Raw genomic sequence first — 115343 nt, 5'->3', positions numbered from 1 at the left:
AACTGTGACAAATCCAGATCCTACAAAATTTATGGATAATTTAGCAATAAATGACTTAATAAATCAAATAAAATCTACTAATTTAGCTGGGAATCAAGCTCAAGCTTTTGCGAATTGGACAGTAACTGTTGATTCACAAACTGGAGCTGGAACTATGCCAGGAGATTTTGCTTATGGAGTTAATGGAACAACAAATTTCCAAGTTGTTGCCGACATAGGTCCTGGTGGAAGCATAACATATAAATTGGTAGCTAAAATCAATGATGATATCATCGGAACAATTTTAGATACAGGGATTCCTGGAGATAATGTTATTGAAAATGGTACTGGAATTAAAATGTCAAGTCCAGTATTAGAAATTGCAAAGAACGTAAATACAACTGAATATACACCTGGTGGTACTTTGGTGTATAGCTTTACAGTGGATAATCCAGGAGATGGGTATGCTATAAATATTCCTGTAGTGGATAATTTCCCAAGTATTATGACAACTGTATTAGGTGGAGGAACAGGACAAGCATATAATGGTTGGCAAGTAGTGGCATCAGTATATGATATAACAAATCCTAGTTCACCAGTTCTAATTACATCACCAACTACAACAAATCCTGGATTTACAGGAACAGCATCAGGAGGAGTAAATGATTCATTCAATGTAACAGCAACTCTTGGTCCAAATCGTAGAATTTTATACACTATGACAGCAGTTATAAATCCTTTAGCTACAGGGAAAATAGTAAACCAAGCAAAAGTAAATAATATTTTAGTTTCTGATAAGGGTGCTATAACAAGAACTTCAAGTGTAACTTTTGCTAAATCTGTAGATCAAGAATCATATCCAACTCTGGCTGGAAACAAGCTTACATATACTCTTGTTGTATCTAATAACTCTATAGCAGGACTTGCTATGGGAGTAGATGTTACAGATAGTATAAGTTCAATTCAAGCCGAACTTTTAGGTTCCGGTGCAATGGCAAATGTATTTACAAATTGGACTATAACAGCAGTTCCAACAGGAATAGGATCAAGCACACAGCTCACAAGTCCAGTTAGTGGTGTAAATTTAGTTGATGAAGTAAATATAGCTCCAGGAGGAAATATTACTTACACAATAGTTGGAACCCTAGCTACTCCTAGTGGAGATATATTCTATGGTCCTATTACAAATAGTGCAACAGCTGAAGGAATCACTGATACAGCTACAACTTATCCAAAATTACCTCTATTAAATCTAGTTAAAAAGACAAGTTCACCAACATATACACCTGGTGGAACAGTTACATTTACAATAGATATAGAAAATAATGGAGAGGGTTATGCAAATAATGCTTCAGTTATAGATAGTTTCCCGTCTAATAAACTTTCTGGATGGACAATCACAGCAACTAAAACTGGAACTGGAACAACTACTGGAACATTTACTGATGGTCAGGATTTAAATACAACTGTAGATATAGCTCCAGGAGGTAAAGTTTCATATACAGTGGTTGCTACTGTTAAACCTGGAACTACTGGACAAATAGAAAATACTGCATCTGTAACTGATATACAAAATGGTATAACTCAAACAGGTTCAGCTATTATTTCTGATGGTGGAACAGATGGAGATGGATCTGTTTACATTAAGAAAAGAACCGATAGTATGACTTTTGCACCAGATGGAACAATTACTTATTTTATAGATGTTACAAATGTATCTGGTCAACCAGTTAATAATTTAAGTGTTAAAGATTTATTTGGAAGCAATAAATCAACTTATGCTGATAATCCAAATGGCGGAATACCAGATGTAGCAGATTTATTAAATCAACCAACATTTGATAGTTGGACAATATATAAGGGATTAAATAATCCAAATCCTTCAACAGTTCTTACACCGCTAGGAACAACTAATCTAAATGATTCTCTAGGAACTCTAGCAAGTGGAGACGTAGTTACATATAAAGTAGTTGCTAAAGTAAATATAAGAGTCGTAAGTCCAAAGATAACAAATGTGGCTGAACTTTATCAAAATAGTGTAAAGATTGGAGATAGCCAAATTCAACATAAAATTATTCCACCTGGAGGAGGGATAACAAGAACAGTAGATAAGGCTTTTTATGTGCCAGGGGTAGATACAATAACGTATACAATAACAGCTACATCAACAGGACCTGGATTCCAAAATAACTTGAGTTTAGCTGAAAATATAAATGATTTATCTGTTAATCTAATAGATGGTGGAACAGGAAATCCGTTCTATAACTATGTGACTAATAAGAATGAATTTACAGTTGCAGTGACTATAACTGATCCTAGTGGAAATGTTAGAACTCTTTATACTAAAGGGCCAGAAGACAATAAAGATTTAGTTGGAACTTTAGATATTCCACCTGGTTCAACAATTGTCTATAAAATCACTGGAAAAGTTAGACCAGATGCTATGGGTCTTATTGATAACAATGGACTTTTAACAGATCAACATAGATATAATTTAAATATAACTAAAAAAGCAAACTTAATAAAATATGAACCTGGAAAACCTATGATTTATACAATAAATATAAAAAATAATAGTACAGGAAATGCACAAAATATAGATATAGAAGATAATTTTAAAAATATAATGGTAACAGATTCAGAAGGGAATCAAGTTCCAGCATTTACAAGTATAACTTTACTTTCACAGGATGTTATCAGTGGATATAAAGCTACGACAAATGACACAAGTGTATATCCAAATGCAATGGTAAATGGAGTATTACATACCTTAGCCGATATACCAACACCTGGAGAGATTCAGTATAAGGTAGAGGTTCAAGTTACAGACAAAGCTGTTTCAGCAATTGATAATACAGTTTTAGTTGGAGGAGACTCTGTTTCCAACGAGGTTGGACCATCAACTCCGAATTTAACACCGACTAAGAAAATTCTAAAGTATTATGATTTGGATGGAACAACTGTCCTAACCAATGGTTATAGACCTGGTGGATATGTTGAATATGAAATAAAAGTTCAAAATATTGGTAAAGGAATTTTAGATAATGCTCCTTTCACAGATGATATAACCAATATTCAAACTAACTATTTTGATGGAACAACTGGAAAAGCTTTTGACAGTTGGACAATAACTCTAGCTGGTAAAGATACTATAGGAACCAATGTAACTAAGCCAGATATAGATGGTCAAATTCAAAATACTACAAGCATAAATACTCATGTGGATATAGCTGCTGGAGGATTTTTTACATATGTAGTAAAAGCTAAAATAAATGAAAAAGCAGTTGGAACATTTAAAAATAGTTTTACAGTTGGAGGAATTACAAGAGAGAGTGAAACTTCAAATATGGCACCTAAAAATATAGTTTTCACTAAAAAAGCTTTTGAAGCCAACGGAACAACTGTTAAAACTACTTTCTCACCTGGAGATACTGTAGTTTATAAAGTTAGAATAGATAATACTGGAAACGGTACTGACTATTTGAAAAACTTAACTGATATAGTAAGTGGAATTACGGCAACAGTTGCAGAGGATGGATTAAATGGAGCAAATCCAATTGCCCCTGTATTTGCTAGTTATCAAATAACAGCTACTACATCTGGTGGAAATGTAACTAACCTTGGAACATTTATAACGCCACAAACAGGTGGAGATGTAAATCAAACAATTTCAATAGCCTCTAAAGGTTATGTAGAACTTGTAATAACAGGAGTACTTAAAAATACAATCATTGGTGCATTTACAAATAGAGCCATCTATGATGGAACCACTAAGGCTGTAACTTTAAATCCTAAAACTCCAACTCTTACTTTATCAAAGACGCTTACTGAGTTAGCAGGAGCACCATTTGTTGCAGGTACAACTAAGTATAAACCTGGAGATAGCGTTAAATATATTGTGGATATTAAAAATACTGGAACTACATTCTTTGATAATCTGGTAATTACAGATACAGTAAATAATGTAGTAACAGAGCTAACTGGTGGATCAACTGGACCAGCACTTACAAATGTGGCTGTATCAGTTCAAAAGATTCCATCTGGTGGAATAACATACTTACCTACACCTATCGGAACTGCTGGAGTTACTATAAATCAAGAGATAGACTTTGCACCAGGAGATGAGCTTATCTATACAATTACTGGAAATATAAGCAATGATGCTCTTGGAACAATATCTGCAAATAGTGTTAGAGCTAAGGATTCTGGAAATGTGGATGTAACAAAAACTTCTGATGTAATACTTCCAAAATCTCCAGTTATAACGACAGCTAAAACATTGACATCTCTACTTCCGGATAGAATATACACTCCTGGAGGAACAGTTAGCTATAGATTGACAATGACTAACAGTGGAGATGGATATGGAAATAATATTCCAATGAAAGATATTTTAACAGCAGTTCAAACTGAAATAGTTGGTGGAGGAACAGCTCAAGCATTTACAGCTTGGACAATAACTCCTACGATTACTTATTCACCGTCACTTCCGTATTCTGGAAATGAAACTAACTATACAGGAACGCTTACTGATAATAATAACTTAAACATCACTGTGGATATAGCACCTGGTTCAACTATAACAGTGGACATAGTTGCTACTATTAGAAATGATGCAGTTGGAGATATCAAAAATATTGCAGTACTAAATGGAACGAATAAAGATGACGGAATTATCAGTCCAAAACCTGGAGTTGTAAATGTAACAAAAGGAACAACAACTTCATCTTATGCACCTGATGGACCACTTAACTTTGTGGTTGTTCTAACAAACACAAGTACAGATGGAATTGCAAATAATGTTTCTCTAACAGATATAATATCTAATATTCAAGTTACTACAGCTGGTGGAACATTAAAACCAGCATTTAAACCTGGATGGACAATTTCAACGAATATATTTGGAAGTAATTCCACAACATATACAGCTGGAATTCCAGTTTCTGGGGATATAAATACAAGTAATATTGATATAGGACCATCAACAAGTGTGGTTGTAAATATCAATGGTTATGCTATATCAGATGCAGTTGGAGATATAGTAAATATAGGTAAGTGGACATATAAAGATAAGGTTGATCAACCACTTACAGCTACAATAATACCAGGACCAGGAAAGTTAGAAATAAGTAAAATAGCTTCATCTGATACATACTCACCTGGTTCAACTATAACTTATACAATGGATATCAAAAATACAGGAACTGGTTATTTAAATAATGTATCAATTCTTGATGATATTTTAGGAATTCAAGCTCAGATAGCAGGAGCACCTTTAGCTACTGGACAAGCCTTTAGTAGTTTCAATGTGGTATCTGTTACGACAACAAGTTCTAATACAACTGTTCTAAGAGATAACGCATATACAACTGGATACAAAGCAATAGCTGATATTTATCCAGGGGAAAAAGTAAGTGTTAAAATTAGTGCAGTAGTAAATGCAAACGTATTAGGAACTATAACTAACTCATTGATTGCTGATGAAGTTGGAAAAGATCCAATTCATACGGATAAAACAATATCACCATTACCACCAAGTCTTAATATTTCTAAGACAGTTGATAAAGCTGTATACATAAATCAAGATACTCTAACTTACAATCTAACTGTTACAAATACAGGGGTAGGTTGGGCAAATGATATAAATATTACAGATGATATCTCTCAAATACAAGTAAGCTTTACAGGTGGACCAACAGGGCCAGCTTTTGAACCTTCTTGGACAATAAGTGCAACTACAACAGGAACAGGAACTACTTCAGGAGTTTACAGCAATGGTACGGATATAAATACAACTGTAGATATAGCTCCAGGAGGATCAGTTACATATAAGATAGTGGCTCAGATAAAAACGGGTGCAAACGGAGAGATTCTAAACTTTGGAAACTATAAACTTGGAGATACTTTAGTTAAAAGTAACGAAGTTATATCCAATCCAAAAATTGCAAACTTGAGTATTACAAAAACTACAAAAGATGGACAAACTTCTTACGCAGTAGATGGAAAAGTGAACTATTTAATTACTGTTAAAAATCTAGAAAATACACCAGCAAGTAATGTTGTTGTGAAGGATTTAATCAGCAGTATTGTAGTTAGAAGTAGTGCAGGAACACCTCTATCACCACCTGATTTCATAAATGCATTTACTTCTTGGAAAATTGTTTCTGTGACACATAGCAGTGGAAGTACACCGCCAACTACAATTGTTCCAACAGTTGGAAGTTCTAGTTCTACACAGGATATAGAAGTTGATACAAGTCTGAGTAGTTTAGAAACTCTTACAATAGAAGTAGAAGCTACAGTGAACCCAGGATTAGCATCATTACCTGATGGATCACCAATAGGTAATATCATAAACATTGCTTCAGTAACATACAATGAAGTAAAGAATACATCTTATGTTACAGTTAATCCGTTACCTCCAATATTAAATACAACTAAGAAAATAACTCTTTTAGGAAGTACAGAAAATCCAACAGATTTGACATACACACCTGGAGAGGATATTGAATACACAATAAGAGTTACAAATAGTGGGCAAGGAATAGCAGATAACGTAATTATAGAGGATAAAATAAGTGAGATAACTACTGAACTCTCAGGTGGAATAACTGGGCAACCAGCATTAGAACCTGGATGGACAATCTCATTTACAAAATTTGATACTAGAACTCAAATTTGGCCATCAAGTTTTGCACCTGGTTCAGATATTCTTATGAACGCAGACATATCGCCAAATGGATATTTAGAGATAAAAATCAAAGGTAAGATAGTTAAAAATGCGATAGGAGATATAAGTGGAAACAGTGTAAAAGTAAACGACACTGAAGTAAAAACTCCTATTTTAACTCCATCACCTGGAGCTTTAAGTTCAAGTAAAGTTATAATTGACGGTGGAAGTGAAGTTTCAACTAACACATATACACAGGGTGGAACTTTAGTTTATAAAATTGTTGTCAATAATACTGGACTAGGATTTGCAAGAAATGTTACTTTAGTTGATACAATTTCAGGAATAATGAGTGAAAAAGTTGGAGGAGGGACAACAACTGCCTTCAATTCTTGGACAGTTTCAGCAACATATAATAGTTCGCTTGGAACAACTCTATCTGGAACATATCCAGCACCATCTATAGATATAAATGAGGATATGGATATAGCTCCTGGAGATTCAGTTGTATTTACAGTGACTGGAACACTTGTTAATAACGTAGTTGGGAATATTGTAAATAACGCTAATGTAAAGAGTACAGATTTAAGTTATGATAAGACTCATACAGTTACATCAACTCCTAAAACTGCAACAGTAAATGTTACTAAAACAGCAGTTAATCCAACATATGTACCTGGAGGAGCAATAGGATTTGATATAGTTATTGAAAATACAAGTTCAGATGCAATCGTAAATGACTTCATACTAAATGATAGTATCAGTACAATTTTAGTTTCTAAAACTGGTGGTGGAACAGACGTTGCATTCGCACCTGGATGGACGATTACACCGGTAGTAATTGGAGATAGTTTAAATTCTGATGTTTCATTAGTACCTACATCTGGAGATATATCAAATGTAAAAATAGATATAGGAAAGAGTACAGAAGTTATTATACAAATAAGAGGTACTGCAACAAATGACATCTATGGACCAATTGTAAATAATGGATCATGGAGTTATGGACCTGATACAAATAAACCAATAACAGCAACTATCGATTCGATAGATGGAAAGATATCAATAATTAAAGATGTAGATTCGGCTACTTATGTACCGGGTGGAGATCTAACATACACAGTTAAGATAAAAAATGAGAGTACAGGAATAGCAGCTGGAGTTAAAATTTCAGATGACATTCTAGGAATTCAAGCTCAAATAGCTGGAGCAGGAACTCCTCTTGGAAATGCCTTTGCTTCTATAGTATCTACGAATGCAACGGCTGGAAGTACAGTTACAATAATCACTCCAAATGCACCTATGCCAGCCAATGGATATTATGCAACAGCTGACATTGCACCAGGGGATACAGTGACCGTTGTAATAAAAGCAACTCTAAATGAAAATGTAGTTGGAGAAGTTGTAAATACAGCAAAAGCAAAATACAAAGATTCAGAAGTTACTGATGACGCAAGTTCAGTTTCAGAAGCTGGAAAATTAGGAATATATAAGACTGAAGACAAGACAAAATATATACCTAATCAAGATATGAACTATAAAGTTTATGTTACAAATACTGGAACAGGTTGGATAAAAAATGCTGTGGTTAGAGATGATATTACAAGTATTGTTGCACAAGTACTTGGAAATACAACAGGACCAGTGTTTGACCCAACATCAATAGTTATAACAAGTTCATCTGTTGAACCAACAAATTCTATAACTATGAATCCAGCAGCAAATCCAAACTTAGAGGCAAATGTAGACATAAAACCAGGAACAACTATTATATTTAATATAAAAGCCACTGTAAATTCAAATGTGGTTGGAAATATAGTAAATCTGGCAACAGTTACTGATGAGAATGGAAAACCAACTCAGAGTAATGAAGTTATTGCAGTTCAAGACATTCCAGATATTCAGTTTAGTAAAACTGCAAATATTACACAGTATGATGTAAATGGACAAGTTACATATACAGTAACTTTAAGAAATAATACTGAAAATTCAATTGATAATATCTACTTGATGGATGATATTCTTGGAATAAGAGCTACCGATAGTAATGGAAATTCAGTTTATCCATTTGTTGAAACATCATTAACGGGTCTTATAAATGTAGTTCAAGATCCGGGAGTTACAATTACTTCTTCTGGAAATCCTGCACAACTTGCTACTATAGGAATGCCAGGAAATTCTCAAGTTACATTCACAATAACTCTTACAATAAAAGATAATATAGTTGGAAATATATTAAATACAGCTATTAAAGTTTATGACGAGAAGTCAGAAACTAGAGACGTTACAATTACACCTAAAAAACCAGTTATAAATGTAACGAAGACTGTGTCAACATCAAATGGTGGAGACGCTATATTTGAAGATGGAGAAACAGTTACTTATACTGTAACAATAAATGAAACAGCTGGAGTTCCAGCATTTAATGTAAAAGTTACAGATGCTATAAGAGCTCTAGTAAATAATACTACTCCAGCAGTTCCTGTATTTGATCCAGCTACAATAAGAGTGCTTGGAGTATACGGAGCAAACGGAACAACTCCAATACCATACACAGGAACAATAAGTGGAAGTAGTGATGTGCTTACAATCAATGAAGTAATAACTAAAGCCACTGTAGTGATTGAAGCAGTAGTAAATAGTAATGTTGGTTTCGAACCAGGAGAGAAGTTAAACAATACTGCTTATGTTGAAGTAAGACAAAATCCAAACTCTGAAACACCAGATGCAACAGGAGAAGGATCAGTTATAATTACTCCAATAAATCCTGTACTTTCTGTAACTAAAGCTATAAAAACTGCAAGTGGAAGAGATAAACTTTATCCAAACGAAGTTGTAACTTATACACTTACACTTATAAATTCAAGTGCAATAGATGCAATAGATGAAAATATAAATCTTGGAGCACCAGGAGTTTCTCTAAAAGATAACATAGCTGGAATTACAGATCTTCATGGAGACCAAGTTTATACAAACATTCATATAGTTTCTGTACAATCAAGTACAGGAGCAACTATACCTCAAAATAACTCTCCAACTGACAATACAGTTCTGAGTTATTCAGGAGATATATCAGATACAGCTAGTGAAATCATATTCACAAGAGTACCGAAAAATAGTTCAATGATAGTTCAAATTGAAGCAACTGTAAAATCGGATGTAGTATTTACTTCTGGAGAGATTATAAGAAATATAGCTGAACTAGGAGATCCAATTCCAAGTAATCCAGTTGATATAGTTGTTGGACAAAATGAATTAGAAATTACTAAAAAAGCAAATGTAGATGAGATTCTTTTAGGAGAACCAGTTACATATACAATAACAGTTAAAAATGTAGGGCAAGGAATAGCAAACAATGTCTATGTAATAGATAAAATTTCAGAAATTACTGGAACTAGTTTCAGTGGAAAAACTATACCTGCATTTACAGATTGGACTATTACAAGTACAGCAACAGATGGAAGTAATGCTGGAACATATACTTCAGAAAATACTGACCTAATAGTTAAAGATGCACTTATTCAACCAGGTGGAACAATAACTTACACAATTGTTGCTCATACATCTGTTGATTTAGATGAAAAATCTATAACAAACGTAGCAATAGTTACAGACGAACCAAATCTAAATCCAAAAGAGAGTTCTGTAAAAACAACAATTAAGAAGCCTATGATTACAATCAATAAAACTGTTGGTGTAAATGAAGCTTCTGTTGGTAAATTTGTACCTTACTTAATAAGTGTTAAAAACAATGAAAAAGAGCCAGTTAAAAATGTGTATATAAGAGACATAATCCCAGCTGGTCTTAAATATGTTGATGGTTCTACTATTCTTATTAGAAGTAGTGGAAACAAAGAAGTAATACAAGTTCAAGGAACTAAAGAATTACTGATGGGGCCATTTGATTTAGCTTCAAATGAAATGATTGAAATTAGTTACCTTCTAAAAGTTTCGGTTGGAGCTGTTAAAGGTAGATATAAAAACTTAGCTATGGCAGTAAATAGAGCTGGTTCAGTTCTATCAAATGAGTCATCAGCTGAAGTTGATATAGTTGAAGATCCATTATTTGAAAAATCAACAGTTCTTGGAAAAGTATTCCATGATAGAGATGGCGATGGATATCAAGATAGTTTTGTGGCTTCGAAAATAAAAGTTCAACAAAACATTCTAGAGAGCAACTATGTACCTGAGAGTACAGTTCTAGATATCAATGGAAGAAAAGTAAATGTACCTGATGCAAGTGTTCCTTTAGAAAGAGGAATAAAAGTAGCAGGAGATTTAAAAGGTAGACTTAGTGAAGATGAACCAATGGATAGAAATAAAATTGATATCTATACTGGTTTAACATCTGTTGAAAACTTGGGGGATATAAGAGTTACAACAGCAGAAGGAACAGATATAACTCTAAAATCTGATGGAACAGTGGTTACTGACCATAAAGGAATGAAAAGAGCTGGAATGACAGCCCAAAACATTGTTGTTCAAAGAAAGATATTAAGAGCTAAAGGTTCTGGAAAAGAGTTATCAGGAGTACCTTATTACCAAGTTATCACCATAATGAATACTGGAATTCAAGAGGAGGGATTACCTGGAGTTAGACTGGCTACTGTTGAGGGGCTAATAATAGAAACCGACCAATATGGAAGATACCATATTCCAGAAGTTTCATCTAGCAAAGGTAAAAACTTTATAATCAAAGTTGACCCAACTACACTACCGAGTGGAACAACATTCACTACTGAGAATCCTAAGGTTCAAACATTAGGATCCACTCCAATAAAATTCAATTTTGGTGTTATCATTCCAGAGATTAAATACTCAGAGAAGGGGGAATCTCTATGAGAAAGTTTATGTATATTATGATACTCGCTTCATGGGCTAATCTTTATGGAGATATGGTAACAACAGAATATGAGGTTATTGATTCATTTGCCACTGAAGAAATTGAAACAAGAATTGAGAGAAAAGACGAAGAGAAATATATCTATAGAGGAAGAACAAATTTAGCAGATAGAAGAGGAACTCTATACACAGTTACTGATCCGATAGCACTGACTGCAAATTTGGATATAAACAGTAGAAAGATTGTTTATGATAATACACCAGTAAATTTCTACATATATACTAACTATGAAAAGCTAATAAATAGATATGAGATTTTAATCTATGATACAGCAGATACTATGAGACTTAGACCAATAGAAACTATTTCAGGGGAGAGAGTGGTATTAAACACTCCCATCCTCTGGGAGGGTCAAGATTCTAAAAAAGAAGTTGCATATGTACTAAGAGTTTATGATGAGAAAGGTAGATATGATGAAACTCATCCAAGAACAATAACTTTTAAAGATATGACAAAAGTTTCTGAAACTTCTATAACTAAAGAGGAAGATATAAAAGATGCAATTTATGGACAGAGCAATCTGGCTATACAAAATATCCCTCTATCTGGATCAAAAGTTAGAATATATGGTAAAGATTTATTTGATGTAAAAACTGTAAAAATTGGTGGGCAGGCTGTTGAAGTGGATAGAAGTGGAGACTTCATATTTGAAACTATGAGTGGAGCACCAAAAGAAATCTTTGATGTGGAGCTTGAATATCTAAATGGTAAAAATGAACTTTATCCAATAGAAGTTGAAAATCCTGAAAATTATGAATTCTTAGTTGGACTAGCAGATTTCTATCTTGGACAAAACAAGGTGACAGGAAGTGATGCCATCTTAGAAAATGGAACTGATTATCAAGAAGATTTCTTCAACACTGGAAGACTTGCATTCTACTATAAAAAAATCTATGACAAATATAGAATTACAGCTCAAGCAGATACTTGGAGTAAAGAAATAAAACATATGTTCACAGATTTCTACGAAAGAGATAAGACAGAACTGTTCCGTAAAATAGATAGAGATTATATAAATTTCAACTACGGAGATGAATCTTTCATGTATACGGACGTTAATACAGAAGGAAAAGCTTACTTAAGAGTTGACTGGGATAAATCACAAGTTTTATGGGGAAGTTATGAAACTGGATTCACTGGACCTAAGTATGCAGAGTACAATCGTACACTATACGGAGCAAGAGGTGAATACAACAGTTTAGAAACTAATGACTTTGGAGATAGCAGATATAGAATTGCTGCTTTTGGTTCAAAACCTGATACAACTTATCAAAGAGATAGTTTCCTTGGAACAGGAGGAAGCGTTTACTACTTAAGTGAAAGAGATATAGTTGTTGGAAGTGCTAAATTAACTGTAGAACTTAGAAATAAGGAAACAGGAAGACTTATTGAAAGAGCTACTCTTACAGAGGGAAGAGATTACCAAATAAATGAATTATCTGGAAGAGTAATACTTGAAGAACCACTTAGCCAAGGATCATTTAAATTAAATTCGAACTCTATAATAAAAGATTCACCGTCAGGTTCTTATGACTACTACCTAACAGTTGACTATGAATACTATGATATAAATCTAGATCTTTCAAATAAAGTTGCTGGTACAACAGGTAGAGCATGGTTAACTGATAATATCGGACTGGGTGGAACATATATAGATGAGAGTAGAGATTCTGAGATTGGAGATTATGAATTAAAAAGTGTAAATGCAATAGTTAAAAAATCAGCTGGAACATATTTGATGGGAGAGTATTCAGAGTCTGAAGGAAACCAACTTGTTAGAGATAGCAACTGGTATTCATATAACGGTGGATATGATTTCACAGAGCAACCAACAATCGAAGTTGGTAAAAAAGGTAAAGCATACTATATCGAGGGAGGACTTGCTCTTACTGATTACTATGCTGATTTAAATCCTACAGATGGATTTAGCTTCTGGTATTCAGAAAAAGAAAAAGGATTCTCAACTGGAAATGAACCTAGTGGACTTGAAAGAAAAGAGTATGGTTTAAGAGGAACATTCCAATGGTCAGATAGAGTAAAACTATTTGCAGAAGCTTCAAACTATGAAGAAAAATCATATGAAGATGATGCTGTAGTTGCTACAGTTGATGGAACAAGAACAGAAAAAGCAGTAGCTGTGGGTGGAGAATATACATTCACAGAAAGATTTAGAGTGGGAGTAGAAGCAAAATATGAAAAAAATGAAGAGAATGATTCAAATCTAATAACATTAAATAATGATGACTTAGAAAATGGAGAAGCTCTATTAGTTGGAACAAAGCTTTCATATGATTTCACACCAGATACTGAAGTATATACTAAACTTCAAGCTACAACTTGGAAAGATGATGAGTATGAAACAAATAATATGGTAAGTTTAGGAACTGTGACACAAATTACTGAATCGTTAAAACTTCATGCTGAAGGGGGAACTGGAAGTAGAGGTCAAGCAGCAGACGTAAGAATGAATTATCAGTACAATCCTGACCATGAAATATATTTAGGATACCTTCTAGATAATGAAGATGGAAGAGAGAGTGCTGTAACATTTGGACAGAAATTTGCCTTCACAGACAGAACTAAATTATACCAAGAGAATCAATTTGTAAATGATGACACTGAACAAGGAATTCTTCAAACATATGGAGTAGATTATGAATATAACGATAGATTGACTTTAGGAGTTATATATCAAAATGGAAATGTTGATATAGAGGAGGGATCAGTAGATAGAAATAGTGTAAGTACTATACTTAGATACGATTCACCTAAATTCTATTCGAAACATAGACTTGAATTTGGAAAAGATACTGGGGCACAATCTTCAAATACTTGGGGAACTATAAATAAACTTAAATGGATACCAACTCCAGAATATACACTATTCGGAGAAGCCAATTATGTTTTAGGTAGAGGAGATATGGGTCTTGATGAAGATGATCCTGAAGATGAAGATTCTAAATACTATGAGTTTGGACTAGGTCTTGCTTATAGACCAATTTGGGATGACAGATTAAATGTTATAACTAAGTATGCTTATATATATGATGATGGACCTAGAAGTCAGTTAAATGCTGAGTTTTCTCAAAAAGCTCACGTACTTTCACTTGAGGGAATATATGATCTAACTAAGAAACTTAGTTTAGCAAGTAAATATGCAATTAGAAAAGAAGAGATGAAACCTTATGCACAAAACGAATGGTTTGAATCTACACTTGATCTATTTGCTGTTAGAGCAACTTATGAAATTATTCATAAATGGGATGCTTTTGGTGAGTATCACTGGTTAAGAGATATAACTTCTGATGATATAACTCACGGAGCTATAGTAGGTCTATATAGAGAAGTAGGAAATAACTTACAAGTTGGAGTTGGATATAATTTTACAGACTTTACGGATGATTTAACAGACTTGGATTACCAAGCAAAAGGATGGTATGTAAATCTTATAGGAAAATTCTAAAAATATTTTTTCACTAAATTTGACTGTGGATACTAGGTTTGTATCCATAGTCATTTTTTTTTATTAAATAAAACAAAATTATTTGTTGACAGGAAATGTGGTTTGTGATATTATAATATTTGTTCAGCGGAAAACGCAACGAACGAAAAACAAAACAAACAAATAGGACATTAGCAACCGAATAGAGAAAGATAGTCAAAAGTTATGCAATAACAACCATTAAATGGTGTACATTAAGTCGTAAGACTTTAAAAATATATTTGAATGAAGAGTTTGATCCTGGCTCAGGATGAACGCTGACAGAATGCTTAACACATGCAAGTCGACTTGAAGTTCTTCGGAATGGAAAGTGGCGGACGGGTGAGTAACGCGTAAAGAATTTGCCTTTTAGTCTGGGACAACTGTTGGAAACGACAGCTAATACCGGATATTATGAGTTTCTCGCATGGGATTCTTATGAAAGCTATATGCGCTAGAAGAGAACTTTGCGTTCCATTAGCTAGTTGGTGGGGTAATGGCCCACCAAGGCGACGATGGATAGCCGGCCTGAGAGGGTGAACGGCCACAAGGGGACTGAGACACGGCCCTTACTCCTACGGGAGGCAGCAGTGGGGAATATTGGACAATGGGCCACAAGCCTGATCCAGCAATTCTGTGTGCACGATGAAGGTTTTAGGATCGTAAAGTGCTTTCAGTTGGGAAGAAAAAAATGACGGTACCAACAGAAGAAGCGACGGCTAAATACGTGCCAGCAGCCGCGGTAATACGTATGTCGCAAGCGTTATCCGGATTTATTGGGCGTAAAGCGCGTCTAGGCGGATTAGTAAGTCTGATGTTAAAATGCGGGGCTCAACTCCGTATTGCGTTGGAAACTGCTAGTCTAGAGTACTGGAGAGGTGGGCGGAACTACAAGTGTAGAGGTGAAATTCGTAGATATTTGTAGGAATGCCGATAGAGAAGTCAGCTCACTGGACAGATACTGACGCTGAAGCGCGAAAGCGTGGGGAGCAAACAGGATTAGATACCCTGGTAGTCCACGCCGTAAACGATGATCACTAGGTGTTGGGGGTCGAACCTCAGCGCCCAAGCTAACGCGATAAGTGATCCGCCTGGGGAGTACGTACGCAAGTATGAAACTCAAAGGAATTGACGGGGACCCGCACAAGCGGTGGAGCATGTGGTTTAATTCGACGCAACGCGAGGAACCTTACCAGCGTTTGACATCCCAAGAAGTTTCCAGAGATGGAGATGTGCCGGCTTGCCGGAACTTGGTGACAGGTGGTGCATGGCTGTCGTCAGCTCGTGTCGTGAGATGTTGGGTTAAGTCCCGCAACGAGCGCAACCCCTTTTGTATGTTGCTACCATTAAGTTGAGCACTCATGCGATACTGCCTGCGACGAGCAGGAGGAAGGTGGGGATGACGTCAAGTCATCATGCCCCTTATACGCTGGGCTACACACGTGCTACAATGGGCAGTACAGAGAGTCGCCAACCCGCGAGGGTGAGCTAATCTCTTAAAGCTGTTCTTAGTTCGGATTGTACTCTGCAACTCGAGTACATGAAGTTGGAATCGCTAGTAATCGCAAATCAGCTATGTTGCGGTGAATACGTTCTCGGGTCTTGTACACACCGCCCGTCACACCACGAGAGTTGGTTGCACCTGAAGTGGCAGGCCTAACCCGTAAGGGAGGGATGTTCCTAAGGTGTGATTAGCGATTGGGGTGAAGTCGTAACAAGGTATCCGTACGGGAACGTGCGGATGGATCACCTCCTTTCTAAGGAGACTACAATCTTTCTCTATTCGATTGATGATGTTCTATCATCAACTTTGGACATTGGAAACTATATAGTAGATATTGAGAGAATAATTAACAAATAACTAACAATTCAAATAATCTTTGAGTAGTTAGTCTGTCAAATAAAAATAGGTTAAGATATTAAGGGCACATGAAGGATGCCTTGGTAGTAAGAGCCGATGAAGGACGTGGTAAGCTGCGATAAGCCTAGAGGAGTTGCAATCGAACATTGATTCTAGGATTTCCGAATGGAGAAATCTGCTAAGATGGAGTCTTAGCACGAAAGAGGGAACCGCGTGAACTGAAACATCTAAGTAACGCGAGGAAAAGAAAGTAAAAACGATCCCCTAAGTAGCGGCGAGCGAACGGGGGTGAGCCTAAACCATATACATGTCAAGGTTACAGCCGTTGTGTATATGGGGTAGCGGGATAGTCTCTAGAAAGTCTGTAAAGCTTTCAGCATTTTGAAACACCGAACTGGAAGAACTTGGAAAAGTTCGCCGTAGAGGGTGATAGCCCCGTACAGGTAACCTGTTTCAAATGCGTAACTAATCCCAAGTAGCACGGAACACGAGGAATTCTGTGTGAATCAGCGAGGACCATATCTCGTAAGGCTAAATACTCTTACTAACCGATAGCGCATAGTACCGTGAGGGAAAGGTGAAAAGAACCCCGGGAGGGGAGTGAAATAGAACCTGAAATCATGTGCTTACAAGCGGTCAGAGCCCTTCGGGGTGATGGCGTGCCTTTTGGAGAATGATCCTGCGAGTTACGTTCAGTGGCAAGGTTAAGTTTAACGGAGCCGAAGGGAAACCGAGTCTGAATAGGGCGACATAGTCGCTGGGCGTAGACGCGAAACCTGGTGATCTAAGCCTGTCCAGGGTGAAGCTGTGGTAAGACACAGTGGAGGCCCGAACTCACCGCCGTTGAAAAGTTGGGAGATGAGGTAGGTTTAGGGGTGAAAAGCCAATCGAACCAGGAGATAGCTCGTTCTCTCCGAAATGCATTTAGGTGCAGCCTTGAGTGTTCAATTATGGGGGTAGAGCACTGAATGATCTAGGGGGCATATTGCTTACCGAAATCAATCAAACTCCGAATACCATAATTTAAGAGCTCAGGAGTGAGACTATGGGAATTAACTTCCATGGTCAAAAGGGAAACAACCCAGACCACCAGCTAAGGTCCCTAATTATAACTAAGTGGGAAAGGAGGTGGAGATTCACAAACAACCAGGAGGTTGGCTTAGAAGCAGCCATACCTTTAAAGAGTGCGTAATAGCTCACTGGTCGAGAGTCTCTGCGCCGACAATGTAACGGGGCTAAGTTATAAACCGAAGCTGTGGAATTGCGTAAGCAATTGGTAGGAGAGCGTTCTGTAGGCCGTTGAAGGAGAAGCGTAAGCGACTCTGGAGGTATCAGAAGTGAGAATGCAGGAATAAGTAGCGAGAATGGGAGCGAGAATCTCCCACGCCGGAAGACCAAGGGTTCCAGGGTAAAGTTTGTCTTCCCTGGGTAAGCCGGGTCCTAAGCCGAGGCTATAATGCGTAGGCGAATGGAAAACAGATTAATATTTCTGTGCCACTGATATTGAGTGATGGAGGGACGCAGGAGGTTATGCACGCTGGCGAACGGAAGTGCCAGTGTAAGCGTGTAGGGTGGTCTCGTAGGAAAATCCGCGAGACTAGATCTGAGGCGTGATACGGAGTCGTAAGATGAAGGTGCAAATACCACACTGCCGAGAAAAGCTTCTAAGCGTTTAAAGATATTAGTGCCCGTACCCCAAACCGACACAGGTGGTCAGGATGAGAAATCTAAGGCGGACAGGCTAACTCTCGTTAAGGAACTCTGCAAAATTGCCCCGTAACTTCGGGAGAAGGGGTGCCTTTCATGGTCAGCGAACACGCGTCGCAAAGCTGTGAGAGGCCGCAGTGAAGAGTCTCAGGCGACTGTTTAACAAAAACACAGGTCTATGCTAAGCTGTAAGGCGATGTATATGGGCTGACACCTGCCCAGTGCCGGAAGGTTAAGAGGAGGAGTGAGAGCTCCGAATTGAAGCCCCGGTGAACGGCGGCCGTAACTATAACGGTCCTAAGGTAGCGAAATTCCTTGTCGGGTAAGTTCCGACCTGCACGAATGGTGTAACGATCTGAGAGCTGTCTTGACGGGAGGCCTGGTGAAATTGTATTATCGGTGAAGATACCGATTACCTGCAGTAGGACGGAAAGACCCCATGGAGCTTTACTGTAGCTTGGTATTGGGTTTTGGTGTCGTATGTATAGGATAGTTGGGAGACTATGATGCGTGGTCGCTAGATTACGCGGAGTCAACGGTGGAATACCAACCATACTACATCGAAATTCTAATCTGAGGTTTGTACCCTCGGAGACAGTGCTAGGTGGGCAGTTTGACTGGGGCGGTCGCCTCCGAAAGAGTAACGGAGGCGTTCAAAGGTTCCCTCAGGTTGGATGGAAATCAACCGGAGAGTGCAATGGCAGAAGGGAGCTTAACTGCGAGACTGACGGGTCGAGCAGGTGCGAAAGCAGGACATAGTGATCCGGCGATTCCGAATGGAAGGGTCGTCGCTCAACGGATAAAAGCTACCCTGGGGATAACAGGCTGATTCTACCCGAGAGTCCATATCGACGGTAGAGTTTGGCACCTCGATGTCGGCTCATCGCATCCTGGGGCTGGAGAAGGTCCCAAGGGTTGGGCTGTTCGCCCATTAAAGCGGTACGTGAGCTGGGTTCAGAACGTCGTGAGACAGTTCGGTCCCTATCCACTGTAGGCGTTAGAATATTGAGAAGATCTGTCCTTAGTACGAGAGGACCGGGATGGACAAACCTCTGATGTACCAGTTGTCACGCCAGTGGCACAGCTGGGTAGTCACGTTTGGAACAGATAACCGCTGAAAGCATCTAAGCGGGAAACTGACTTCAAGATAAGTATTCTTTAAGACACCTTCGAGACTAGGAGGTTGATAGGTTGGGGGTGTAAGAGTAGCGATACTTTTAGCTGACCAATACTAATATGTCGAAGTTTTAACCTAATAAATCTCAACTACTATATAGTTTCAAGTGTTCCAAAGACATTTGAATATTGATTGGCAACGATAGCTATGAGGGTACACCCAGTAACATTTCGAACCTGGAAGTTAAGCTCATAAACGCTGAAAGTACTTGGGGGGCAGCCCCCTGGGAGGATAAGTAGTTGCCAATCTTTTTTTTTATTTTTTGTATTTTTTGGAAAATTAAAAGTGTGTTATAATATAGGCAAATGTTTCGGAAAGGAGTAGATATGAAGAAGATACTTGTTGTGAGATTTAAGCAGATTGGAGACGCGATACTTTCGTCGGTTATATGTAGCTCGTTAAAAGAAAGTTATCCAAATTCGCAAATTGATTATGTCGTGTATGAACATATAGCACCTCTTTTTGAAAATCAACCTCATATAGATAATGTAATAGTTATCACAGAGGAAGAAAGAAAGAATTTTCTAAAATACATAGCTAAGGTTTGGAAAGTGACAAGAACAAAGTATGATATAGTAATCGATATAATGTCTACACCAAAGAGTGAATTTTTTACTCTTTTTTCTCCTGGAGCTAAATTTAGAATAGGGAGAAAGAAAAGTTGGAGAGGTTATACGTATACACATAGAATAAAAGAACCATCTGATGACTTTGATAAAGCAGAGAAGTTCTTACAGATGTTAAAACCTATAGAAGAGAGTGGATCTTTTATAGAGTATAACCCAAATTATTTCTTGAATTTTAGTGGAGCTGAAAATCTTTACATGAGAGAGAAGATGGAAGAATCAGGTCTAGATTTTAATAAACTTGTGATAGCTTTTAGTATAAATTCTAGAAGATCAGAAAAAGTTTATCCAATTGAAAATATGGTTGAAATTATAAAGGGCTGTCTTGAGAAATATGACTGTCAGATTATATTCTATTATTCGCCAGCAGAAAAAGAGTTTGCAAAGAGCGTACATAGAACTTTAGGAAATGATGCCAGAGTATTTTCAAATATAGAGACTAAAAGTATAAGAGAGCTTGGAAACCTTCTTCAAAATTGTGATATGTTTGTAGGTAACGAAGGTGGACCAAGACATATGGCACAAGCTATAGATATTCCAAGTTTTGCAATATTTAGTCCAAGTTCATCTAAAAAACAGTGGCTTTCAAAAAATAATGAAAGACATACTGGGGTTGAACCTTGTGAGATGAATTCTAAAAACTATGATGAACTAACTTATGTTGAAAAATATAAATTGATAACTCCTGAATATGTCTTAATGAAAATTGATGGTGTTATTAAAAAGTTTATTGCGAAGGGGAAAAAAGTTGAAAAAAATATTAATATATAATGGTCAACTATTCATGGGTGGAATAGAAAGAGTTTTAATTTCATATCTACAAGGTATTTCAAAGGATAAAGATTTAGATATAACACTTCTTATAAAGGAAAATAATCCTGCTAAGAATGTCTTTTATAAGGATATTCCAGAAAATGTTAAATGTGAATTTATAAAGAGTGAAAAACTTGTAGAAATGAGAGAGAATATTTCTAAAAAAAGAGGTAATATATTCTATAGAGCGATGTATCAAATCGTTGTAGCTTATGAAAGACTTGAAATGAAAAGATGGTTAAAAGAGTATTTTAAAAATAATAGCTATGATTCAGTTATAGATTTTGATATGAGTCTAGGAAAATATTTAGATGAGGTGCCATACGAAAAAATAGGATGGTGTCACTACTCTTTAGAAGCTAAAAAGGGTAAGAAGAGGGAAAGATTTAGAGAGAGACTTGAAAAATATGACAAGATAGTTGTTATATGTGATGAAATGAAAGAGGAACTAAATGAAGTTTACCCAACTGTGAAAGATAGAGGGGTAAGAATTTATAATCCTATGGATATAGATGAAATAATTAGAAAGTCAGAGGTAGAAAAAATCTCTGGTTCATATATGGTTGCTGTTTCTAGACTTGTTCCTGGAAAGGGAAGATTGGATTTAATAGATATCTATTTAGACCTGAAAAAAAGAGGAGTAAAAGAAAAGCTCTATATTTTAGGAGAGGGTTCAGAAAGAGCCGAACTTCAAAAGAGAATAGATGAGAATGGACTTCAAGATGAAGTTTTACTTCTTGGGCAAAAAGAAAATCCATATCCTTGGATGAAAAATAGTAAGATGTTTTTACATCCGTCATATGGTGAAGGATTGCCAACAGTTCTAATTGAAGCTATGATTTGTAAATCAATAGTTGTGGCATATGATTGTCCAACTGGACCAAAAGAGATTTTAGGAGACGGAAAATTTGGAGCTCTTATACCTCTTGGAGATAAGAAGAAATTTGGAGATTCAGTATATGAAATTTTAGAAAATGAGAATTTAAGGGATGAGTTTTTATCTCAAATGAAGACTAGAGTAAATGAGTTTTCAGTTCATAATATAAAAGAAGAGTTTAAAAACTTAGTAGGAGAAAAAACAACATGATAAGTAGTACAGAGTATAGGGGTTACCAAATATACTATAGAATAACGGATAGAGTAGATACTCTTTCTCTTGGAAAAGATATAGTAAATAAGAAGTACAATGTTATAGATAGATATAAGGATACAGAGAGAAACTTTGTTGCTAGAGTGGAGATAGCTGGAAAGCAGTACGTTTTAAAATCTCCAAAGGCAGAGACAGTTATTCCTCAAAGAAGAGTTCAAACTATGTTTAAAAAGGGAGAAGCTCTAAATAGTCTTATGAATCTTAGTCAGTACGCAAAAGAAGGATATAATGAATTCATAGTTCCAAGAGTTGTTGTAGTTAAAAGAGGAATGTTCATAGAGGAAAGTTTTATTCTTATGGATTATATAGAGGGAGATATTTTAAGAACAGAAGAGGATATAGATTCAGTTGTAGAGATAGTAAAGCATATTCATAGTGCTGGAATATACCACGGAGATTTGAATACTTCAAACTTTATAAAGACTAAAGATGGAATAAAGATAATAGATACTCAAGGAAAAAGAGAGAGCTTTTGGAACTTTAAAAGAAGTTATGATATTTTAACTCTTAAAAGAGATCTTTTAGTTATGTCTTTTAATTATCCAGTGGATGAGAAGATGGAAACAAGAAAAGATAGTTTAGGATATATGCTAGCTTTTATGATAAAGGGATTTAAACAGATACCATTTGTTGATAAAATAAGAAATCTCAAGAGAGGTTTGAGAAATAAAGGGTGGAAGATATGAAAAAGAAGATAGTTTTTAGAAGCGGTAGTCTTAGAATGGGTGGACTTGAAAGAGTTTTAATTGAAGTCCTTCAAACTATAGATAGAAATAAGTATGAGATAATACTTTTTATTGAGGATGACTGTAAAGATAAAAATATTTTTGAAAAAGATATTCCTGAAGATATCAAATATTACTTTTTAAAATCACAAGAGGTAATACTTGCAACTGAGTATCATAAAGACAGAAAGAAAAACTTATACCATAAACTTATGTATAATATTATGATGGCGAAGGAAAATAATTTAGTTTTTAAAAGAACATCTGAACTTTTAAAAGAGATTGGAGATGTAGATTTATTTATTGATTTTGACTGGGGAGCAACTAAGTATATAGATAAATTAAACTTAAAAAAATCAGTAGTTTGGATTCACAACTCTATTCCGAGTCTTAAAAGAACTGAGAGTAAGATAAAAAGGTTTGGAGACAGACTTAATAAATATGATAAAGTCATTGCAATCTGTGATGAAATGAAAGAGGAGATAGAAACTATCTATCCATTTTTACAAGGAAAGGTAGAGAGAATATATAACCCTTTCAATTTTGATAGAATAGAAAAACTCTCAGTTTCAGAGGAGGGACTTACAACTTCTGAAAAAGAGATGTTAAAAGATGACTACTGTGTGGCTGTTTCAAGACTGGATACCAATCAAAAAGATTATGACACACTTCTAAAAGCTTTTAAGATTTTAAAAGATAGAGGTGTTGATACAAAGTTATATATAGTTGGAGATGGACCAGACAGAAAAGAGATTGAAGAGATGATTACAACACTGGATATTGCAGACAAGGTTAAACTGATAGGACTTACTAAGAATCCATATGTTTGGATGAAAAATTCAAATATATTTGTGCATAGTTCAAAATATGAAGGGTTGCCAACAGTTTTAATAGAAGCTATGATTTGTGATAAAGTTGTTATATCTTCAGATTGTCCAACTGGACCAAAAGAGATTCTTTCAAATGGAGAAGCTGGAGTGTTATACAAAGTGGGGGACTTTGAAGCATTAGCAGAAAATCTACAAAACATTTTAAAAGATGAGAAAGTAAAGTCAAATTTACTGGAAAAGACTAGAAATAGAAAAATGGATTTTAATAAAAATGTAGTTATCAAAGAATATGAAAAGATGATGGATAACGGGGGAATATGAAAAAGACACTTAGAGAGAAGATGATAGATTTATACTTTAAAATTAATCCTATCAGTTTTAAAAGTGGAACCAAAAAACTTTTAACATCAACGGATGGTATAGGAGACAATATCGTTAGACAAAAGATTCTAAATGAATTTTTAGAAAAATTTGGTGAGGATAATATCATAGTTATGTGTAAAGATAAAACTGTTCATTTTTTAAAAAAAATAGGATTAAAGAATATATACGTATATACAGATGCTCATAGAAAGACAACTAAAGGCAAGATAAGTCTAATAAAAGATATTGCAAATTTAGGAATAAATGAAATCATATCTTTAGAGTTTGATCAGCATGATATATACATAAAATATTTAAAAGATGTTGGGAAAATAACTGTTGAAAATAAACATCATCCAAAGATGAATGAGTATTACCATGAGGTATTCAAAAGAGATGACATATATGTTATGAAGGATATTTTAAGATTTTACAATGAGTATTTTTTTAAAAAATTGACTTTACAAGATATAAGACCAACTTTAAATGATATATATTCAAAAGATGAAAAATATTCTGATTTTCTCTCGGTTGGAGTCGGATCAATGGATCGTAAGAGAATGCTATCTCCTGAAAAATTTAAAGATATTTTAATAGGAATAGCAAAATCAAATCTTTTCAAGGGAATAGTTTTACTTGGGAAGGGTGAACTTGAGAAAAAATTTATAGATGAACTAAAAAAAGAATTAGATTTTAAAGAGTATGGAATATTAGATTTAACAAATTCACTTTCTCTAGATGAAACAATTCAGATTATAAACTCAAGTAAAATGTATCTTGGAGTTGATTCAGGACTTTATAATTTTGCTTTTGGATTAAATAAGAAAATAGTAGGAGTATTTACATCCAATACTCAGTTCAATCACTCTCAATACGATGGAATAGAGATAGTTATTCCAGAAAAAATAGACTCTTTAAAGGAAGAATACTTTGGAAATGGTAAAATAAATAGTGTTGATCCATTGGAGGTTATTAAAAAAGTAGAGGAGCTTTTATGAATTTAGTTCTTATTATAAATGAGAGAAATAATTATGCTAGACATTTAGGGGCAACTCTAATTTCTGTGCTAATGAATAGTAAAGAGAAGTGGAATGTAAAAATAATATATAGTAATTTGAGTGATAGAAGTAGAGGAAGAATAGAGGGGATATGCTGTAAGTTTGGTTCAACTGTAGATTTTATAAAAATAGATGAGAGCATCTTAAAAAATTTTAAAGTTGGAGAAAATACTCATCTTGATATAATAGTTTTTGGAAGACTATACATTCCAGAATTTTTAAAAGATGAGAAAAAAGCTATCTATATAGATTGTGATATAATAGTAGAAAAACCTTTAGAGAATCTATATAACTCAGATTTCAAAGGTAAATCAATAATAACTATTCCAGATGGAAAAAAGGATCAAAAATCAAGTCTATCAAGACTTGGATTATCTCTATCTAGAAATTACTTCAATGCAGGAGTAATGGTTATGGATTTAGAAAAAATCCGTGAAAATAAAAAGTTTATAAAAACAATAGAATTTTCTATAAATCCAGATAGAGAACTTCAGTTAAATGAGCAGGATGCTTTAAATATCATTTTTGAAGATGATTTTACACTTGAAAATGTCACATGGAATTATACCCATGGAAATTCAGAGGAAAATAATTTAAATATGGATGATATTTCACTTATTCATTATACAGGTTCTATTAAACCTTGGGATTGTAGAAGTACAACACCTTTTAAAAAGAATTACTGGAGATATTTAAACCTTACACCTTGGAAGGGATATTCTGAAGAAAATAGAAGTTTAAAGAATATTTTGGTTAGAGAATTAGTAAAGTTTAAATTGAAAACTAGAAAATATAGATATATTATGAAATTTAGGAGAAAAATTAATGAATAGTGCAGTTTTAAATAGAAAATCAGATAAACTAAATTTTATATTTAAAATATCTTTAATAATTTTAATAGTTTTACTTTTTTGGAGTAATAAATATTCATCAAGAGTTTTGAATTATTTGATACTTCCAATTAGTTTATTTAAAGTTTATAGTACCAAAAAATATGAAAAAACAGGTTTAGAGATATATATAGGATTAGTTTTAGGAGCAGTTGCTATAAGTGGAATTGATGCTTTTGATTTCAAAGGAGTTAGAGATAGTTTCTTTGATATGGCAACATTTATGATGATTCCAATTTACATCTCACAATTTAAAATAAAAAGTGATGAGAAAAAAAAGTTTTTACTAGTTGGAGCACTTGCATTTGTAAGTAGATTGAGTCTTTCATTTTTAGAAAAATGGGGATATATACAGGGACTTTATAACGGTGAGAGAATAAGTGGTGGAGTTCAAGTTTGGAGATATGCTCCGGTATTAATGATAGGAATTATTGTAATCCTATGTTTACTGACATATAGAAAGAATAAAAATTATGAAACAGCAGGATTAATTGCTCTACTTATTCCAACAGTTATTGCAATAGTTAGAACACAAAATCGTGCTAATTGGGTAGCTCTTATTGTTTGCATGGTACTTGGACTTATTTTAAAATTTAAAAGGAAAAGTATAATACCTATTTTAGTTGGAATTACATTACTTAGTGTAATGGTATATAAAAATCCAGAAAATAAATATGTAAAAAGGCTAGAGAGTATAACTAATCTAAAAAATGATAACAGTAACCTAGGAAGATTAGAACACTGGAAACAGGCCTTTGAAATGTTTAAAGGATCACCAATAAATGGAGTAGGATTTAGTGAAAAGAATTTTAAAAATGGTGAAATAGAGGAGAGATATATTCATGTTCCTAAGATAAAACATGGACATTCTCATAATAATTTCTTCTACGTATTATCAACTATGGGAATTATTGGAGTTATATCTTACGCAGTATATATGCTAAAGTTATTATATGTAACATTTAGAAATAGAAATATAGATTATGGAATGGCATTTTTTACACTTTTATCCATAGAACTTTTTGGATTTTTCGAAACACCTATAAAATATTTGGATTTAACAGGAATATCCCTTTTATTAGTTGGGTTTTTATATTCTGATTATCTAAGAAATAAACAATAAAAAAAGAGTCTAAGATACTGGAGGTATCTTAGGCTTTTTTTATTCCGTAAATGGAAAGAATATTATGTATATATATATTATTCTATTAAATGGGTATAGATAGGAGAGGGGGATGTTCATTGGGAAAGATTCATTTGAAGGCTCATAAAAAATATTATTTATTGGAGGACAAATTTTTTATAGTAAAAAGTGGAAAAGTAGTAACAAAGAGTATAGCTGCCAATGGAAAAGTGATATCTAATAATACCTGTTTACGAGAGGGCGAATTGGTATTTAATTGCTTTAAGTTTTTATCCAATGGTGAAATGGATTTTCCAGAAATTCAAATGGAAATTGAGGCGTTAGAGGAAACTATTCTAGAGGAGTTTGTATTTTGTAAAAAGGGAATAGTAAACAATGAAATATATAAAAATGTTTTTCTGCATTTGGTACAAAAAGTAGCTATAGAATTATTGTATCAACTATACGATACAAAGGGATACATACTTATGATACTAAAACTTTATGCTAATTCAAAAGGAATTTTTAATAAGAAAGAGATAAAACCAGAGAATTTTAATGTTGGAAAAACTCAGTTCTATAAGATATATCTGCATCTGAAAAATGAAGAATATTTGATAGAAGAGCACGGTGAAGTATATTTGAATCTATTGAAAATTGATAATTATTTATTAGAATTGGAGTGTTAAATAATGTTTATAGATAAGTATAATTTAGAAAGAAATTTGTTAATGCATATGCAACAAACAAGCAAATATACGGAGCTACTAGCAGAATTTATGAATTTTGATAAAGTGGATATAGAGGAAATGAAAAAAGGAGCTATGTTACACGATATAGGAAAGAAAAGAATTCCAGAAAAAATCTTAAATAAAAAAGAAAAATTGAGTATTGAAGAATTTGAAACTATAAAGCAACATCCAAAACTGGGAATAAAAGAATTGCATCAAATAGATATGAGCATGGTAGTCGTAAATATAATACTTTATCATCATGAAAAATGGAATGGACAAGGTTATCCCTCTGGCCTTATTGGAAATGAGATACCAATAGAAGCCAGAATTGTAAGTGTTGCTGATTGTTATAATGCACTACTAACAAGTACAAGACCATATAAGAGAGCTTTTACTCACGAAGAGGCATTAGAAGTTTTAAGAGATGAAAGTGGAAAAAGCTTTGATCCCTATATAGTTGCTATATTTGAAGTATTTGAAGATAAGATAAAACTTGCATTCCAAACGAAATGGGAGAACTAAAAGTTCTCCTTTTTATTTTCTAAATATATATTTTTTTAAAATTTCTAAATTGTAAAGTAAAAGAGGTAAGCTATTTTTTTTGAAATTGGTTTCGTAGATTCTATTGAAAATACCGATGTCTTTTCCGCAGTAGAAGGGATTTTTATCTCTCTTTGTAAAATCTATTATTCGGATTCTACCATCTTTACTCAAGATAAAATTTTTTGGATTAGGGTCGCCAGATATTATGTTATGCTCGTGCATTTTTTCTAAAACGTTAAAAAGTCTAGTTTTAAATGAGTTGTTTAAACGGCCTAACTTTTCAACTTCTATTCCATCGATAAATTCCATTAAAATATAGCTTTCTTTAGTAACTATTCCCTTTTTATCAGCAGCTAAATATATTTTAACTACCTTACTAAATCCAGCTTTATGTGATGCTTGAGATTTATCAAACATCTTTCTTGCAGTACTCTTAAAAAACATACATTCCAATCCCCTTGTTATCTTTTTCTTTGGATTTTCATTAAATTTCTTAAGGACATATTTCACTCCGTTAAATTCTAGAAAGTAGACAGATGAGTATTTATTTTGAGCCACAACTTCTGATTCAATCTCTTTAGATATAAACCTACTGAAAATTTCTTTAAACTTTTCATCACCATTTTCGATATAAAGATTAAAATCCCCTAAGCTATCTTTCATAATTTTATTCCCCCCGGATTATTAATAGCAAATTAATTATACTATCCAAAAAGAATAGAACAAAATTTAAAAAATATATGTGATATAATGTTTGATATAAAATAACGGGGAGAAAAATATGTTGAGAAAATTAAATAGGGTTGTTCAAGATTATTTAAGACCAAAGAGACTAGCTATTGGAAGATGGATATGGGACAGAAAAGAAAAAGTAGAAAATAATGGATACAAATCTATTCTATTTTTAAGGTATGATGGAAAGATAGGAGATATGGTAATAAATACTCCTATGTTTAGAGAGATAAAAAAACAATATCCAGATATTAAAATTGGCGTGGTTGCAAGAGACGGGGCAAAAGCTATTATTGAAAATAATAAATATGTGGATAAGATATATGACTATAAAAAGGGGACTGCAAATATAAAAGAACTGGCAAAAGAGATAGCTGATGAAAAATATGATTTGCTGATAGATTTTACAGAGATGTTAAGAGTTCAGCAGATGATGTTTATAAATCTTTGCAAAGCAAAACATAATATGGGTTTTGATAAGAAAGGGTGGAATCTGTTTGATTTGACTTTTGAAAAGGATGAAACTCCAAAACACATCACTAATATATATAGAAAGGTTTTAGAAATTTTAAAAGTTGAAAATATAAATATGAGTTATGACTTGGAAGTCAGTATGGATGTTAAAGAAGAAGTTAAAAAGATATTAGATGGAATAGGAGAGTTTCCTATGAAGATAGTATTTAATCCATTTGCAGCTAGTAAACATAGAAGTTTAAATAAAGAGAATATAGATAAGGTAGTAGAAAAACTTATAAAAGAAACTGATTCAGCGATTTTTATTTTAGCTACCAAAGAAAATTTAAGTTTAGTGGAACCAATTAGATATAAATATAGAGATAGAGTTTTTGTTCCAAAGCTTTCTGGAATTATGGCTGTATCTGAACTTATAAAAGGTTCGGACTTAGTTATCTCGCCAGATACTTCTATAGTACATATAGCAGTTGCTCATGATAAGCCAATAATTGCTTTCTATAGAGAGGATGTAGGGACAGATAAAAACTCAATAGTTTGGGGACCAAATTCAGATAAGGCTAAAATAATTTATGCCAAAGGAAATCATAATATCGGAGAAGAGATAGATATAAATAGTTTTGATTTCAAGGATTTTAAAATTTAATATAGTATATACTCAGAAAATGGCATGTTTTCTGGAGGAGAGATGAAGAGAAAAATTATATTTTTAGCGTCGCTTTTTTTTGTTTTAAAAGACTTTGGACTAGCCTCTGAATCTTTGAATATATTTTTAAATTTTAAATACTTTAAAATGGAAGAGAATTCTAAAGTTTTTTTAAATAAAAATTCTAGTGTTGATGGGAATGAAGTTCCACCGACAACACCTCCTATAGTAACTCCTCCAGTTCCACCTCTACCTGAGAGAATATTTTTTAATGATGTGTGGTTGGAAGGACAAAGTTTAGATACTTCAGAAGATTTGACTATAGATTCTACATCAGGATTTAGATACGGTATGGGAGCTGTAGCATCTGGATATACTTTGACAAATAAAAATACTGTGACAATAAATGGAAATTCAGAAAGCCTTTTAGTAGGGATGGTAGCATCAAACGGAGGAAAAGTAGTAAATGCTGGAACTATAAATTTAGATGACTTTGGAAAAGGGATGTACATAACAGACGGATCAACTGGTTCAAATTCTGGAAATATACATATGATAGGAGTCCAAGGAATTGGAGTATACGTTAGAAATAATTCTACATTTACAAATGAAGTCGGTGGAGTTATTGATGGAATTGGAAGAAGTGGAATATATTTATCTGGAGTTGGGAAAGTAGTAAATAATGGAGAGATAAATATAAATAATGGTGGGCTTGGAATTGAATTACATGGAAATGGAGAGGCCATAAACAACGGCACTATAACAATTACTGATACGACAGCAGGAATGTATACTATAGATGGAGGTAAAATTTTAAATTTTGGAACAATCAATGTGAATGCTGGTCCAGAAAATGGAGGGCTAGTAACTCCAAATGGAGCTATGTATGTACAAAATTCTGGAACAGCTGAAAACTCTGGAATAATAAATGTAAATGGTTCAAATTATTCTGGAATGACAGGACAAGCCGATGTTGTAGTTACTAATTCACCTCTAGGAACTATAAATGCAAATTCAGCAAATACATATGCTTTTTGTTTAAAAGATGGTGCTGTTGCTATAAATAAAGGAGAAGTAAATCTTCATGAATTTGGTTCTCTAGGAACAGGACTTCATGGAACAGGCGGGACAATATATAACTTTGGAAATATAGATGCTACGAATGGGAACTCACTTGGAACAAGTGATATAAAGCTTGTAATGGAAAAGGGAGGGACATTAAATGGTCCAACTCTAAATACTGACTTATATGTTGGAAATAGCTTTACACCTCTTTATTTGGATAATGTTGGAAGTACTAGACAGATAGAGCTTGGAGTAAACGGAGCACTAAATGGAAATGTATATTCAAATAATCCAATCTATAAAATATTAGAAAATAACAACGGAGTCTTAACGATATCTAGAATGAGTTTTCAAGAGATAATGACTCCAAATAACTTAGGAGATTATTTGGATAGCAACTATTATGAGAGTACTAATCCAACTAAGGATAATATCTATAATATGCTTTTAAGTACTACAGATCAAAATATTTTAAATGATAGAGCTTCTAAAATTTTTGGTTTAGATATAAATTCTACTCTTTTAAATCAGACACTAGATTCTGTGTATTACTCTTTAGATTCACTGACAGATAATCTACTTTTAAATAGTGGTGACGAGAAAGATTATAGTTATATCTTTGGATATACAGGGGATACTATAAAGCAACGAAGAGATGATTATGTAACTCCGTACAGACAAAATATCTATAGTGTTCATATGGGAGTAGCAAAGAGACTGAACTCAACTTTTAGATTGGGAGGAGTATTTAGCTATAGTAGTTCAAGAGTTAAATATGATGGAGATTCTAGAAGAGATGATGACATATATCAGGGAACAGGATTTGTGACATACAATAAAGAGAAAGTAAAAGGTGTTTTATCTCTATTTGGAGGATATTCTAATGGAGATTTAAATAGAAAATTAAATATAGATTATTTAAATTATGATGGAAAAGATTCGTATACATATGAGAATATAAATGAAAGTATAGACTCTAAAATTAAGAATAGTTATTTTGGAATAGATGGAGTTGTTGCTAAAAGATACTGGAGTGGAGATTTTTATTTGGAACCGAAAGCAAACCTAAGATACATTTATATATCTGAAAAATCAATTGATGAGAGCGGGAGTGATTATGCTCTTAAGTTAAAAAAACTTAATACATCATATAGTTTAGGAAAGCTTGAACTTGGTATTGGTAGAATATTTAATCTTACAAATAACTGGAAGAATGATTTTAAGATAAAGGCTTTGATTGAATCAGAACTTGGAGATCCTAAGAGAAGTGTAGAGTTTACTTTGGATAAAATGAGTCAGGATTCCTTGAAACTAGATATGTATGAGAAGGATAAAACTAGAAAGAAAATTGGAATCGATTGGGATATATTTAAAAACTCAAAGGAAAATTTAAGACTATATGTAAATTACAGATATGTACTAGAAACATCAAATGAATATGAAGTTTCAACAGGAGTTGAGATGAGATTTTAAAAAGTAGAGAAGCGGAATAATCCGCTCCCCTACTTTTTTTTGTTGCTGGAACAAAAGAAGCTTATCAGAATATAGAAACAACGAAATATCGTTATTTTCATTTTGAATTACTCTCCTGTTACATTTTCCATATAGTTTCTATAAGCAGCCAGCTCTGCTCTTTCTCTATTGATTCTAGAAACAGAACTCATAGATGTGTTCATTTGCTTTTCAAGAGCATCTAGCCAATTTGCATAAGATAGATACGGGGAATCAGCCGGAAAAGCAACACTGCTATTCATGTCTTCTGTAACCTTGTCAAAAGATGCCTTGTCATTCTCATACTCTTTTAAATAGTTGTCCTCTCTGTTGATAGATGAAACTTTCTTAGGAATCATTTCTTCCAAATAAGTCTTTACTTCACCTACCGTTAAAACAACATCAACTGGATTTTTAATTGTACTCATAAAATTACCTCCCACAGAATATTTTTGTCTTTGGCCTCTGACTAAAAATAGTTTAACATTTCGAGAAAAATAAAGTAATAACAGCAGTCTAGACTAAATAATTTTTTTATTTTTTTTAGAAGGGGGAATTATCATATGGAAAATGGGAGAAAAAGACGTGTAGTTTTACTGGAGAAATTTAGAGAAGGGTGTTACAACGGGGAAGAATTAGAAGCTATATATTTTGATTGTACGACTAGAACTATACGAAGGGATATTAAAAAAATTAAAGAGACTATATCCGGAGAAGGTGAGTTGATTAGGAGAAGAGCTGGAAAATTAATTTTAGAGCGAAATAAGAAGTTATAAAAAATGTCCTGTATCTTTAAGAAAAAAATTAAGATATAAAGGGAATGTAGAAAATAATTTTGGGGAGAGTGAATTAAATTATGGAAAGTACTGAAAATGTAGCCAAACATCAAATGGATATGGCAAGAAAACTTTTGGGGGCAGAAGTGACTTTAGATGAACTTTCAAGATATACAACAATAAGTGAAAAATCCTTAAGAAGAGCAATTAAGAACGAAGAGATTGAAGCAGAAATTCATAACGGAAGATATTACTTGAAAACGGATGTCATATTTTATATGGCAATGGGGGTGTAGTTTGAAAAGAGATACTGAGTTAGAGAAGAGGCTTATAAAAAAATATGGAATGTATGCATCTATGAAAGATTTGAATGGATTTATGAGTGTGGATAAAATAAGAAGAGCTCTTGAGGAGGAGAGGATACATGGGATTAGGGTTGGAAAGAGATCAATCAGAATCTATGTACCAAGTCTTGTAAATCTTGTAGAGGAGGAGGATGTATAGATGTTAAGAGTCATACTTGGAATATCACAAGATTATTTAAACAGTAACGGATTAAACCTTGTAGATGCCGTTATATTCAACTACATATTTAAAGTGGATAGCTTACCAAAAACTGTTACAAAGTATTTTGATGGAGATAGATATATTTGGCTAAATTACAAAGCGATGATAGAGTGGTTACCAGTTTTAGGATTTACTTCAACGGACCCAATTAGGAAAAGATTGGAAAAATATGAAAAGCTTGGACTTGTAACAAAGAAAGTTTTAAGACAAGTTGATGAGTTTCCAGGAAGCTATATATTTGTAAAGTTATCTGAAGATTTTTATAATCTGTTTCGGGCTGAAAAAAGCGATGAAAATAATTATTATAATTATAATAATAAAATAAAAAATAATAAAAAGATTATGAACGCTTCGGTAGAAAAAGCGGTCCCAGAAAATGAGGACTTGTACAAGAGACTTGAAAAGAAGTATACCGCTACTGATATGGATAGAAAGAAACTTTTAGATATATTTTTCAATAAAATGAGTGAAAACGAGCAAAATGTAATCAAGGATAAGGCCTATGAATTGGCAAAGTTAAACTATCCAGAGGCACAGCTAACAGCATTGAAAGTTATTGGGAATTCTAGATTTAGATACGATATAATTCAGGAAATAATACTGAATTGAATCATTGATAATTTATATGAACATAACGACATTTTTTGAACTATTTTAGATCATAATAAAACATAAGTATGTTATAATGTATCAGAACAAAGGAGAAATTTGTACAATCTTCTTGCAATAATTGCCATATTTATACCAAAAAATGAACCTAGGGTATCAATGAGAACATCTGAGAATCTGGGACCTCTTCCAGGAGAGAAAGACTGATGGAGTTCATCACTACAGGCAAAAATAAAGATGAAGAGCATCGTTAGAAAAAATTGTTTTTTAGTTTTAACTTCAAAAGCTAAGCAAAAACAAAAACCTAAAGATAAATAGATAACAAAGTGTGCAAGTTTTCTAATATCTATGAACGGAAGATTGAAATTAAAAAAATCAGCTATAAAATTTGATTGTTTTAAAGATATTGTTACAGGCTGACTGGAGAAATAGAAGATTAGAGCAATTATTGCAAGAGTTAATAATTTAAATAGATTTTTCATATCTTCACATCCTTGAAAAGTTTTTAAGGATATTATAGCAAAAAAATTTGGTCGTGGGGGGATTTTTTTGAAATCATCAGTTGTTGGAGATATTTTTTCCAACCGAAGAAATTTGGTTAAAATCATACTTGATATACTTGGAATTAAGGTTGGATTTACCTTGGCTATTGTATTACGGCATGAAAGACTTTGGTTAAACCAAATGGATTATAAATATTACTTGGTTTATACAGTAATATATTTAACTCTTTATGTTCTTTATAAAGAGGCATCCAAGTCTTGGAGTTATACAAATTCATTGGATGTTTTAAAACTTATATGGATAAATCTTGGAGCTTTTATAGGAGAAATTGTGTATTTCTCGATGACAGGTCAAAGTTTTTCAAGAAGTATAGTTTTTGGTGGGTTTATGTTTGTACTGTCGTCACAACTTTTTTCTAGATATATTTTCAGATTGAATAGATCATACAAATCTGTACTTAGAAAAAATGTTGTTAAAAGACCAATTTTAATTTACGGTGGAGGAGAGGGTGGAGCTACTCTAATTCGTGAGAGCATAACAAATTTAAATTTTCCATATACAATAGTTGGAATAATTGATGATGATAAAAAAAAGAGAAACACATATATAAATGGAATCAAAGTTTTAGGAAACATAGAAAAATTACCTTTGATACTTAGTCAGCTTGAGATTGAAGTTATAATCATAGCGATACCTAGTATAGAGAAAAAGAAAATAAAAGCTGTGGTCGATGAAGTAAAAAAATATGAAAATATAGATATAAAAATTCTACCTAGTTTAGATGATATGTTATATGAAAATGGACTATCTAGCCAGATAAGAGACGTTAGTATAGAAGATCTTTTAGGAAGAGAACAAGTTCTAGTAAATGGAGATAGCATTAGAGAATTGATAGAGGGAAAAACAGTATTTGTAACTGGTGGAGCAGGAAGTATAGGAAGTGAGCTGGCTAGGCAAATAGCGAGATACAATCCTAAAAAACTAGTGACAATAGATGTAAATGAAAATGCTATATATTTCTTAGAGTTAGAGCTTAAAAGAGCATATCCTGATATTAATTTAGTGAGTGAAATATGTAATATCAGAGAAAGAGATAAAGTAGATTTATTATTTTCAAAATATAGACCTAGTATAGTATTCCATGCAGCGGCACATAAGCATGTACCACTGATGGAGCATAATCCAGAAGAAGCTATAAAGAATAATATATTTGGAACTCAGAACCTTACACTGGCAGCAGATAAGTATGATACAGAAAGATTTGTACTTATCTCTACAGATAAGGCTGTAAATCCAACTAACATAATGGGAGCAACAAAGAGAGGTTGTGAACTTGTTGTTGAGCATATGAATAAAATAAGTAAAACAAAATTCATGGCTGTAAGATTTGGAAATGTACTTGGAAGTAATGGATCTGTGATTCCAATATTTAAAAAGCTTATAGAAGAGGGGAAAAATCTAACTCTTACTCATCCGGATATAACTAGATATTTCATGACTATACCAGAAGCAGCTCAACTAGTTATGGAGGCTGGAACACTTGGGAATGGTGGTGAGGTATTTATACTAGATATGGGAGAACCTATAAAGATAATAGATTTAGCTCGTTCTATGATAAAGCTTTCGAATGCAGATGTAGATGTAGAAATAGTTGGACTTCGTCCAGGAGAAAAACTATACGAAGAGCTTCTATATGACGTAAATAGTGCTAAAAAAACTTCTAATAAAAAAATATTTATCACTCAGATAGATGAGGGAGATATGGATATTCATATCCATATAGCTCAATTAAAAGAAGCAGTTAAGATACCAAATAGAGATGAATTAAAGGCTCTTATGAAACAATTTATAGTTTCATATAGAGAACCAGATCATCATAAAAAACAAGCGGTCTAGGAATAGATACTTAGGGGGGAATATGAAAACAATAGGATTATCACTACCAAATCTTGCTGTAGAGCCAGTACTAGAAAATTTAAGGGAATGCCTTGAGAGTGGATGGGTTTCTACTGGGGGAAGATTCATATCTGAGTTTGAAAGTAAAATGAAGAATTATGTGAAATGTGTTGATGCAGTGGGATTACAAAGTGGAACTGCTGGTCTTCATACGTCTTTAAGGGTGTTTGGAGTAGATAAGAATCAAGAAGTGCTAGCACCTACACTTACATTTATTGCTGCAGTTAATCCAATAACATATCTTGGAGCTGAGCCTGTATTCATAGGATGTGACCATAGTCTTTGTATGGATCCAAATCTTATTGAAAAATTCTGTTCTGAAAATTGTGAGATGATTGATGGAACTCTTTATAATAAAAAAACTGGTAAAGCAATAAAAGTATTAGTAGTAGTTCATGTATTTGGAAATATGGCAGATATGGAAAGAATTATGGAGATAGCTGAGAAGTATAATCTTATAGTTTTAGAGGATGCAACAGAAGCTCTAGGAACATATTATACAGAAGGAAAATATGCTGGAAAGTATGCGGGAACAATAGGACATGCTGGCGTTTACTCATTCAATGCAAATAAGATAATAACAACTGGAGGAGGAGGAATGGTTGTTTCTAATGACCAAGAATTCCTTGATAAAATAAGATTTTTAAGTGTTCAAGCAAAAACTGATCCTCTTTACTTCATCCATGATGAAATAGGATATAACTATAGAATGCTAAATCTTCAAGCAGCTTTAGGAACAGACCAACTAGATAGACTGGAGAGCTTTATTGAAACAAAGATAAAGAATTTTAAAAAATATGAGGAAGCTATAGAAGGGATAGATGGATTAACACTAGTACCTTTTAATGAAAATAACCGTGCAAATCATTGGTTCTATTCAGTGGTCGTAGATAAAGAAAAATATGGATTAAACAAGGATGAACTATTACTTGAGTTAGTAAATTCTAATATCCAAACAAGACCTATCTGGGGATTGATACACCAACAAAAATCTTATCTAAATCATGAGTCTTCTGGAACAGAAGTAGCTGAATGGTACTATGATAGAGTTTTAAATATACCATGTTCATCTAATCTTACAGATGAAGAAGCAGATTATGTAATAGCTAAGCTTAAGGAGTTTAAAAGATAATGTATAGAAATTTTTTTAAGAGATTTATAGATATTATTGCTAGTGGATTGGGACTTATATTCTTGAGCCCTGTACTGCTTATAACTGGATATCTTATAAGAAAAAACCTAGGAAGTCCTGTGATATTTAAACAAGAAAGACCAGGAAAAGATGGGAAGATTTTTACTATGTATAAGTTTAGATCTATGAGAGATGGAGATGCTAGTGATGCAGATAGACTTACTCCTTTCGGGAAAAAATTGAGAGCTACTAGCTTAGATGAACTTCCAGAACTGTGGAATGTTTTAAAAGGAGATATGAGCCTTGTAGGGCCAAGACCTCTTCTTGTAGAGTATTTGGATAGATATACACCTGAACAAGCAAGGAGACACGAAGTAAGGCCAGGAGTTACGGGTTGGGCACAAATAAATGGAAGGAATGCCATTTCGTGGGAAGAAAAGTTCAAATTGGACATTGAATATATAAATAGCTACAACTTTGTCATGGATATAAAAATATTATTTTTAACTATAACGAAGGTTTTTGTTAAGGAAGGTATAGTGCAAGAAGGAAATGTAACAGCAGAAAAATTTATGGGGAAATAGAATGGAAAAGAAAATAATATTGATATACGGTGCGGGAGGAATTGCAAGAGATATTGTTGATTTCTTTGAACCTAGTGATAATTATGAAATACAAGGTTTTATAGATGATAATAAAAAAGAAAATAAAATTAATGGATTAGAAGTCTACACGTTGCAAGAAGCAAAGGTGAAATATAAACAGGGGTTTTACACCGTAATTGCAATAGGAGATCCACAAATAAAACAGAAAATTTTGAATAAAATAAAAGATATAAATGAAATAAAATTAACCAATATTATTTCCAATAAGGCTTTTATATTTCCAAGTTGCACTTTAGGGCTAGGAAACATAATATATCCCTTTTCTATTGTTGCTAGCAATACGAAAATTGTAGATAATGTATTAATTTGTGGGAATTGTTCAATAGGTCATGATGCCTTTATAGGAAATTTTTCAACAATTTCTTTTAATTCAACTATAGGTGGAAATACAAAGATTGGAAAAGCTGTATTTATAGGAAGTGGGTCACATATAAGAGATGAAATTGAGATTAAAGACAGATGTACTATAGGTATGGGATCTAAAGTGTTGAAATCTGTAGAAAAAGATAAAATTTACTATAATAAACTAGTTGATTATTTAACGCACAATAAACTGGAGGGTATTTTTAAATGAAAATAGTTTTTATAGGCACAGTTGAATCAAGCTATGTATCTCTAGAGGAAATGATAAAGAACCAAATAAAAATAGAAGCGGTTTTTACAGTAAAGAATAATAATTTTAATAGTGATTATAAAAATTTGATTCCACTTTGCAAAAAAAATGGAATTAGAAGTTATGAGATAAATAATATTAATGATAGAGAAAATATAGAGGAACTAAAAAAAATTAATCCAGATATGATATTTGTTATAGGTTTTTCTCAATTAATAAAAGAAGAAATTTTAAGAATTCCTAAATATGGAAGTATAGGATTTCATCCAACACTTCTTCCAAAAAATAGAGGGAGAGCTGTAATTCCTTGGACTATTTTACAAGAAGAAAAAGTAACTGGAATAACTCTTTTTAGAATAGATGATGGGACAGATACAGGAGATATAATCTATCAAGAAAAAATTATTTTAGATAAAAAAGAGACATCAACAACATTATATGAGAAGGTATTAGTAGCATTAAGAAGTGCCATAAAAGAAAAAATTCATGATATTGTAAAAATGAAAATTAATCCAACTAAACAAAATGAAGAAGAGGCTACTTATTGTGCGTTGAGACAAAAAGAGGATGGCTTAATTAATTGGAATGATACAGCCAATAATATAGATAGACTTATAAGAGCGTCAACAAAACCATATCCAGGAGCTTTTACATATCATAAAGGTTCTGAACTCATAATTTGGGAATCTGAATTGATTGAAAAAGATAATTGGTCAGCAATTCCGGGACAACGTGTAGAAATAGTAAAAGGAAAAGGAGTTAAAGTAAAAACCGGAAGTGGATTAATTTTGATAAAAAAAATTAATTACCAAGGAGAGGATTATGATGCCTGGGAAATTTTTAAAATTTCTGGGAAGAAATTTGGGAGTGTGAAAAATATATGAGAATATTAGTAATAGCAGCCCATCCAGATGATGAGATACTTGGTTGCGGAGGAACTATAAATAGTTATTCTAGACAGGGGCATGAAGTATATGTTTATATTGTCACTGATGGTTCTTCAGCTCAATATCCCAATGATATTAAGAAGCTCAACTCTAAGAGGAGGGAAGCTGTAGAAGCAAATAAAAAGCTAGGAGTAAAAAAGGTAATCTTTGGAAATTTACCAGATATGAAGTTAGATACAGTATCTCATATAAATTTGAATGGAGAGATTTTTAAAGTTGTTAATGAAATTAGACCAGATATAGTTTTCACACAACATTATGGAGATGTAAATAAGGACCATAAGTTAGTATTTGAAGCTACTTTAGTAGCTTGTAGACCAACAGAAAATGGAGTAAAAAAAATATATTCTTATGAAACATTATCATCCACAGAATGGGGAAATACAAACTCTAGTGATTTTTTCATTCCAAATACTTACGTGAGATTAACGGGAGAAGATATACTCAATAAAAAAGAGGCTATGAATTTTTATCAAACAGAACTTAGAGATTACCCACATCCAAGATCTTTAGAAGCAATTGAAAATTTAGCTAAATATAGAGGAAATCAAGTAATAGCATCATATGCTGAATCTTTTATTTTGATAAGGGAGATAAAATGAATATATTATTTCTATTATTAGATTATTCTAAAAATAAAAATCATATGGGATTATATAAAGAACTAGTTTATGAGTTTAGAGATCAAGGTCATGAAGTTTATGTGGCAACAGCGACTGAAAAGAAATGGGGATTAGAAACAACCTTAAATAAAGAAGATGGAATTAACGTACTGAGGCTAAAGACTGGGAATATGTTTGAAGTTGGGTTTATAGAGAAAGGAATAACTAATTTAACATTGGGAAGTATTTTTAAAAAAGAAATTTCAAGGGAATTTTCTAATGTGAAATTTGATTTGGTAATTCATCATACACCTCCTATAACGTTTACTCCTGTAATAGATTATTTAAAGAAAAAATATAAAACAAAATCATATTTAATTTTAAGGGATATCTTTCCGCAGAATGCAAAAGATTTAGGGATTATAAAAAATCCTATTCTTTTTGAATTTTTTAGACAAAAAGAGAGAAAGTTATACGGGAAATCGGATTATATTGGATGTATGTCTGAAGGGAATATAAATTTTTTAAGAAAACATAATCCTGAAGTATCCGAAGATAAAGTTCATATTTTAAGAAATTGGGGAAAAATTAAAAATAAACCCATAATAGATAAAAAAATTATTAGAGAAAAATATGGATTTAAAGAATTGGATTTTATTACAATTTTTGGCGGAAATATGGGAAAACCTCAAGGTCTCGAGTTTCTTATGAAATTAGCTAAAGAATATAAATATAAAGAAAATATAAAATTTCTTATGGTAGGGAAGGGTAATGAGAAAAAAAGATTGGAAGAGATTGTAGAAAAGCAAAAGCTATCTAATGTTATTTTTTTAAATTTTATACCTCGCGAAGATTACGAAAAACTTACTGCTGCTTGTGATTTGGGAATAGTAAGTTTACACTCATGTTTTACGATACCAAATATTCCATCAAAAACAATAGATTATTGTAAATTAGGTTTACCAATATTAGCTTGTACAGATAGGAATACAGATTATCCAGAAATATTGGAAAATGAAGCAAAATGTGGGTTGTCCTCCATATATGGAGATTTAAAAACATATAAGATAAATTTTGAAGAACTTTTAAATAATAAGGAATTAAGAGAATCTTTAGGAGAAAATGGAAGAGAATACTATGAAGAAAAGTTAGGTGTAGATATAGCTTATGAAACTATAATGAATGAAATAAAGAAATATTAGGGGATGAATTTAGATGTTTAAAAACAAAATATTACTTATAACTGGTGGGACAGGTTCATTTGGAAATACAGTTTTAAAGGGATTCTTAAGTACAGATATAAAAGAGATTAGAATTTTTTCAAGAGATGAGAAAAAACAAGACGATATGAGAAAATTATATAATAATCCTAAGCTGAAATTTTATATAGGAGACGTAAGAGATTGTAATTCAATAGCTGATGCTATGAGAGGAGTAGATTATGTATTCCATGCAGCTGCTTTAAAGCAAGTTCCATCTTGCGAATTTTATCCAATGCAGGCAGTTCAAACAAATATCATAGGAACGGATAATGTTCTTAATGCTGCAATAGCTGCTAAAGTAAAAAAAGTAATTTGTTTAAGTACAGATAAAGCTGCATATCCAATAAATGCTATGGGAATGTCAAAGGCAGTAATGGAAAAAGTAGCAATAGCTAAAGGAAGAAACCTAGGAGAAGATGACACAGTTATTTGTGTTACAAGATACGGAAATGTTATGGCATCAAGAGGATCAGTTATTCCGCTTTTCTTTGATCAGATAAGAGTTGGAAATCCGATAACTGTGACAGATCCAAATATGACAAGATTCATGATGAGTTTAGATCAAGCAGTAGATTTAGTTTTATTTGCTTTTGAACATGGAAGAAATGGAGATCTATTTATTCAGAAATCACCAGCTGCTACAGTAGAACTTCTTGCAAATACAATGAAAAATATGATAGGGAAACCAGATCATATAGTTAAGGTAATTGGAACACGTCATGGAGAAAAACTTTATGAGGTTCTTATGACTAAAGAAGAAAAAGTTAGAGCTGAAGATATGGGGGATTATTACAGAATACCAGCGGATGGAAGAGATTTAAATTACTCTAAATTCTTTGAAGATGGAGAAGAGGTTGTAACTGAGGCCGATGAATATCATTCTCATAATACTTATAGATTAAATGAGGATGAACTAAGAGGGATGCTTATAAACCTATCAGAAATTCAAGATGAATTAAAAGAGTTTGGTGTTAAATAATGAAAATATTAGTTACTGGTTCTGAGGGATTTATAGGTAAAAATTTACAAGAGAGACTTTTAAGAATAGAGGGTATAGAAATCTTAAAATTTGATTCTAATAATACTCTTGAAGAGTTAGAAGAAAGCGTTAAGGTAGCAGATTTTATATTTCATTTAGCAGGAATAAATAGACCAGAAAATCCAGAAGATTTCTATAAGGGAAATAGTGATTTAGTTGGAAATCTTATTAATTTTCTAGAGAAGAATGGAAAGAATACACCAGTATTAATAACTTCATCAATTCATGTAGATAAGGAAAATGATTATGGAAAAAGTAAATTAGCTGGGGAGAATTTATTAAAAGATTACTCAGAAAGAAATAATGCTCCTGTGTTTATATATAGGCTTCAAAATGTATTTGGAAAATGGTGTAGACCAAATTATAACTCTGTAGTTGCAACATGGTGTTACAACACAGCCAATGATATTGAGATATCAATAAATGGAAGAGATACTTCTATAGAATTTGTATATATAGATGATGTTATAGATTCTATAGGTTCTCATTTGAATGAAGAGAAAAAAGAAAAAAAATTATATTATATGGTTGAAAAAACTTATAGTAGAACTCTTGGAGAAGTTGCAGATTTGTTGGAGTTATTTAAAGAAAATAGAAAAAGCTTAAGTATTCCAGAAGTTGGAACAGGATTTGAAAGAAGTCTTTACGCAACATATTTGTCTTATCTTCCAAAAGATAAATTTTCTTATGAACTTACTGAACATACAGATGCAAGAGGAAGTTTTGTAGAAATATTAAGAACGGTTGATAGTGGACAATTTTCTATTTCTACATCAAGACCAGGAGTAACAAGAGGGAACCATTATCATAATACTAAAAATGAAAAGTTTTTAGTTATAAAAGGTGAAGCAACATTAAGATTCCGTCATATATTTAGTGATGAAATTATAGAGTATCCAGTATCTGATAAAAAATTAGAAGTTGTAGATATACCTACAGGTTATACTCACAATATAACTAATACGGGAGACGAAGATATGGTTCTCGTACTTTGGGCTAATGAGCAGTTTGATAAAGAAAATCCAGACACATACTATTTAGAAGTTTAGGGGAGCATATAGATGAAAAAACTAAAAGTAATGACAGTTGTAGGGACAAGACCTGAAATTATAAGATTAGCAGCAGTAATAGATAAATTAGAAAAATCGGAAGCAGTTGACCATGTTATAGTTCATACAGGTCAAAACTATGATTATGAATTAAACGAAATATTTTTTAAAGATTTCAATATTAGAAAACCTGATTATTTCTTAGATACAGCTACAGGAAAGCCAAGTGAAACAATAGGAAACATTCTAATAAAAATGGATTCATTATTGGATGAGGTAAAACCAGAGGCATTTTTAGTATTAGGAGATACAAATTCTTGTTTGGCTGCAATTGTTGCTAAGAAAAAGAAAATACCAATATTTCATATGGAAGCTGGAAACAGATGTTTTGACCAAAGGGTTCCTGAAGAAACAAATAGAAAGATAGTAGATCATACAGCAGATATAAATATGACATATAGTGATATAGCTAGAGAATATCTTTTAAGAGAAGGATTACCGGCTGACAGAATAATAAAAACAGGAAGTCCAATATTTGAAGTTATAAATATGAAAATAAAAGATATAGAAGCTTCAGATATTTTAAATAGATTAGGTTTAGAAAAAGGTAAATTCTTTGTAGTTTCTGCACATAGAGAAGAGAATATAGGTTCTGATAGAAACTTTTTAAACTTAGTTGAGAGCTTAAATGCAGTAGCAGAAAAATACGAGTTACCAATAATAGTTTCAACTCACCCAAGAACTAGAAAGAAAATAGAAGAATTAGGAGTTGAATTTAATCCGCTTATTAATCTTATGAAACCATTAGGATTTAATGATTATGTGAAGTTACAAAAGGAAGCTAAAGCTGTTCTAAGTGATTCGGGAACTATTAGTGAAGAATCATCTTGTTTAGGATTCCCAGCACTTAATATTAGAGAGGCACATGAAAGACCCGAAGCTATGGAAGAGGCATCAGTTATGATGGTAGGATTACAAAAAGATAGAATAATGCAAGGATTAGCGATTTTAGAAACTCAAGATAAAACGACACTTAGAAAAGTAGCAGACTACTCTATGCCCAATGTATCAGATAAAGTTTTAAGAATAATACTTTCTTATACTGATTATGTTAATAGAGTTGTATGGAGAAAGGAAATATAATGAAAAAGATACTAATGATAGGGCCTTTTCCAGGAAGTTTAAATGGACAAACAATAGCCAATCAAACTATTTATGAAGGATTAGCTAAAAAATATAGGATAGATAGAATAAATACTCTTAAAGAAGAAGGTTTTGAAGATAAATCTCAACAAGGAAAGTTTAAGATTGGAAAATTTACTAGAATAATTTCACAAATGAGAAAAGAAATACTGATGATATTTAATGGTAACTACGATGTTATATATATGACTTCAGGACAGAGTTATTTAGGATTTATGAGATTTTCTCCGTATATGCTTGCCTCAACGATAAAGAAAGTTCCTTACTATAACCATATACATGGTGGATTTTTTAGAAAAATGTATAATTCACAGTCTAAATTAAAACAAAAAATTATAAACTTTTTTTTAAATAAATCAACTGGAATGATAGTTCTCGGGGATTCTTTAAGAAGTATGTTTCAAGGAATAATACCTGAGAATAAAATATTTGTCTGTGAAAATGGAGTACAAGATGAATTTATTGCTACTGAGGATGAAATAAATGAAAAAATTAAAAAATATTCCAGAGATGATAAAAAAAGAGTTCTTTATTTGAGTAACCTAATGGAAGAGAAGGGGATATTAGATCTTTTAAAAGTTAGTGAAAAGTTCAGTGATGAAGAAATAGAATTTAATTTGGCTGGAGCTATTGAACCTAGTTTAGAAAAAATAGTGAAAGAGTATCTTGAAAAATATCCTAATAAAATAAAATATCATGGGATAGCAAGAGGAAAACAAAAAAAAAAATTATTATTTGAAAATTATATCTTTATACTTCCTACTTATTATTCTAATGAGGGGCAACCTATATCAATATTAGAAGCTTATACAAATGGATGTTCAGTAATCACCGATGAGTCTATTGGTGGTATAAGAGATATATTTTGTGATAATAAAAATGGATTGAGTTGCCAGAATAGGAGTATAAAGAGTATTTATGATGTAATAAAAAATATTAATGAAAAAGAATATATGAAAATGAATTATGATTATGGAAAAGAAAAGTTTTCAAATGATAACTTTACGGGAAGAATAGTGAAAATAATTTTAGGTGATTTAAATGAATAATTTATTAATTTCTTTATATTTTATATTTTTTATGATTGTAACAATTTATCTAAAAAAAATGGATAATGAAAAAAAAACATTTTTTTATCCACCAATTAATTTAATTTTAAAATACTTTTTTTTTATGTATATATATATTTTTTTCCTAGTAATAAAAGGAGAAAATTCACTAAATAGTCTAATAGTAAGACATAGAACTTATATAGATTTTGAAATGTCCATATTTTATTATGTAAAATTTACTATTCTTTATTTTGTATTTTATTTTATTGGATTTTACACGACAAAATCATCTAATAAAATAATTTTGGAAAAAAAATTTTTTAATAATGGAATGATTATATTATTAATAGGATTTATTTCGTTTTTATTATATTTTTATAAAAATAATGGAATTTTATATCTTTTAAAAAATCAGCATTTAAGAGCTCATTTTGCAAAAGGAAATGGAATTTATTATAAGTTATTTATTTTGTATGATATAGGAGTTTGTAAATTATATTATACATATTTAAATAAAAGAATATTAAAAAATAAATTATTATTTATATGCTCATTATTGATTGGATTACTATTTTGGACAATTTTAGGAGGTAGAGCAGGAGCTTTTAATCTAGTTATAATGATTTTTATGATATCAATATATAAAAATAAGAAATTTAAAATTATAACAACAAAAAATATATCTATCTTATTGACAGGAATTTTATACATAGTTTTTTTACCAATATTACGAGATCAAAAAATAATAGATAGAAATTTTGAATTTAGTATTATAGTTGATAAATTTTATTCGAAATTAAGTAATATTGTAATTGAAACAAGTTATGAACATATTAATATTTTTGTTTTTAATTATTTCAAACAAAATACTTTTTGGTACGGTGCTAGTTATAAAGATATATTTTTATCTTTTATACCCAGAAAATTATATGATTTGAAACCGCCCGTTGATGATGGTGTTTATGTTTGGAATATGGTAATTGGAAAAGAGAATATAGTTCCATCGATTCCTTTTGAAAGACTTAGTTTTAATTCTTGGCCTTTTTCAAATTTGAGTATAGGATTTGCTAATTTTGGGATTGTGGGTATAATCTTTGTTGGAATAAGTTCTGGATTTATAGCAAAAAAGATTTATACTTTATTTAAAAACTCTAAATATAATTTTTCTTCTTTTTTGATATTTTTTTCTTTTGTAAATTTAGGTTTTTCTAATATGAGATTATTTAATACCATTTTTGATATATTTTTAATTGGAACTATTCTCGTTTGTTTTGAAAAAATAAAGATTTTAAAAAAAAGGAGATAAGATGTGTAGAAAAAAAATTTTATTTATTAGTTCAAGATTAGAAGCCACTAATAAAAATGGAGCTTATATAGTATCCAATAGAAATTATAAAATGCTCCAAAATGTAAGCGAAATAAAAGTATTTAATGTGGAAATGAAATCGAAAATCCAGAGAATTTTAAATATAATATTTTTGAAAAGATGTGAAGGGATAAGCTTAGTTGACGAAAATAAAATAGAAAAAATAATAAAAGATGAAAAAATAAATATAGTATTTTTAGATACCAGTTCATATGGATATTTATGTGAAAAATTAAAAAAAAAATCAGGAATAAAAATAGTTGTTTTTTGTCATGATATAAATTATTTTTTATATAAATCTATACTTAATGGGGTTAAGAATAATATTTTAGAAAAATTTAAGTTAAAAAAAATCTTGAAGAATTCAGAGATAAATGAAAAAAAATCTTTTGAAAAAGCAGATGTAATTATAACTTTAAATAAAAGAGATTCAAAGTTGTTGAATCAAAAATACAAGATAGAATCTACAATTGAAATTCCTGTATCTTTTCCTAATAAAAATTTAGATGGCAAATTAGATTTATTTAAAAGTAATATTAAAAATTTATTATTTGTAGGTGTTGCAGACTTTTTTCCAAATATGGAAGGATTAAATTTTTTCATAAGAGAGGTTTTACCACATATAGATGCTAATTTATATATAGTTGGTAAAAACATGGAAAAATATAGAGAAATATTTGAAAATATTTCTAAAAAAGTTAAGGTAATAGGAACTGTAGAAAAATTAGAAGATTATTATTGTAGTGCAGATGCTATAATAGCTCCCATTTTTTCTGGTGGCGGAATGAAAGTTAAAACAGCTGAGGCATTAATGTATGGAAAAACTGTATTTGGTACAACTGAGGCTTTTGAGGGATATGAATTGGATTATGACAAAGCTGGAGGATTATGTAATACTGCAGAAGAGTTTATAGAAAAGATTAACAATTATATAGAAAAAGATAATATAAAACAAAAGTTGAATCAATATAGTCGTGATATTTTTTTAGAAAAATATAGTTATAATTCTTCTGAAGAAAAATTTAAAGAAATTATAGAGAATATTGGATGAGAAATAATAAAATGGGAGATAATTATATGAAAAAAAAAGTAGGGATTTTAACTTATCAGTGGTCATCAAATCAAAATTTTGGAGCGATTATTCAGTGTTATGCAGTCCAAAAAATGATTGAGAAGGAAGGTTACGATTCTGAATTAGTAAATTATACACCAGTACAAGTAGGATTGAAAAATAAAATTTTTCTTTTTATTTTTGGTAAAGGGTTCGTAGAATTTTCAGAAAAGTTTTTAACCAAAACCAAAGAATATAAAACATTTGAAGAATTGAAAGAACTAAATGAAAAAATTTCAACATTTATAGTAGGTAGTGATCAAGTATGGCGTCCGATATGGTGGCCGAGTTTGGTTTCTCGTTTTTTCTTTGATTTTGTAGATGATAAAAATAAAAAAATAGCTTATGCGGCTAGTTTTGGTGTTGATAGATGGGAAGGAGACTCAGAGTTAACAGAAAAAATAAAAAAATTAGTACAGAGATTTAATTTTATTTCAACTAGAGAACAAAGTGGGATAAAAGTATGTAAAGAAAATTTTGATGTAGATGCCGTATGTGTGTTAGACCCAACGATGATGTTGGACAAAAATGATTATCAAATAATTTTGGATGATTACAAAGATAAAAAACATAAAGAAGAAAAATATATAGCACACATGCTTTTAGATAATACTCCTAAATTAACAAAAATAAGTAATGAAATAGCTCATTATTTAAAAGCTAAAGTAAATCATATAAAAGGAAAAGAAGTAATTGTTTTTGGAAAAAAGAAAATAAAATATAATAAAGTTTCGCAATGGCTTACATACATCAAAGATAGTGAATTGATAGTAACAGATTCGTTTCACTGTACTGTATTTTCAATTATTTTTAATAAAAAATTTGTTGTTGTTTCTAATTCTGGAAGAGGTATCTCAAGATTAGAGAACTTATTATCTATAATGGGTTTAGAGGATAGATTTTTTACTGATATAGATCAAGTAATAAAATCAGGAATTTTAGACGAAGATATTGATTATAAGGAAGTTGAAAAAAAATTAGAAGTTCATAAAAATTTCTCTAGAGAATTTCTAAAAAAAGCATTAGAGTCATAAAAGGAGAAAAAATGAAATCAGCTATAGAAACTATATCGTATAATAGATGTACTGGTTGTTATGGATGTTTAAATATTTGTCCTGTTGATGGAGCAATTGAATTTAAAAAAACAGAAGAGGGCTTTTATAAGCCCTTTTTAACAAGTAAATGTATTCAGTGTGGTATTTGTCAAAAAGGATGTCCAGTAATAACTAAAATTAATAATAATAACTTAAAAGATATAAAAACTTATTCGTGTTGGTCTAAAGACAAAGAAATTTTAAAAAATAGTTCATCTGGAGGTATATTTACAGAATTGGCTAAAGAATTTCTAAAGGATGAAAATATTGTATTTGGTGCTAAATGGTTTGAAGGAGAAATTATCCATTGTGCAATATCAAAAATGGAGGATTTAAAGCCACTTCAGAAATCAAAATATCTTCAAAGTAAAATGGGGAATTCGTACAAGGAAGCAAAGAAACATTTGATGACTGGGAAAAAAGTACTATTTGTAGGAACACCTTGCCAAATAGCAGCTCTAAATACAATAGTAAAACATGAAAACTTGACTACGGTAGATATTATATGTCATGGGGTACCTTCATATAAAGCTTTTAATAAATATATAAGGGAAAGTTTTAATCTAGATATAAAAAATATAGAAGTAGATTTTAGAAATAAAGATGAAGGCTGGGAAAGTTATAATCTAATATTTAAAGATAAAGATAAGATTATAACTAAAAATAATCTAAGTAAAGATCAATTTTTTGCTGGATTCTTACAAGATGTATATTTAAATAAACCTTGCTATAAATGCGAATTTAGAACTACACCAAGGCAGGCGGATATAACTTTAGGAGATTTCTGGCAAGTTCCGAAGGGAATTAAGAATTTCGATGGGACATCTGTAGTTACAGTTAATAATAAAAAAGGTGGAGATCTTTTTGAAAAAATAGAAGCTGGAATAGAAAAATTTGAGGTTGATTTTGAAACAGCTTTAAAAGGAAATCCATGTCTAAGTACTTATAGTCAAAAAGAAAAGAATAGAGTCGAATTTTATGAAAATGTAGATAATATGAAATTTGAGGAACTACAAAGAAAATATTTTCCATTCTATAATCCCTCATTTTTAAGAAAATATTTAGGATTTATTAAAAGAAAAATTTATTCTCTATATGAGAGGCTTAGATGAGTAATTATAAAAAATTAGGAAAAAATTCACTGATGGTATTTTTAGGAAATTTTGGAAGCAAAGCTATAGTATTCTTAATGCTACCTTTTTATACAAGATTTTTAACACCAGAAAACTATGGAGATTTAGATATTATAACAACGATTATAGCATTGGTAACACCTCTGGTAACTTTAGCTATGTCGGAAGCAGTTTTTAGACTCCCTAAAAATCAGTCTAAAGAAGTTCAAGGTGAATATTTTACGACTGGATTAGTTGCTAGTCTAGGTGGTTTGATTTTATTTGGATTATTTTATGTGATATTTTTTAAATTTATGGGAAACATTTTTCAAGAGCATGCTCTAATGGTATATTTAATATTAATGATTGGATTTTTATTTGGATATTTACAACAGTTTACTAGAAGTCTAGATAGAATGGATATTTACGTTTCAACTGGAATTATTTATACTTTTTTCTTTGCAGGATTAAATATAATTTTAATTAAAAAGTATGGATTTAGTGGATATTTAACTTCAATGCTTGTAACTCAGATTTTAGTAGTGTTATATCTTATTTTTAGAGTGGAATTTAGAGACTATTTTAATATAAAAAAATTTTCAAAAAAAAGACTAAAAGAGATTTTAGAATATACTATCCCATTGATACCTACAGCAACAGTTTGGTGGATAATGAATCTTTCAGATAGGCTAATATTAAAATACTACCATGGAGGGGAAGTTGTAGGATATTATGCTGTAGCAAATAAATTTCCAATTTTAATCGCTACAATATTTGGAATATTTTTTATTTCTTGGCAGATGTCAGCTATAGATGAACATGCAAAAGAAAATTTTGAAGAATTTTATAACAATTTATTTAAAATGATATCAGGAATATTAAACTTATGTAATATAGGATTGATATTAGTAATTTATCCAGTTATGAAGATCCTTGTATCAGATAATTATTTCGATTCATGGAAATTAGTTCCTATTCTCTCTCTTGGAATTATTTATAGTAATTTAGCTAGTTTTATTGGAGTAAATTATGTAGCTTTTAAAAAGACTAAAGGAGCACTTTATACAGCAGGATTTGGAGCTTTAGTAAATGTAGTATTAAATTTTATTCTTATCCCAAAATATTCTGTTTTAGGTGCTTGCATAGCTACAATGGTAGCATATATATCTTTATTTATTTTTAGAAAAATACAAATAGATAAGATGGTATATTTACACTTTGAATTTTCTAAGATGTTTTTTGATATTATTATAAACATATTGATTTATGGAACTGTTATTTTGAAAATTTCATTAGTTTATAAAATATTTTTAGTTACCTTTTTTGTAAGTTTATATATTTATACTAATAGAGAATATATAGAAAAAACTTTTGATATAATTAGGGAAAAAATGGTATTTAAAATCTTAAAAAAAAGAGGGGAAAATGGAGAGAGATAATTATTTTCAAGTATTAACTAGTATTATTAGGAGATTTTTATGGTCACTTTACTGAATCTAACTATCTGTACAATGATAATCTTTGTAGGAAAAAATTATTAAAAGATAAGAGTAAGTTTATAGGGTTTTAGTTTTGGAGAAAATAGAGGGGACAGTTTTTGTATGAAATCACTTAGTAAGAGATTATAAAACTTTCAAATAATAAATATTAGCTATTTTTATTTATAGTTAAGAAGCTACGAAATTTAAAAATTCGTGGCTTTTTTTTATTTTATAATAAAAAAAATAGCTTAACTCATGATATAATAACACATATAAAATTAAAGGAACATTGGAAAAATCTGGGGGGATTTAGTGTGGAAATTAAAAATTATGAAGACAGAGGGTCTCAAAACTACAAAAGAAATGAGGTAAATTTGTATGAGACGATAGAGATACTAGTAAAGCAAAAGCTAATAGTCGCAACTGTTATTGGACTAAGTATATTTACCAGTTCATTTTTAGCTTTTAAAGAGACTAAAAATATTAAAAATAAAAATATTGTTAAATTTACAGAAATCTCAAAGCAGAAGTTAACTTTAGGAAAAGTTGAGGCTAAGTTAATAGAGGTAGAAAATAAAATACAAAATATTATAGCAGATGAGTCAAAGGCATTTACAAATGCTATAGGAATTTCGGAACTTATAACTCTTAAATATAGTACTATTCTTAGAGAAAAAAAAGAGTTGGAAGAAAAATATGAGAAAGAAAAGAAAAAATTAGAAGCTATGAAAAAGCCTGTTAGAGATAATAAAAAGTTAATTTTAACAGCAGGAATATTTTTAGGAATATTTTTAGGAATATTTACAGCATTTTTTAAGGAGTTTATAGAGATATATAAAAAAAGAAAATAAATTGGAGTAAATTATGAGACATAGTCAAAATATAAGAGCTAGAATATTATATCTGATAATGATATTTATGGTATTTAAAGAGACATTAAGTTATTTAGATATAGGTCTAAATACAGCATTCTACGGAATGTTTTTTATACTTGGAACAGCGTATTACATCTTTGATATACTAACATTTACATCTGGCTATAAAGCTAAAGATTTTATACATTCTATTTTTTTAAATGGAATATTATTTTACATTTTTTTGATTTTTTATAAAAGAAGTGGAATATTTTTAGGATTTGTTATTTTTACTATAGTTCAAAATCTATTGAGATATATTTTCACAAAAATATTTAGAGCTAATTATAGATTAGCAATTCTTGGATGTGGAGATGAAGCAAAAAGAATAAAAGATATCATAATTAGTAATACCAATTACAATTATATAGGATTCATAGATGATGATAGTTTGGATTCGATTGGGAGAATGGAAAATATTCAAGAGCTAATTGAAAAATATGATATAAATGAGATTGTGTATGTAGAGAAGAAAAATAATGAAGATTGGACTGAAAAAGTTTTAAATTTAAAAATAAATGGAATAAAAGTTCAAGATTCAATAACGTTTTTACAAGAATCCGAAGGAAAGATTGATGTAGAAAACATAGATAGAGATTGGGTATTAAAAAGTCCGGGATTTAATATTTTAAATAGTTCACTTGAACAAAGGATTAAAAGGTCATTTGACTTGTGTATGTCAATGATTGTACTAATCTTAGGAGCACCGTTTATGATTTTAACTTATATTTTAGTAAAACTAGATAATCCTAAAAAATTTATTTCTAATCCAGCATTTTTTACACAAGATAGAATAGGTGCTGGTGGAAATGAATTTAAGATGGTAAAGTTTCGTTCTATGAGACTTCATGATCCAGAAAAGCATTCTAAATACGCTGGTGCAAATGATGATAGAATAACTGTAGTTGGAAAATTTATAAGAAAAACAAGACTTGATGAGCTTCCTCAAATATATAATGTCCTTCGTGGAGATATGAGTTTCGTTGGTCCAAGGCCTGAATGGAATCTACTTGGAAGAGAGTATGAGAAAGTTATTAATCTATATAAGCTTCGTTATGCTGTAAAACCAGGTCTTACAGGTTGGGCACAAGTTATGTATCCTTATGGAGAAAATATAGACGATGCAAGAATAAAATTAGAGTACGATATATATTATATAAAACATCAAAATTTTATACTGGATATGATAATATTTTTTAAAACGATAAAGACTGTAGTATTTGGGAAAGGAAGATAAGCATAATGAAAAAGAAAATTTTGCATATAAGTACATACTATTTACCACAATTTGGTGGAATAGAACAAGTTGCTTATGACATAGTAGATGTATTAAAAGATAATTTTGAAAATAAAGTTGTATGTTTTAGCGAAACTCAAAAGTCTTTTGTAGATTTTTATGATGGTATTGAGATTACAAGAGTCGGATATATTAAGAAAGTAGCTTCTCAAGCAATAAGTCTTGAGTACTATTTTCAGTTAAGAGATTTAATTGAAAAATATAAACCTGATTATATTCATATACATTTACCAAATCCACTGGTAACTGTATATTTAGACAGAATATTGAAAAAAGAATCTAACAAAAATATAAAAGTTATAGTTCATTGGCATTCTGATATTGTAAAACAAAAAAATCTTTTAAAAATGTATAGAATGTTTGAAGAGAAGTTTTTAAATAAAAGCTATAAAATTATAGCAACAAGTTTAGAGTATGCAAAAAATTCAGAAACAATAAATAAATATATGGATAAGATTGAAATTATTCCAAATATAGTTGACGAATCGATAGGGGAACTTTCAAATGATAACTATAGAAATATAGAAGAGATAAGAAAAAAATACAAAGATAAAAAAATTATATTCTTTTTAGGGGTTCATAGAGAATACAAAGGATTAAAGCATTTGATAGGAGCTTCAAAATATTTAGATGATTCATATAAAATTGTAATTGCTGGTGCTGGTCCTTTAACGAATGAATTAAAGGAATTAGCGAAAGATGACAAGAAAATAGAATTTCTTGGGAAGATTTCAGTTGAAGAGAAAAAAGAATATTTACATGCCAGCGATATCTTTGGATTCCCATCAATAACTAAAAATGAAGCTTTTGGAGTGGCTCTAGCAGAAGCTCTATATTGTGGTTTGCCAGCAGTAACTTTTAAAATTGAAGGGTCTGGAGTAAACTGGGTAAATCAAAATAAATTAACTGGAATAGAAGTTGAGAATCAAAATAATTTTGAATATGCAGAGGCAATAAAAAAAATAGAAAAAAATTATTATACAGACAACTGCAAGAAATGGATTGTGAATAATTTTACAAAAGAAAAAATAACAAAAAAATTAGTTGAAATTTATTCTTAAAGGAGTCTTAAGTAATATGAAAAAAGTATTATATATAAGTTCTTCAGATCCTGATTTAAATAATGGAGGGTCTATAGGAACAAAAAAATTTTTAGAAACATTTAAAAAATTGGAAATAGAAAAAAAAATACAACTATTTACGATAGTGAGTAAAAATACAACTCTTTCTGAAAAAAAATATAATTTAGAAATTGGAAGAAATAAATTTAAAGCTTTACTATCTAGAGTTCTTGGATATTCTGATCAGTTAGAGCTTTATAAAAAAGATATAGTTAATCTAATAAAAACAGAGGAAATTGAAATAGTTATTATTCAATCTTCAAGACTTGGAAATATAAGTGAAGAGATTAGAAAAAAAATAGGAAAAAAAATACAAATAATTCAGAACTTTGATAATTTTGAATATGAATTTTCAAAAATGTATACAAAAAATATGAATAAATTAATTAAAATTATAGAATTGAAAAATATAACTAATTCGGAAAGAAAATCTTTAGAAAATTCAGACAAAACAATTTTTTTAACTAAAAAAGATTTTGAATCTACTAAAGATTTTTATAATTTAGAGAAACCGAATGCAATTATTCCAATTTTTTATGAAAATAATTTTAAGAATATTGCTGAAATTAAGAAGAAAAAATCAATAATATTTACAGGTACATTGGACATGGAAGCAAATATAGAGGCTGCTTTATTTTTAATAGAAAATTATGAAACTTTGAAAAATGACATAGGTATTTCTGAAATAGTGATAGCTGGTAGAAATCCAAATGCTAGAATTTATGAAGCAATTAAATTGAAGTCAGCAGAAGATTTTATAAAGGTGTATTCGAATCCTACACATGAGGAAATGAGTAATCTTCTATTAAAAAGTACACTTTATGTTTCTCCTGTTTTTATAGGTAGTGGAATGAAGACTAAATTTTTAGAAGCAATTAGTTTTGGACTTCCAATAATAGCAAGCGATCATACTATGATAGGATATGATTGGATTAACTTTAATAATTATAATTTTATAGAGATTTTTTCAGATTATTCTAAGGAGGATATGGTTGAAAAAATAAAACTAGTTTTAAAAGAGTATGAAAATTATAGTCTTGGAGACTTTAATAAAATTCAAGAGTTTTATAAAATTAATTTTTCAAAAGAAAAAATTATAAAGCAAGTTGAGGACATTATTTTGAGTTAGTGGATTGTGCTAAGAAGGAGAAAAATGATTTTTTTAGGAATATCATCAGAAATTTTTTTAATACTTGTATTTATACTATCTTTTAATTTTCAGAATGTTTTATTAAAAGATTATTTAGGTACAATAGGAGCTGCTGGAATAAATTATTTCTTTCCACTAGTTATATTGGGTTTATTAAATTTCTTTGTAGTAAAGAAAGATAAAGTAAATTATTTAGACAAAAAAATAGGAAGTTTTTTTATTTATATGTTTATTGTTAGTATGGCCTACGTAATTTATGTTGCAGTCGGAGGGCTAGCAACAGATTTATATGGAGAAAATTTCTTTATAAAAAGTTTTAAATTAATCTTATATAACGTAATTGGATTTTTATCAATAGGTTATTTTTCAAGGATTATTTCAAAAGTTTCTAGAGAATCAGTAAAGAAGTTATTAAACATAAATTTTATTTTCATTTTTATAGTGTTTATGATAGAGAAGCTACAGAATATTGAAAGAATAAAACTTCTAACATCTGAACCCTCAGAAGCAGGATATATTTTAACAATATTTTACATACTTCTATTGAGTTATAACAAAAGAGATAAAAGCTATTTTTTAATAGGGTTATCAACACTTGTTTATTTGGTGGAGTTATATTATATAGGTTCTAAGGGAGCTATAGTATGTTTTTTTATTTCACTTGGATTTTTTTGTATATTAACGATGAAGTTTACATTTAAAAGAATAATTCTATCCTTGTTTTTATTTGGAATAAATTTATTTGTTCTGAGATATTTTTTTTATGAAAAACTTTCAGCTTCAATTATGAATGACTTAAAGTATTTTACTAGCGTAATAACTAGATCTTGGTCTGTATTAACAAGCTTAAAAATATTTAGCCATAATATATTTGGGGTAGGAGGAACATATTTATTTTACTTTGAAAAAGAGGGAACTTTAATTCAAAATATCCTAGAAAACAAATTTAATCTACTTAACTATACAGAGATAAAATATTCTCTCGAAACAGGACATGGAATGTCTCCAAAATCAGGAATATTTATGGATATAATTTTATATGGAATTGGAAGTATATATTTCTATATAGCGATTTGTAAATATTTTTATAAGGGATTAGTGGATAGTAAGGTTTTAAAGTTATTATTGATTTTTACAATGTTAAGTATGCTTATTTTTATAGATAAATACATGACACCAACATATATATTAGTTTTTACAATATTACAATCTGAAATATTAAGAAATGAGGATATCGAGGAGGAACAACTATTATGTTAACAGCTCTAGTAATGGCAGGAGGAAGTGGAGAGAGATTCTGGCCACTATCAACACCTAAAAAACCTAAACAACTATTAAATCTTTTTTCAGACAAATCAATGATAAGAGAAACTGTAGATAGGATATTACCAATAATTACACCAGATAAAATATTTATAGCCACTAATATTTTACAGGTTGAAGAGATAAGAAAAGAACTTCCAGATATTCCAGAAGAGAATATAATAATAGAGCCTTCATTTAAAGATACAGCTGCTGCTATAGGTTATACATCTTTAATTATTGAGGAGAGATTTAAAAATATTGATGAAAAAATAGAAGTTGTAGTTTTAGCATCGGATCATTTGATAAAAAAAGCTGATGAATTTTGTGAGATAATAAAATTGGGAGCCAAAGAAGCAAATGAAAATTCAGTTATAGTAACTTTAGGAATAAAACCTGATAAGCCAGAAACAGGTTATGGATATATTGAAATTAAACATGATGATAAAATAGAATTAAATGAAATATATAAAGTTAGAAGATTTCGTGAAAAACCAAATCTGGAAACAGCAGAAAATTATGTTTCTTCGGGAAAATATCTTTGGAATTCAGGAATGTTTATATTTTCAACTGATACAATTTTTAAAAACTTCGATGTTCTTATGGAGGAGCATAGTGAGATATTCTCAGAATTAAGAGAAGAGATAAAAGCAGGAGATACTGGAACTCAACTTTCTAAAAAAGCTAAACCATATTTTGAAAAATTTGAAAAAATTTCTATAGATTTTGGAATTATGGAATATTCAAAAAATATTAGAGTTATACCTGTAGATATTGGGTGGAATGACATAGGAAGTTTCACAGCTCTATCAGAGATATTTGAGCCAGACGAGGATGGGAATATAATAAGAGAAACATCTGTTATAACTCAAGATTCAAGCAACAACATAGTTATAGCGAAAGACTTCAATGTTTCATTACTTGGAGTTAAGAATTTGATTGTAGTAAAAAATGGAGATAATATATTGATATCTCATAGAGATAAAGCGCAAGATATAAAAAAAATTGTTCAAAAATACAATGATAAAATGAAGGGTAAATAAAATGGATGTTTCAATAATAATAGTAAATTACAACACATTGGAGTTAACAAAAGATACCATAGATTCGGTTATTGAAAAAACTGAAGGGATTGATTATGAGATAATTTTAGTGGATAATGATTCTCAAGACGGTTCTAAAGAGTATTTTGAAAAAAATTATTCAGATAAGATAAAGTTTATAAAAAGTGAGAAAAATTTAGGATTTGGAAAAGCTAATAATCTTGGAATGGATGTAGCTTCTGGAAAGTATATGTTTCTTTTGAATTCAGATACACTTTTAATAAATAACGCTGTAAAAATTTTATATGATTTTATGGAAGAAAATTTAGATGTTGGAATATCTGGGGGGAATCTCTATTCAGAAGATATGAGTCCGGTTCACTCCTTTTCGTTAAAATTAATTTCAGTTGAAACTGAAATTCAAGATTCTTTTAATTATTTTGAAAAAATTAATAGGATAATTCTAGGAAAAAATAGAAGAGATTTTAATTTTACAGATAAACCAGTAGAAGTTGGTCATGTAACTGGTGCAGATATGATGATTAAAAAAGAGGCTCTTGAAAAAGTTGGTAAATTTGATCCAGATTTCTTTATGTATTATGAAGAGACTGAACTTACAGCAAGAATTAAAAGAGCTGGATATAGAGTTATGTCTATTCCTGCTGCTAAGATTATACATTTAGAAGGGCAGTCATTTAGTTTTAAAGAAACTAGGACTAGAATGAAGCTTGAAAGTAAGTATAAGTATTTTGATAAAGTTTTTGGGAAAAAAGATATGGGTAAATCATACTATATTTCTCAAGCTGGATGGTTGATTAAGTTCATTTTAACATTAAAATCAGATTACAAAAAAACTTTGGATATAAATAGAGAAGAATATATAAAAATTAGATATAAAGAGGAAAAAGATGAATAAAATATTAACAATTGCAATACCGACTTATAATAGAAAAGAAAAATTATTAAGGACATTAAAAATTATTGTTCCTCAAATTACAGAGGAAATAAAATTATTGATATTAGATAATAATTCAAGTTATGATATTTTTGAAATTACTAATGAAATTCCGTTAATAGATAAAGTGAATATTGAAATTAAAAAAAATATTGTTAATATTGGTGGGAATGCAAATATAGCAAGATGTTTTGAATACACTGATACAGAATGGATGTGGCTATTGGGTGATGATGATATCCCAACTGAAAATTCAGTAAAAATTATAATGCATGATTTGAAGAATAAGAAATTAGATGATATTTGTATGGTAAAATATTCATCAACGATAGATACTATAAGTAAAGATGAAGAAATTTTAGGATTAGAAAAACTAATAGATTATTTATCAATAAAAGAACCTCAAAAAGGATTTGGAAACTTTTTATTTATTTCAAATAGTTTGTATAATATAAAAAAGCTAAAAAATTTTACACTATATGGATATCAGTATACAAATGCATATTTGCCACATTTAGCAATATTGTTCTTTTATTTAAATAAAAATAAGATGGATGGAATTTTATTTTTAGAATCTTTTTTAATAACTGTGGAAGATGATAGAGATGTTTACTCTTCGATAACTGTAGGATTAGGAATATTAAATAGTACTAAAAATATGTTCTTTGATATTTCTATTGAAAGTGAAAAAAAGATGAGAAAATTATTTACTTTGTTCACAAATAATTATCGAAATAATTTTGTTCAGCTATCTTCAAAAGTTGAAAAAGATAAAAACTACTACCGAAATATGTTATTATATTTTTATAAAGAATCATCATATGAATATTCATTGATACAAAAAATTGAATTTCATATTTTATATTTTATATTTGACAAACCATTATTAATGAAAAAAATATCAAAATTTAGTAAAAAATTTAAACAAGCTATAGAACAAAAAGAGATAAATCTATATGAAAGAATATGAATCAAGGAGAATATAAATGGATAAGTTAAAAAAATTGAAACAAGAGATTTTAGATAAAACTAAAGAGTTCTATGAATTGAAATATAGTGAGAAAAAAGAGTTTGTTTCAGGAGAAACTTTTGTTAACTATGGTGGAAGATATTTTGATGAAAAAGAAATGATTAATTTAATCGATTCGTCTCTTGATTTTTGGTTAACAACAGGACCTTGGGCTAAAAAATTTGAAAAGGGATTATCAGAATACTTAGGAACAAAATATTGCTCTTTAGTAAATTCCGGTTCATCAGCAAATTTATTGGCATTTATGGCCCTTACTTCTCCTTTGTTAGGAGAGAAGAGAATAAATAGAGGAGATGAAGTTATATCAGTAGCGGCAGGATTTCCAACAACAGTAACACCGATAATTCAATATGGTGCTGTCCCTGTATTTGTAGATGTTGATATCCCATCATATAATATAAATATAAATGATTTAGAAAAAGCTTTATCTAAAAAAACAAAAGCTGTAATGGTAGCCCATACTTTGGGAAATCCATTTAATCTAAAAGCTGTCAAAGAATTTTGTGATAAAAATAATCTTTGGTTAATAGAAGATAACTGTGATGCTTTAGGATCTGAATACTATATAGACGGAGAATGGAAAAAAACAGGAACTATTGGAGATATAGGAACTTCAAGTTTCTATCCACCACATCATATGACTATGGGAGAGGGAGGAGCGGTTTATACAAACAACTCAAAATTAGCAAGACTTGTAAATTCATTTAGAGATTGGGGAAGAGATTGCTGGTGTGATAGTGGAGTAGACAATACTTGTCAGTATAGATTTACGAAACAATTCGGAGAGCTTCCTTTGGGTTACGATCATAAATATGTATATTCACATTTTGGATATAATTTAAAAGTTACAGATATGCAAGCTGCTATTGGATGTGCTCAATTAGAAAAGCTTCCAGAAATAGTAGAAGCTAGAAGAAGAAATTGGGATAGATTATACAATGGGCTAAAAGATTTATCAGATAAAATAATATTACCAGAAAAAGAGAAAGATTCAAATCCAAGTTGGTTTGGATTTATGATTTCAGTTAAAGAAAATTCAGGAAAATCAAGAGTAGAATTGGCAAAATATTTGGAAGAAAATAAAATTCAAACAAGAAATTTATTTGCAGGAAATCTTATAAAACATCCAGCTTTTGATGAGATGAGAATTAGTGGCGAAGGTTTTAGAAAAGTTGGGGATCTAAAAAATACTGATTTTATAATGAATAATACAATCTGGATAGGTGTATATCCAGGAATGACAGATGAAATGTTAAATTATATGATAGAAAAAATAAAAGAATATATATTAAGATAGGAGGACAAAATGAAAGCAGTAATTTTGGCAGGTGGATTCGGAACAAGACTTAGCGAGGCAACTAATTTAATTCCAAAACCCATGGTTGAAATTGGTGGAAAACCAATTTTGTGGCACATTATGAAAAGTTATTCTGAATATGGAATAAATGAATTTGTAATTTGTTGTGGTTATAAGGCTTATATAATAAAAGAGTGGTTTGCTAACTATTTTATGCATAATTCGGATGTAACTGTAGATTTATCCAATAATAGTATTGAAGTACATGAATGTAAGGCAGAGCCATGGAAAGTGACACTTGTTGATACAGGTCTTCATACGATGACTGGTGGAAGAATTAAAAAAATTCAGAAGTATATAGGAAATAAGCCATTTTTACTTACTTATGGAGATGGAGTATCAGATATAGATATTTCAAAATCTATAGAAGAACATAAAAAAAATGGAAAAGCTTTAACTGTAACAGCTTATAAACCAAATGGAAAATTTGGAGCTTTAGAGATAGATAACACAGGAAATGTTAATGCCTTTACAGAAAAACCTGCAGGAGACGGTATGTGGATAAACGCTGGTTATTTTGTATGTGAACCAGAAGTATTTGATTACCTTACTGGAGAGGATTCTGAAATATTTGAGAAGCTACCACTTGAAAATCTAGCTAAAGATGGAAAGATGAATTCATACAAACACAGAGGATTCTGGAAACCTATGGATACTTTAAGAGATAACGTGGAGTTAAATGAGATGTGGGATTCGGGAAAAGCCCCTTGGAAAAAATGGTAAAAAAGGGTAGCGTAAGCTATCCTTTTTTTAAAGGAGAAGAGATGATTAAAAAATTTAATAATATATATAAAGGGAAAAAAGTTTTAGTAACAGGTCACACAGGTTTTAAAGGTTCTTGGCTTTCTATTTGGCTAAATGAATTGGGAGCTGAAGTTATTGGATATTCTTTAGATCCATACACACAAAAAGATAATTTTATTTTATGTGACTTATCAAAAAAAATGACTGATATAAGAGGAGATATAAGAGATAAAGAAAAACTAGGAGAAGTTTTTATAAAATACAAACCTGAAATAATTTTCCATTTAGCTGCTCAACCATTGGTGAGACTTTCATACGATATTCCTTTAGAAACTTATGAAGTGAATGTTATGGGAACAATAAATATTATGGAGGAAATAAGGAAATCAGACTCAGCAAAAATTGGTATTTTTATAACAACAGATAAATGTTATGAAAACCAAGAACAAGTTTGGGGATATAGAGAGAATGAACCAATGGGGGGATATGACCCATATTCATCTTCAAAAGGAGCTTGTGAAATAGCAATAAATTCATGGAGAAGATCTTTTTTTAATCCAGATGTTTATGAGAAGCATGGAAAGAGTATAGCATCTGTAAGGGCTGGAAATGTTATTGGAGGAGGAGATTGGGCTAAGGATAGAATAATTCCTGATTGTATAAGAGCTTTGGAAGAGAAAAAAGTTATAGATATTAGAATGCCAAAAGCGGTTAGACCTTGGGAGCATGTTTTGGAACCTTTAAGTGGATATTTGCTTCTAGGACAACGAATGCTAGAAAATCCAGGAAAGTACTGCGAAGGATATAATTTTGGACCGACACTAGACGCAATAGTTCCCGTATGGGATGTTGCAGATATGGTAAAAAAATTTTACGGAAGTGGAGAAATGAGAGATTCTTCAAATCTAAATGCACCTCATGAAGCTAAACTTTTACTTTTGGATATAACAAAAGCTAGATTTGAACTTGATTGGAAGCCAACATTAACCATTGAAAATAGTATTGAACTCACAGTTGAATGGTATAAGAGATATACAGAAGAAAATGTATATAATCTTTGTTTGCAACAGATTGAGAAATTTTGTAATTATGGTGAGAAATAAATGAAAGAAAAAATTTTAATAACTGGAGCTACTGGTTTTATTGGAGCAAACTTAGCTAGAAGATTGCTAAAAGAGGATTATGAAGTTAATATACTGACTAGAGAAACTTCAAATATGTGGAGATTAAAAGATATTTATCTAAATTTAGTAGATTGGAAAGTTGATTTAAATGAAAGAGAAAAGTTGAAAAATATCATAAAGAAAATAAGACCTGATTATATAATACATCTTGCTATATATGGTGGAAGACCTAATGAAAAAGATACAAAAAAAATAATGGAATCAAATCTTCAAGGAACAATTAATTTGGTTGATGCTTGTAAAGAAATAAACTATAAAATTTTTATAAATACTGGAAGCTCTTCAGAATATGGTAAAAAAGATAAACCTATGAGAGAAATAGATATTTGTGAGCCAACAAATATTTATGGAATAGCAAAGGTTGGAGCAACATTATATTGTAACTATATAGCAAATAGAGATAATAAAAATATAGGAACATTAAGATTGTTTTCACCATTTGGTGATTACGAAGATAAAGGAAGACTATTTCCAGATATTATTGTAAATGCATTGAAAAATAAGGATATAGAACTAGCGAATCCAAATTCAGTAAGAGATTTCATATCTATTCAAGAAACGATAGATTTATATTTAAAAATAATAAAAGAAAATTTAAACATAAAAGGTGAAATTTTTAATTGTGCTTATGGAGAACAACATTCCGTAGAATATGTAGCTAATAAAATTATAGAGATAACAAATACGGCAAGTAAGTTAAAGTTTGGAGCTATATTGGGAAGGGATTCGGATACAACTAGTTGGGTTGGAGATATCTCTAAAGCAAAAGATAAACTAGGATGGTCTCCTAAATCAAAATTTGAAGATAGCTTGGTAGAAGTTTGCAATTGGTTTAAAGAGAACATAAATTTGTATTAAGGAGAGATAAATGAAAGTTTCAGATTATATAGTGAAATTTTTTGAAGATAAAGGAGTTAATATAATATTTGGATATATGGGTGGAATGATTACCCATTTAGCAGATTCTATTTATAAAAACTCTAATATGAAGTTTGTTCAGGTTTATCATGAACAAACAGCAGCTATAGCAGCGGAAGGATATGCAAGAGAAACTGGAAAAATTGGAGTTGCAATATCTACTAGTGGACCAGGGGCGACAAATATGGTGACAGGAATAGCAAATGCATATTTTGACTCTATACCTGTAATTTATATAACAGGACAAGTGAATACATACGAGTATAAATATGACAAGCCAATTAGACAACAAGGATTCCAAGAAACAGATATTGTTAGTATAGTTGAACCAATTACTAAATACGCAAAGCTTGTGGATAATGAGAATGAAATAAAATATGAGTTAGAGAAGGCTTATCATATTGCTATGGATGGGAGGAAAGGGCCTGTTGTACTAGATATACCAATGAATATTCAAAGAGCAAATGTTGACCTTAAATATTTAAAAAATTTTGAAAGTAGATCTTTTGAAAATACTTTAAAAGAGTCAGAGTATGAAGAGATAATTAAAATTATAAAAGAATCTAAAAAACCTTTAATACTGGTAGGAGCAGGCCTTATAAGTGATAATTCTCAGGATTTATTAAAAAATTTAATAGATAAAACAGAAATTCCTGTGGTAACATCACTTATGGGAAAAGGATGTTTCCCTGATGAAAGAAAAGAACATATGGGAATGATTGGAAGTTATGGAAATCGTTGTGCAAATATGTTGGTTCCAGAATCAGATTTATTAATAGCTTTAGGAAGCAGGCTTGATACAAGACAAACAGGAAATATATTGGAAGGATTTTTACCAAAAGGGAAAATAATACACGTAAATATAGATCAAGATGAGTTAGAAAATCATAGATTAGAAAATAGATTAAAAATAAATTCTAAAGTAAAAGATTTCCTGAACCAACTAGAAAAAAAATTAGATTATAAAGTAACTGATAAATGGAAAGAATATTATAGTAATTTAAAAGAAAATTATAATCAAGAAAAAGAAATAAAAAAAAATATTGATAACAAAATTCCTTATAAAATAATGGAAGTTTTAGGTAGTTATTCTAAAAATGGAGATATATTTACTGCCGACATTGGGCAAAATCAGATGTGGAGTGCTCAGCATTTAAAAATGAAGGAAAATCAAAGATACTATACAAGTGGTGGGTTAGCTCCTATGGGGTATTCTTTACCTGCGTCCATTGGAGCATCTTTTGGAAACTTATCTAAAAGTGTATATAGTATTAATGGTGATGGTGGTTTTCATATGGCTTTACAATCGTTAATGCTTATTTCTCAATATGATCTGCCAATAAAAGTAATAATTTTAAATAATAATGCTTTAGGAATGATTACCCAATTTCAAGAGTTATATTTTGAAAAAAGAATGGTTGGGACAACACCAGAAGGTGGTTATTTGGTGCCAGAGATATCATTTTTAGCAAAAGCATATAATCTTAAGTATTTTAAAATAACTAAAAATAATATAGATGATAAAAAATATTTGGATGAAGTATTTTCAATTAAAAATGGAATAATTGAATTTTTAATAGAGGGAGAAACTAAAGTTTATCCTAAACTAGAATATAATCAACCAATAAATAAAACTAGTCCAATATTGATAGAATATAGAGAGGATATAAGTTGAAAAATAATATTGATTTTGTACTAAAAAAATTAAATAAAAATAAATTAGTTGTGAATATTTTTTCAGCTTTTATATTTAAAGGACTAGGTATTATTTTAAGTTTTTTAAGTGTTCCAATAACATTAAAGTATTTGGGAAATGAATTTTATGGACTATGGATTTTAATTCTTTCTATAACGAGTTGGATTTACACTTTTGATATAGGAATTGGGAATGGTTTAAAAAATAAAATAGCAGAAGGAATTGCTAAAAATGACAATTTGGAAATAAAAGAAAATATAGCAGCTGGATATTTTGGTGTAATCGGAATAGCGTTAATATTTTTTATATTTAGCTTTATAGTATTGAGTATGATTAATACTTCAAAGTTATTAAATATAAATTTTTTAACTAATTTAGAATTAACTAATATTTTATTAATTAATATTTTTTTTGTATGTTTAAATTTTGTTTTTTCATTATGTAATAATATATTTTATGGGTCTCAAAAATCTTATTTGGCATCATTAAATGCTATATTATCACAGTTTTTTAACATAGTATTTTTAATTTTATTAATAAAAATAGAAAAAACTTCTATAGTGATGTTGAGTATTTTTTATGGATTATCCGTACTATTATCTCACTGTATTTTAACATTAATGTATTTCAGTAAAAATTCCAATATAAATTTTAATTTAAAAGATATTCATTTAAATAAAGTGAAAAAGTTGTTACATACTGGGGGAAATATATTTATAGTCCAGATATGTGGCCTTATAATATTTTCTACAGATAATTTTATAATTTCATATTTTTTAGGCATGGATAAGGTTGCAGAGTATAATATCGTAAATAAGTTATTTGGGATACCTATCTTAATATTAACATTAGTATTAGCTCCTATATGGCCAGCAATAACAAAATCTTATTATGAAAAGGATAGAAAATGGATAGAAAATTTGGTGAAAAAAATGAAAAAATTATTTATACTTATGACAGTTATATGTGTGGGATTGATATTTGTAGGAAAGAAATTCATTCAAATTTGGACTTTAGATAAAGTTAATCCTAATTTTGCATTAATATTGACATGTGGGATAGCTACAATACTTACTGGATATAGTAGTATTTATTCAACACCATTATTTGCTATAAAAACAGATGTTAAATTAGTTTGGTTATCAATATTTCAAGCCATTATGAATATAATCTTATCATATGTATTTATAAAATTTTTAAGATTAGGATCAACTGGAGTAATTTTAGCAACATGTTTTTGCATGGCAACAAATATATTTATTTTACCAAGATGGTTAAATAATAGATTGAAAAATATTATATTATAAGAGGAGCTAAATTAATGAAAGGAATTATTCTAGCTGGAGGAAGTGGAACTAGGCTTTATCCAGTAACAAAGGCAATAAGTAAACAAATTACACCAATCTATGATAAGCCAATGGTTTACTATCCACTTTCTGTGCTGATGTTAGCGGGAATTAAAGATATCTTAATAATATCAACTCCTAGAGATATAGTTACATTTGAAGAACTTCTTGGAACGGGAGAAGATTTTGGCTTGAATATTGAATATGCAATCCAAGATCAACCTAATGGTTTAGCTGAAGCATTTTTAATTGGAGAAGAATTTATTGGAAATGATTCGTGCGCTTTAGTTTTAGGAGATAATATTTTTTATGGACATGGACTTACGGGAATAGTAAAGGAAGCTGCTAAAAGAGAAAGTGGAGCTACAATATTTGGATACTATGTCCAAAATCCTAAATCTTTTGGTGTAGTAGAGTTTGATGAGACAGGAAAGGCAATATCTTTAGAAGAAAAACCTGAAAATCCTAAATCTAACTTTGCAATTCCAGGATTATATTTTTACGATAATACAGTTGTTGAAAAAGCAAAAAGAGTTAAACCTTCACATAGAGGAGAACTTGAAATTACCACTTTAAATGAAATGTATTTAGATGAAGATACTCTAAATGTTTTAAGTTTTGGAAGAGGAATGGCTTGGTTAGATACTGGAACTCATGATGGATTGCTAGAAGCCTCTAACTTTGTTAAAACTATTCAAAGTAGACAAGGAGTTATGGTAGCGTGCTTAGAAGAGATAGCTTACAATAATGGGTGGATAGATGAGGATAAGGTAAAAGAACTTGCTAGACCACTTTTAAAATCACACTACGGTGAATACTTAATGGGATTAATAAAGGAGTAGAAATGTCAAAATTTAATAAAATAGAAACCGGAATTAAAGATTTAATAGTTATAGAACCGACAGTTTTTGGTGATAACAGAGGATTTTTTATGGAGACATATTCTAAAAAGGATTTTCTAGAAATAGGAATAGAGGAAGAATTTGTTCAAGATAACCATTCAAAATCTAAAAAGGGAGTACTAAGAGGGCTTCATTTTCAAACTAAGTATACTCAAGGAAAACTTGTAAGAGTTACATCTGGATCTGTTCTTGATGTAGCGGTAGACCTTAGAAAAGATAGTTCAACTTTTGGGAAATACTTTATAGTTGAATTAACAGAGGAAAATAAAAAGATGTTTTATATTCCTGCTGGATTTGCGCATGGATTTTTAACTCTTGAAGATGATACTGAGTTCCAATATAAATGTACAGATTACTATGCGCCAGAATTTGATTCGGGAGTTCTTTGGAATGATTCTGAAATTGGAATAGATTGGAATTTTGAAAAATATGGACTTAAAGAGGAAGAAATTCTTCTGTCTGAAAAAGATAAAAAGCAACAGACATTAAAAGAATTTGTTGAGAGTGGAGTTGTAATAGGATGATTTTAATTACTGGAGCTAATGGACAACTTGGATATGATTTTCAAAGATTGTTTAAAAAAGAAAATATAGATTTTATAGCAACGGATCATAAAGAGTTGGATATTACAGATGAAAAAAGTATAAGAGAATTTATAAAAGATAAAGATATAGATGTAATTATAAACTGTGCTGCATATAATAATGTGGATAAAGCAGAAGAAGAAGAGGAACTTTGCTATAAATTAAACGCATATGCGCCAGAAGTTTTAGCTAAAATTTCAAGAGAGATAGGCGCTAAATATATAACTTATTCAACAGATTTTGTATTTAATGGAGAAAAGAAAGCTCCTTATACTGAACTAGATAAACCAACTCCTCTTTCAGTTTATTCAAAAGCAAAAGCTTTAGGAGAGAAGTTAGTTTTAGAAGTTAATCCAGAAGCATTTGTAATTCGTACATCATGGGTATTTGGAATAGCCAATAACAACTTTAATCGTCAGGTAATAAATTGGAGTAAAGGAAAAGATAAACTTAGAATAGTTGATGACCAAGTTTCATCGCCAACTTACTCATATGATTTAGCACTTTATTCATGGAAACTTCTAAATACTGGAAAGGGTGGCCTTTATCAGTTAAGTAGTGGTGGAATAGCTTCTAAATATGATCAAGCGAAATATGTTTTAGAAAGTATTGGATGGCAAGGGATTTTAGAAAGAGGAAAAACATCTGATTTTCCACTTCCAGCTAAAAGAGCTGAGTATTCAAAACTTGATTCATCTAAAATAGAAAAGGTTATTGGAGAAGAGATACCAAACTGGAAAAGTGGAATAGATAGATTCTTAGATGAGATGAGAGAGAAGGGGGAGCTTTAATGAAAACATATTTAGTTACAGGTGCAGCTGGTTTTATAGGAGCTAACTTTGTTAAATATATGCTAAAAAAACATAATGATATTAAAATTATTATTTTAGATAAACTGACTTATGCAGGAAATATTGGGACAATAGAAGCTGAACTTAAAGATCCTAGAGTTTCATTTGTGAAAGGGGATATCTGTAATAGAGAATTAGTAGAAAATATTTTTATGAAAGACGAGATAGATTATGTTGTAAATTTTGCAGCAGAATCTCATGTGGATAGAAGTATAGAAAATCCTCAGATATTTTTAGAGACAAATATATTAGGAACTCAAAACCTTATGGAAGTAGCTAAACAGTTCTGGTCAACTGGAAAAGATGAGAAAGGGTACCCTATCTATAAAGCTGGTAAAAAATTCCACCATGTTTCAACTGATGAAGTATATGGTTCATTATCTAAAGATTATTTAGAGCCAATTGAATTAGTTCTAGATGAAAAAGTAGCTAAGATAGCAAGCGGCAGAACTAACCTTAAGACATATGGAGATAAGATGTTTACTGAATTAACTCCACTTGATCCAAGAAGTCCATACTCAGCTTCAAAGACAGCATCTGATATGATTGTTATGGCATACGGTGAAACTTACAAGTTCCCATTCAATATAACAAGATGTTCTAATAACTATGGACCTTATCATTTCCCAGAAAAATTAATACCTTTAATTATTAAAAATATTCTAGAGGATAAAAATCTTCCTGTATATGGAAAAGGTGATAACGTAAGAGACTGGCTATATGTAGATGATCACTGTAAAGGAATTGATATGGTTATATCAAACGCTCCAGCAGGTGAGATATATAATATAGGTGGATTTAATGAAGAACAAAATATTAATATAGTAAAATTAACTCTAGATACTGTAGCTAGAATTAAGAATGAAGAGCCAAAGTATCATCTTATAACTTATGTTCAAGATAGATTAGGACATGACGCAAGGTATGCAATTGATCCTACAAAGATAGTAACAGAGCTTGGATGGTATCCAGAAACATCATTTGAAGTGGGGATAGAAAAAACTATTAAATGGTATTTAGATAATCAAGATTGGGTTGAAGAGGTAGCATCTAGGGGGTAACAAAAGATGATAGATATTCACACGCATGTGTTGTTTGGGGTGGATGATGGGCCTAAGACTTTAGAGGAATCTTTAGAGCTTTTAAAGCAGGCGAGTCATATGGGGTTTAAAGAGATTGTACTTTCATCTCATTATAAAGTTGATAGATATGAAAATGAAAAGTATGCTAAAAATTTTAATATATTAAAAGAAGCTATAAAAAACCATGAAATTCCAATAGATATTCATTCTGGGAATGAAGTATATTTGGATATTGGAATTGAGAATCACCTTCCAAAGACTCAAAATTTGAAAGATAGCAATTATCTTTTGGTAGAGTTTCATCCTATGATAAATATGATTGCAGCTCAAGCTCTTATAAATAGAGTAAAGAAATCTGGCTATGATCCAGTTTTGGCTCATGTGGAAAGATATATGAATCTAACAGTAGATAACTTAAAAAAACTAAAGGAATCGGAAGTTATATTTCAGACCAATATAAAATCAGTTGAGAATATTGATAGAAAACTTCACTGGCTTTTAAAAAATGGAATGATAGATATCTTAGCATCTGATACCCATAGAATTGGAAAAAGAGACTATAATTTCAAAAATCAGTTAACAGAGATTCAAAAGATTGTCGGAGAGAAAAATCTTAAAAAGATGATTTCAGAAAATCCTAGAACTATACTGAATAACGGAGTGATAGAATGAAATTTTGGATGGCATGGACAGGTGTGAGAGAAAATAGGGGAAGAGCTTTCTTTCCTATATTTGGAGTAATTGGAGCTATCTCAGCCCTTATAATGACTCTTTCTCTTGGAAGAGGGGGAAACAGTATAATAGACAGAGACCTCTCTTCTATAGGAAGAAATAGAGCTATGATAGGTGGAGCAAATCTAAATTCAAGAGATATCAAAATAATTGAAAACATTCCTTTCGTAGAATACGCTCTTTTTGTAGACAGCAGAGAAAAAGTCGGAGATAATATATTTATAGGTTATACAGATAAAGCTCTAACTTTTTTAAATATGGAAAGATTGAGAGACGGCGAGATAATAGTTGATAAAAATCAGTTTCCAGATATTTTAACTGGAAGTAATTTAAAAATGGATGCTGGATATGGAGCTCAAAACTTTAGAGTTAAAGATAGATATGAAGAGCAAAATCCTATGGAAACAATGAAAGAGGGAAATAGAATAATTATCTCTCAAGATATGTTTGCAAGACTCTTTGGAGATAGAGACTATAAAAGAGTTGTAGTTTCACTCTCAGGAGAAGAAAGTTCAGAAGATATCTTACCTCTTATAGTAAAACAACTAAATAGAGGGAGAGGAAGCTCAGAAGAAGTAAGAGTTTTAGAAACTCCTGAAGTATATAAAAGAATTGAAAAAATTAAAAAACTTGTGAACTCTGTACTGGGCACACTTTCTATTATAGCCCTTATGGTTGGAGGGTTTGGAATCATGAATCTGATAGGAGCATCAATTAGAGAAAGAACAGGAACTATTGGAATTTTAAGAGCTATGGGGTATAGTAGGAATAGTGTAACTCAGATATTTTTACTAGAAGCTGGTATAATTGTTGGAATAGGTTCAATTTTTGGTACAATCTTTGGAGTAGTTGGAAGTATATTAGCTGGAAATATTTTGAAAATACCACCAGTATTTTCTATAGGGGAAATTATTTTAGCTATATTCACTACTTTAGCAGTAGGTTTAGTTTTAGGGTTGAAACCAGCCTATAAAGCTGGTAAAATGGAAACTGTTGAAGCGTTAAAAACTGTTTAATCATATATAAGGGGGAAATAAATGAAAATAGCAATAGCGGGGACTGGTTATGTTGGACTTTCAAATGCAATACTTTTAGCTCAAAACAATGAAGTGGTGGCTCTTGATATAATTCCAGAAAAAGTGGATATGATAAATGAGGGGATATCCCCAATAGTAGATGCTGAGATAAGTGCATATTTAAAAGATGCCGATTTAAATCTTGTAGCAACAACAAATAAAGAAACAGCATATAAAGGAGCAAAGTATGTAGTTATAGCAACACCTACAGATTATGATCCAAATAAAAATTACTTCAATACAAGTTCAGTTGAAGCTGTTATAAAAGATGTACTTGCAATAAATCCAACTGCAACTATGATAATAAAATCAACTGTTCCCGTTGGTTATACAGATTCAATAAAAGAAAGATTTGGAATAGAAAACATTATATTCTCTCCAGAGTTTTTAAGAGAGGGAAGAGCTCTTTATGATAACTTACATCCATCTAGAATAATACTTGGAGCAAAGACAGAGGAAGCAAAAGAGTTTGCAAATCTTCTTGCAGAGGGAGCAATAAAAAAAGATATTCCAGTTCTATTCACAGAATCAACTGAAGCTGAAGCTGTAAAACTATTTTCAAATACATACCTAGCTCTAAGAGTTGCTTACTTTAATGAGCTTGATACATACGCTGAATTAAGAGGACTAAATACTAAAGAGATAATTGAAGGTGTAGGACTTGACCCAAGAATTGGAGCTCACTACAATAACCCATCTTTTGGATACGGTGGATACTGTCTTCCAAAAGATACAAAGCAACTAAGAGCAAACTTTGAAGAAGTTCCAAACAACCTAATATCTGCAATAGTTGATGCCAACAGAACTCGTAAGGATCATATAGCTGATTCTATCTTAGCTCGTAAACCAAAAGTAGTTGGAATATATAGACTTACTATGAAAACAGATTCAGATAATTTCCGTGCTTCATCTATTCAAGGTGTAATGAAAAGAATTAAAGCAAAAGGAGTAGAGGTTGTAGTATATGAGCCAGTACTTCAAGAGGATAATTTCTTTAACTCAAGAGTTATAAAAGACTTAGAAGAGTTTAAAAAGATATCTGATGTAATAGTAACAAATAGAGTTACTGATGATTTATCTGATGTAGAGAATAAAATCTACACAAGAGATTTATATAGAAGAGATTAAATATAAGTTAGCTTCGAAGGGATGGACTTAAAGGGACTGGTTTTTCTTTGGGTCCATCTCTCTTTAATTAAAAAAAGTAGAGAAGGTGGAATATGAAATTTAAAAAAGAAAAATTTTTAACGCTACTGGTATCTCTGGGACTAATTATAACAGGACCGATTACTGTTATGGAGCATCAGAAAATAGAGGAGTATATTAAAAGTAATACCTATACGAAAGAGTTATACGAGAGCGTACTTAAAAGAAAAGTTAGAAGAAGTTTAGATAGAATGATAAGTAGAGATTCATTTTGCGAAGTTTTGGATAGGCTACCAATTGAAAAGATGGAGCTTGCACAGGAGATATTTGAAAATAAAGATTTAGTGGACTTTATAAATTCAGGTAAAACATTTAGAGAGATAGGAGAGGGAAGTTTTGAAACTTATGATTCAGCAAGAAGACTTCTTAGAATAAGTAAGGGACTGCAAGAACTAGAAATGCTATCACCATCGGTTAAAGAGTATCTAGAAACTATTTATCCAGATGCTGACTATAGAAACTCTATCAGTAAAAATGATAGAGCTCCAGAGATTATAAAAATTAGAGAAAGAATAATTAAACTTTTAAATAACGATACATTAAAAGCAATAGTTGAAGGGCTACCTCCAAATAAAATTGATGCTATGAATAAAATATTGATTTCAAATCCTGATATTTTAACTCTTTTAGAGAAAAAAGATATCTCAGACTTCAGTACCGAAAGAGTATTTTCAGTAGCAAGATCAGTTTATTCGATGAGTAGTTTAGACCCAACTATGGCCGTTGCACTAAATAATATTTTACCAGAATTTGATTATCGTAAAGCAGCTCTTTATGGAAGTCTATATCTATCTGATGCAAGACTTGAAAGAGAGTATGAAAAGCAGTATTCGAAGGGAACTTATTCATTAAAACACCCTTATGTTTTACTAAATCCATATGGGCGTACTCCACTAACAGCAATGGTGAGATTTAATATTTCAGAGCATATAAAGCATCCAAAGATTAGAGTGACTGTTCTAGGTGAAAATTATATGCCAAGCTATACATACTATGTAAATTATATTAAAAATTCACCCGTTCCAATAGTTGGATTATATCCAAATAAAAATAATAGAGTTATATTATCTCTTATGAACAATGGAAGAACTGTTGAAACTACTGAAATAAAGATTACAACTGGTGGACTGGACGATAGACTGCCAAGTATAAATATAGAAAAACGTAGAGTTGATTCAATAGAACCTGGAATGAACCTAGCAAATTACAATCTAAGAGATGAAGGGATGCCATTTGTATTTGATAGTGGTGGAAACATAAGATATGTTTTAACAACTGGTCCAGCTTTTAGAAAAGTTAGTATAAAAAGAGGAGAAGATAACAACTGGGTAGTAAGTAATGATGAGGATAACTTCACAGTTGATATGTTTGGAAAAATTCTTGGAAGAATTGGAAGAGTTGAACCTATAACTCCTGTAAAAAATAGAAGAAGCCAATATTTAGTTAGAAATAACAATATACTGACAATAACAGGATTTCAAGCCAATCCATATGCCACTGCTTTATATTCAGAGGTGGGACTCGATACAAAAGATGAACTTTATAGAGCTGTGCTATACTATGATAAATCTTCTCAAGAGGAGAATAGAGTGGATAGCGGAGAAAGAATTCATCTTTATCCATTAAATGAAAAATAGAAAAAGGAGATTATTATGTTAAGAATTTTATATATAACCTCTCTGGGAATTGTATTTGGGCTTTGTTATGAATTTCTTCCACTTGGAGGAGAGATGGGGATATATGCTCTTGGAACTTTTACTGGGATAATGATTGGAACATACCTTTTAGACTTTAAGAAATTTTTACTAGTGGATCTAATTTTCTTTGGATTTTGGTTTCTTATAAGTTTTGATTTTTGGGTAATTCCATTTTTCTTTATATTTTTAGGAACACAGTTACTGTTTAGAACTCTTATAAATATGGCTACATATCATGAGAAAAGAGTGGTTATTTTAGGTGACGGTGAACTTGAAGAAAATGTTAGAAGAAGTTTGAAAGATAGAGAGGGATACTATTTTTCAGATACAGGAAAGATTGAACTTCTAATAATTGCAAAATTAAAACCTAGCCATGATGAGATAAGAGAGATATTGCAAATGAAACTTTCTGGAGTTCAAGTAAAGGGATATCTGGAATATATGCTAGAATATGAAAAGAAAATTGAAGTTTCATATATAGATGAAGAATGGCTATTGAATGCCTATGGATTTGACATTTTAAGAAGTAGACTTCAAAATAAGATAAAGAGAGTATTTGATTTGGCTATGGCCATCACAATTGGAATTTTAACTCTACCTATTATGCTAATATCAGCGGTTATAGTAAAACTTGAAAGTCCTGGTGGAGTTATATATTCTCAGTCTAGAGTTGGAGAAAAAAATATTGAATTCATGGTACATAAATTCCGTTCTATGAGAGCGGACGCTGAAAAAGGCGGAGCACAGTGGGCACAGGTAAATGACCCAAGAGTAACAAAATATGGGAACTTCATGAGAAAAACTAGAATAGATGAATTACCACAACTTTGGAATGTACTAAAAGGTGAGATGAGTTTTATTGGTCCAAGACCAGAGAGAATGGTATTTATAAAAGAGCTCGAAAAACAGATACCATATTACGGACTTCGTCATATGGTAAAACCTGGACTTACTGGTTGGGCACAAGTTATGTATCCATACGGTGCAACAGTTGAAGATGCAAAGAACAAATTAGAATATGACCTATATTATATCAAGGCATATAGTTTATACCTTGATATTGTGATACTATTTAAAACTTTAAAAACGGTGGTATTTGGAAGGGGGAGATAAAATGTTAGTCACAATATTTACACCAACTTACAATAGAATTCATACGTTGCCGAGACTTTTTGATAGTTTACTTGGTCAAACTTATAAAAATTTTGAGTGGGTAGTAGTCGATGATGGATCTACTGATTATAGTTACAGAATGCTAGAAAGATTTAAAAAGATAGCAGATTTTCCAGTTACCATAAAAAGAGTTGGAAATGGTGGGAAAATGAGAGCTGTAAACGAAGGTGTAAAACTTGCTAAAGGCGAATATTTTATGATTTTAGATAGCGACGATTACTTGGATTTGAAAGCTGTTGAAACTATAGCTGATGTGAGTACAAGACTTCCAAAACATTTTGGAGGTATGGTGTTTAGAAAAGTTGACATAGCTCTAAATGCAATAGCTGGAGCGCCGTTACCATCTAAGAAATATGATTCTAATCCCATAGAGGTCTTCTATAAACTTGGGATTGGTGGGGATAAGGCAGAAGTTATAAAGACATGTATTATGAAGAGATACCCGTTCCCAGAATTTGATGAAGAAAAATTTGTACCCGAAGGGTATGTTTGGAACAGTATTGGCCTTAAATATAAACTTAGATATGTGGATACTGGTATATATTATTTTGAATACTTAAATGATGGATATACTGAAAATTTTAAAAAACTTATGAAAAGAAATCCAAAAGGGTTCCAACTATACTATAAATTTATGTTGGACCAAGAGATACCTTTTAAGCAGAAGGTAAAGTTTTTTATTAGATACTGGCAAGCCACTTTTTACAGGAGGATAGGATAAATGAAAATATTACATATAGTTACCTCTCTTGAACTCGGAGGAGCAGAAAAACTTTTAACGGAGCTTTTACCTGAGCAAAAGATAGGAGGAAATGAGATTCATCTTCTAATTTTGGATTTAAAGGGTGAGATATTTTTAGATAGCTTCAAAGGGAAGGGAATTCTTATTCACCATACAATAATTGGAAATAAGAAGAGCTATAGAAATATTTTAGAGATTAGCGGTTTAATAAGAAGAGAAAATTTTGATATAGTTCATTCTCACCTGACACATGCACAGATTTGGACTGCTGGAGCACGTACTCTGGATAAGAAAAAAGAAAGAGTATATATTACAACAGAGCATAGCACAAGCAATCGTAGAAGAGGGAAAGAGTATTTCAGACATATAGATAGATGGATTTATTCGAAATATAATAAAGTTGTTTGTATTTCAAAGGCAACAGAAGAGGAACTTTTAAATTGGATTGGAAGTAAATTCAAAAGTAAAATGACAGTAATAGAAAATGGAATCTCACTTCTAGCTTTTAGAGGAAGAGTTAGAGATATAAATCTTAAAGAAAAAGAAGTTAAAAAACTTATAATGGTTTCAAGATTTCACCGTTCAAAAGACCATCTGACTGTAGTTAGAGTTCTTGAAAAATTACCTAAGAGCTATACTCTAACTTTTGCTGGAGACGGTGAAACTATGGAGAGTGTAAAAAGAGAAGTTATGCAACTTGGTCTTCAAGATAGAGTTATGTTTTTAGGATACACAGATGAAATATCAAAACTATTTAAAACTCATGATATAGCTATTCAATCTTCTAACTATGAAGGGTTTGGAATTGGAGCTCTAGAAGCTATGGCATCTGGAATACCAACAATAGCAACAGATGTTCCAGGTCTTAGTGAGGTTGTAGAAGGCGGAGGTCTTTTATTTAAGCTAGGAGATGTAAATGATTTATATGAGAAGATAACTGAACTTGAAAACAGAGAGAAATATCATAAAATAAGTAAAGCTGGAATAGAGAGAAGCAATCATTTCAGTATAAAAACAACAGCTAAAAAATATGTGGCACTATATAAAAAACTGATGAAATAGGTGATGCAATGCTTATATACTGGATAATCTTACTGGGTCTTGTACTCAGTTCGGTTTATGACGTTTTTTCAGAAAACACAATAAGAAAAGCAAGACTCTATAAACTTTGTTTAGGGGTACTTGTTTTATTTTTTGGCTTTAGGGGATTTGTTGGATGGGATTGGTATTTCTATTATCCAACATTCATGGAAAACAGTTATACTTATGAACCTGGATATATGCTTTTCAATAATTTGACAGGTTTGTTATATAAAAATTATCATTTCTTTATCTTTGTAAATAGCTTGGTGGACTTTATCTTCATATACTTTATTTTTAAAAGATGGTCAAATTATCCAATACTTACCCTGCTGATGTTCTTTGGAATTCAGGGTATTCCAATGGAAATTGATCTTCTTAGAAATTTAAAGTCCATACTTTTATTTTTACTGTCACTTCAATATATAGAGCATAGAAAACCTATAAAATTTTTACTGTTAAATCTAGTTGCAATAAGTTTTCATAGTTCAGCTCTGGTCTATCTTCCCATGTATTTCATTCTTCCACTAAAACTGAATAGAAAGATTATTCTTTCATTTTTTATTTTAGGAAATATATATTATCTTATGGATATGAAATTTTTAATAAAAATTATTGAGCAGATGGGACAAATCGGAAAAAATTATGTTTCTGTGATACCAAATGGATTTAGTAATGAATTTAATATTTTTTACTCTGAAAGGGTAGTACTTTTTCTTTTAGCTTTTCTTTATAGTAGAGATAGAATAATTCAAAATAGTCTCTACATATGGGTAGCAATATTTCTATTTACAAATGAACTTTCGATAGCTTCAGTGAGGCTAGGAATACTCTTTGTTTACAGTGTATGGTTTATACTTAGTGAACTTCCAAGTATCACAGAAAATAAACTGGTGAAATCCATTTTCTTAGGAATTGCCTTTTTCTTTGCTATATTTAGATTCTATAATCACATCTCATTTTCAGGAGTTAAGATAGCTTATCCTTATGAGAATATACTATATGAACTTGAAGAGGAAACATATGAGAGTAATCTAGAAAAAGTTATTAAAGCTCGTGGGAAAGTGGATGAAGGAACTGGAAGAGAGCTTCTTCTCCAATATTAGGAGGAAAAATGAAAATAATATTTACAGCGAATGTGCTTTGGGATATCTATATATTTAGATACGGTGTTATAAAAGCTCTAAAAGATAAGGGTAATGAAATTATAGTTGTTGCACCAAAAGATAAAAGAATAGATTTTGAAAAAGAACTTGGAATAAGACATATCCCGATAGACCTAAATATGAGAGGGATGAATCCTGTTGAAGATTTAAAACTTATGCTTCAGCTGACAAAGATTTATAAAAAAGAGAAACCAGATATGGTTTTCCATTATACTATAAAACCAAATATATACGGAAGTATAGCTTGTAAAATAGCAGGAGTTCCATCTATTGCAGTTCTAACAGGACTTGGATATTCATTTGTAGCTGGTGGAACAATAGCTAAAGTGGCTAAAGCTATGTACAGATTTGCACTTAAATTTCCAAAGGAAGTTTGGGTTTTAAATTCAGATGATAAGAAAGAACTGGTAGAAAATAGAATTGTAAAAGCTGATAAAATCTTTGTTTTACCAGGTGAAGGAATAAATTTAGAAAGATTTAAAAAGCTAAATATTCCAAAGGATAAATCTAAAAAAACTGTACTTATGATAGCTCGTGCATTTAGAGATAAGGGATTTTATGAGTATGTTGAATCAGCTAGAATCGTAAAAGAAACTTATCCAGATGTTGAATTTCAGTTTCTAGGTGCACTCGGTGGAGAGGGTGTAAATGGAATTGATGAGATAACTATGAGTAGATATGTAGAGGAGGGAACTCTTACATATCTTGGGCATAGAAAAGATGTTCCTAGAATAATAGACCTCTCTACAATGGTTGTTTTACCATCGTACCGTGAAGGTATATCTAAAGTTTTAATGGAAGCAGCAAGTATGGAAAAACCAATTGTAGCAACTGATGTCACAGGATGTCGTGAGATAGTTGAAAATGGTAAAAATGGATATTTAGTTCCTCCAAAAGATGTGAGTGCTTTAGCTAAAGCCATAATTAAAATCTTGAATCTAGATGAAAAAGAACTAGAAGAGATGGGTAGATATGGTAGAGAAAAGATGGAAAAAGAGTTTGATGAAAAAATTATAATAGAAATATATGAGGAGAAATTATGGAGTTGAGCATAATAGTTCCAATATACAATGTAGAACTATATCTGAGGGAGTGTTTGGATACTCTCTACTCTTTGCATGGAATAGAAAAAGAAATCATTTTAGTGGATGATGGATCGACAGATTCTAGCCCTAAAATAATTAAACATTACGCAGAAAAATACCCAGATGTAACTGTGGTTGTGAGTAAAGAAAACGGAGGGTTATCATCAGCTAGAAATGCTGGAATAAGAGCTGCGACTGGTGAATACATAGCTTTTATAGATAGTGATGATTTCATAGAAACTGATGAATTTGCTCTGTTTGTCAAAATTGCAAAAGAATCAAAACTGGATGTAGCAGTTGGAAATATGAGATATTATATGAACGGAAAAATAAGTGAACCACTTTTTCGTTCTGACCTTGTAAAGAAATCTAAAATACTTAGGGGAACAAAGTTTTTCAATCTTCTTTTTGAGGAGCAAAAATGTTTTAGAGAGGAGGTAGTGGATGATCTCTACAGAAGAGAGTTCATTTTAGAAAATTATCTTTTCTTTAAAGAGGGAATTTTACATGAAGATAGTGATTTCACTCCGAGAGTATATCTAGCTGCTAAAAGAGTGCAGTATCTAGATATATGTTTTTACTACTATAGACAAAGAGAGGGTAGTATAATGAGTGTTGTATCAGATAGAAGCATGGACTCACTAGAAACAATTTGCTATGGACTTTTAGATAAATACTATCACACTGATGAATATGGAAAAAAAGCTCTTTCGAAATTAATTCCAAGTTTTTATAAAGTGATACTTTATAGATATTTTAATTCTGGAAGAGATTATAAGAATAAACTGAAAAAATATAGAGGACTTTATAGAGCTGTTAAAGCTTATAAAAATTTAAATTTAGAGGAGTTACTTGTTTTTATAAGTCCATCTCTTGCAAATAGAATCAGAAGAAAAATGGGAAAAGAGATAGATTGTCAGCAAAAGACTCCAAAATTTTAAGAGAAAAGGTGGGAAAAGTATGATACCCAAGAAACTTCACTATATCTGGTTGGGAAATGGGACAAGACCAAATATTATGGATATATGTATAAACTCATGGAGAGAGAAACTTCCTGAGTATGAAATAATAGAGTGGAATGAGGAAAATCTTGATTTTTACAAGGTTGTAGAATCCAATAGTTTTCTAAAAAAATGTTACGAGGAGAGACTTTGGGCCTTTCTTTCTGATTACTTTAGATTGCAAGTTCTAGCATCAGAAGGTGGAATATACTTAGATACCGATATGCAAATAATAAAATCACTTGATGATCTTTTAGATAATTTTGTTTTTTTAGGAAAAGAGAGCGAACATGAAGTGAGTGCTGGAATAATAGGAGCTGTTAAAAATCATCCCTTCATATTAAAAAGTTTAGAGTTTTATAAAGGGGAGATTTGGAATTCACCACACTATACGATACCAGCTATTTTACAGCATGTCCTAGATACAAATTCTGATTTGGATGTAAAATTATATCCACCTGATTATTTTTATCCGTACCATTTCACTGAAGAGTTTTCATATTCTTGTATAACTGAAAATACTCATGGGATACATTGGTGGGGAAAGAGCTGGCACGGTCAAAAGAAAAAGCTATACTTTTTAGAATTTAAGAGCTATAGAGGTTGGAAAAAAATGGTAATAGATACTTTGATATTTACAAAGTTATTGGAACCAGTGAGGACAGTTTATGAAAAATATATTAAAGGATAGAATATTTAGAAGTTTTATTAGCCTCTTTTCAGGGGATGCAATAGCTTCGGTTCTTTCAATCATATCTTTGACATTTATAACCAAAGGGATTGGAATGGAAAAGTATGGTTTTATAGTTTTGCTACAAGGTATAGCTGGTCTATTTGATGGTATTTTTAATTTTCAATCTTGGCAAGGGTTTATAAAGTTTTTTCCAGAGAGAAAAGATAATCCAGAAGAGTTGAAATCTCTTATAAAATTTAGTTATTTACAGGATATAATTACTGCGATTATAGCTTTTGGAGTTTTAAATATTTGTAAGAATATAGTTGGGAACTTCTACGAATTTACAAATGTTCAAATTGTGATGCTACAAATTTTTAGTATGTATATGGTCTTTAATATTCAGGGAACTCCGATTGGAATTTTAAGAAGTTACGATAGATTTGATGCTCTTAGAAATCAAAGGGCAATAGGTGGAATCGTGAACTTTATTCTACTAGGGGCTGGATATATTCTAAAGCAAGATACTCTATATTTTCTTGGAGCATATGCTATCTCTACAGTGTTTTCATCGGGGCTACTAAATTTTTATGCTCTTAGAGAGCTTAAAAAAAGAGGGATTTTAGATTTTTATAAAGTTCATTCTAAATTTGATAAAGAGTTTTTTAAATTCAATTGCTTTACAAATCTAAATTCAAGCTTAGATATTCCTATTCAGTATTTGGATAATCTTTTGGTTGGAAAGTATCTATCTTTGGAAGAGCTTGGAATATACAAAATATGTAAAACTGTGGCACTTGTCTTAGATAAGGTTGCTACTCCAGTTTACCAAATTTTATATCCATACTTTTGTAATGAGATAAAAGATGGAAGAAGTAAACAGATGTATAAAAAGCTTTATAAGATATCGGGACTTTTAGGGCTTGGGGTAATACTTATTCTAATTGGTCTAAATACAGTTGGGTTTTATATTTTAGGAAAATTCTTTGGAAGTGTTATACTAAACTATAAAACAGCTATAAATTTTTATCTTATAGCTAAGGGTATAGCCATAACATTTATAGGGATTCATCCCCTATTTTTGGCAAAGGGATATGTTAAGAAAGAAACTGTTATAATACTTGTAGCTAATGGTATATATTTAGTGGCTCTATTTCCACTACTAAAAGCTTTTGGACTTATGGGAGTTATAGGAGCGTATTTAATCCAAGTTATGTTAATAATTTTATTGAAAACATCAACAGTATATTATACAATTAAAGATAATTAAAACATTGGAGGGGCTACAATGGGAAAAATTTTAGTAACGGGTGGAGCTGGATATATCGGGAGTCATGCTACAGCAGAACTTTTAGATGCAGGATACGAAGTTATAGTTTTAGATAATTTAGAAAACGGGTATATGGATTTAGTTGATAGCCGTGCTAAATTTTATAAGGGAGATGTAAGAGTACCAGAGAGCTTTGAAATAGTGTTTAAAGAAAATGATATAGATGCTGTTATGCATTTTGCAGGATATATTAAAGTTGGAGAAAGCGTAGATGAACCTCTTAAATATTATGAAAATAATACTTATGGAGTTATGAATGTTTTAGAGATGATGAAGAAATATTCTGTAAAAAATATAGTATTTTCTTCAACAGCAGCAGTATACGGAGAGGTTAAGTGTGATGGATTAGTTCTTGAAGAATATCCAACAAATCCAATAAATCCATACGGTGCTAGTAAGCTTATGGCGGAAAGAATAATAATAGATTCTGCAAAAGCTTTTGGAATAAATTACTCAATATTTAGATATTTCAATGTAGGTGGAGCTCATGAAAAACACCACATTGGACAAAAAGGTGAAGGCGTTACAGCTCTTATCCCTATTCTACTTCAAGTAGCTAAAGGGGAAAGAAAGCAACTTGAGATATATGGAAATGATTACAATACTCCAGATGGAACTGGAATAAGAGATTATATCCACGTAGTAGATTTAGTTAGAGCACATATAGCGGCTCTGCCTGTACTTAAAGAAAATATAAGTGGAATCTACAATTTAGGAAATGGAAATGGATTCTCAGTACTTGAAATGTTGGAATCAGCAAGAAAAGTTACTGGTGAAGAAGTTAAAGCAGTATTTACTCCTAGAAGAGCTGGAGATCCAGCAGCAGTTGTAGCTTCAAGTCAAAAAGCTAGAGAGATTCTAGGATGGCAACCAACATATACAGATGTGTCTGTTATAATAGATACAGCTTGGAACTGGTATAAAAATTTATAAGAAGAAGGGTGAAAAACTTGAAATTAAGAGAAAAATTAAAAAAACTTACTAAAAAAGAACTGCTTGATAATTTATCAATATTTGAAATTAAAATGCCTCAATCTGCACTAAAGGATAAAATGATTGAAGGAGTAGCAGGATTTGTACAGAATAAAGAGAACAAAGATGTGGTTGAGAAAATAGAGAGAAAGGCAAAGCTTGTTAAAGCTATAGTAAACTTTTACGGTGTAATCAGTTTAGAAGACATAAGAATGGTCTTAGAAAAAAGTTTAAAGAGCTCAATAGAAGCAGAAGAACTTGAAAACTTTATAAACAACTTCTACATGATTAAAGGAAAGTTAAGCTATAACGAAGAGAAGAAGCTATACACATCTTTAAATGTTCAAGATGAACAACTTGATAAAATAATAGAAGAGATAAATAAAATGAAAACTCTTCACTATAATATCTTACCATTATCAGAACTACTTAGATATTCAGATAGAAACTATCTTGGGAAATTATCTGGAATGGAAAGAATAGAAAAATTAATAGGTGAAAAGAGATTTGCTAGACTTATAGTTGATACTAAAAACGATAATGTACCAGCAGATATATTCAAAAATATTTTCTCTGAAATTACTACTGAAACTAAAGAACAGGCTCAACAGCTAGCTGATGAAATTATGAAGTTTATGAATAATATCTATCTTTGGGTTTTAAAAGGACACAGCCCAAATGAGATAATGAGAAACTTCAAAGAGAAAAAAATTGGTAGAAATGACCCTTGTAAATGTGGAAGTGGAAAGAAATACAAAAAATGTTGTGGGTGATTTTATGTCATTAATAAAAGATATATTTGATATTATTAAAAAGAAACCAAAGGTGGAGGAGCCTGAGTTTAAATGTACAAATACAGAAACTCTGTGTATCCATATAAATCCTTTGCCGTGTGAACCAAATCCATTTTTTAGGTCAAAAGAAAGTTCTGCAAGATTTTTTTCTGATTTTGAGATTAGGGTAACAACAATTTATAGATATTATAATATGAACGATACATTCCTACGTGAATATCTTACAAAATCTCGTGAAGCTCTTCAATCAACGAAGAACAGTGGAGAAGAGTTTGATATGTACAGCAGTTGTTTTTTTATAAACAATAACTCATTTAAAGATATACATTATATGAGTGCTCTTATGAATCTTTATATGGCCTTTGAAACTTTACTTAAAAATGTTACAAAGGATGTAGCTTATGATAGCGGAGTTAAGATAGAGGAGATTCAAGAAAGAAATCTACCATATCTAAATAGTTATTTCTTCTTCTTAGAGGATAAATTCAAATCTAATCTTCAAATGACAAGTAAAGAAAAAGAATTTATAAATATAATAAGAAAAATTAGAAATGATTATTTACATGACTCTACTACAACTATTCCAGATGGAATGGAAAGAGATATAGTTAAACTTTTCAATCTTCGTGAGGGGAAAAGAATAACTGTAGATGATACACTTATAAATAATACTTTTGAGATATTTTGTCAAATTGGAGAAAAACTCCAAACAGCATATATAGCTTATAAAAAAATATATCTTAAAAACTATGTAAAGTAAAATTTAGTTGGAGGAGGGGCTCATGCTAACTCATTTTAATAAAGAGGGAAAAGCTGTTATGGTCGATGTTACAGAGAAGAATGAAACAGAGAGAGTTGCAGTTGCAGTTGGGAAAATTACAACAAATATCGAAACTTTAATGGTTATAAAAAATGGGACAGCTAGTAAGGGAGATGTTTTAGGTGTGGCAAGAGTTGCTGGAATCATGGCAGCAAAACGTACATCTGATTTGATACCTATGTGCCATCCACTATTTATAACAGGAGCGGATATAGCTTTTGAAATAGATGAGGAAAGTAGCTCAGTGTTAGCTACAGCTAGAGTTAAAACTTTTGGGAAAACAGGAGTAGAAATGGAAGCTTTAACTGCTCTTAACGTAGCTCTTTTAACAATTTACGATATGTGTAAGGCTATGGATAAGAGAATGCTTATTTCGGGTATCCATTTACAAACTAAGACTGGCGGAAAGTCAGGAGATTTCAAATACTAATATGAAAAGGGAGAGCAATAAGCTCTCCCTTTTATCATAATATCTTACGATATTTGTAATTCTTCTAATTCTTGAATATGTTTAAATTTGATTTTACATAAAGTGTTGTATTTTTCTACCCCTATAACTTCAACTACGAATTGATCTTCAGGTTTATTTTTATTAGTAAATTGTACGAACATTCTATCCTTTTCATCTTTGCTTTTTTTCCAACCAAGTAGTCTTGTAAATCTTGCATCATCCAAATCGAACTCTCTAGTAGTTTCTAGTTTCGAACCATTTTTACAGTTTTTAAAATACTCTTCATCACTCTTAAACGTTATTAGTTCTTCTCTTTTTAATTCGGTGATCTTTTTACTTGATTTCATTTTATGCTCCTATTTCTTTTATATAAATAATTGATTCTATTTATATTATACACCTTATTTTGTAATTTGCTTCTTTTAGTTTGCTTCTTCGTCATCTGTTTCAGAACGACGAATCAAATCATAGATGTGTTTTTGCTTTTCTAGGAACTTCATTCTACCCTTTTGATGTCTCTCGTTTATAGTGTTTATAACAGGTAACATAAATCCAGCAACTATACCAGCTGAGAATCCGTTGTTATATAAATTAAGTCCACCATGGATAATTCCAATACTTTGAACTACAGCAAAATGGAGCCATCCAGCAACGATTCCCCAGAATATTCCATAAACTCCAGCAATCGGAGCAAGAGACGTTCCAAATAGTCCTGAAAGGGCTATTATAAATCCATCATCACTTGAACCAAAGTGTGCAAGGTAAACTCCTAAGAGAATAGGTACAGTATTTAGAATATGTTTTCCAGCTGCTGCAAATCCAACTATTGTAAGAATACCAGCCAGAAGAGGACCATTTAAAGTTTCTCCTATTAGTATAGGATAAGCCATTGCAACAAATCCCATAATTCCCATATTTATAAATGTAAGTCCATATCCAAACTTAGATACAAAGTCAGCTCTAAGTCCAGTATCTTTAAGTAAAGATCTATAACCTTTGAAAGATCTCTCATTTATATAGTATCCAATTGCAATTAAAAGAATAAAAGTTAAACTGGCAATAAACTTTAATATTCCATCAAATTCTGTTGATATGATTCTTTGAGGAACCACAACAAATTTGTAAGATTTCATGATTGAAGCTAGAACTGCTCCAAGTATCCCACCAGTAAATCCTAAGTTGTAAAGGTTGAATCCTTCATGGAATCCAGCCATTTTCTTAGCTAGAGGAGTTACTATAAATCCTATTAGGACCCCTAAAACTAAGGCGTTGATATAGGCGAATTCATTGAACACATTTAAACTAAATGCTACCTCACTTATAAACGGAGCTAGAGCACTAGTAAAAGATATAGTTACAATTATATCTCTAAATTCAATTCCTTCATATTTAGCATAAAGTATTCCTCCGGCATATATTGGAAGAATATTTAAAATATTTTTTCCAAAGAACGAGAATCCATACACGGTAAAAAATGAGGCCAAAACTATTCCGGTCATTTTAACTCTTAAAAGTTTCATAAGTGTGAAGTTAAATATGAATATTAGAGTTGCATTTAAAAATGTAGCGCCAATTCCCCCTAAAACTAAAAAGTCAGTTATTAGGACTGTAGGGGATGTAATTATTTTAATAAATCCCTCTAAAACATTTTCTCCTCTTTCATATACATAAAGAGAAAAAAGTATTAAAACAAATCCAATTAGAATCGCAGACAAAGTATATATTCTTTTAGACCTGCTTCCTTTAAAATTATCCAAGTTAAAATCCTCCCCATGTTTATTAAATTGTTAGTTGATAAAGAAAGGTATTCCCTGTTCTTCGAATGCTTTTTTCTCTTCAGAAAGATATTTGTCAGCAAGTCTATCTAGACCGCCATCAGCTTTAAAATTAGTTATGAATTCATCTATCTTTTTTCCTAACTCTTTATCTTGTTTACGATAACCAATTCCCCAGTATTCAATTCTTGGTTGAAACTGGTCAAATAGAGGTGTAGTAGTTGATTTGTAATTTTGCCAGTTTCTATAGATAGAAAGAGGGTCATATACAAAAGCATCAACTTTACCCTGAGAAACTTCAAGTACAGCAGTTGTTTCTTTATCAAATACTAAAACTTCAGCATTTGGAAAATATTCTCTTGCTACTAAATGAGCAGTGGTTCCGCCTCTAACAGCAATCTTTTTTCCTTTTGTGTTTAAGTCTATAGGTTTTTGAATGCCAGATTTGTTGCTCACAAGAAGAGTTAGATATGACTTAGCGTATGGAACTGAAAAGTTGATAGCTTTTTCTCTTTCATCAGTTATTGTCATAGATGAAAGAATGATATCAATCTTTTTACTGATCAGTGATGGAATAAGTCCAGAATAAGACATATTCTCAATTTTAACAGGTCTGTTCAAATACTTTCCAAGTTCTTCTGCTAAATCTACAGAAAATCCGGTAGGATTGCCATCTATATCAGTAGTTTCAAATGGTGGATAGGATAGTTCCATTCCAACAACCAAAGGTTGTTCCTCTGACATAGCGAAAGAAAACAAAAAAAATGATAGAAGAATAGCGATAATTTTTTTCATCTAAAGCCCCCTTGAAGAGATTTTATAAAAGCTATATAGTTAAATAATAATGTACAAAACATTATAATGCAAGAACTCAAAAAAATATTTAAAAAAATATTTTAAAAAAAATAAAAAAACTTGTTGACAGAATATATTAATTGTGGTATTATTATATATGTCAGCGGGACAAAGCAACGGCAACGAAGCTTTCACCAATGTACGCCTGGGTGGCGGAATAGGTAGACGCACGGGACTTAAAATCCCGTGGTGGTTACACCGTGCCGGTTCGATTCCGGCCCCAGGCACCATATACATATCGCGGGGTAGAGCAGTTGGCAGCTCGTCGGGCTCATAACCCGAAGGTCATTGGTTCGAATCCAATCCCCGCCACCAAACAAACTTAATACACCATATGCGGGAATAGCTCAGATGGTAGAGCGTCAGCCTTCCAAGCTGAATGTCGCGAGTTCGATCCTCGTTTCCCGCTCCAAAAACGCGTTATTAGCTCAGATGGTAGAGCACACGACTTTTAATCGTGTTGTCACTGGTTCGAGCCCAGTATGACGCACCATATGTGTCTGTAGCTCAGTTGGATAGAGCAACGCCCTTCTAAGGCGTGGGTCAGGGGTTCGAATCCCTTCAGACACGCCATACATTTAAACCAACGGATCCATAGCTCAGTTGGTTAGAGCACTCGGCTCATAACCGAGTGGTCGCTGGTTCGACTCCAGCTGGATCCACCATACATTTGCCCCGTTCGTTCAACGGTTAGGACAATAGATTTTCACTCTATAAACAGGGGTTCGATTCCCCTACGGGGTACCATAAAGTGTGGAAGGCTATTCTAATTGGTAAGGAATCGGTCTTGAAAACCGACGTCGTAAGACTTCAGAGTTCGAGTCTCTGGCCTTCCGCCACTACTTTATAAGTACCTAGCAAATGTAAAAAGCATCTTAGGATGCCCTGATAGCTCAGTCGGTAGAGCAGGGGATTGAAAATCCCCGTGTCGGTGGTTCGATTCCGCCTCAGGGCACCACTATATGGAAGCATAGCTCAGTTGGGAGAGCACCTGCCTTACAAGCAGGGGGTCACAGGTTCAAGTCCTGTTGTTTCCACCATAAACATTGGGGGTGTAGCTCAGTTGGTTAGAGCGCATGCCTGTCACGCATGAGGTCGCGAGTTCGAGCCTCGTCACTCCCGCCATTGTTGATAATTCAAGATATACGAAAGTATATCTTTTTTTTTATACTTTTTAGGAATTCACAATTTTTTAGGGGGAAAAAATGTCTGTATCTAAAAATTATTTCTATAATGTTATGTTGATAATCAGTAATACTATATTTCCCATAATAACTTTTCCTTATGTTTCAAGGATTTTGATGCCAGAATATCTGGGTAAAGTTTATTTTGTTCAAGGAGTTGTAGCGTACTTTTTAATTTTAGCGGTACTCGGAGTTCCAAATTATGGAATAAGAGAACTTTCAAGAGCTAAGAGCGTCAAAGATTTTGATGAATTTAAAAAGATATATACTGAGATGCTAGTTATGTCAATTGGAAGTAGCATAATGTCACTGATACTTATGGTTATAGTTGTAAATCTCTATGGAAAATTTGCAGCTGAAAAATTAATTTTTTATATATTCGGAATTCAAGTTCTATTTGAATGCTTCCAGATAAATCACTATTTTATTGTTCAAGAAAATCATAAAAGAAGACTTATAAGATCTTTTGTAATTAGAATACTTTCATTAGGATTCTTATTCACATTTATAAAAAAGCCAAGTGACTATTATCTTTATGCTCTTTTACTTGTGGTTCCGGAAGTTATTGCAAGAATTATAGATGTGTATACTGAGAGAAAGCAGATTTGGTGGAACTGGGCAGAGCTAAATTTTAGAAGACATTATAAAAAAACTCTTCTAATTTTCCTATATATATTTACTATTGGAATTTATGGAAGTATTGATAGTACGATGCTTGGAATTATGGTTGGGGATACAGAGGTTGGACTTTATACAGCAGCTGTTAAAATGAATAGAATGGTTCTGCCAGTTATTTTATCTCTAGCAACTGTTTTATCTCCAAGAATAATAGGAGCTATTAAGAATAAAGATAAAGATAAGATATATTCCAATATGGACCTTTTCATAAACTTTGCATTTTTTATGGGGATACCTGTGACTGCACTTCTAATAATACTTGCTCCAGAACTTACAATACTTTTTTCGGGAGCTAGATTTGAAGGGTCAATTTTAACTATGCAAATCATGACACCTTCCCTTATATTCCTGGCGATAGGAACATTTATGGGTGGACAAGTAATGTTGCCAAACGACAAAGAAAGGGAGATACTTTATATCTCCCTGATAGGTGTTTTTATAAATATAGGTCTTAACTATTTCATGATTCCATCTCTTGCTAGAAACGGAGCTGCTCTTGCAACTCTAATAACAGAGGTTGTAATATCTCTTGTTAAGATTGGTAGAGTAAAATTTATATATGCTGATTATAAAATCATGACAAAGGATAGACTGTTCTCAGTTCTATCTGGAGTTTTAGCAACTGTTGCTGTTAGCTTTTGTCATTATAGACTCGATATATTCAGTCTATATGGAGATTTTATGACCCTTATATTTGTTGGATCTTTCTTTATGGTAGTTTATCTTTTAGGACTTCTTTTAACAAAGAATAAATTCCTATTTGAAGGGCTTAGCTACATAAAGAAACGATCATAGAGTCCACATAAAATAGTTTGAACATCTCTTTGATTCAGGGTTTCAGAGACTTTAAAAACTCTGCAATCTCCTGGATCACTGATGTGTTCTGTAGATATTATAAGGCTATCTTTGCTATTTGAACCAAAAATTTCAAAAAGGTATGTAGGTAAAATTTCAGTTATTTCGATGTTTAAGTTATTTTTGAGGTTTTTTACTATCATAGAACGAGCGAGAGATGTGTTGTTTGTAACGAGTACCGCATGGATGGAAGAACTATTTTGGAAGATGAAGTCTGTCAGAGGGTCCTTGAATACAGAATACACGTATGCGACATCCTCTTCAGGGTAGTTCGGGAAAATTTCTAATAATGTATTTCTTAAATGGTGGAAAAATTTAGAGTCTTCTTTTTCAGTCGCTTTTGAAAAAATTGCGATTTTATCTTTTCTTAGGAGAGTTTCTCCGATATGTGTAGCTAATCCTTCAATAAATGAATCTGAAAAATTATAGTTAAAATGGGTTCTTGCTTTTAGACTCTCTATAAAAAATTTAGTTTTTATATATAACTTATCTCTGTTAAAACTTCTGTGATTATCAATGATAATTTCTCTTATACTTTCAATCTCATAATCAAATAGTTTAATACCGATATCTAAGAAATTGTTTTTAATTTCAGCATGAACACTTTCAAATTTTGGTTTTAAACCCAATTCGTAATTTTCAGTTATAAATTCAGCTCTCAAAACATTCGAACACAGGATACAAAATATTCTGTCAAAATCTCGTTTCAAAAATTTACGCTTATATTCTGTTTCAAATTTTTTTAAAATCTCATTTAATTTAAATGGAGACACAACTTTTAAACAGTTTTGAATAGAACGTTTTAAATCTTGCTCCAAACTTGAGAAATTTAAACTTGTAGTTTTTAAAAGAGTTTCCATCAGTAGACGACGAATACTTCTTTCTTCTCCTATAAGCATAAGTTCACTAGGTGAGGAATATGTCGTTAGAATACCAGAGCTTTTTAAAAGTTTACTCGTTTCTCGTAAATCAAATTTTAATGTTTCTTTACTAAATTCCAAATGTTTTGATAACTCTGGAACGCTTATTTTATTTTCTGAAAGAATTCTTAATTGGATATAAAAAACTCTATTTTCTGGAGAAAGATTACTATAATCAGATATAATTTTAGAAAGATCTTTAAAACTTATGTCCAAATATAATTGATTATAAGAATTTTTCTGAATCATATTTAAATTATTACCTTTTAAAATATAATTTATGTTATCTATGTCATATCTTATCATTCTGGAGCTACAACTAAATTTTGCACAAATCTCTTTTAAAGTGTGTTTTGAACCATTAGAAAAAAAAGACAAAATTTCCAATCCTCTCTTATTGATAAACATGAAACTCCCCCCTTGAAGATAAAAATACCAATATAAAATAGTATTACCGATGTTATACAGAATAACTCTAAATTTCTTTTTTTTTTTTAACTTATGGATTAGAAATGATATAATGTAAATGAGGTGATTATAATGAATAGCTTTGGAAATATTTTTAGAGTTTCAATCTATGGTGAATCTCACGGCGAAGGAGTAGGCGTTTTAATAGATGGAATTCCAGCTGGAATATCTCTTTCAGTAGAAGATTTTCTAAAGGATTTATCTAAAAGAAAAGCTGGCGCCAAAGGAACTACTAAAAGAATAGAAAGTGATTATCCAGAAATATTATCTGGACTCTTCGATGGATATACAACGGGTGCTCCGATGAATATTCTTTTTAGAAATAACAATAAAGATTCAAAAGTATATAAAGATTTTAAAGCTCATCCAAGACCTGGGCATGCTGATTTTACTGCAACTTCTAAATATAGAGGATATAATGATATAAGAGGTGGTGGACATTTTTCTGGAAGAATAACTCTGGGGCTTGTAGCTGGTGGAGTGGTAGCTAAAAAAATTCTAGAGGGAATAAAATTTGAAACATCTTTAAAAACTCTTGGAAAGATGGATGAACTAGATGACAAACAACTCTTAGAAGATTACTTAGAAGAGATGACACTTTCCGGTGATTCTATTGGTGGAACTATAGGTTGTAAAGTTTATAATCTTCCAGTAGGACTTGGGGAACCATTCTTTGATTCAGTTGAATCTCTTATGGCTCACATGATGTTTTCAATTCCTGGTATTAAAGGAATAGAGTTTGGAGCTGGGTTTGAAGGTGTTAAAATGTTAGGGAGTTCTTTTAACGATAGATTTATAAATGAAAAAGGCGAAACAGATAGTAATAATAATGGTGGAGTCAACGGTGGAATTACAAATGGAAATGTTTTAGATTTTACAGTAGCAGTAAAACCGACATCTAGCATATTTGTTGTTCAGGATACATTTAATTTTTCAGAAAAAAAGATTGAATCTTTAAAAATACATGGAAGACACGATGTTGCTTTTGCTCTTAGAGTGCCAGTTGTTGTAGAAGCTGGGGCAGCTATTGTGTTAGCAGACTTATTTTTACAAAATAGATAGGAGGATTTTATGGGGAAACGTACAGATTATATAGATTGGGATGAATATTTTATGGGAGTTGCCATTCTTTCGGCAAAGCGTAGTAAAGACCCGGGGACTCAAGTTGGAGCTTGCATAGTTACTCCTGATAAAAGAATAGTTGGAGTTGGATATAACGGATTTCCAATGGGATGTTCTGATGAGGATTTTCCTTGGGATAGAGAGGGAGATTTTCTAGATACTAAATATCCTTTTGTTTGCCATGCTGAAGTAAATGCTATACTAAATAGTACGAAGAATCTAAAAGGTTGTACTCTATATGTAGACTTATTTCCATGTCATGAATGTGCAAAGAGTATAATTCAAAGTGGAATAGTTGAAATAGTGTATCTTTCAGATAAGTATGATGGGACAGATTCAGATATAGCTTCTAAGAGAATGCTATCGTCAGCAAAAGTACAACTTAGAAAATTAGAACCTAAATTTGACGAAATAGTATTAAATTTCAAATCTTAAAGTTTTAAAGGAGGAATTGGAAATGAGTCAAAAGAGATATGGATTGTTGGGTCGTGGGATAAGTTATAGTTACTCGCCCGAGATACATGCAAAAATCTTTTCAGAAAATGGAATAGATGCTACATATTCGATTCTTGATTTAACAGAGAGTGCTATACCAGATATTATAAGGGAACTTAGAGAGGGAAGAATACATGGTATAAATGTAACAATTCCTTATAAGCAGATAATAATGGAATATTTAGATGAAATAGATTCTTTAACTATTAAAATTGGAGCTATAAACACAGTTTCAGTTAAAAATGGAAGATTGATTGGACATAATACAGACTATAATGGATTTTTAGAAACTGTTAAAACTATGGGTCTGGATTGTAATGGGAAAACGGCCGTGATTCTTGGAACGGGTGGTTCTGCAGCAGCTTGCGTTAGAGTTTTACAAGAATTAGGAGCAAAAGTAATCTTGATTTCAAGAACTCCTAAAGATATAAAGAGAATCTTTTTAAAAGAAGATGTAAGATCATACGAAGATTTAAAAGATATAAAGGGATATCTAATTGTGAATGCAACTCCTATTGGAGGAAAAAATTCTATTGATCAATCACCGGTTAGTAAAGAGATAGTAGAAAACTTTGAAAATGCAATAGATTTAATATATAATCCAGAAGTAACAAAGTTTTTAAGTTATAGCAAAAATGGAAAAAATGGAAAAGAGATGCTTACAAAACAAGCCTTAGCAACGGAAGAAATTTGGCAAGAAAGAAAACTAGGAGTGTAAAATGAAAAAAATTATAATCAAATGTCCAAAATGTGGCGGAAAAATGAGAATTAACGATCAAGTGGCAAAGTATAGATGTCCAAGCTGTAAAGAGGTCTATAAATTTAATCACTTTAGAAGATTAATCTCTAAGATAACTGGATTCTTTAAGGGGATTGGACAAACTTGCGTAGATATAAAAAATAATATTCAATATAAATATAAGACAGCAAAATCTACATATAGCTATATGAAGCAGATGAAGCAACATATGAAAAAAGATCCGAATTGGTCAAATTACCATAAGGAACAAAGAGAAGAGAAAAGAATGAAGGATGCTCAGAAACCAAGATTTTGGGATAAATTCAAAAAATAGAGAGTAAAATGAAAAGAGAGTGACTTAAAAATCACTCTCTTTTTTACATATCTATCAGTTCTAGTTTTTCTCCGTATCTAAGTTTATTTCTCATATCTTGGAATACGAAATCCAACTTTTGAAGTTCACCCAGTATATCTTTTTCATCCTGTGAAATCTCCATAACTTTACTTATTCCACCATTTTGGATAATGATTCTCTTATCTCCCATCAGTGCTAAAATTGGGTCGTGAGTTGCCATGAGAACAATCTTGTCATGACCAACCAACAAATCAAGAGCTTTTTTTCTATCTATTCCAGCATTTTCAATCTCATCTATTAGAACAATTGGTGAACTACTTAAAATTGCTGTATCTGCAATCATAAGAGCACGAGATTGTCCTCCACTTAAACTTGTGATAGGAGTCGACATCTTAAATTTTTCTCCAGCTAGTTCATTTGCTTTATTAAATATTTTCTCAACAATTTCTTCTCTATTTTCTACAAGTCTACTCTCGGCATGTAAATTTATAAATTCTTCCACAGATAAATCCATAACAAAATTCATGTTTTGTGATAGCTGAGCAACTAGTTTTGAACTTGGAGAGAATCTTTTTTTAGAATCCATAGGTTTTCCATTTACTAGCACAGTTCTTTTTGTAGGTGTATCAGCTTGAGCTCCCCATTCAATATCACCCAGAAGTCTACTTTTTCCAGAGCCAGTCGGTCCAACTATTGAGATAATTTCACCTGCATTTATTGTAAATGTTTCAAAGTTTTCTTTTTCTCCAAGTTTATTATACCCAGGAAGAATAGTGATACTTTCAACTTTTTCTTCTGTAATTCCTAATATATCTAAAAGATCCATTATTTTTCCTCCAAATCTATTTTTCTAATATTTCCCATCTGATAAGAGTTTCCAATTCTAGTTTCTCCTAGACAGTATGAACATACAGCTGATGGAACTGAAAAACGAAGCTTTCTTTCTACGACTGTATCAATTTCTTCATTATTTTCCATGATAAGAGTAGAAAACTCATATGTACCTTGTCCAGTTAATCCATTGATATTCATAATTGCAGCTCTTGGATTTACACTTTGAACTCTTGATGCAAAGATTTCTCTTTCAGCTTGAGAAACTATATCTCCTTTTGTGATTACAACTATATCTGCTGTTTTTAACATAGGTCCAATTTTTTTAGGAGTATTTATTCCACTCAAATTATCAATTACACAAATTGCTTTTATATCTTGGATATAAGGAGAACATCTATTACAAAGTCCAGCACTTTCAGAAATTAACATATCCAGTCCCTCTTTGATTCCCCATTGTACTACTTCTTCTATATTACTTACGAAAAAGTGATCAGGGCAAACTGAACCAGAAAGTCCTTTTTTTACAGGAACTCCAATTTTTTCATATAAAATATCATCATCAGTATGTAAACAATCAAATTTTACAACTCCAATTTTTAATCCTCTATCTCTTAAACTTTCTATAGTCTTAATAATTAGGGATGTTTTTCCAGAAGATGGAGGTCCAGAAACAGTTATTAGATTCATTATGCTCTCACTCCTTCATTAAATATCTCTTCACAATGTTTAATTAATTTTCCGATATCATTATTATAGATATAATCCCATCCAACCCACATCATAGGTTTTCCACTAGTTGGATTTTTAACATTTGGATTTACACTTGGGAAAAGCCCCTGTTGAGAGATTATATTTCCAACAGCTTCTCCACTCATAAACTCAGCAATTTTTTTAAGCTCTTTTTCTTTACTCTTCTTAGTTAGCATAAATATTGGAGAGATAATTGCTCCCTCTTCAGGCCAAACAACACTCATAGGGCCATCTTCTTTTATCATTTTAGAGAAGAAATATGGCATTATAGTTATAGCTGGACCATTTGAACCAACCATTTGAGCCGGATGCATGCTCTCTAAAAGGTTATTTCCTAAAGCTCTAACTCCCTCTTCACCAAAGTTTTTATATATGTTTACAAGTATTGCATTGAATAAATCAAAATCAGCAATAGGAAGAGAAACTGATTTTTTAAACTTTGGATCTAAAATATCTTTCCAAGATGTAGGCATAGGTCTATCTCCAATTATATCTTTATTTACTAAAAATATTGCTGGAACAACACCTAACATAGAATAATCACCATGTGGATCTTTTAGTGAGATAGTTTCATTTTCAAAATCAGAGTTATATTTTTCAATACCAGTTATATCTTTAAATAGTCCTTCAGCTTTAAATTTTCCCATACGTTCCTTTTCAAAGAACAGATCGAACCCAGCTGAGATAAACATATCTGCTAAATTATTTAAGTCCAACCAAGCCAGTCCAGAAGAGGCAGCTTTTAATTCATAATTTACATTTATATCTGGATTGCTATCTAAGAATTTTTTAAATCCTTCTAAAAGTGGGATTCTAACTGGACATGGCAGAAGTCCCATAAGAGAAACAGCGTCCTCTTTATTTTTTCTTGGTTCTGTAGTTATAGATTCTTCGATAAGAGCCATGAAACTATTTAAATCAGCTTTTTTTAATTTTAAAGCTTCACGTAAAGTTATTTTTTCTAAAACTTCTAAGACTCTTTCGTCGTCTAAACCTTTGAAACCGTTATTTGTAAAAACATCTATACTTTCGGGGAATTTTTCTAAAATTTCTCTTATATTCATATCTGCATTAATGTGCATAATTTAACCTCCTAAAATTTACTACGTTTTATTTTATACTTGATTATAACCTAAAAAAAAGATAAAATTCAGTATCTTATGTTACGGAGGAGAAAAAAATATGACAATGTATGAAAAGCTTGAGAATAGTTCTCTCTTTAAAGGGTTAACTTCTGAAGAGATAAAATTGGCAATAAATTCTATAAAATATTCTCTTACTAACTATAAGGTGGGAGAGACTGTTGTGTTTAGAGGCGACAATGTAAATGGGTTCTATATAAATATAAGAGGAATAGTTACAGCAGAAATGTTAAAAGCTACCGGACAAATTCAAAAGATAGAGGATTTGGAGGAGGGAACTGTTGCAGCGTCAGCTTTTATATTTGGAAAAGAAAATATTTTCCCAGTTGATTTAGTTACTAAGACTCAAGTTGAGATGATGTATATAGACAAGAGTGAAGTTTTAAAACTATTTACTATTAATAAGATAATACTTGAGAACTATTTGGATGAGATTTCAAATAAAGCTCAGTTTTTATCAAAAAAATTATGGAGCTTATTTAATAATAGAACTATAAAAGAGAAGATAGATGAGTATATTAAAAGTAGAAATAGAAATAATATAGTAATTTTTCATGTTTCATTAAAAGAGTTAGCAGATATTTTTTCAGTTAGTAGACCATCATTATCTAGGGTTTTGAGTGAGTATGTAGAAGAGGGAATCCTTGAAAGACAAGGGAAAAATAGATATAGAGTATTGGATAGCAATTATTTTGAAAAAGAATAATTAAAATAAATTAAAAAAGTTGTTGACGAGAGATGTAGTTTGTGATATTATAATATTTGTTCAGCGGAAAACGCAACGAACGAAAAACAAAACAAACAAATAGGACATTAGCAACCGAATAGAGAAAGATAGTCAAAAGTTATGCAATAACAACCATTAAATGGTGTACATTAAGTCGTAAGACTTTAAAAATATATTTGAATGAAGAGTTTGATCCTGGCTCAGGATGAACGCTGACAGAATGCTTAACACATGCAAGTCGACTTGAAGTTCTTCGGAATGGAAAGTGGCGGACGGGTGAGTAACGCGTAAAGAATTTGCCTTTTAGTCTGGGACAACTGTTGGAAACGACAGCTAATACCGGATATTATGAGTTTCTCGCATGGGATTCTTATGAAAGCTATATGCGCTAGAAGAGAACTTTGCGTTCCATTAGCTAGTTGGTGGGGTAATGGCCCACCAAGGCGACGATGGATAGCCGGCCTGAGAGGGTGAACGGCCACAAGGGGACTGAGACACGGCCCTTACTCCTACGGGAGGCAGCAGTGGGGAATATTGGACAATGGGCCACAAGCCTGATCCAGCAATTCTGTGTGCACGATGAAGGTTTTAGGATCGTAAAGTGCTTTCAGTTGGGAAGAAAAAAATGACGGTACCAACAGAAGAAGCGACGGCTAAATACGTGCCAGCAGCCGCGGTAATACGTATGTCGCAAGCGTTATCCGGATTTATTGGGCGTAAAGCGCGTCTAGGCGGATTAGTAAGTCTGATGTTAAAATGCGGGGCTCAACTCCGTATTGCGTTGGAAACTGCTAGTCTAGAGTACTGGAGAGGTGGGCGGAACTACAAGTGTAGAGGTGAAATTCGTAGATATTTGTAGGAATGCCGATAGAGAAGTCAGCTCACTGGACAGATACTGACGCTGAAGCGCGAAAGCGTGGGGAGCAAACAGGATTAGATACCCTGGTAGTCCACGCCGTAAACGATGATCACTAGGTGTTGGGGGTCGAACCTCAGCGCCCAAGCTAACGCGATAAGTGATCCGCCTGGGGAGTACGTACGCAAGTATGAAACTCAAAGGAATTGACGGGGACCCGCACAAGCGGTGGAGCATGTGGTTTAATTCGACGCAACGCGAGGAACCTTACCAGCGTTTGACATCCCAAGAAGTTTCCAGAGATGGAGATGTGCCGGCTTGCCGGAACTTGGTGACAGGTGGTGCATGGCTGTCGTCAGCTCGTGTCGTGAGATGTTGGGTTAAGTCCCGCAACGAGCGCAACCCCTTTTGTATGTTGCTACCATTAAGTTGAGCACTCATGCGATACTGCCTGCGACGAGCAGGAGGAAGGTGGGGATGACGTCAAGTCATCATGCCCCTTATACGCTGGGCTACACACGTGCTACAATGGGCAGTACAGAGAGTCGCCAACCCGCGAGGGTGAGCTAATCTCTTAAAGCTGTTCTTAGTTCGGATTGTACTCTGCAACTCGAGTACATGAAGTTGGAATCGCTAGTAATCGCAAATCAGCTATGTTGCGGTGAATACGTTCTCGGGTCTTGTACACACCGCCCGTCACACCACGAGAGTTGGTTGCACCTGAAGTGGCAGGCCTAACCCGTAAGGGAGGGATGTTCCTAAGGTGTGATTAGCGATTGGGGTGAAGTCGTAACAAGGTATCCGTACGGGAACGTGCGGATGGATCACCTCCTTTCTAAGGAGACTACAATCTTTCTCTATTCGATTGATGATGTTCTATCATCAACTTTGGACATTGGAAACTATATAGTAGATATTGAGAGAATAATTAACAAATAACTAACAATTCAAATAATCTTTGAGTAGTTAGTCTGTCAAATAAAAATAGGTTAAGATATTAAGGGCACATGAAGGATGCCTTGGTAGTAAGAGCCGATGAAGGACGTGGTAAGCTGCGATAAGCCTAGAGGAGTTGCAATCGAACATTGATTCTAGGATTTCCGAATGGAGAAATCTGCTAAGATGGAGTCTTAGCACGAAAGAGGGAACCGCGTGAACTGAAACATCTAAGTAACGCGAGGAAAAGAAAGTAAAAACGATCCCCTAAGTAGCGGCGAGCGAACGGGGGTGAGCCTAAACCATATACATGTCAAGGTTACAGCCGTTGTGTATATGGGGTAGCGGGATAGTCTCTAGAAAGTCTGTAAAGCTTTCAGCATTTTGAAACACCGAACTGGAAGAACTTGGAAAAGTTCGCCGTAGAGGGTGATAGCCCCGTACAGGTAACCTGTTTCAAATGCGTAACTAATCCCAAGTAGCACGGAACACGAGGAATTCTGTGTGAATCAGCGAGGACCATATCTCGTAAGGCTAAATACTCTTACTAACCGATAGCGCATAGTACCGTGAGGGAAAGGTGAAAAGAACCCCGGGAGGGGAGTGAAATAGAACCTGAAATCATGTGCTTACAAGCGGTCAGAGCCCTTCGGGGTGATGGCGTGCCTTTTGGAGAATGATCCTGCGAGTTACGTTCAGTGGCAAGGTTAAGTTTAACGGAGCCGAAGGGAAACCGAGTCTGAATAGGGCGACATAGTCGCTGGGCGTAGACGCGAAACCTGGTGATCTAAGCCTGTCCAGGGTGAAGCTGTGGTAAGACACAGTGGAGGCCCGAACTCACCGCCGTTGAAAAGTTGGGAGATGAGGTAGGTTTAGGGGTGAAAAGCCAATCGAACCAGGAGATAGCTCGTTCTCTCCGAAATGCATTTAGGTGCAGCCTTGAGTGTTCAATTATGGGGGTAGAGCACTGAATGATCTAGGGGGCATATTGCTTACCGAAATCAATCAAACTCCGAATACCATAATTTAAGAGCTCAGGAGTGAGACTATGGGAATTAACTTCCATGGTCAAAAGGGAAACAACCCAGACCACCAGCTAAGGTCCCTAATTATAACTAAGTGGGAAAGGAGGTGGAGATTCACAAACAACCAGGAGGTTGGCTTAGAAGCAGCCATACCTTTAAAGAGTGCGTAATAGCTCACTGGTCGAGAGTCTCTGCGCCGACAATGTAACGGGGCTAAGTTATAAACCGAAGCTGTGGAATTGCGTAAGCAATTGGTAGGAGAGCGTTCTGTAGGCCGTTGAAGGAGAAGCGTAAGCGACTCTGGAGGTATCAGAAGTGAGAATGCAGGAATAAGTAGCGAGAATGGGAGCGAGAATCTCCCACGCCGGAAGACCAAGGGTTCCAGGGTAAAGTTTGTCTTCCCTGGGTAAGCCGGGTCCTAAGCCGAGGCTATAATGCGTAGGCGAATGGAAAACAGATTAATATTTCTGTGCCACTGATATTGAGTGATGGAGGGACGCAGGAGGTTATGCACGCTGGCGAACGGAAGTGCCAGTGTAAGCGTGTAGGGTGGTCTCGTAGGAAAATCCGCGAGACTAGATCTGAGGCGTGATACGGAGTCGTAAGATGAAGGTGCAAATACCACACTGCCGAGAAAAGCTTCTAAGCGTTTAAAGATATTAGTGCCCGTACCCCAAACCGACACAGGTGGTCAGGATGAGAAATCTAAGGCGGACAGGCTAACTCTCGTTAAGGAACTCTGCAAAATTGCCCCGTAACTTCGGGAGAAGGGGTGCCTTTCATGGTCAGCGAACACGCGTCGCAAAGCTGTGAGAGGCCGCAGTGAAGAGTCTCAGGCGACTGTTTAACAAAAACACAGGTCTATGCTAAGCTGTAAGGCGATGTATATGGGCTGACACCTGCCCAGTGCCGGAAGGTTAAGAGGAGGAGTGAGAGCTCCGAATTGAAGCCCCGGTGAACGGCGGCCGTAACTATAACGGTCCTAAGGTAGCGAAATTCCTTGTCGGGTAAGTTCCGACCTGCACGAATGGTGTAACGATCTGAGAGCTGTCTTGACGGGAGGCCTGGTGAAATTGTATTATCGGTGAAGATACCGATTACCTGCAGTAGGACGGAAAGACCCCATGGAGCTTTACTGTAGCTTGGTATTGGGTTTTGGTGTCGTATGTATAGGATAGTTGGGAGACTATGATGCGTGGTCGCTAGATTACGCGGAGTCAACGGTGGAATACCAACCATACTACATCGAAATTCTAATCTGAGGTTTGTACCCTCGGAGACAGTGCTAGGTGGGCAGTTTGACTGGGGCGGTCGCCTCCGAAAGAGTAACGGAGGCGTTCAAAGGTTCCCTCAGGTTGGATGGAAATCAACCGGAGAGTGCAATGGCAGAAGGGAGCTTAACTGCGAGACTGACGGGTCGAGCAGGTGCGAAAGCAGGACATAGTGATCCGGCGATTCCGAATGGAAGGGTCGTCGCTCAACGGATAAAAGCTACCCTGGGGATAACAGGCTGATTCTACCCGAGAGTCCATATCGACGGTAGAGTTTGGCACCTCGATGTCGGCTCATCGCATCCTGGGGCTGGAGAAGGTCCCAAGGGTTGGGCTGTTCGCCCATTAAAGCGGTACGTGAGCTGGGTTCAGAACGTCGTGAGACAGTTCGGTCCCTATCCACTGTAGGCGTTAGAATATTGAGAAGATCTGTCCTTAGTACGAGAGGACCGGGATGGACAAACCTCTGATGTACCAGTTGTCACGCCAGTGGCACAGCTGGGTAGTCACGTTTGGAACAGATAACCGCTGAAAGCATCTAAGCGGGAAACTGACTTCAAGATAAGTATTCTTTAAGACACCTTCGAGACTAGGAGGTTGATAGGTTGGGGGTGTAAGAGTAGCGATACTTTTAGCTGACCAATACTAATATGTCGAAGTTTTAACCTAATAAATCTCAACTACTATATAGTTTCAAGTGTTCCAAAGACATTTGAATATTGATTGGCAACGATAGCTATGAGGGTACACCCAGTAACATTTCGAACCTGGAAGTTAAGCTCATATACGCTGAAAGTACTTGGGGGGCAGCCCCCTGGGAGGATAAGTAGTTGCCAATCTTTTTTTTATTTTTTGGAATTTTTTGTATTTTTTTGTAAGTTAAAAAACCTTCAAAAATTGTGAAAGATACTTGGAAAAGGATTCTTTTCAATTTTACTGAATACCCATTTCGTAGATACAAATTTGAAAAATCGGGTAAAATTCAAAATTGGGAGGTTTTAAATTTATGAATGAATTAAGAAAAGTTGATGGACTGCTAAAAAGATTTTTAAAGAGAAAGTTTAAAATAACTGACGCAGTAGTAGTTGGTTTTCTTATTACTGGTGGAATAGGGTTTGCACAAGAAACTGTTGAAGTTTCAAAAGTTGAAACAGCTCCTAGTATTGTAGAAATGATAAAAGCCAAGTTCTTTAACCATCCAGGCTGGGAGGTTAAGCACGGATCTGATAAAACTATAGACGTAGATCATGGCGATAAAGTTTTAAATGACGGAACAGTTTCAGGAAAATTTGATAATGGAATGTGGGCAACAACTGGTGGAGTAGCATTGAATTTAGGTGTTATTAAAAATGATGGAGATTATGGTATGAGAGCTGGAGGTATGGACGATAATAATCATCCAGGTCCTAATCCTCATATAGATACTCAAAATCCTCCACAACCACATAATCAGATTTCGGTTGTTATAAACAAGGGAACTGTAGCAAATACAGGAGACTATGGAATTTATGCTGAAAATGGTGGAATTGGAATAAACCATGGTGGAAAACAAATGGTTACTCAACAAGAACTATCTTCAACACTTGAGCCAATTGGTCCTTTAGCTTCAGATAGTACTATGGATTTAGATTATGGAGTATTCAATGGTGGAGATTATGGAATGGCGGCTGTAGCTAGTTCTGTAAAACCTCCTCATCCAGGAACTTTAGAAGCGAATGGAAATGGTGGACCTCAACACAGACCTAAACCTTATGCTGCTATTTTAAATACAGGAATTGTAGCAAATGATGGAGATTATGGAATGGCAGCAATAGCAACTGGAGATGCTAATCAAAACTGTTCTCCAACACTAACTACTGGAGGTGGACAACCAGAACCTCATAAACCTGCAATGGCTTTTGCAGTAAATACAGGTGGAAAAAACTCTATAACTCATACTTATCAACAAGATGATAGAGATCATGATGATGATGATGATAGAAGACCTGGAAGACCTGGAGACGATGGACGTTATAACGAAGATACTCTAACAACTGATAACGGAGTATTAAATGGTGGAAACTATGGAATGTTAGCATCTGCTACTGATCATTCAATTGCTGGAGCTCTAAATATGGGACTTATAGCAAATGGTGGAGATTATGGAATGGCAGCATTAGCTGATGGTGAAAATAGTTTAGCTGTTGTAGTAAATACAGGTGGAACTGGAGAATTTACTTCAGAACTAAATAAATATGTATATGAATATAAAGATGAAGATGGACCAGGACCTCATACTGGAAATGGTGGGAATAATGACAATGAGCTAGTTCTTAAAGAGATTGTATTAGAAGATAAATTAGAAGTTTCTACTGAAAACGGAGTTTTAAATAAAGGTAATTACGGAATGTTAGCTCAAGCTAAAAATGGTGGAACTGCTATTGCAGTAAATACTCCAATGTTTGGTCTTGAAAATATTGGTGACGAAGATTGGAGAAATGATGGAGATAGAGATCATGATGACAACTGTCCAGATGTAGATATTCCAGAAAGTGTTCCTAGCATGGGACTAGTAGCAAATGGTGGAAATTATGGAATGGCAGCTGTAGCTGATGGTGAAGGTAGTTTAGCAGTTGCAGTAAATGGTGGAGCAAATGCAAGCTATGACTATACTCTTAGAAATGAAGGACATATGGGACCAAGAAGACCTTATCCAACATTTGGATATGAAGAACTTTCTGGTTCTGGAACAGCTACAGGTGGAGTTCAAAATGGTGGAGATTATGGAATGGCAGCTGTAGCTACAGATGGTGCAGTAGCAGCCGCAATTAACCTAGGGCTAGTAGCAAATGGTGGAAATATAGGAATGATAGCTGATGGAGCAGATGCTTGGGCTGTTAATCTTGGTGGAACACTAAATGCCTCTGGAGATCTTTATGATGTAGATGTTAAAGAAGTACATAGTGGACCATATGGTGGTCCAAAACCTCCGAAAAAATATCAAATAACTCAAGAGTTAATAGGAACAGGAAATCTAGAGATAGATGGAGGAGTTAAAAACGCTGGAGACTACGGAATGGTAGCTTTAAATGGTGGAACTGCTCTTAACTTTGGATTAGTAGCTAACGGTGGAAATGTAGGAATGTTAGCTGATGGAGCAAGCGGAGAAGACAACAGTTACGCTCTAAATACAGGAAGAGATTTATCTCTTGATTTAAAATTAGAAGCAGAAGTTGTAAAAACTAAAGAACACAATGAGGCTAATCCAGTTGATAATTTTGGTACTCCTCCTAATCATGGAGACCATGATGTAACTATAATTGGACCAGATGGTAAGCCAGTAAATGTTGGTGATAGATTTACAGTTGCTGATCTTACAGTAGATACAGTAGGTGGAGTAAGAAACACTGGTGACTTAGGAATGGTAGCACAAAATGGTGGAATAGCTGTAAACACAGGATTAGTAGCAAATGGTGGAGAAGTTGGAATGCTAGGGCAACTTGGTGGAACTGCTATAAACCATGTTTCTATTCTTGAAGGTGTTTTAGCAATGCACGATGATGTTTTACCAGGTGAAATAGATCTAGGGCCTTTACCACCAGACTTTGATTTCGACTTTGATGAGCTTTCTGAAAGTGGATTACAACCGCCGCCACCACCACCACAAGGTCCATGTATAGGATTAGATGGTAAGCTTACATTTGATATAACAATGGGTGAAACTGGAGTAAGAAACGGTGGAAACTATGGTATGGTAGCACAAAACAGTGGTCTAGCAATAAATGCAGGACTTGTTAGAAATGGTGGAGATTTTGGTATGGTAGCATATGATAATTCAGTTGCTATCAACTATGGAAGAGATTTAACAGGTGCAAACTTAATGGATATGATAAAATCTGGTGAGAATATGCCTCCATTAGCAGATGGAATTCTTAAACTTGTCACTTATTTACATCCAGATTTAAAAGGATTTATAACTGATACATCTGGAAAAACATTTGCTGAATGGGCAGCTGGAGATGCTGAACTTACTGCACTTGCACAAAAAGTTGTATCAACTGGTGGAATTTTAAATGAAGGAAATATTGGAGCTTGGGTACTTGGAGATTCTAGATTTATAAATCATGGAGTAATCAATCCAGATAGTTCAGTTCCTCTATCAGAAGCTGGTAAAAATGCTATCGCAGCTAACGGATTAAATCCTGATACTGCTGGTAAAATAGCTATCTTAGCAGGAGCTGGAGATAACACAATATTCCTTGGAAGTGGATCTGAAATTACAGGAAGAGTAAACGGTGGTGGAGGAACAAATACACTTTACTTCATCGAATCAACTGATGCTCATACTGGAGAAACTCTAAACAATAGAAATTATGGAACAATAGATGATTATTCATTCAGCCATATCCTATTTGGTAAAAATGGAGGAACTGTAAATATAGATGGAGCTACAGTTGATAAGGCTCAAGGAATGGATTTACCTGAAACTGTTATGAATAATGAAAATGTTTGGACAATAGCAAATAATATTAAATTAACTCACCAACAACATAAAACAGTTACTGATTACTCTGTAAATGCAAATGGAGTACTTACAACTGATAAATTCAATAGTGTTTATTCAGAAAATTCTGAAATAGCTAGAGAAGATGTTGAAGGAAACTTCAAAGGAAACGTTCAAATAGATGGTGGAGCTAACATCTTAATGCAAGTTGGAAGAAACTTAACTTCTACATTTGCAGCTAACTCTATCAATATGAAAAATGGTTCTGTAACTCAAAGAGCAAAAGATGATACTTTTGTAACTAACGCTAATAGAATTGAAATAACAAATATCTTCACAAATAAATACCAAGATTCAGTAGCTAAAACTGAAGCTCAAGGATCTGGAGGATTATTAATCGATGGTGTTCATGCTGGTAATGGAACTCAAGATGAAGGTAAATTCAATGTTCAAGATACTACTGGAGCAGGTTGGACTGATGCTAATGGTTGGAAAGCTACTCATCAATATAACCAAGAAACAGGAGACGTTACTCTAGTATTTGAAAGAACTGGAGGAAATGGATTACAAGGTGGATACAAAGATACTATAGATCAATATACTCAATCTGATGTAGATATCATAAATGGTATGAACATTGTAAATCAAGGTTACAACTATGCTAGAAAAGCAGCGTTCATGGATCCACGTATTGAAAAATCAGAAGTTATAGAATATCCAGCTCAACCTATGGATAAAGGAATGAAATCTTCTGGTAAAGATAAAGAAATTATTCCAGTGCCAATTGTGGAAGAGGTTATTGAGGAAACTCCATACATGAACTTACAATTTGCTGAAGTATTCGGTGACTTTGGTAAGTATGATGGAAGCACAACTTCTGGATATGATTATGACACTTGGGGAATTACAGGAGCAACTTACCATAGATTTGACGATAACTGGTTGGCAGGTATAAGTTATGGATATGCTAAATCAGACGTTGACTATGACACTCATGGAAGTAACGAAGATGTAGATACTGTAGGACTTACAGGATTTGTATCTTATGTGAAAGATAGCTGGCTAGTAACTGGACAGTTAGGATACTCTTGGAATGACCATGATTTAACTAGAAATATATTTGATAGAGATATAAATACACAAGTTGGAACAAATGCAAGCTTCGATTCACATATGATTACACTTGGAGCAGAAGTTGGATACAACTATGTATATGAGAATGATTTAAATGTATACCCTTATGTAGGTCTTGATTACATGTGGTATACAAGAGACTCTTATAAAGAGGGTGGAGATCAAAACTTTGCTTTAGATGTATCTAAATCAGATCTTAACACATTTGTAAGTAAACTTGGAGTTATGTTAGATAAGAGCTGGGATCAATATGGAATGTTCTTAGATTTAGGATGGAGACATTACTTCGACGATCCAAGTTCTACAACAGCTAGCTTCTCTACAGCTTCTTACGATATCGCTGGATTAGATATTGGTAAAGATGTTGGATATGTTAAAGTTGGAGCAACTTATGATGTAACTCCTCAAATGGATGTAGGTATTGATTATACTGGTTCATTCAGAGATGGAGAAGTAGGAAATAGAGTTGGATTAAACTTAAGCTACAAATGGTAATTAATTAAATATTGGAAGGGTCGAATTAATCTTCGACCCTTCTTTTATTTTTGTAAATATTAAAATATGGTATAATAATAACAAAATGTCTATGGGGTGAAATATGAAAAAAACAATTTTTTTAGATAGAGATGGAACTATAAATGTGGAAAAAAATTACTTACATAAAATAGAAGATTTTGAATTTGAAAATCGTGCTATAGAAGCTTTAAAAATACTCTCAGATTTAGGATATCAACTGATAGTTGTAACAAATCAATCAGGAATAGCTAGGGGATATTATGGAGAGGAAGATTTAGAAAAATTAAATAATTATATGGTGGAAGAATTGAAAAAAAATGGCGTGGAGATAACTGCGTGTTATTTCTGTCCTCACCATTTAGAGAAGGGTGTAGGCAAATACAGGGTAGAATGTGAGTGTAGAAAACCAAATCCTGGAATGCTTCTAAAAGGTATAAATGAATATCAAGTTGATATAAAAAATTCATATATGGTTGGAGATAGACAAAGTGATTTAGAGGCTGGAATCAGAGCTGGAGTCAAACCAATTTTAGTAAAAACTGGTTATGGAAAAAATCAAATTCCAAACTTAGATGAAAGGGTACAGACCTTTGAAAATCTTTATGAATTTGCAACAAAATTAGCTTGCAAAAATTAAAAAAATGTTGTACGTAGTCTTTTTAAATGTTAAAATATCAAATGTCTTGACTTAAAAGGGGGGCGAATATATTGAAAAAATTATTGGCAACAATAAAAAATTATTTTAAAGAAAAAAACATAGAAAAAATAGAGAAACTAGAAATAAAAAATGTTGTGATAGATAGCAGAAAAATTGAAAAAGATTCATTATTTTTTGCTATAAATAACGGCAATTCATATATAGAAGAAGCACTAAATAAAGGAGCATCATTAATTATAGGAGATAATGTTCCAGAAAATATTAATGATTCGAGGGTTCTAAGAGTAGAAGATACTATTGGAACTTTGCAAGCGTTAGCAAATGAGTATAGAAAGAACTTAAATCTGAAAATTATTGGAATAACAGGAAGCAATGGAAAAACAACTACAAAGGATTTAATTCATGGAGTATTATCTCAGAAGTATAGATGTCAAAAAACATCAGGAAATTATAATAATCATATAGGAGTACCATATACGATTTTAAACTTTTCTGAAAATGATGAAATTGGTATTTTAGAGATGGGAATGAGCTCTTTTGGAGAAATCGATACTCTTTGTAAAATAGCTATGCCAGATTATGGAGTTATAACAAATATTGGAGATTCACACCTAGAGTTTTTAAAAAATCGTGAAAATGTTTTTAAAGCAAAAGGAGAGATGATTCCATACATAGATTCAGATAATCTATTTCTATTTGGAGATGATCCATTTTTAAAATCAGTAGATGGAATTAAAGTTGGATTTGAAAAAGATAACAACTATCAAATAGGCAATATCTCTGAAAAAGATTGTTCAGCGGAGTTCATGGTGAATAATTTAACTTATGAGGTTCCATTAAATGGAAGACATAATTGTATAAACGGAGCTATGGCTGTAGCTATTGGAAATAAGTTTGAAGTTTCAAATGAAGATATAAGAAAAGGACTTTTAAAAAGTTCTCTTAGTAGTATGAGATTTCAAAGAATTGAAAAAGAGAATATTACATATATAAATGATGCTTATAATGCAAGCCCTATATCTATGAAATACTCTTTAGAGAGCTTTAATGAGTTAAAGGATACAAGAAAAAAAATAGCTGTAATTGGGGACATGTTAGAGCTAGGAGAAAATGAAATTCAATATCATTTGGATATTTTAAGACTGGTAGATAAACTCAACATAGAAGAGGTATATCTATTTGGTCCAAGAATGAAAGAAGCATCTAAAGGAATAGCTAGCGAGAAAATTAAAGTTTTTGAAGAGAAAGAGGATATTTGCAAAAGACTATCTGAATTTAAAAATATTACGGTATTATTAAAAGGTTCTAGGGGAATGAGACTAGAAGAAATCATAAGATAAAGGGAGTATGCAATGTTTTACCTACTGGCAGAAAAGTTTGAGTTTTTTAGTTTTTTTAAATCTATATATCTAAGAGGATTTATAGGTTTTACTTTGGGGTTTTTGATAGTTTTATTTATTGGAAAACCATTTATTAAGTATTTGAAAAAGAAGAAATATGGAGAACAGATAAGAGAGGATGGTCCGAGTACTCATTTTTCTAAAAAAGGAACACCAACTATGGGTGGAGTACTAATTATTTCGACAACCTTATTGTTAACATTATTGATTTCAAATATTTTGAACAAATTTATAATTTTGATGATTATTGTGACGATTATGTTCAGTAGCATTGGGTTTATAGATGATTACAAGAAATTTACAGTAAATAAAAAAGGTCTTTCCGGAAAGAAGAAACTATTAGGTCAAGCAGTAATATCTTTAGTGACGTGGGCTTTTATTTTAAAGATGGGACTTATAAGTGGAAGCAGTTCTTTAGACTTATCAATTATAAATCCAATAGTGCCACATAGCTATATTTACTTAGGAGCTGGTGGTATGCTTCTTATGATTTCGATAGTTCTTATGGGAACTTCAAATGCAGTTAATATAACTGATGGATTGGATGGACTAGCAACTATGCCAGTTATAATTTGTGCTTCAATCTTAGCAGCTATAGCATATTTTACAGGACATACAGAACTGAGTAACTATCTAAATCTATATTATATTGCTGGAACTGGAGAACTTACTGTATTTCTAGCTATACTTATGGGATCGGGATTAGGTTTTCTTTGGTATAACTTCTATCCTGCTCAGATTTTTATGGGAGATACTGGTTCTTTAACTCTTGGTGGAGTTCTTGGAGTTGTTGCAATAATATTAAAGCAAGAGTTACTACTTCCAATAATAGGAGGAGTATTTGTTGCTGAAGCACTCTCTGTTATTATTCAAGTGGTATCCTTTAAGTTGAGAGGAAAAAGAGTATTTAAAATGGCTCCTATTCATCATCACTTTGAACTTATGGGAATTCCAGAAACGAAAGTAACTATGAGATTTTGGATTATAAGTTTACTTTTAGGGATACTAGCTTTAGGATTGATAAGATTAAAAGGGATACTATAAACCACGGATTTTTCTACCGTGGTTTTACTTGTAGAATGGACAAAGGAGAAAACTATGAAAAAAGCTATGGTTTTTGGCGGTGGAGTAAGTGGAAATGGAGCTAAAAAATTACTTGAAAATATAGGTTATGAGGTAATACTTGTGGATGATAAGATAGGAGTTTCATCATCTGAGGGAATAAAATTATTGCCAGAGATAGAAATTTTTATTAAAAGTCCAGGAACACCTTACAGCGAACTTGTAAAAGATGCAAAAAAAATGGGAATAGAAGTAATAGATGAAGTGGAGTTAGCATACAGATATATGAAAGATTTTGGAATAAAATCTAAAATAATAGCAATAACTGGAACTAATGGAAAAACAACAACTACTACAAAAATAAAAGAACTACTGGACTATGCTGGCTTTAGAGTTAAGTATGCCGGAAACATAGGGACATCTTTTGCAGAATTAGTTCTTGAGAATAAAA

Annotated in this window: 88 protein-coding genes, 11 tRNA genes and 6 rRNA genes (2 of these 105 running past the window's edge); 95 read left to right on the top strand and 10 right to left on the bottom strand. The window is 32.0% G+C overall.

Going from position 1 to position 115343, the window contains the following annotated elements; translation table 11 throughout:
* The 14 genes from H3N56_RS06910 to H3N56_RS06845 form a co-directional block, all read left to right on the top strand.
* A protein-coding gene (locus H3N56_RS06910) for a DUF11 domain-containing protein (protein ID WP_185880495.1) crosses the window boundary here: on the top strand, positions 1 to 11491 show its 3' portion. 1841 nt of this gene lie to the left of the window's left edge; only the last 11491 of its 13332 coding nucleotides appear in the window; the start codon falls outside the window, past its left edge; its stop codon occupies positions 11489 to 11491.
* Positions 11488 to 15015, top strand: coding sequence for a hypothetical protein (locus H3N56_RS06905; RefSeq protein WP_185880494.1), 3528 nt, complete (start codon positions 11488 to 11490; stop codon positions 15013 to 15015). Before H3N56_RS06910 ends, H3N56_RS06905 begins: the two co-directional genes overlap by 4 nt.
* Positions 15016 to 15276: 261 nt before the next feature.
* Positions 15277 to 16790: ribosomal RNA gene (locus H3N56_RS06900) — 16S ribosomal RNA — on the top strand.
* A gap of 152 nt (positions 16791 to 16942) precedes the next feature.
* Positions 16943 to 19856, top strand: a 23S ribosomal RNA gene (locus H3N56_RS06895).
* A gap of 53 nt (positions 19857 to 19909) precedes the next feature.
* Positions 19910 to 20026: ribosomal RNA gene (gene rrf, locus H3N56_RS06890) — 5S ribosomal RNA — on the top strand.
* The 16S, 23S and 5S rRNA genes sit together here, the layout of an rRNA operon.
* 78 nt (positions 20027 to 20104) lie before the next feature.
* A complete protein-coding gene (locus tag H3N56_RS06885; RefSeq protein ID WP_185880493.1) occupies positions 20105 to 21175 on the top strand; it encodes a glycosyltransferase family 9 protein in 1071 nt (356 codons plus the stop codon).
* On the top strand, positions 21153 to 22304 hold the full coding sequence (locus tag H3N56_RS06880; RefSeq protein ID WP_185880492.1) for a glycosyltransferase: 1152 nt from the start codon (positions 21153 to 21155) through the stop codon (positions 22302 to 22304). The genes H3N56_RS06885 and H3N56_RS06880 overlap by 23 nt, the downstream gene beginning before the upstream one ends.
* A complete protein-coding gene (locus H3N56_RS06875; RefSeq protein WP_185880491.1) occupies positions 22301 to 23053 on the top strand; it encodes a lipopolysaccharide core heptose(II) kinase RfaY in 753 nt (250 codons plus the stop codon). The genes H3N56_RS06880 and H3N56_RS06875 overlap by 4 nt, the downstream gene beginning before the upstream one ends.
* Positions 23050 to 24243 carry a glycosyltransferase gene (locus H3N56_RS06870; protein ID WP_185880490.1) on the top strand — a complete coding sequence of 398 codons (1194 nt, stop codon included), beginning with the start codon at positions 23050 to 23052 and terminating at the stop codon, positions 24241 to 24243. The genes H3N56_RS06875 and H3N56_RS06870 overlap by 4 nt, the downstream gene beginning before the upstream one ends.
* Positions 24240 to 25283, top strand: a complete 1044-nt coding sequence (locus tag H3N56_RS06865; protein WP_185880489.1) for a glycosyltransferase family 9 protein — start codon at positions 24240 to 24242, stop codon at positions 25281 to 25283. Before H3N56_RS06870 ends, H3N56_RS06865 begins: the two co-directional genes overlap by 4 nt.
* Positions 25280 to 26176 (top strand): glycosyltransferase family 8 protein, encoded by an 897-nt coding sequence (locus H3N56_RS06860; protein WP_185880488.1) that lies wholly within the window; start codon positions 25280 to 25282, stop codon positions 26174 to 26176. The genes H3N56_RS06865 and H3N56_RS06860 overlap by 4 nt, the downstream gene beginning before the upstream one ends.
* A complete protein-coding gene (locus H3N56_RS06855) occupies positions 26169 to 27356 on the top strand; it encodes an O-antigen ligase (protein ID WP_185880487.1) in 1188 nt (395 codons plus the stop codon). Before H3N56_RS06860 ends, H3N56_RS06855 begins: the two co-directional genes overlap by 8 nt.
* 119 nt (positions 27357 to 27475) lie before the next feature.
* Positions 27476 to 28045 (top strand): hypothetical protein, encoded by a 570-nt coding sequence (locus tag H3N56_RS06850; protein WP_185880486.1) that lies wholly within the window; start codon positions 27476 to 27478, stop codon positions 28043 to 28045.
* Positions 28046 to 28048: 3 nt separating this feature from the next.
* Positions 28049 to 28612, top strand: a complete 564-nt coding sequence (locus H3N56_RS06845) for an HD-GYP domain-containing protein (RefSeq protein WP_185880485.1) — start codon at positions 28049 to 28051, stop codon at positions 28610 to 28612.
* A gap of 12 nt (positions 28613 to 28624) precedes the next feature.
* Here H3N56_RS06845 and H3N56_RS06840 read toward each other — a convergent pair whose 3' ends face one another.
* Positions 28625 to 29296 (bottom strand): lipopolysaccharide core heptose(II) kinase RfaY, encoded by a 672-nt coding sequence (locus H3N56_RS06840; RefSeq protein ID WP_185880484.1) that lies wholly within the window; start codon positions 29294 to 29296, stop codon positions 28625 to 28627.
* Between the two features lie 118 nt (positions 29297 to 29414).
* Between H3N56_RS06840 and H3N56_RS06835 the strand changes: the two genes are divergently transcribed.
* Both H3N56_RS06835 and H3N56_RS06830 read left to right on the top strand, forming a co-directional pair.
* Positions 29415 to 30482: a glycosyltransferase family 9 protein gene (locus H3N56_RS06835; RefSeq protein WP_185880483.1), complete on the top strand. Its 1068-nt coding sequence runs from the start codon at positions 29415 to 29417 to the stop codon at positions 30480 to 30482.
* 42 nt (positions 30483 to 30524) lie between these two features.
* On the top strand, positions 30525 to 33020 hold the full coding sequence (locus H3N56_RS06830; RefSeq protein WP_185880482.1) for an autotransporter domain-containing protein: 2496 nt from the start codon (positions 30525 to 30527) through the stop codon (positions 33018 to 33020).
* 107 nt (positions 33021 to 33127) lie between these two features.
* Here H3N56_RS06830 and H3N56_RS06825 read toward each other — a convergent pair whose 3' ends face one another.
* A complete protein-coding gene (locus H3N56_RS06825) occupies positions 33128 to 33466 on the bottom strand; it encodes a hypothetical protein (RefSeq protein ID WP_185880481.1) in 339 nt (112 codons plus the stop codon).
* A gap of 135 nt (positions 33467 to 33601) precedes the next feature.
* Between H3N56_RS06825 and H3N56_RS06820 the strand changes: the two genes are divergently transcribed.
* From H3N56_RS06820 to H3N56_RS06805, 4 genes are all read left to right on the top strand, one after another.
* Positions 33602 to 33814, top strand: coding sequence for an HTH domain-containing protein (locus tag H3N56_RS06820; RefSeq protein ID WP_185880480.1), 213 nt, complete (start codon positions 33602 to 33604; stop codon positions 33812 to 33814).
* 80 nt (positions 33815 to 33894) lie between these two features.
* Positions 33895 to 34110, top strand: coding sequence for a hypothetical protein (locus H3N56_RS06815; RefSeq protein WP_185880479.1), 216 nt, complete (start codon positions 33895 to 33897; stop codon positions 34108 to 34110).
* A 1-nt stretch (position 34111) separates the two neighbouring features.
* Complete coding sequence (locus H3N56_RS06810; RefSeq protein WP_185880478.1) at positions 34112 to 34318, top strand: hypothetical protein; 207 nt, start codon at positions 34112 to 34114, stop codon at positions 34316 to 34318.
* Positions 34319 to 34990: a hypothetical protein gene (locus H3N56_RS06805; protein WP_185880477.1), complete on the top strand. Its 672-nt coding sequence runs from the start codon at positions 34319 to 34321 to the stop codon at positions 34988 to 34990.
* A 71-nt stretch (positions 34991 to 35061) separates the two neighbouring features.
* Here the strand turns inward: H3N56_RS06805 and H3N56_RS06800 are convergent, their stop codons facing one another.
* Positions 35062 to 35472 (bottom strand): VanZ family protein, encoded by a 411-nt coding sequence (locus H3N56_RS06800; protein WP_185880476.1) that lies wholly within the window; start codon positions 35470 to 35472, stop codon positions 35062 to 35064.
* A 67-nt stretch (positions 35473 to 35539) separates the two neighbouring features.
* On the opposite strand from H3N56_RS06800, the gene H3N56_RS06795 reads away from it, so the two are divergent.
* From H3N56_RS06795 to moaC, 50 genes are all read left to right on the top strand, one after another.
* Complete coding sequence (locus H3N56_RS06795) at positions 35540 to 37390, top strand: nucleoside-diphosphate sugar epimerase/dehydratase (protein ID WP_221893445.1); 1851 nt, start codon at positions 35540 to 35542, stop codon at positions 37388 to 37390.
* A gap of 22 nt (positions 37391 to 37412) precedes the next feature.
* Positions 37413 to 38582: a LegC family aminotransferase gene (locus H3N56_RS06790; protein WP_185880475.1), complete on the top strand. Its 1170-nt coding sequence runs from the start codon at positions 37413 to 37415 to the stop codon at positions 38580 to 38582.
* Complete coding sequence (locus tag H3N56_RS06785; protein ID WP_185880474.1) at positions 38582 to 39166, top strand: sugar transferase; 585 nt, start codon at positions 38582 to 38584, stop codon at positions 39164 to 39166. The genes H3N56_RS06790 and H3N56_RS06785 overlap by 1 nt, the downstream gene beginning before the upstream one ends.
* A 1-nt stretch (position 39167) precedes the next feature.
* Positions 39168 to 39821: an acetyltransferase gene (locus H3N56_RS06780; RefSeq protein ID WP_185880473.1), complete on the top strand. Its 654-nt coding sequence runs from the start codon at positions 39168 to 39170 to the stop codon at positions 39819 to 39821.
* Positions 39818 to 40744: a methionyl-tRNA formyltransferase gene (locus H3N56_RS06775; RefSeq protein WP_185880472.1), complete on the top strand. Its 927-nt coding sequence runs from the start codon at positions 39818 to 39820 to the stop codon at positions 40742 to 40744. The genes H3N56_RS06780 and H3N56_RS06775 overlap by 4 nt, the downstream gene beginning before the upstream one ends.
* Positions 40741 to 41409, top strand: coding sequence for a PIG-L deacetylase family protein (locus tag H3N56_RS06770; protein WP_185880471.1), 669 nt, complete (start codon positions 40741 to 40743; stop codon positions 41407 to 41409). Before H3N56_RS06775 ends, H3N56_RS06770 begins: the two co-directional genes overlap by 4 nt.
* Entirely contained in the window at positions 41406 to 42611 is a 1206-nt protein-coding gene (locus H3N56_RS06765; protein ID WP_185880470.1) for a glycosyltransferase family 4 protein, read from the top strand. The genes H3N56_RS06770 and H3N56_RS06765 overlap by 4 nt, the downstream gene beginning before the upstream one ends.
* A gap of 13 nt (positions 42612 to 42624) precedes the next feature.
* Complete coding sequence (locus tag H3N56_RS06760; protein ID WP_185880469.1) at positions 42625 to 43650, top strand: polysaccharide biosynthesis protein; 1026 nt, start codon at positions 42625 to 42627, stop codon at positions 43648 to 43650.
* A complete protein-coding gene (locus H3N56_RS06755; RefSeq protein ID WP_185880468.1) occupies positions 43650 to 44759 on the top strand; it encodes an NAD-dependent epimerase/dehydratase family protein in 1110 nt (369 codons plus the stop codon). The genes H3N56_RS06760 and H3N56_RS06755 overlap by 1 nt, the downstream gene beginning before the upstream one ends.
* Positions 44760 to 44771: 12 nt before the next feature.
* Positions 44772 to 45902 carry a non-hydrolyzing UDP-N-acetylglucosamine 2-epimerase gene (wecB, locus tag H3N56_RS06750; protein ID WP_185880467.1) on the top strand — a complete coding sequence of 377 codons (1131 nt, stop codon included), beginning with the start codon at positions 44772 to 44774 and terminating at the stop codon, positions 45900 to 45902.
* Positions 45902 to 47011 (top strand): glycosyltransferase family 4 protein, encoded by a 1110-nt coding sequence (locus H3N56_RS06745; RefSeq protein ID WP_185880466.1) that lies wholly within the window; start codon positions 45902 to 45904, stop codon positions 47009 to 47011. Before wecB ends, H3N56_RS06745 begins: the two co-directional genes overlap by 1 nt.
* Entirely contained in the window at positions 47004 to 48320 is a 1317-nt protein-coding gene (locus H3N56_RS06740) for an O-antigen polymerase (protein ID WP_185880465.1), read from the top strand. Before H3N56_RS06745 ends, H3N56_RS06740 begins: the two co-directional genes overlap by 8 nt.
* A 1-nt stretch (position 48321) precedes the next feature.
* Complete coding sequence (locus H3N56_RS06735) at positions 48322 to 49431, top strand: glycosyltransferase (RefSeq protein ID WP_185880464.1); 1110 nt, start codon at positions 48322 to 48324, stop codon at positions 49429 to 49431.
* A 26-nt stretch (positions 49432 to 49457) separates the two neighbouring features.
* Positions 49458 to 50525 carry a polysaccharide pyruvyl transferase family protein gene (locus H3N56_RS06730; RefSeq protein WP_185880463.1) on the top strand — a complete coding sequence of 356 codons (1068 nt, stop codon included), beginning with the start codon at positions 49458 to 49460 and terminating at the stop codon, positions 50523 to 50525.
* Between the two features lie 11 nt (positions 50526 to 50536).
* Positions 50537 to 51697, top strand: coding sequence for a Coenzyme F420 hydrogenase/dehydrogenase, beta subunit C-terminal domain (locus tag H3N56_RS06725; RefSeq protein WP_185880462.1), 1161 nt, complete (start codon positions 50537 to 50539; stop codon positions 51695 to 51697).
* Complete coding sequence (locus tag H3N56_RS06720; RefSeq protein ID WP_185880461.1) at positions 51694 to 53136, top strand: lipopolysaccharide biosynthesis protein; 1443 nt, start codon at positions 51694 to 51696, stop codon at positions 53134 to 53136. The genes H3N56_RS06725 and H3N56_RS06720 overlap by 4 nt, the downstream gene beginning before the upstream one ends.
* A 356-nt stretch (positions 53137 to 53492) precedes the next feature.
* The gene (locus H3N56_RS06715) at positions 53493 to 54029 is read left to right on the top strand and encodes a hypothetical protein (RefSeq protein WP_185880460.1); all 537 of its coding nucleotides are present in this window, start codon (positions 53493 to 53495) and stop codon (positions 54027 to 54029) included.
* Between the two features lie 13 nt (positions 54030 to 54042).
* A complete protein-coding gene (locus H3N56_RS06710; RefSeq protein ID WP_185880459.1) occupies positions 54043 to 55329 on the top strand; it encodes an exopolysaccharide biosynthesis polyprenyl glycosylphosphotransferase in 1287 nt (428 codons plus the stop codon).
* A 5-nt stretch (positions 55330 to 55334) separates the two neighbouring features.
* The gene (locus tag H3N56_RS06705; protein WP_185880458.1) at positions 55335 to 56450 is read left to right on the top strand and encodes a glycosyltransferase; all 1116 of its coding nucleotides are present in this window, start codon (positions 55335 to 55337) and stop codon (positions 56448 to 56450) included.
* A 16-nt stretch (positions 56451 to 56466) separates the two neighbouring features.
* The gene (locus tag H3N56_RS06700) at positions 56467 to 57639 is read left to right on the top strand and encodes a glycosyltransferase (protein WP_185880457.1); all 1173 of its coding nucleotides are present in this window, start codon (positions 56467 to 56469) and stop codon (positions 57637 to 57639) included.
* Between the two features lie 24 nt (positions 57640 to 57663).
* Entirely contained in the window at positions 57664 to 58920 is a 1257-nt protein-coding gene (locus H3N56_RS06695) for a hypothetical protein (RefSeq protein WP_185880456.1), read from the top strand.
* The gene (locus tag H3N56_RS06690; protein WP_185880455.1) at positions 58914 to 60005 is read left to right on the top strand and encodes a mannose-1-phosphate guanylyltransferase; all 1092 of its coding nucleotides are present in this window, start codon (positions 58914 to 58916) and stop codon (positions 60003 to 60005) included. Before H3N56_RS06695 ends, H3N56_RS06690 begins: the two co-directional genes overlap by 7 nt.
* A gap of 1 nt (position 60006) precedes the next feature.
* Entirely contained in the window at positions 60007 to 60921 is a 915-nt protein-coding gene (locus H3N56_RS06685) for a glycosyltransferase family 2 protein (RefSeq protein ID WP_185880454.1), read from the top strand.
* Positions 60914 to 61930: a glycosyltransferase family 2 protein gene (locus H3N56_RS06680; protein WP_185880453.1), complete on the top strand. Its 1017-nt coding sequence runs from the start codon at positions 60914 to 60916 to the stop codon at positions 61928 to 61930. The genes H3N56_RS06685 and H3N56_RS06680 overlap by 8 nt, the downstream gene beginning before the upstream one ends.
* 16 nt (positions 61931 to 61946) lie before the next feature.
* Positions 61947 to 63287, top strand: a complete 1341-nt coding sequence (gene rfbH / locus H3N56_RS06675; protein WP_185880452.1) for a lipopolysaccharide biosynthesis protein RfbH — start codon at positions 61947 to 61949, stop codon at positions 63285 to 63287.
* Between the two features lie 9 nt (positions 63288 to 63296).
* Positions 63297 to 64070: a glucose-1-phosphate cytidylyltransferase gene (rfbF, locus tag H3N56_RS06670; RefSeq protein ID WP_185880451.1), complete on the top strand. Its 774-nt coding sequence runs from the start codon at positions 63297 to 63299 to the stop codon at positions 64068 to 64070.
* Between the two features lie 41 nt (positions 64071 to 64111).
* Entirely contained in the window at positions 64112 to 65194 is a 1083-nt protein-coding gene (gene rfbG, locus H3N56_RS06665) for a CDP-glucose 4,6-dehydratase (protein ID WP_185880450.1), read from the top strand.
* Positions 65195 to 66133, top strand: a complete 939-nt coding sequence (locus H3N56_RS06660) for an NAD(P)-dependent oxidoreductase (RefSeq protein WP_185880449.1) — start codon at positions 65195 to 65197, stop codon at positions 66131 to 66133.
* A 10-nt stretch (positions 66134 to 66143) separates the two neighbouring features.
* Positions 66144 to 67868 carry a thiamine pyrophosphate-binding protein gene (locus tag H3N56_RS06655; protein ID WP_185880448.1) on the top strand — a complete coding sequence of 575 codons (1725 nt, stop codon included), beginning with the start codon at positions 66144 to 66146 and terminating at the stop codon, positions 67866 to 67868.
* On the top strand, positions 67865 to 69196 hold the full coding sequence (locus H3N56_RS06650) for a lipopolysaccharide biosynthesis protein (RefSeq protein ID WP_185880447.1): 1332 nt from the start codon (positions 67865 to 67867) through the stop codon (positions 69194 to 69196). Before H3N56_RS06655 ends, H3N56_RS06650 begins: the two co-directional genes overlap by 4 nt.
* A gap of 14 nt (positions 69197 to 69210) precedes the next feature.
* Entirely contained in the window at positions 69211 to 70077 is an 867-nt protein-coding gene (rfbA, locus tag H3N56_RS06645; RefSeq protein WP_185880446.1) for a glucose-1-phosphate thymidylyltransferase RfbA, read from the top strand.
* Positions 70078 to 70079: 2 nt separating this feature from the next.
* A complete protein-coding gene (gene rfbC, locus H3N56_RS06640; RefSeq protein WP_185880445.1) occupies positions 70080 to 70661 on the top strand; it encodes a dTDP-4-dehydrorhamnose 3,5-epimerase in 582 nt (193 codons plus the stop codon).
* Positions 70658 to 71512, top strand: a complete 855-nt coding sequence (gene rfbD, locus H3N56_RS06635; RefSeq protein ID WP_185880444.1) for a dTDP-4-dehydrorhamnose reductase — start codon at positions 70658 to 70660, stop codon at positions 71510 to 71512. The genes rfbC and rfbD overlap by 4 nt, the downstream gene beginning before the upstream one ends.
* Complete coding sequence (locus H3N56_RS06630; RefSeq protein WP_185880443.1) at positions 71512 to 72633, top strand: dTDP-glucose 4,6-dehydratase; 1122 nt, start codon at positions 71512 to 71514, stop codon at positions 72631 to 72633. The genes rfbD and H3N56_RS06630 overlap by 1 nt, the downstream gene beginning before the upstream one ends.
* Before the next feature lie 6 nt (positions 72634 to 72639).
* On the top strand, positions 72640 to 73326 hold the full coding sequence (locus tag H3N56_RS06625) for a tyrosine-protein phosphatase (protein WP_185880442.1): 687 nt from the start codon (positions 72640 to 72642) through the stop codon (positions 73324 to 73326).
* A complete protein-coding gene (locus H3N56_RS06620) occupies positions 73323 to 74402 on the top strand; it encodes an ABC transporter permease (RefSeq protein ID WP_185880441.1) in 1080 nt (359 codons plus the stop codon). The genes H3N56_RS06625 and H3N56_RS06620 overlap by 4 nt, the downstream gene beginning before the upstream one ends.
* Before the next feature lie 21 nt (positions 74403 to 74423).
* Positions 74424 to 75590 (top strand): nucleotide sugar dehydrogenase, encoded by a 1167-nt coding sequence (locus H3N56_RS06615; RefSeq protein ID WP_185880440.1) that lies wholly within the window; start codon positions 74424 to 74426, stop codon positions 75588 to 75590.
* 92 nt (positions 75591 to 75682) lie between these two features.
* Positions 75683 to 77305: an aryl-sulfate sulfotransferase N-terminal domain-containing protein gene (locus H3N56_RS06610; protein WP_185880439.1), complete on the top strand. Its 1623-nt coding sequence runs from the start codon at positions 75683 to 75685 to the stop codon at positions 77303 to 77305.
* Positions 77306 to 77320: 15 nt separating this feature from the next.
* Complete coding sequence (locus H3N56_RS06605; protein ID WP_185880438.1) at positions 77321 to 78478, top strand: exopolysaccharide biosynthesis polyprenyl glycosylphosphotransferase; 1158 nt, start codon at positions 77321 to 77323, stop codon at positions 78476 to 78478.
* 1 nt (position 78479) lies between these two features.
* Entirely contained in the window at positions 78480 to 79259 is a 780-nt protein-coding gene (locus H3N56_RS06600) for a glycosyltransferase family A protein (protein WP_185880437.1), read from the top strand.
* A complete protein-coding gene (locus tag H3N56_RS06595) occupies positions 79260 to 80342 on the top strand; it encodes a glycosyltransferase family 4 protein (protein WP_185880436.1) in 1083 nt (360 codons plus the stop codon).
* A gap of 8 nt (positions 80343 to 80350) precedes the next feature.
* Positions 80351 to 81466: an EpsG family protein gene (locus tag H3N56_RS06590; RefSeq protein WP_185880435.1), complete on the top strand. Its 1116-nt coding sequence runs from the start codon at positions 80351 to 80353 to the stop codon at positions 81464 to 81466.
* Between the two features lie 8 nt (positions 81467 to 81474).
* Entirely contained in the window at positions 81475 to 82575 is a 1101-nt protein-coding gene (locus tag H3N56_RS06585; protein WP_185880434.1) for a glycosyltransferase family 4 protein, read from the top strand.
* On the top strand, positions 82566 to 83552 hold the full coding sequence (locus tag H3N56_RS06580; RefSeq protein WP_185880433.1) for a glycosyltransferase: 987 nt from the start codon (positions 82566 to 82568) through the stop codon (positions 83550 to 83552). Before H3N56_RS06585 ends, H3N56_RS06580 begins: the two co-directional genes overlap by 10 nt.
* Before the next feature lie 19 nt (positions 83553 to 83571).
* Complete coding sequence (locus tag H3N56_RS06575; protein ID WP_185880432.1) at positions 83572 to 84303, top strand: glycosyltransferase; 732 nt, start codon at positions 83572 to 83574, stop codon at positions 84301 to 84303.
* Positions 84281 to 85555, top strand: coding sequence for a lipopolysaccharide biosynthesis protein (locus H3N56_RS06570; RefSeq protein WP_185880431.1), 1275 nt, complete (start codon positions 84281 to 84283; stop codon positions 85553 to 85555). Before H3N56_RS06575 ends, H3N56_RS06570 begins: the two co-directional genes overlap by 23 nt.
* Positions 85556 to 85573: 18 nt before the next feature.
* Positions 85574 to 86548: a UDP-glucose 4-epimerase GalE gene (gene galE / locus H3N56_RS06565; protein WP_185880430.1), complete on the top strand. Its 975-nt coding sequence runs from the start codon at positions 85574 to 85576 to the stop codon at positions 86546 to 86548.
* A 17-nt stretch (positions 86549 to 86565) separates the two neighbouring features.
* Entirely contained in the window at positions 86566 to 87360 is a 795-nt protein-coding gene (locus tag H3N56_RS06560) for a YecA family protein (protein WP_185880429.1), read from the top strand.
* A gap of 4 nt (positions 87361 to 87364) precedes the next feature.
* Positions 87365 to 88141, top strand: coding sequence for a hypothetical protein (locus tag H3N56_RS06555; protein WP_185880428.1), 777 nt, complete (start codon positions 87365 to 87367; stop codon positions 88139 to 88141).
* Between the two features lie 22 nt (positions 88142 to 88163).
* Entirely contained in the window at positions 88164 to 88631 is a 468-nt protein-coding gene (moaC, locus tag H3N56_RS06550) for a cyclic pyranopterin monophosphate synthase MoaC (protein ID WP_185880427.1), read from the top strand.
* Between the two features lie 44 nt (positions 88632 to 88675).
* Here moaC and H3N56_RS06545 read toward each other — a convergent pair whose 3' ends face one another.
* The 3 genes from H3N56_RS06545 to H3N56_RS06535 all read right to left on the bottom strand — a co-directional run bounded on the left by H3N56_RS06545 (position 88676) and on the right by H3N56_RS06535 (position 91222).
* Entirely contained in the window at positions 88676 to 88999 is a 324-nt protein-coding gene (locus H3N56_RS06545) for a hypothetical protein (RefSeq protein ID WP_185880426.1), read from the bottom strand.
* Positions 89000 to 89074: 75 nt separating this feature from the next.
* Positions 89075 to 90409 carry a DUF1576 domain-containing protein gene (locus H3N56_RS06540; protein ID WP_185880425.1) on the bottom strand — a complete coding sequence of 445 codons (1335 nt, stop codon included), beginning with the start codon at positions 90407 to 90409 and terminating at the stop codon, positions 89075 to 89077.
* A 30-nt stretch (positions 90410 to 90439) separates the two neighbouring features.
* A complete protein-coding gene (locus H3N56_RS06535; RefSeq protein WP_185880424.1) occupies positions 90440 to 91222 on the bottom strand; it encodes a transporter substrate-binding domain-containing protein in 783 nt (260 codons plus the stop codon).
* A gap of 203 nt (positions 91223 to 91425) precedes the next feature.
* Here H3N56_RS06535 and H3N56_RS06530 point away from each other — a divergent pair.
* From H3N56_RS06530 to H3N56_RS06475, 12 genes are all read left to right on the top strand, one after another.
* Positions 91426 to 91512: transfer RNA gene (locus H3N56_RS06530), tRNA-Leu, on the top strand.
* A 9-nt stretch (positions 91513 to 91521) separates the two neighbouring features.
* Positions 91522 to 91597 (top strand) — tRNA-Met (locus H3N56_RS06525).
* A 21-nt stretch (positions 91598 to 91618) separates the two neighbouring features.
* Positions 91619 to 91694: transfer RNA gene (locus H3N56_RS06520), tRNA-Gly, on the top strand.
* A 5-nt stretch (positions 91695 to 91699) separates the two neighbouring features.
* Positions 91700 to 91775: transfer RNA gene (locus tag H3N56_RS06515), tRNA-Lys, on the top strand.
* Positions 91776 to 91778: 3 nt separating this feature from the next.
* A tRNA-Arg gene (locus H3N56_RS06510) sits at positions 91779 to 91855 on the top strand.
* Between the two features lie 15 nt (positions 91856 to 91870).
* Positions 91871 to 91947, top strand: a tRNA-Ile gene (locus H3N56_RS06505).
* A 7-nt stretch (positions 91948 to 91954) separates the two neighbouring features.
* Positions 91955 to 92029 (top strand) — tRNA-Glu (locus H3N56_RS06500).
* A gap of 8 nt (positions 92030 to 92037) precedes the next feature.
* Positions 92038 to 92121 (top strand) — tRNA-Ser (locus H3N56_RS06495).
* Positions 92122 to 92164: 43 nt separating this feature from the next.
* Positions 92165 to 92240 (top strand) — tRNA-Phe (locus tag H3N56_RS06490).
* 6 nt (positions 92241 to 92246) lie between these two features.
* Positions 92247 to 92322: transfer RNA gene (locus tag H3N56_RS06485), tRNA-Val, on the top strand.
* Between the two features lie 8 nt (positions 92323 to 92330).
* A tRNA-Asp gene (locus H3N56_RS06480) sits at positions 92331 to 92407 on the top strand.
* Positions 92408 to 92487: 80 nt separating this feature from the next.
* Positions 92488 to 93939, top strand: coding sequence for a flippase (locus tag H3N56_RS06475; protein WP_185880423.1), 1452 nt, complete (start codon positions 92488 to 92490; stop codon positions 93937 to 93939).
* Here H3N56_RS06475 and H3N56_RS06470 read toward each other — a convergent pair.
* Positions 93918 to 95327, bottom strand: a complete 1410-nt coding sequence (locus H3N56_RS06470) for a helix-turn-helix domain-containing protein (RefSeq protein ID WP_185880422.1) — start codon at positions 95325 to 95327, stop codon at positions 93918 to 93920. The genes H3N56_RS06475 and H3N56_RS06470 overlap by 22 nt on opposite strands.
* Before the next feature lie 132 nt (positions 95328 to 95459).
* Here H3N56_RS06470 and aroC point away from each other — a divergent pair, with 132 nt between their 5' ends.
* The 4 genes from aroC to H3N56_RS06450 are packed head-to-tail and all read left to right on the top strand — an operon-like array spanning position 95460 to position 98077.
* Positions 95460 to 96449: a chorismate synthase gene (aroC, locus tag H3N56_RS06465; protein ID WP_185880421.1), complete on the top strand. Its 990-nt coding sequence runs from the start codon at positions 95460 to 95462 to the stop codon at positions 96447 to 96449.
* A gap of 9 nt (positions 96450 to 96458) precedes the next feature.
* Positions 96459 to 96944 (top strand): dCMP deaminase family protein, encoded by a 486-nt coding sequence (locus H3N56_RS06460; RefSeq protein WP_185880420.1) that lies wholly within the window; start codon positions 96459 to 96461, stop codon positions 96942 to 96944.
* Between the two features lie 22 nt (positions 96945 to 96966).
* The gene (locus tag H3N56_RS06455; RefSeq protein WP_185880419.1) at positions 96967 to 97722 is read left to right on the top strand and encodes a shikimate dehydrogenase; all 756 of its coding nucleotides are present in this window, start codon (positions 96967 to 96969) and stop codon (positions 97720 to 97722) included.
* Position 97723: 1 nt separating this feature from the next.
* Positions 97724 to 98077, top strand: coding sequence for a hypothetical protein (locus H3N56_RS06450; protein ID WP_185880418.1), 354 nt, complete (start codon positions 97724 to 97726; stop codon positions 98075 to 98077).
* A 43-nt stretch (positions 98078 to 98120) separates the two neighbouring features.
* On the opposite strand, the gene H3N56_RS06445 is transcribed toward H3N56_RS06450, so the two are convergent.
* Genes H3N56_RS06445 through H3N56_RS06435 form a run of 3 tightly spaced genes read right to left on the bottom strand, consistent with a single transcriptional unit; the run spans position 98121 to position 100764 of the window.
* On the bottom strand, positions 98121 to 98924 hold the full coding sequence (locus H3N56_RS06445; protein ID WP_185880417.1) for an ATP-binding cassette domain-containing protein: 804 nt from the start codon (positions 98922 to 98924) through the stop codon (positions 98121 to 98123).
* Complete coding sequence (locus H3N56_RS06440; protein WP_185880416.1) at positions 98924 to 99619, bottom strand: GTP-binding protein; 696 nt, start codon at positions 99617 to 99619, stop codon at positions 98924 to 98926. Before H3N56_RS06440 ends, H3N56_RS06445 begins: the two co-directional genes overlap by 1 nt.
* Positions 99619 to 100764, bottom strand: a complete 1146-nt coding sequence (locus H3N56_RS06435) for an ABC transporter substrate-binding protein (protein WP_185880415.1) — start codon at positions 100762 to 100764, stop codon at positions 99619 to 99621. The genes H3N56_RS06440 and H3N56_RS06435 overlap by 1 nt, the downstream gene beginning before the upstream one ends.
* A 100-nt stretch (positions 100765 to 100864) precedes the next feature.
* Between H3N56_RS06435 and H3N56_RS06430 the strand changes: the two genes are divergently transcribed.
* From H3N56_RS06430 to murD, 9 genes are all read left to right on the top strand, one after another.
* Entirely contained in the window at positions 100865 to 101530 is a 666-nt protein-coding gene (locus H3N56_RS06430; protein ID WP_185880414.1) for a Crp/Fnr family transcriptional regulator, read from the top strand.
* A 198-nt stretch (positions 101531 to 101728) separates the two neighbouring features.
* Positions 101729 to 103242, top strand: a 16S ribosomal RNA gene (locus H3N56_RS06425).
* A 152-nt stretch (positions 103243 to 103394) separates the two neighbouring features.
* Positions 103395 to 106308: ribosomal RNA gene (locus H3N56_RS06420) — 23S ribosomal RNA — on the top strand.
* Between the two features lie 53 nt (positions 106309 to 106361).
* Positions 106362 to 106478, top strand: a 5S ribosomal RNA gene (gene rrf / locus H3N56_RS06415).
* A gap of 167 nt (positions 106479 to 106645) precedes the next feature.
* Positions 106646 to 111751 (top strand): autotransporter outer membrane beta-barrel domain-containing protein, encoded by a 5106-nt coding sequence (locus tag H3N56_RS06410; protein WP_185880413.1) that lies wholly within the window; start codon positions 106646 to 106648, stop codon positions 111749 to 111751.
* A gap of 103 nt (positions 111752 to 111854) precedes the next feature.
* Positions 111855 to 112409, top strand: a complete 555-nt coding sequence (gene gmhB / locus H3N56_RS06405; RefSeq protein WP_185880412.1) for a D-glycero-beta-D-manno-heptose 1,7-bisphosphate 7-phosphatase — start codon at positions 111855 to 111857, stop codon at positions 112407 to 112409.
* Between the two features lie 71 nt (positions 112410 to 112480).
* Positions 112481 to 113770: a UDP-N-acetylmuramoyl-tripeptide--D-alanyl-D-alanine ligase gene (murF, locus tag H3N56_RS06400; RefSeq protein ID WP_221893444.1), complete on the top strand. Its 1290-nt coding sequence runs from the start codon at positions 112481 to 112483 to the stop codon at positions 113768 to 113770.
* A gap of 12 nt (positions 113771 to 113782) precedes the next feature.
* Complete coding sequence (mraY, locus tag H3N56_RS06395) at positions 113783 to 114874, top strand: phospho-N-acetylmuramoyl-pentapeptide-transferase (protein ID WP_185880411.1); 1092 nt, start codon at positions 113783 to 113785, stop codon at positions 114872 to 114874.
* A 54-nt stretch (positions 114875 to 114928) separates the two neighbouring features.
* A protein-coding gene (gene murD / locus H3N56_RS06390) for a UDP-N-acetylmuramoyl-L-alanine--D-glutamate ligase (RefSeq protein ID WP_185880410.1) crosses the window boundary here: on the top strand, positions 114929 to 115343 show its 5' portion. It continues 902 nt past the right edge of the window; 415 of the gene's 1317 nt are visible here — the first part of the coding sequence; the start codon lies at positions 114929 to 114931; its stop codon lies beyond the right edge, outside the window.

The organism is Cetobacterium sp. 2A, assembly GCF_014250685.1.
Lineage (GTDB): Bacteria > Fusobacteriota > Fusobacteriia > Fusobacteriales > Fusobacteriaceae > Cetobacterium.
Note: the sequence above shows the minus strand (reverse complement) of the source record. Positions and strands in the feature narration are given on the sequence as shown.

Excerpts from the sequence above, each read along its gene's own strand:
- H3N56_RS06905 (WP_185880494.1), top strand. The coding sequence starts at position 11,488 with ATGAGAAAGTTTATGTATATTATGATACTCGCTTCATGGGCTAATCTT.
- H3N56_RS06885 (WP_185880493.1), top strand. The coding sequence starts at position 20,105 with ATGAAGAAGATACTTGTTGTGAGATTTAAGCAGATTGGAGACGCGATA.
- H3N56_RS06875 (WP_185880491.1), top strand. The coding sequence starts at position 22,301 with ATGATAAGTAGTACAGAGTATAGGGGTTACCAAATATACTATAGAATA.
- H3N56_RS06870 (WP_185880490.1), top strand. The coding sequence starts at position 23,050 with ATGAAAAAGAAGATAGTTTTTAGAAGCGGTAGTCTTAGAATGGGTGGA.
- H3N56_RS06865 (WP_185880489.1), top strand. The coding sequence starts at position 24,240 with ATGAAAAAGACACTTAGAGAGAAGATGATAGATTTATACTTTAAAATT.
- H3N56_RS06860 (WP_185880488.1), top strand. The coding sequence starts at position 25,280 with ATGAATTTAGTTCTTATTATAAATGAGAGAAATAATTATGCTAGACAT.
- H3N56_RS06855 (WP_185880487.1), top strand. The coding sequence starts at position 26,169 with ATGAATAGTGCAGTTTTAAATAGAAAATCAGATAAACTAAATTTTATA.
- H3N56_RS06845 (WP_185880485.1), top strand. The coding sequence starts at position 28,049 with ATGTTTATAGATAAGTATAATTTAGAAAGAAATTTGTTAATGCATATG.
- H3N56_RS06840 (WP_185880484.1), bottom strand. The coding sequence starts at position 29,296 with ATGAAAGATAGCTTAGGGGATTTTAATCTTTATATCGAAAATGGTGAT.
- H3N56_RS06835 (WP_185880483.1), top strand. The coding sequence starts at position 29,415 with ATGTTGAGAAAATTAAATAGGGTTGTTCAAGATTATTTAAGACCAAAG.
- H3N56_RS06830 (WP_185880482.1), top strand. The coding sequence starts at position 30,525 with ATGAAGAGAAAAATTATATTTTTAGCGTCGCTTTTTTTTGTTTTAAAA.
- H3N56_RS06825 (WP_185880481.1), bottom strand. The coding sequence starts at position 33,466 with ATGAGTACAATTAAAAATCCAGTTGATGTTGTTTTAACGGTAGGTGAA.
- H3N56_RS06820 (WP_185880480.1), top strand. The coding sequence starts at position 33,602 with ATGGAAAATGGGAGAAAAAGACGTGTAGTTTTACTGGAGAAATTTAGA.
- H3N56_RS06815 (WP_185880479.1), top strand. The coding sequence starts at position 33,895 with ATGGAAAGTACTGAAAATGTAGCCAAACATCAAATGGATATGGCAAGA.
- H3N56_RS06805 (WP_185880477.1), top strand. The coding sequence starts at position 34,319 with ATGTTAAGAGTCATACTTGGAATATCACAAGATTATTTAAACAGTAAC.
- H3N56_RS06800 (WP_185880476.1), bottom strand. The coding sequence starts at position 35,472 with ATGAAAAATCTATTTAAATTATTAACTCTTGCAATAATTGCTCTAATC.
- H3N56_RS06790 (WP_185880475.1), top strand. The coding sequence starts at position 37,413 with ATGAAAACAATAGGATTATCACTACCAAATCTTGCTGTAGAGCCAGTA.
- H3N56_RS06785 (WP_185880474.1), top strand. The coding sequence starts at position 38,582 with ATGTATAGAAATTTTTTTAAGAGATTTATAGATATTATTGCTAGTGGA.
- H3N56_RS06780 (WP_185880473.1), top strand. The coding sequence starts at position 39,168 with ATGGAAAAGAAAATAATATTGATATACGGTGCGGGAGGAATTGCAAGA.
- H3N56_RS06775 (WP_185880472.1), top strand. The coding sequence starts at position 39,818 with ATGAAAATAGTTTTTATAGGCACAGTTGAATCAAGCTATGTATCTCTA.
- H3N56_RS06770 (WP_185880471.1), top strand. The coding sequence starts at position 40,741 with ATGAGAATATTAGTAATAGCAGCCCATCCAGATGATGAGATACTTGGT.
- H3N56_RS06765 (WP_185880470.1), top strand. The coding sequence starts at position 41,406 with ATGAATATATTATTTCTATTATTAGATTATTCTAAAAATAAAAATCAT.
- H3N56_RS06760 (WP_185880469.1), top strand. The coding sequence starts at position 42,625 with ATGTTTAAAAACAAAATATTACTTATAACTGGTGGGACAGGTTCATTT.
- H3N56_RS06755 (WP_185880468.1), top strand. The coding sequence starts at position 43,650 with ATGAAAATATTAGTTACTGGTTCTGAGGGATTTATAGGTAAAAATTTA.
- wecB (WP_185880467.1), top strand. The coding sequence starts at position 44,772 with ATGAAAAAACTAAAAGTAATGACAGTTGTAGGGACAAGACCTGAAATT.
- H3N56_RS06745 (WP_185880466.1), top strand. The coding sequence starts at position 45,902 with ATGAAAAAGATACTAATGATAGGGCCTTTTCCAGGAAGTTTAAATGGA.
- H3N56_RS06740 (WP_185880465.1), top strand. The coding sequence starts at position 47,004 with ATGAATAATTTATTAATTTCTTTATATTTTATATTTTTTATGATTGTA.
- H3N56_RS06735 (WP_185880464.1), top strand. The coding sequence starts at position 48,322 with ATGTGTAGAAAAAAAATTTTATTTATTAGTTCAAGATTAGAAGCCACT.
- H3N56_RS06730 (WP_185880463.1), top strand. The coding sequence starts at position 49,458 with ATGAAAAAAAAAGTAGGGATTTTAACTTATCAGTGGTCATCAAATCAA.
- H3N56_RS06725 (WP_185880462.1), top strand. The coding sequence starts at position 50,537 with ATGAAATCAGCTATAGAAACTATATCGTATAATAGATGTACTGGTTGT.
- H3N56_RS06720 (WP_185880461.1), top strand. The coding sequence starts at position 51,694 with ATGAGTAATTATAAAAAATTAGGAAAAAATTCACTGATGGTATTTTTA.
- H3N56_RS06710 (WP_185880459.1), top strand. The coding sequence starts at position 54,043 with ATGAGACATAGTCAAAATATAAGAGCTAGAATATTATATCTGATAATG.
- H3N56_RS06705 (WP_185880458.1), top strand. The coding sequence starts at position 55,335 with ATGAAAAAGAAAATTTTGCATATAAGTACATACTATTTACCACAATTT.
- H3N56_RS06700 (WP_185880457.1), top strand. The coding sequence starts at position 56,467 with ATGAAAAAAGTATTATATATAAGTTCTTCAGATCCTGATTTAAATAAT.
- H3N56_RS06695 (WP_185880456.1), top strand. The coding sequence starts at position 57,664 with ATGATTTTTTTAGGAATATCATCAGAAATTTTTTTAATACTTGTATTT.
- H3N56_RS06690 (WP_185880455.1), top strand. The coding sequence starts at position 58,914 with ATGTTAACAGCTCTAGTAATGGCAGGAGGAAGTGGAGAGAGATTCTGG.
- H3N56_RS06685 (WP_185880454.1), top strand. The coding sequence starts at position 60,007 with ATGGATGTTTCAATAATAATAGTAAATTACAACACATTGGAGTTAACA.
- H3N56_RS06680 (WP_185880453.1), top strand. The coding sequence starts at position 60,914 with ATGAATAAAATATTAACAATTGCAATACCGACTTATAATAGAAAAGAA.
- rfbH (WP_185880452.1), top strand. The coding sequence starts at position 61,947 with ATGGATAAGTTAAAAAAATTGAAACAAGAGATTTTAGATAAAACTAAA.
- rfbF (WP_185880451.1), top strand. The coding sequence starts at position 63,297 with ATGAAAGCAGTAATTTTGGCAGGTGGATTCGGAACAAGACTTAGCGAG.
- rfbG (WP_185880450.1), top strand. The coding sequence starts at position 64,112 with ATGATTAAAAAATTTAATAATATATATAAAGGGAAAAAAGTTTTAGTA.
- H3N56_RS06660 (WP_185880449.1), top strand. The coding sequence starts at position 65,195 with ATGAAAGAAAAAATTTTAATAACTGGAGCTACTGGTTTTATTGGAGCA.
- H3N56_RS06655 (WP_185880448.1), top strand. The coding sequence starts at position 66,144 with ATGAAAGTTTCAGATTATATAGTGAAATTTTTTGAAGATAAAGGAGTT.
- rfbA (WP_185880446.1), top strand. The coding sequence starts at position 69,211 with ATGAAAGGAATTATTCTAGCTGGAGGAAGTGGAACTAGGCTTTATCCA.
- rfbC (WP_185880445.1), top strand. The coding sequence starts at position 70,080 with ATGTCAAAATTTAATAAAATAGAAACCGGAATTAAAGATTTAATAGTT.
- rfbD (WP_185880444.1), top strand. The coding sequence starts at position 70,658 with ATGATTTTAATTACTGGAGCTAATGGACAACTTGGATATGATTTTCAA.
- H3N56_RS06630 (WP_185880443.1), top strand. The coding sequence starts at position 71,512 with ATGAAAACATATTTAGTTACAGGTGCAGCTGGTTTTATAGGAGCTAAC.
- H3N56_RS06625 (WP_185880442.1), top strand. The coding sequence starts at position 72,640 with ATGATAGATATTCACACGCATGTGTTGTTTGGGGTGGATGATGGGCCT.
- H3N56_RS06620 (WP_185880441.1), top strand. The coding sequence starts at position 73,323 with ATGAAATTTTGGATGGCATGGACAGGTGTGAGAGAAAATAGGGGAAGA.
- H3N56_RS06615 (WP_185880440.1), top strand. The coding sequence starts at position 74,424 with ATGAAAATAGCAATAGCGGGGACTGGTTATGTTGGACTTTCAAATGCA.
- H3N56_RS06610 (WP_185880439.1), top strand. The coding sequence starts at position 75,683 with ATGAAATTTAAAAAAGAAAAATTTTTAACGCTACTGGTATCTCTGGGA.
- H3N56_RS06605 (WP_185880438.1), top strand. The coding sequence starts at position 77,321 with ATGTTAAGAATTTTATATATAACCTCTCTGGGAATTGTATTTGGGCTT.
- H3N56_RS06600 (WP_185880437.1), top strand. The coding sequence starts at position 78,480 with ATGTTAGTCACAATATTTACACCAACTTACAATAGAATTCATACGTTG.
- H3N56_RS06595 (WP_185880436.1), top strand. The coding sequence starts at position 79,260 with ATGAAAATATTACATATAGTTACCTCTCTTGAACTCGGAGGAGCAGAA.
- H3N56_RS06590 (WP_185880435.1), top strand. The coding sequence starts at position 80,351 with ATGCTTATATACTGGATAATCTTACTGGGTCTTGTACTCAGTTCGGTT.
- H3N56_RS06585 (WP_185880434.1), top strand. The coding sequence starts at position 81,475 with ATGAAAATAATATTTACAGCGAATGTGCTTTGGGATATCTATATATTT.
- H3N56_RS06580 (WP_185880433.1), top strand. The coding sequence starts at position 82,566 with ATGGAGTTGAGCATAATAGTTCCAATATACAATGTAGAACTATATCTG.
- H3N56_RS06575 (WP_185880432.1), top strand. The coding sequence starts at position 83,572 with ATGATACCCAAGAAACTTCACTATATCTGGTTGGGAAATGGGACAAGA.
- H3N56_RS06570 (WP_185880431.1), top strand. The coding sequence starts at position 84,281 with ATGAAAAATATATTAAAGGATAGAATATTTAGAAGTTTTATTAGCCTC.
- galE (WP_185880430.1), top strand. The coding sequence starts at position 85,574 with ATGGGAAAAATTTTAGTAACGGGTGGAGCTGGATATATCGGGAGTCAT.
- H3N56_RS06555 (WP_185880428.1), top strand. The coding sequence starts at position 87,365 with ATGTCATTAATAAAAGATATATTTGATATTATTAAAAAGAAACCAAAG.
- moaC (WP_185880427.1), top strand. The coding sequence starts at position 88,164 with ATGCTAACTCATTTTAATAAAGAGGGAAAAGCTGTTATGGTCGATGTT.
- H3N56_RS06545 (WP_185880426.1), bottom strand. The coding sequence starts at position 88,999 with ATGAAATCAAGTAAAAAGATCACCGAATTAAAAAGAGAAGAACTAATA.
- H3N56_RS06535 (WP_185880424.1), bottom strand. The coding sequence starts at position 91,222 with ATGAAAAAAATTATCGCTATTCTTCTATCATTTTTTTTGTTTTCTTTC.
- H3N56_RS06475 (WP_185880423.1), top strand. The coding sequence starts at position 92,488 with ATGTCTGTATCTAAAAATTATTTCTATAATGTTATGTTGATAATCAGT.
- H3N56_RS06470 (WP_185880422.1), bottom strand. The coding sequence starts at position 95,327 with ATGTTTATCAATAAGAGAGGATTGGAAATTTTGTCTTTTTTTTCTAAT.
- aroC (WP_185880421.1), top strand. The coding sequence starts at position 95,460 with ATGAATAGCTTTGGAAATATTTTTAGAGTTTCAATCTATGGTGAATCT.
- H3N56_RS06460 (WP_185880420.1), top strand. The coding sequence starts at position 96,459 with ATGGGGAAACGTACAGATTATATAGATTGGGATGAATATTTTATGGGA.
- H3N56_RS06455 (WP_185880419.1), top strand. The coding sequence starts at position 96,967 with ATGAGTCAAAAGAGATATGGATTGTTGGGTCGTGGGATAAGTTATAGT.
- H3N56_RS06450 (WP_185880418.1), top strand. The coding sequence starts at position 97,724 with ATGAAAAAAATTATAATCAAATGTCCAAAATGTGGCGGAAAAATGAGA.
- H3N56_RS06445 (WP_185880417.1), bottom strand. The coding sequence starts at position 98,924 with ATGGATCTTTTAGATATATTAGGAATTACAGAAGAAAAAGTTGAAAGT.
- H3N56_RS06440 (WP_185880416.1), bottom strand. The coding sequence starts at position 99,619 with ATGAATCTAATAACTGTTTCTGGACCTCCATCTTCTGGAAAAACATCC.
- H3N56_RS06435 (WP_185880415.1), bottom strand. The coding sequence starts at position 100,764 with ATGCACATTAATGCAGATATGAATATAAGAGAAATTTTAGAAAAATTC.
- H3N56_RS06430 (WP_185880414.1), top strand. The coding sequence starts at position 100,865 with ATGACAATGTATGAAAAGCTTGAGAATAGTTCTCTCTTTAAAGGGTTA.
- H3N56_RS06410 (WP_185880413.1), top strand. The coding sequence starts at position 106,646 with ATGAATGAATTAAGAAAAGTTGATGGACTGCTAAAAAGATTTTTAAAG.
- gmhB (WP_185880412.1), top strand. The coding sequence starts at position 111,855 with ATGAAAAAAACAATTTTTTTAGATAGAGATGGAACTATAAATGTGGAA.
- mraY (WP_185880411.1), top strand. The coding sequence starts at position 113,783 with ATGTTTTACCTACTGGCAGAAAAGTTTGAGTTTTTTAGTTTTTTTAAA.